Source organism: Roseibium sp., from assembly GCF_965276855.1.
Lineage (GTDB): Bacteria > Pseudomonadota > Alphaproteobacteria > Rhizobiales > Stappiaceae > Roseibium.
This window is the reverse complement of sequence record NZ_OZ255700.1, coordinates 1,825,737-1,939,178: the sequence shown is the minus strand read 5'-3', so window position 1 is coordinate 1,939,178 and position 113,442 is coordinate 1,825,737. Positions and strand designations below refer to the sequence as shown.

At 57.2% G+C, this 113,442-nt stretch carries 103 protein-coding genes and 2 riboswitches (2 of these 105 running past the window's edge); of the genes, 60 read left to right on the top strand and 43 right to left on the bottom strand.

Going from position 1 to position 113,442, the window contains the following annotated elements:
- The 5 genes from ACQY4Z_RS08840 to ACQY4Z_RS08820 form a co-directional block, all read left to right on the top strand.
- Positions 1-517, top strand: partial view of an ABC transporter ATP-binding protein gene (locus tag ACQY4Z_RS08840; RefSeq protein ID WP_428528504.1) — the 3' portion only. Its footprint begins 476 nt before the window's first position; only the last 517 of its 993 coding nucleotides appear in the window; the start codon falls outside the window, past its left edge; it ends in the stop codon at positions 515-517.
- 68 nt (positions 518-585) lie between these two features.
- The gene (locus ACQY4Z_RS08835) at positions 586-1,878 is read left to right on the top strand and encodes an ABC transporter substrate-binding protein (RefSeq protein ID WP_428528502.1); all 1,293 of its coding nucleotides are present in this window, start codon (positions 586-588) and stop codon (positions 1,876-1,878) included.
- A gap of 69 nt (positions 1,879-1,947) precedes the next feature.
- Positions 1,948-2,883 carry an ABC transporter permease gene (locus tag ACQY4Z_RS08830; protein ID WP_428528500.1) on the top strand — a complete coding sequence of 312 codons (936 nt, stop codon included), beginning with the start codon at positions 1,948-1,950 and terminating at the stop codon, positions 2,881-2,883.
- Between the two features lie 3 nt (positions 2,884-2,886).
- Positions 2,887-3,726 carry an ABC transporter permease gene (locus ACQY4Z_RS08825; RefSeq protein WP_428528498.1) on the top strand — a complete coding sequence of 280 codons (840 nt, stop codon included), beginning with the start codon at positions 2,887-2,889 and terminating at the stop codon, positions 3,724-3,726.
- Between the two features lie 13 nt (positions 3,727-3,739).
- Positions 3,740-4,402: an aspartate/glutamate racemase family protein gene (locus ACQY4Z_RS08820; protein WP_428528496.1), complete on the top strand. Its 663-nt coding sequence runs from the start codon at positions 3,740-3,742 to the stop codon at positions 4,400-4,402.
- 92 nt (positions 4,403-4,494) lie between these two features.
- On the opposite strand, the gene ACQY4Z_RS08815 is transcribed toward ACQY4Z_RS08820, so the two are convergent.
- The 16 genes from ACQY4Z_RS08815 to ACQY4Z_RS08740 form a co-directional block, all read right to left on the bottom strand.
- Positions 4,495-4,968 carry a DUF411 domain-containing protein gene (locus tag ACQY4Z_RS08815; protein WP_428528494.1) on the bottom strand — a complete coding sequence of 158 codons (474 nt, stop codon included), beginning with the start codon at positions 4,966-4,968 and terminating at the stop codon, positions 4,495-4,497.
- Positions 4,969-5,045: 77 nt separating this feature from the next.
- A complete protein-coding gene (locus ACQY4Z_RS08810; protein ID WP_428528492.1) occupies positions 5,046-5,804 on the bottom strand; it encodes a hypothetical protein in 759 nt (252 codons plus the stop codon).
- A 56-nt stretch (positions 5,805-5,860) separates the two neighbouring features.
- Positions 5,861-6,742: a copper resistance D family protein gene (locus ACQY4Z_RS08805; RefSeq protein WP_428528490.1), complete on the bottom strand. Its 882-nt coding sequence runs from the start codon at positions 6,740-6,742 to the stop codon at positions 5,861-5,863.
- A gap of 6 nt (positions 6,743-6,748) precedes the next feature.
- Positions 6,749-7,108 carry a copper resistance CopC family protein gene (locus ACQY4Z_RS08800; RefSeq protein ID WP_428528488.1) on the bottom strand — a complete coding sequence of 120 codons (360 nt, stop codon included), beginning with the start codon at positions 7,106-7,108 and terminating at the stop codon, positions 6,749-6,751.
- A 35-nt stretch (positions 7,109-7,143) separates the two neighbouring features.
- Positions 7,144-7,584, bottom strand: coding sequence for a copper-binding protein (locus ACQY4Z_RS08795; RefSeq protein ID WP_428528486.1), 441 nt, complete (start codon positions 7,582-7,584; stop codon positions 7,144-7,146).
- 95 nt (positions 7,585-7,679) lie between these two features.
- Positions 7,680-8,045: a copper-binding protein gene (locus tag ACQY4Z_RS08790; protein WP_428528484.1), complete on the bottom strand. Its 366-nt coding sequence runs from the start codon at positions 8,043-8,045 to the stop codon at positions 7,680-7,682.
- A gap of 38 nt (positions 8,046-8,083) precedes the next feature.
- Complete coding sequence (locus tag ACQY4Z_RS08785; protein WP_428528482.1) at positions 8,084-11,263, bottom strand: efflux RND transporter permease subunit; 3,180 nt, start codon at positions 11,261-11,263, stop codon at positions 8,084-8,086.
- Positions 11,263-13,458: an efflux RND transporter periplasmic adaptor subunit gene (locus tag ACQY4Z_RS08780; protein ID WP_428528480.1), complete on the bottom strand. Its 2,196-nt coding sequence runs from the start codon at positions 13,456-13,458 to the stop codon at positions 11,263-11,265. Before ACQY4Z_RS08780 ends, ACQY4Z_RS08785 begins: the two co-directional genes overlap by 1 nt.
- 83 nt (positions 13,459-13,541) lie before the next feature.
- Entirely contained in the window at positions 13,542-13,904 is a 363-nt protein-coding gene (locus ACQY4Z_RS08775; RefSeq protein ID WP_428528478.1) for a hypothetical protein, read from the bottom strand.
- 406 nt (positions 13,905-14,310) lie between these two features.
- Positions 14,311-16,509, bottom strand: coding sequence for a molybdopterin cofactor-binding domain-containing protein (locus tag ACQY4Z_RS08770; protein WP_428528476.1), 2,199 nt, complete (start codon positions 16,507-16,509; stop codon positions 14,311-14,313).
- Between the two features lie 2 nt (positions 16,510-16,511).
- On the bottom strand, positions 16,512-16,964 hold the full coding sequence (locus ACQY4Z_RS08765; RefSeq protein WP_428528474.1) for a (2Fe-2S)-binding protein: 453 nt from the start codon (positions 16,962-16,964) through the stop codon (positions 16,512-16,514).
- Positions 16,965-16,975: 11 nt separating this feature from the next.
- The gene (locus tag ACQY4Z_RS08760; RefSeq protein ID WP_428528472.1) at positions 16,976-18,592 is read right to left on the bottom strand and encodes an MFS transporter; all 1,617 of its coding nucleotides are present in this window, start codon (positions 18,590-18,592) and stop codon (positions 16,976-16,978) included.
- Between the two features lie 63 nt (positions 18,593-18,655).
- Complete coding sequence (locus tag ACQY4Z_RS08755; protein WP_428528470.1) at positions 18,656-19,522, bottom strand: efflux RND transporter periplasmic adaptor subunit; 867 nt, start codon at positions 19,520-19,522, stop codon at positions 18,656-18,658.
- 27 nt (positions 19,523-19,549) lie between these two features.
- The gene (locus ACQY4Z_RS08750; protein WP_428528468.1) at positions 19,550-21,286 is read right to left on the bottom strand and encodes an amidohydrolase; all 1,737 of its coding nucleotides are present in this window, start codon (positions 21,284-21,286) and stop codon (positions 19,550-19,552) included.
- Between the two features lie 73 nt (positions 21,287-21,359).
- Positions 21,360-22,067, bottom strand: coding sequence for a hydrolase (locus ACQY4Z_RS08745; RefSeq protein ID WP_428528466.1), 708 nt, complete (start codon positions 22,065-22,067; stop codon positions 21,360-21,362).
- Positions 22,068-22,087: 20 nt separating this feature from the next.
- Positions 22,088-22,342: a DUF1427 family protein gene (locus tag ACQY4Z_RS08740; RefSeq protein ID WP_428528464.1), complete on the bottom strand. Its 255-nt coding sequence runs from the start codon at positions 22,340-22,342 to the stop codon at positions 22,088-22,090.
- Between the two features lie 161 nt (positions 22,343-22,503).
- On the opposite strand from ACQY4Z_RS08740, the gene ACQY4Z_RS08735 reads away from it, so the two are divergent.
- Positions 22,504-23,448, top strand: coding sequence for a LysR substrate-binding domain-containing protein (locus ACQY4Z_RS08735; RefSeq protein WP_428528462.1), 945 nt, complete (start codon positions 22,504-22,506; stop codon positions 23,446-23,448).
- A gap of 5 nt (positions 23,449-23,453) precedes the next feature.
- Here ACQY4Z_RS08735 and ACQY4Z_RS08730 read toward each other — a convergent pair whose 3' ends face one another.
- A complete protein-coding gene (locus ACQY4Z_RS08730) occupies positions 23,454-24,059 on the bottom strand; it encodes an alpha/beta hydrolase (protein WP_428528460.1) in 606 nt (201 codons plus the stop codon).
- Between the two features lie 13 nt (positions 24,060-24,072).
- Positions 24,073-25,005 carry a ring-cleaving dioxygenase gene (locus tag ACQY4Z_RS08725; RefSeq protein WP_428528458.1) on the bottom strand — a complete coding sequence of 311 codons (933 nt, stop codon included), beginning with the start codon at positions 25,003-25,005 and terminating at the stop codon, positions 24,073-24,075.
- Positions 25,006-25,117: 112 nt separating this feature from the next.
- On the opposite strand from ACQY4Z_RS08725, the gene ACQY4Z_RS08720 reads away from it, so the two are divergent.
- The gene (locus ACQY4Z_RS08720; protein WP_428528456.1) at positions 25,118-26,032 is read left to right on the top strand and encodes a LysR substrate-binding domain-containing protein; all 915 of its coding nucleotides are present in this window, start codon (positions 25,118-25,120) and stop codon (positions 26,030-26,032) included.
- 47 nt (positions 26,033-26,079) lie between these two features.
- On the opposite strand, the gene ACQY4Z_RS08715 is transcribed toward ACQY4Z_RS08720, so the two are convergent.
- Complete coding sequence (locus ACQY4Z_RS08715; RefSeq protein ID WP_428528454.1) at positions 26,080-27,030, bottom strand: LysR family transcriptional regulator; 951 nt, start codon at positions 27,028-27,030, stop codon at positions 26,080-26,082.
- 97 nt (positions 27,031-27,127) lie between these two features.
- Between ACQY4Z_RS08715 and ACQY4Z_RS08710 the strand changes: the two genes are divergently transcribed.
- The 10 genes from ACQY4Z_RS08710 (at position 27,128) to ACQY4Z_RS08665 (ending at position 35,822) form a co-directional block, all read left to right on the top strand.
- Entirely contained in the window at positions 27,128-28,000 is an 873-nt protein-coding gene (locus ACQY4Z_RS08710; protein ID WP_428528452.1) for a dioxygenase, read from the top strand.
- The gene (locus tag ACQY4Z_RS08705) at positions 27,997-29,058 is read left to right on the top strand and encodes a maleylacetate reductase (protein ID WP_428528450.1); all 1,062 of its coding nucleotides are present in this window, start codon (positions 27,997-27,999) and stop codon (positions 29,056-29,058) included. The genes ACQY4Z_RS08710 and ACQY4Z_RS08705 overlap by 4 nt, the downstream gene beginning before the upstream one ends.
- A 135-nt stretch (positions 29,059-29,193) precedes the next feature.
- The gene (locus tag ACQY4Z_RS08700; protein WP_428528448.1) at positions 29,194-30,087 is read left to right on the top strand and encodes an intradiol ring-cleavage dioxygenase; all 894 of its coding nucleotides are present in this window, start codon (positions 29,194-29,196) and stop codon (positions 30,085-30,087) included.
- On the top strand, positions 30,084-30,917 hold the full coding sequence (locus ACQY4Z_RS08695; RefSeq protein WP_428528446.1) for a 3-keto-5-aminohexanoate cleavage protein: 834 nt from the start codon (positions 30,084-30,086) through the stop codon (positions 30,915-30,917). Before ACQY4Z_RS08700 ends, ACQY4Z_RS08695 begins: the two co-directional genes overlap by 4 nt.
- A 19-nt stretch (positions 30,918-30,936) precedes the next feature.
- On the top strand, positions 30,937-31,596 hold the full coding sequence (locus ACQY4Z_RS08690; RefSeq protein WP_428528444.1) for a malonic semialdehyde reductase: 660 nt from the start codon (positions 30,937-30,939) through the stop codon (positions 31,594-31,596).
- A gap of 12 nt (positions 31,597-31,608) precedes the next feature.
- The gene (locus ACQY4Z_RS08685) at positions 31,609-32,001 is read left to right on the top strand and encodes a YciI family protein (protein WP_428528442.1); all 393 of its coding nucleotides are present in this window, start codon (positions 31,609-31,611) and stop codon (positions 31,999-32,001) included.
- Between the two features lie 26 nt (positions 32,002-32,027).
- Positions 32,028-33,074, top strand: coding sequence for a C4-dicarboxylate TRAP transporter substrate-binding protein (locus ACQY4Z_RS08680; RefSeq protein WP_428528440.1), 1,047 nt, complete (start codon positions 32,028-32,030; stop codon positions 33,072-33,074).
- Between the two features lie 21 nt (positions 33,075-33,095).
- Positions 33,096-35,051, top strand: a complete 1,956-nt coding sequence (locus ACQY4Z_RS08675) for a TRAP transporter large permease subunit (protein ID WP_428528438.1) — start codon at positions 33,096-33,098, stop codon at positions 35,049-35,051.
- Positions 35,052-35,059: 8 nt separating this feature from the next.
- Complete coding sequence (locus tag ACQY4Z_RS08670) at positions 35,060-35,368, top strand: YciI family protein (protein WP_428528436.1); 309 nt, start codon at positions 35,060-35,062, stop codon at positions 35,366-35,368.
- A 19-nt stretch (positions 35,369-35,387) separates the two neighbouring features.
- On the top strand, positions 35,388-35,822 hold the full coding sequence (locus ACQY4Z_RS08665; protein ID WP_428528434.1) for a GFA family protein: 435 nt from the start codon (positions 35,388-35,390) through the stop codon (positions 35,820-35,822).
- 363 nt (positions 35,823-36,185) lie between these two features.
- A riboswitch (cobalamin riboswitch) is annotated at positions 36,186-36,399 on the bottom strand.
- A 92-nt stretch (positions 36,400-36,491) separates the two neighbouring features.
- Here ACQY4Z_RS08665 and ACQY4Z_RS08660 read toward each other — a convergent pair.
- From ACQY4Z_RS08660 to ACQY4Z_RS08635, 6 genes are all read right to left on the bottom strand, one after another.
- Positions 36,492-37,388, bottom strand: coding sequence for a metal ABC transporter solute-binding protein, Zn/Mn family (locus tag ACQY4Z_RS08660; protein ID WP_428528432.1), 897 nt, complete (start codon positions 37,386-37,388; stop codon positions 36,492-36,494).
- Positions 37,385-38,287: a metal ABC transporter permease gene (locus ACQY4Z_RS08655; protein ID WP_428528430.1), complete on the bottom strand. Its 903-nt coding sequence runs from the start codon at positions 38,285-38,287 to the stop codon at positions 37,385-37,387. Before ACQY4Z_RS08655 ends, ACQY4Z_RS08660 begins: the two co-directional genes overlap by 4 nt.
- Positions 38,280-39,038: a metal ABC transporter ATP-binding protein gene (locus ACQY4Z_RS08650; protein WP_428528428.1), complete on the bottom strand. Its 759-nt coding sequence runs from the start codon at positions 39,036-39,038 to the stop codon at positions 38,280-38,282. The genes ACQY4Z_RS08655 and ACQY4Z_RS08650 overlap by 8 nt, the downstream gene beginning before the upstream one ends.
- Positions 39,038-39,175 carry a hypothetical protein gene (locus tag ACQY4Z_RS08645; RefSeq protein ID WP_428528426.1) on the bottom strand — a complete coding sequence of 46 codons (138 nt, stop codon included), beginning with the start codon at positions 39,173-39,175 and terminating at the stop codon, positions 39,038-39,040. The genes ACQY4Z_RS08650 and ACQY4Z_RS08645 overlap by 1 nt, the downstream gene beginning before the upstream one ends.
- A gap of 205 nt (positions 39,176-39,380) precedes the next feature.
- Positions 39,381-39,605: riboswitch (cobalamin riboswitch) on the bottom strand.
- 116 nt (positions 39,606-39,721) lie between these two features.
- Complete coding sequence (locus tag ACQY4Z_RS08640; RefSeq protein ID WP_428528424.1) at positions 39,722-41,191, bottom strand: aldo/keto reductase; 1,470 nt, start codon at positions 41,189-41,191, stop codon at positions 39,722-39,724.
- 11 nt (positions 41,192-41,202) lie between these two features.
- Positions 41,203-41,853, bottom strand: coding sequence for a GntR family transcriptional regulator (locus tag ACQY4Z_RS08635; protein ID WP_428528422.1), 651 nt, complete (start codon positions 41,851-41,853; stop codon positions 41,203-41,205).
- A 112-nt stretch (positions 41,854-41,965) separates the two neighbouring features.
- Here ACQY4Z_RS08635 and ACQY4Z_RS08630 point away from each other — a divergent pair, with 112 nt between their 5' ends.
- Genes ACQY4Z_RS08630 through ACQY4Z_RS08600 form a run of 7 tightly spaced genes read left to right on the top strand, consistent with a single transcriptional unit; the run spans position 41,966 to position 48,083 of the window.
- Entirely contained in the window at positions 41,966-42,376 is a 411-nt protein-coding gene (locus ACQY4Z_RS08630; RefSeq protein ID WP_428528420.1) for a TIGR04076 family protein, read from the top strand.
- The gene (locus tag ACQY4Z_RS08625) at positions 42,373-43,455 is read left to right on the top strand and encodes an aldo/keto reductase (protein ID WP_428528418.1); all 1,083 of its coding nucleotides are present in this window, start codon (positions 42,373-42,375) and stop codon (positions 43,453-43,455) included. Before ACQY4Z_RS08630 ends, ACQY4Z_RS08625 begins: the two co-directional genes overlap by 4 nt.
- On the top strand, positions 43,448-44,221 hold the full coding sequence (locus ACQY4Z_RS08620) for an ABC transporter ATP-binding protein (RefSeq protein ID WP_428528416.1): 774 nt from the start codon (positions 43,448-43,450) through the stop codon (positions 44,219-44,221). The genes ACQY4Z_RS08625 and ACQY4Z_RS08620 overlap by 8 nt, the downstream gene beginning before the upstream one ends.
- Positions 44,214-44,942, top strand: a complete 729-nt coding sequence (locus ACQY4Z_RS08615; protein WP_428528414.1) for an ABC transporter ATP-binding protein — start codon at positions 44,214-44,216, stop codon at positions 44,940-44,942. Before ACQY4Z_RS08620 ends, ACQY4Z_RS08615 begins: the two co-directional genes overlap by 8 nt.
- Positions 44,939-45,853: a branched-chain amino acid ABC transporter permease gene (locus ACQY4Z_RS08610; RefSeq protein ID WP_428528412.1), complete on the top strand. Its 915-nt coding sequence runs from the start codon at positions 44,939-44,941 to the stop codon at positions 45,851-45,853. Before ACQY4Z_RS08615 ends, ACQY4Z_RS08610 begins: the two co-directional genes overlap by 4 nt.
- Complete coding sequence (locus ACQY4Z_RS08605; RefSeq protein ID WP_428528410.1) at positions 45,850-46,830, top strand: branched-chain amino acid ABC transporter permease; 981 nt, start codon at positions 45,850-45,852, stop codon at positions 46,828-46,830. The genes ACQY4Z_RS08610 and ACQY4Z_RS08605 overlap by 4 nt, the downstream gene beginning before the upstream one ends.
- Positions 46,827-48,083 carry an ABC transporter substrate-binding protein gene (locus ACQY4Z_RS08600; RefSeq protein ID WP_428528408.1) on the top strand — a complete coding sequence of 419 codons (1,257 nt, stop codon included), beginning with the start codon at positions 46,827-46,829 and terminating at the stop codon, positions 48,081-48,083. The genes ACQY4Z_RS08605 and ACQY4Z_RS08600 overlap by 4 nt, the downstream gene beginning before the upstream one ends.
- A 69-nt stretch (positions 48,084-48,152) precedes the next feature.
- Here the strand turns inward: ACQY4Z_RS08600 and ACQY4Z_RS08595 are convergent, their stop codons facing one another.
- The 3 genes from ACQY4Z_RS08595 to ACQY4Z_RS08585 form a co-directional block, all read right to left on the bottom strand.
- Positions 48,153-49,526 (bottom strand): aspartate aminotransferase family protein, encoded by a 1,374-nt coding sequence (locus ACQY4Z_RS08595; RefSeq protein ID WP_428528406.1) that lies wholly within the window; start codon positions 49,524-49,526, stop codon positions 48,153-48,155.
- A 24-nt stretch (positions 49,527-49,550) separates the two neighbouring features.
- Positions 49,551-51,032: an NAD-dependent succinate-semialdehyde dehydrogenase gene (locus ACQY4Z_RS08590; RefSeq protein WP_428528404.1), complete on the bottom strand. Its 1,482-nt coding sequence runs from the start codon at positions 51,030-51,032 to the stop codon at positions 49,551-49,553.
- An 84-nt stretch (positions 51,033-51,116) separates the two neighbouring features.
- Entirely contained in the window at positions 51,117-51,629 is a 513-nt protein-coding gene (locus ACQY4Z_RS08585; RefSeq protein ID WP_428528402.1) for an Lrp/AsnC family transcriptional regulator, read from the bottom strand.
- A gap of 63 nt (positions 51,630-51,692) precedes the next feature.
- Between ACQY4Z_RS08585 and ACQY4Z_RS08580 the strand changes: the two genes are divergently transcribed.
- From ACQY4Z_RS08580 to doeB, 5 genes are all read left to right on the top strand, one after another.
- Positions 51,693-53,081: a PLP-dependent aminotransferase family protein gene (locus ACQY4Z_RS08580; protein ID WP_428528400.1), complete on the top strand. Its 1,389-nt coding sequence runs from the start codon at positions 51,693-51,695 to the stop codon at positions 53,079-53,081.
- A 156-nt stretch (positions 53,082-53,237) separates the two neighbouring features.
- Positions 53,238-54,236, top strand: a complete 999-nt coding sequence (gene eutB / locus ACQY4Z_RS08575) for a hydroxyectoine utilization dehydratase EutB (protein WP_428528398.1) — start codon at positions 53,238-53,240, stop codon at positions 54,234-54,236.
- A gap of 3 nt (positions 54,237-54,239) precedes the next feature.
- The gene (locus ACQY4Z_RS08570; protein WP_428528396.1) at positions 54,240-55,232 is read left to right on the top strand and encodes a cyclodeaminase; all 993 of its coding nucleotides are present in this window, start codon (positions 54,240-54,242) and stop codon (positions 55,230-55,232) included.
- 21 nt (positions 55,233-55,253) lie between these two features.
- The gene (doeA, locus tag ACQY4Z_RS08565; protein ID WP_428529490.1) at positions 55,254-56,438 is read left to right on the top strand and encodes an ectoine hydrolase DoeA; all 1,185 of its coding nucleotides are present in this window, start codon (positions 55,254-55,256) and stop codon (positions 56,436-56,438) included.
- A 3-nt stretch (positions 56,439-56,441) separates the two neighbouring features.
- On the top strand, positions 56,442-57,431 hold the full coding sequence (doeB, locus tag ACQY4Z_RS08560; RefSeq protein WP_428528394.1) for a N(2)-acetyl-L-2,4-diaminobutanoate deacetylase DoeB: 990 nt from the start codon (positions 56,442-56,444) through the stop codon (positions 57,429-57,431).
- Between the two features lie 44 nt (positions 57,432-57,475).
- On the opposite strand, the gene mtnA is transcribed toward doeB, so the two are convergent.
- A complete protein-coding gene (mtnA, locus tag ACQY4Z_RS08555) occupies positions 57,476-58,579 on the bottom strand; it encodes an S-methyl-5-thioribose-1-phosphate isomerase (RefSeq protein WP_428528392.1) in 1,104 nt (367 codons plus the stop codon).
- 201 nt (positions 58,580-58,780) lie between these two features.
- On the opposite strand from mtnA, the gene ACQY4Z_RS08550 reads away from it, so the two are divergent.
- From ACQY4Z_RS08550 to ACQY4Z_RS08490, 13 genes are all read left to right on the top strand, one after another.
- Positions 58,781-59,368, top strand: coding sequence for an ANTAR domain-containing response regulator (locus ACQY4Z_RS08550; protein ID WP_428528390.1), 588 nt, complete (start codon positions 58,781-58,783; stop codon positions 59,366-59,368).
- 59 nt (positions 59,369-59,427) lie between these two features.
- Positions 59,428-60,537 carry a CmpA/NrtA family ABC transporter substrate-binding protein gene (locus tag ACQY4Z_RS08545; RefSeq protein ID WP_428528388.1) on the top strand — a complete coding sequence of 370 codons (1,110 nt, stop codon included), beginning with the start codon at positions 59,428-59,430 and terminating at the stop codon, positions 60,535-60,537.
- A 392-nt stretch (positions 60,538-60,929) separates the two neighbouring features.
- Positions 60,930-62,336 carry a CmpA/NrtA family ABC transporter substrate-binding protein gene (locus ACQY4Z_RS08540; protein ID WP_428528386.1) on the top strand — a complete coding sequence of 469 codons (1,407 nt, stop codon included), beginning with the start codon at positions 60,930-60,932 and terminating at the stop codon, positions 62,334-62,336.
- An 83-nt stretch (positions 62,337-62,419) separates the two neighbouring features.
- Positions 62,420-63,502 (top strand): ABC transporter permease, encoded by a 1,083-nt coding sequence (locus tag ACQY4Z_RS08535; RefSeq protein ID WP_306148318.1) that lies wholly within the window; start codon positions 62,420-62,422, stop codon positions 63,500-63,502.
- A gap of 10 nt (positions 63,503-63,512) precedes the next feature.
- Positions 63,513-65,273 (top strand): ABC transporter ATP-binding protein, encoded by a 1,761-nt coding sequence (locus ACQY4Z_RS08530; RefSeq protein ID WP_428528383.1) that lies wholly within the window; start codon positions 63,513-63,515, stop codon positions 65,271-65,273.
- Positions 65,274-65,289: 16 nt separating this feature from the next.
- Positions 65,290-67,743, top strand: coding sequence for a nitrite reductase large subunit NirB (gene nirB / locus ACQY4Z_RS08525; protein WP_428528381.1), 2,454 nt, complete (start codon positions 65,290-65,292; stop codon positions 67,741-67,743).
- The gene (nirD, locus tag ACQY4Z_RS08520; protein WP_209172541.1) at positions 67,740-68,087 is read left to right on the top strand and encodes a nitrite reductase small subunit NirD; all 348 of its coding nucleotides are present in this window, start codon (positions 67,740-67,742) and stop codon (positions 68,085-68,087) included. The genes nirB and nirD overlap by 4 nt, the downstream gene beginning before the upstream one ends.
- A gap of 49 nt (positions 68,088-68,136) precedes the next feature.
- Positions 68,137-70,827 (top strand): molybdopterin-dependent oxidoreductase, encoded by a 2,691-nt coding sequence (locus ACQY4Z_RS08515; protein ID WP_428528379.1) that lies wholly within the window; start codon positions 68,137-68,139, stop codon positions 70,825-70,827.
- Positions 70,802-72,292 (top strand): siroheme synthase CysG, encoded by a 1,491-nt coding sequence (cysG, locus tag ACQY4Z_RS08510; RefSeq protein WP_428528377.1) that lies wholly within the window; start codon positions 70,802-70,804, stop codon positions 72,290-72,292. The genes ACQY4Z_RS08515 and cysG (ACQY4Z_RS08510) overlap by 26 nt, the downstream gene beginning before the upstream one ends.
- Positions 72,293-72,470: 178 nt before the next feature.
- A complete protein-coding gene (locus ACQY4Z_RS08505) occupies positions 72,471-73,820 on the top strand; it encodes an aspartate aminotransferase family protein (protein ID WP_428528375.1) in 1,350 nt (449 codons plus the stop codon).
- Complete coding sequence (locus tag ACQY4Z_RS08500; RefSeq protein WP_428528373.1) at positions 73,817-74,902, top strand: anhydro-N-acetylmuramic acid kinase; 1,086 nt, start codon at positions 73,817-73,819, stop codon at positions 74,900-74,902. Before ACQY4Z_RS08505 ends, ACQY4Z_RS08500 begins: the two co-directional genes overlap by 4 nt.
- 31 nt (positions 74,903-74,933) lie before the next feature.
- Complete coding sequence (locus tag ACQY4Z_RS08495; protein ID WP_428528371.1) at positions 74,934-76,295, top strand: FAD-dependent oxidoreductase; 1,362 nt, start codon at positions 74,934-74,936, stop codon at positions 76,293-76,295.
- Positions 76,296-76,467: 172 nt separating this feature from the next.
- Positions 76,468-77,085 (top strand): GntR family transcriptional regulator, encoded by a 618-nt coding sequence (locus tag ACQY4Z_RS08490; protein WP_428528369.1) that lies wholly within the window; start codon positions 76,468-76,470, stop codon positions 77,083-77,085.
- Between the two features lie 12 nt (positions 77,086-77,097).
- Here ACQY4Z_RS08490 and ACQY4Z_RS08485 read toward each other — a convergent pair whose 3' ends face one another.
- From ACQY4Z_RS08485 to ACQY4Z_RS08475, 3 genes are all read right to left on the bottom strand, one after another.
- Positions 77,098-78,693 (bottom strand): bifunctional aspartate transaminase/aspartate 4-decarboxylase, encoded by a 1,596-nt coding sequence (locus tag ACQY4Z_RS08485; RefSeq protein WP_428528367.1) that lies wholly within the window; start codon positions 78,691-78,693, stop codon positions 77,098-77,100.
- Between the two features lie 19 nt (positions 78,694-78,712).
- Entirely contained in the window at positions 78,713-80,422 is a 1,710-nt protein-coding gene (aspT, locus tag ACQY4Z_RS08480) for an aspartate-alanine antiporter (RefSeq protein ID WP_428528365.1), read from the bottom strand.
- Between the two features lie 105 nt (positions 80,423-80,527).
- Positions 80,528-81,922 (bottom strand): L-serine ammonia-lyase, encoded by a 1,395-nt coding sequence (locus ACQY4Z_RS08475; protein ID WP_428528363.1) that lies wholly within the window; start codon positions 81,920-81,922, stop codon positions 80,528-80,530.
- 236 nt (positions 81,923-82,158) lie between these two features.
- On the opposite strand from ACQY4Z_RS08475, the gene kynU reads away from it, so the two are divergent.
- Positions 82,159-83,379, top strand: coding sequence for a kynureninase (kynU, locus tag ACQY4Z_RS08470; RefSeq protein ID WP_428528361.1), 1,221 nt, complete (start codon positions 82,159-82,161; stop codon positions 83,377-83,379).
- On the opposite strand, the gene ACQY4Z_RS08465 is transcribed toward kynU, so the two are convergent.
- The gene (locus ACQY4Z_RS08465) at positions 83,372-85,465 is read right to left on the bottom strand and encodes a putative bifunctional diguanylate cyclase/phosphodiesterase (RefSeq protein WP_428528359.1); all 2,094 of its coding nucleotides are present in this window, start codon (positions 85,463-85,465) and stop codon (positions 83,372-83,374) included. The genes kynU and ACQY4Z_RS08465 overlap by 8 nt on opposite strands.
- A gap of 725 nt (positions 85,466-86,190) precedes the next feature.
- Here ACQY4Z_RS08465 and ACQY4Z_RS08460 point away from each other — a divergent pair.
- From ACQY4Z_RS08460 to ACQY4Z_RS08440, 5 genes are all read left to right on the top strand, one after another.
- Entirely contained in the window at positions 86,191-86,961 is a 771-nt protein-coding gene (locus ACQY4Z_RS08460; RefSeq protein WP_209179273.1) for an ABC transporter ATP-binding protein, read from the top strand.
- Positions 86,958-87,665 (top strand): ABC transporter ATP-binding protein, encoded by a 708-nt coding sequence (locus tag ACQY4Z_RS08455; protein WP_209172553.1) that lies wholly within the window; start codon positions 86,958-86,960, stop codon positions 87,663-87,665. The genes ACQY4Z_RS08460 and ACQY4Z_RS08455 overlap by 4 nt, the downstream gene beginning before the upstream one ends.
- A 5-nt stretch (positions 87,666-87,670) precedes the next feature.
- On the top strand, positions 87,671-88,543 hold the full coding sequence (locus tag ACQY4Z_RS08450; RefSeq protein ID WP_133948610.1) for a branched-chain amino acid ABC transporter permease: 873 nt from the start codon (positions 87,671-87,673) through the stop codon (positions 88,541-88,543).
- Between the two features lie 14 nt (positions 88,544-88,557).
- Positions 88,558-89,520, top strand: coding sequence for a branched-chain amino acid ABC transporter permease (locus tag ACQY4Z_RS08445; protein ID WP_209172554.1), 963 nt, complete (start codon positions 88,558-88,560; stop codon positions 89,518-89,520).
- A gap of 91 nt (positions 89,521-89,611) precedes the next feature.
- Positions 89,612-90,817, top strand: coding sequence for an ABC transporter substrate-binding protein (locus ACQY4Z_RS08440; protein ID WP_428528355.1), 1,206 nt, complete (start codon positions 89,612-89,614; stop codon positions 90,815-90,817).
- A gap of 70 nt (positions 90,818-90,887) precedes the next feature.
- Here ACQY4Z_RS08440 and ACQY4Z_RS08435 read toward each other — a convergent pair whose 3' ends face one another.
- The gene (locus ACQY4Z_RS08435; RefSeq protein WP_428528353.1) at positions 90,888-91,526 is read right to left on the bottom strand and encodes a non-canonical purine NTP pyrophosphatase; all 639 of its coding nucleotides are present in this window, start codon (positions 91,524-91,526) and stop codon (positions 90,888-90,890) included.
- Positions 91,527-91,702: 176 nt separating this feature from the next.
- On the opposite strand from ACQY4Z_RS08435, the gene ACQY4Z_RS08430 reads away from it, so the two are divergent.
- From ACQY4Z_RS08430 to hemP, 4 genes are all read left to right on the top strand, one after another.
- On the top strand, positions 91,703-92,881 hold the full coding sequence (locus ACQY4Z_RS08430) for an NAD(P)/FAD-dependent oxidoreductase (protein ID WP_428528351.1): 1,179 nt from the start codon (positions 91,703-91,705) through the stop codon (positions 92,879-92,881).
- Positions 92,882-92,978: 97 nt separating this feature from the next.
- The gene (locus ACQY4Z_RS08425; RefSeq protein WP_428528349.1) at positions 92,979-94,016 is read left to right on the top strand and encodes a LacI family DNA-binding transcriptional regulator; all 1,038 of its coding nucleotides are present in this window, start codon (positions 92,979-92,981) and stop codon (positions 94,014-94,016) included.
- Between the two features lie 136 nt (positions 94,017-94,152).
- On the top strand, positions 94,153-94,617 hold the full coding sequence (rirA, locus tag ACQY4Z_RS08420) for an iron-responsive transcriptional regulator RirA (RefSeq protein ID WP_306148331.1): 465 nt from the start codon (positions 94,153-94,155) through the stop codon (positions 94,615-94,617).
- Positions 94,618-94,964: 347 nt separating this feature from the next.
- The gene (gene hemP / locus ACQY4Z_RS08415) at positions 94,965-95,186 is read left to right on the top strand and encodes a hemin uptake protein HemP (protein ID WP_428528346.1); all 222 of its coding nucleotides are present in this window, start codon (positions 94,965-94,967) and stop codon (positions 95,184-95,186) included.
- Between the two features lie 2 nt (positions 95,187-95,188).
- On the opposite strand, the gene ACQY4Z_RS08410 is transcribed toward hemP, so the two are convergent.
- From ACQY4Z_RS08410 to betI, 4 genes are all read right to left on the bottom strand, one after another.
- On the bottom strand, positions 95,189-96,496 hold the full coding sequence (locus tag ACQY4Z_RS08410) for an adenylate/guanylate cyclase domain-containing protein (RefSeq protein WP_428528344.1): 1,308 nt from the start codon (positions 96,494-96,496) through the stop codon (positions 95,189-95,191).
- 151 nt (positions 96,497-96,647) lie between these two features.
- Positions 96,648-98,111 carry a betaine-aldehyde dehydrogenase gene (betB, locus tag ACQY4Z_RS08405; RefSeq protein WP_428528342.1) on the bottom strand — a complete coding sequence of 488 codons (1,464 nt, stop codon included), beginning with the start codon at positions 98,109-98,111 and terminating at the stop codon, positions 96,648-96,650.
- A 52-nt stretch (positions 98,112-98,163) separates the two neighbouring features.
- Positions 98,164-99,822: a choline dehydrogenase gene (gene betA / locus ACQY4Z_RS08400; protein WP_428528340.1), complete on the bottom strand. Its 1,659-nt coding sequence runs from the start codon at positions 99,820-99,822 to the stop codon at positions 98,164-98,166.
- A 19-nt stretch (positions 99,823-99,841) separates the two neighbouring features.
- On the bottom strand, positions 99,842-100,444 hold the full coding sequence (betI, locus tag ACQY4Z_RS08395) for a transcriptional regulator BetI (protein ID WP_428528338.1): 603 nt from the start codon (positions 100,442-100,444) through the stop codon (positions 99,842-99,844).
- A 198-nt stretch (positions 100,445-100,642) separates the two neighbouring features.
- Here betI and ACQY4Z_RS08390 point away from each other — a divergent pair, with 198 nt between their 5' ends.
- The 3 genes from ACQY4Z_RS08390 (at position 100,643) to choV (ending at position 103,546) form a co-directional block, all read left to right on the top strand.
- Positions 100,643-101,587 carry a choline ABC transporter substrate-binding protein gene (locus ACQY4Z_RS08390; RefSeq protein ID WP_428528336.1) on the top strand — a complete coding sequence of 315 codons (945 nt, stop codon included), beginning with the start codon at positions 100,643-100,645 and terminating at the stop codon, positions 101,585-101,587.
- 76 nt (positions 101,588-101,663) lie between these two features.
- Positions 101,664-102,506, top strand: a complete 843-nt coding sequence (gene choW / locus ACQY4Z_RS08385; protein WP_133948595.1) for a choline ABC transporter permease subunit — start codon at positions 101,664-101,666, stop codon at positions 102,504-102,506.
- Positions 102,503-103,546: a choline ABC transporter ATP-binding protein gene (gene choV / locus ACQY4Z_RS08380; protein ID WP_209172564.1), complete on the top strand. Its 1,044-nt coding sequence runs from the start codon at positions 102,503-102,505 to the stop codon at positions 103,544-103,546. Before choW ends, choV begins: the two co-directional genes overlap by 4 nt.
- A 115-nt stretch (positions 103,547-103,661) precedes the next feature.
- On the opposite strand, the gene ACQY4Z_RS08375 is transcribed toward choV, so the two are convergent.
- Positions 103,662-103,874, bottom strand: a complete 213-nt coding sequence (locus tag ACQY4Z_RS08375; RefSeq protein WP_133948591.1) for a cold-shock protein — start codon at positions 103,872-103,874, stop codon at positions 103,662-103,664.
- Positions 103,875-104,292: 418 nt separating this feature from the next.
- Between ACQY4Z_RS08375 and ACQY4Z_RS08370 the strand changes: the two genes are divergently transcribed.
- Positions 104,293-104,649, top strand: coding sequence for a BA14K family protein (locus tag ACQY4Z_RS08370; protein ID WP_428528333.1), 357 nt, complete (start codon positions 104,293-104,295; stop codon positions 104,647-104,649).
- Positions 104,650-104,727: 78 nt separating this feature from the next.
- On the opposite strand, the gene ACQY4Z_RS08365 is transcribed toward ACQY4Z_RS08370, so the two are convergent.
- Together ACQY4Z_RS08365 and ACQY4Z_RS08360 are read right to left on the bottom strand one after the other, a co-directional pair.
- A complete protein-coding gene (locus ACQY4Z_RS08365) occupies positions 104,728-105,186 on the bottom strand; it encodes a YaiI/YqxD family protein (RefSeq protein WP_428528330.1) in 459 nt (152 codons plus the stop codon).
- The gene (locus ACQY4Z_RS08360) at positions 105,183-106,409 is read right to left on the bottom strand and encodes an NAD(P)/FAD-dependent oxidoreductase (RefSeq protein WP_428528328.1); all 1,227 of its coding nucleotides are present in this window, start codon (positions 106,407-106,409) and stop codon (positions 105,183-105,185) included. Before ACQY4Z_RS08360 ends, ACQY4Z_RS08365 begins: the two co-directional genes overlap by 4 nt.
- Before the next feature lie 187 nt (positions 106,410-106,596).
- On the opposite strand from ACQY4Z_RS08360, the gene ACQY4Z_RS08355 reads away from it, so the two are divergent.
- Positions 106,597-107,787, top strand: a complete 1,191-nt coding sequence (locus ACQY4Z_RS08355) for an HD domain-containing phosphohydrolase (RefSeq protein ID WP_428528326.1) — start codon at positions 106,597-106,599, stop codon at positions 107,785-107,787.
- Positions 107,788-107,789: 2 nt separating this feature from the next.
- Here ACQY4Z_RS08355 and ACQY4Z_RS08350 read toward each other — a convergent pair whose 3' ends face one another.
- Complete coding sequence (locus ACQY4Z_RS08350) at positions 107,790-108,578, bottom strand: glycosyltransferase family 2 protein (RefSeq protein WP_428528324.1); 789 nt, start codon at positions 108,576-108,578, stop codon at positions 107,790-107,792.
- A 523-nt stretch (positions 108,579-109,101) separates the two neighbouring features.
- Here ACQY4Z_RS08350 and ACQY4Z_RS08345 point away from each other — a divergent pair.
- The gene (locus tag ACQY4Z_RS08345) at positions 109,102-110,268 is read left to right on the top strand and encodes an acetyl-CoA acetyltransferase (protein WP_428528322.1); all 1,167 of its coding nucleotides are present in this window, start codon (positions 109,102-109,104) and stop codon (positions 110,266-110,268) included.
- 132 nt (positions 110,269-110,400) lie between these two features.
- A complete protein-coding gene (locus tag ACQY4Z_RS08340) occupies positions 110,401-111,855 on the top strand; it encodes a gamma-glutamyltransferase (RefSeq protein WP_428528320.1) in 1,455 nt (484 codons plus the stop codon).
- Positions 111,856-111,915: 60 nt separating this feature from the next.
- Here ACQY4Z_RS08340 and ACQY4Z_RS08335 read toward each other — a convergent pair whose 3' ends face one another.
- Positions 111,916-112,410, bottom strand: a complete 495-nt coding sequence (locus ACQY4Z_RS08335) for an invasion associated locus B family protein (protein ID WP_409689009.1) — start codon at positions 112,408-112,410, stop codon at positions 111,916-111,918.
- A gap of 402 nt (positions 112,411-112,812) precedes the next feature.
- On the opposite strand from ACQY4Z_RS08335, the gene cysG (ACQY4Z_RS08330) reads away from it, so the two are divergent.
- Positions 112,813-113,442, top strand: partial view of a siroheme synthase CysG gene (gene cysG, locus ACQY4Z_RS08330; RefSeq protein ID WP_428528318.1) — the 5' portion only. The gene runs 834 nt beyond the window's last position; the window shows 630 of its 1,464 coding nt (coding positions 1-630); its start codon is at positions 112,813-112,815; its stop codon lies beyond the right edge, outside the window.

Here is a 113,442-nt window from a genome sequence, read left to right as displayed (position 1 = left end):
GCTCGATGAGCCTTTGTCAGCGCTTGATCCGTTTTTGAGGATCAAGATGAGGCTTGAGCTGAAACGGCTGCAGCGAGAGCTCGGAATTTCCTTCATTCATGTCACTCACAGTCAGGATGAGGCGCTTGCGCTTGCCGATGACATTATCGTCATGAACAACGGCAGGATCGAACAGGCAGGCAGTCCACGAGCTGTCTTCAATACGCCGACCACTGAATTTGTCGCCAGGTTTATCGGTGGCCACAACGTGCTTCGGCACCAGAATGCACGCATCGCCTTGAGAGTGGACAGATTACAGGTCCTCAAATCGGCCCCGCAGGAAGCTGATCACCTCACAGCCAGCGTGGTGGATGTCGAGTATCTCGGATCAACCGTCAATCTGGCGCTCGATGCAGGCGGTGCCGGAGATCTCACGGCCGCTCTGAGCGAAGAAACGTTCTTTCAAGACCCTATCGAAATCGGGACAACCGTCTTCCTCAAATGGAAGCCGGAAGATGTTCACCAATTGGCCGCCTGACGGTTGCCGATCACGCCCTTCTTGAAAAGGGCCAACACGACTCCAAGAGGGGTAACAGGAGTAGGACCATGACAGACAGACTGGACAAAAAAGGTATCAGCCGGCGGAGCCTTCTCAAAGGGGGCGCAGCTGCAACAGGCGCGGCGCTTGGCTCTGGAGCGATCACCGGGTTCCCAACCATCTGGGCGCAGAACATTAAGGACGTCACGCTCCGCCAGTTCGGAACCGGCGTTTCCAACCTCAACGAGGTTGCTGCAAAAGTTAAGGAAGACCTCGGTTTTACTTTGGAAATGACGGCGCTGGACAGTGATGCCGTCACCCAGCGCGCAGCCACACAGCCGGACAGCTTCGACATCGCCGACATTGAATACTGGATCTGCAAAAAGGTCTGGCCGACTGGCAACCTCCAGGCGATGGACACGTCAAAAATCAAAAACTACGACAAGATCGTCGGCATTTTCCGAAACGGGAAACTGACGCCGGAAAGCACGATCGCGCAAGGCACAGCGCCGCATACGGTCGGTTTTGTGGAAGGTGTTGACGGCAAAACGTTCGTCGACAACGAAAGCGGCTGGATGACGCTGATCCCGACCATCTACAACGCCGATACCCTGGGCATTCGCCCTGACCTGATCGGCCGGCCGATCTCAAACTGGTCTGAGCTGCTCAATCCGGAATTCAAAGGCAAGGCATCGATCCTCGATATCTCGTCGATCGGCATCATGGACATGGCAATGGTTGTGGAGTCCATGGGGGAATACAAATACCCGGACAAGGGCAACATGACCAAGGAAGAGATCGATCTGACCCTTGGTATCTTCACCGAAGCCAAGAAAAATGGTCAGTTCCGGGCCTTCTGGAAGACATTCGACGAAAGCGTCAACCTTATGGCATCGGGTGAAGTCGTCATCCAGTCCATGTGGTCTCCGGCCATCACCGCTGTTCGCTCACAGGGTATTCCCTGTGTCTATCAGCCGCTTGAAGAAGGCTACCGCAGCTGGGGCGGCGGCATCGGTCTGTCCAAGAGCCTCAGCGGTCTCGAGCTCGATGCAGCCTACGAATACATCAACTGGTATCTCGATGGCTGGGTCGGCGGCTTTCTCATGCGCCAGGGCTATTACTCAGCAGTTCCGGAAACGTCGAAGAACTTCATGTCCGACGACGAGTGGGGCTTCTGGTTTGAAGGTAAGGCTGCCGAAGGCGACATCACAAACCCGTTTGGAACGGTCATGGAAAAGGCCGGAGCAGTTCGCGATGGCGGGTCGTTCTACGACCGCATGGGGGCTGTTGCCTGCTGGAACGCGGTCATGGACGAGAACCAGTACATGGTCCGCAAGTGGAACGAGTTCATCGCGTCCTAAGCCTGTTTCCAAAATCGGTGCCCGGGGTTCCCCGGGCACTTCCTGTGATGTTTAACGGACAAAGGCTCCATGACGGACCAAAGCCATCTATTTCTTCATTCCCGGACAGCGGCAACCGCGGGCAAACAGGCGAGGCCGTCGTTTCAGTGGAGTCGTTTGCCAAACAATCTAACTGGTTGGCTGCTGTCACTGCCGCTCACAGTCATTTTGTTTTTTTTCCTGGTTCTTCCGATTTGCATGATTGTTGTCGTCAGCTTTTGGGGGGCGACCGAGTTTTCGATCTATCCGGCGTTCCAGTTTGACAATTACGAGTTCCTGCTGACATCGCCGGTCACCTATCAAGTGTTCTGGAACACCCTCAAATATGCCTTGATTACCTGGTTTTTCACATTGGTAATCGGCTTCACCGTTGCCTACTTCCTGGCATTCCATGTGCGCTCATTAACTTGGCAGATCGTGCTGTTTCTGCTTTGCACGATCCCGTTTTGGACATCCAACATCATCCGCATGATTTCCTGGATCCCCTTTCTGGGGCGGAACGGGATTGCCAACTCCACCTTGATGTCTGTGGGCGTCATCGATGAGCCATTGGAATGGCTGCTTTTTTCAGATTTCTCGGTGATCCTGGCCTTCGTTCACCTGTACACGTTGTTCATGGTTGTGCCGATCTTCAACACCATGATGCGGATTGACACATCTCTGATCGAAGCGGCGCGGGACGCCGGCGCGTCGGGTTATCAGACCCTTACGAACGTCATTATCCCGCTCACCAAACCCGGAATCATGATCGGGTCCATTTTCGTGATCACGCTTGTGATGGGAGACTTCATCACAGTCCGATTCATGTCCGGCAGCCAGAAGGCAAATGTCGGCCGTCTGATTTCCAATGACATCGCGCTTTTGCAGTATCCGTCAGCCGCTGCAACCGCAGTGATCCTTCTCATCACGGTGCTTTTGGTGATTTCGATCCTGCTGCGCTTTGTCGACATTCGAAAGGAGCTGTGATCCATGGAAAAACGCAGCCGATCCTTTTATGTACTCGCCACGTTCTTTGCGCTGTTCCTGGTGTTTCTTTATGGTCCAACGCTCACCATCGGCATTCTGAGTTTTCAAGGTCCTGGCGGTGGTTTGACCTTTCCGATGCGCGGCGTGTCGATCCATTGGTTCCGCGATCTGTTTGAACAGCAGGCTGTTGGAGACATCTGGGGCAGCTTCTTCCGGTCCATCACGCTTGGGCTGATGGTGATGGTGACGACGGTGATTGTCTCGGTGATGGGTGGATTGGCATTCCGCAAACGCTTTGCTGGCTCAAGCGTTCTCTTTTATCTGATCATCACGTCCCTGGTGATCCCATCCATTCTGATCTCCCTTGGCGTAGGTCTGATTTTCTCCCAAGCCAGGTTGGCTGTGCATTGGTCGACATCCGGATATGGATCTCAACTCACCTGGACCCTGCCGTTCGGGCTGCTCATCATGTTTGCGGTCTTCAACCGCTTCGACAAATCGTATGAGGAAGCTGCGCGGGATCTAGGTGCGTCTGCCTGGCAGACCATCCGCTACGTGGTGTTGCCGATCATCGCCCCGATGCTCATTGGCGTGGCGCTTTTCGGTTTCACCCTGTCCTACGACGAATTTGCCCGCACGCTTCTCACCGCGGGCAGCTACAACACGCTGCCCCTTGAAATCTACGGAATGACGACGAACGTCACGACACCTGTCATCTTCGCGCTGGGAACGCTGACAACACTGTTCTCCTTCGGAATCATCGGGATCTTTTTGACAGTCGTATTGCTGATCAACCGGCGGCGATCCAGGCACGGATCGGATGCCGGTAAAGGCATGGTCTAGTGGCAGTGACCCGATGACACATCACCACATACTCGTCATCAATCCGAACACGACGGTTTCGATGACTGAAAAGATTGCCGTGGCCGCCCGTCAGGCCGCTTCCCCGGCAACCAGAATTACGGCCGTCAACCCTGCGGAAGGTCCAAAGGTCATCCAGGGGCCAGATGATGGCGCCGCCGCACTGCCAGGACTGTTTGATCTCTTTGACCGGACACTGCAGGCCAATTCGAAGATTACCGCCGTTATCATCGCCTGCTTTGACGACACCGGTTTGTTTGAGTTGAAAAAACGATCACCGGTACCGGTGATTGGGATCGGTGAGGCTGCCTATCACCTGGCCTCTATCACCGCGCTGAAATTCTCCGTTGTGACAACTCTTTCCGTTTCTATTCCCGTTCTGGAGGATAACCTCCGCCGCCTCGGACTTGCCAAACGATGTGCGAAAGTCCGGGCTTCCGAGGTGCCTGTTCTGGCACTAGAAGACCCGGCTAGCGATGCCCGTCAACGGATAGAACACGAGATAGAGACCGCACTGGAAGAGGATGATATCGGCGCTATCGCACTGGGGTGCGCCGGAATGGCTGACCTTGCAAAAGATCTGTCGAGGCGCTTCAGAGTTCCGGTCATCGACGGTGTGGCGTCTGCGGTGAAGCTGTCGGAGATCATCGTTCGCTAGGTGTACGGAGCACAAATGAATATCTGAAACAGGCCGTACCGATTTGGTTCGCACAACCGCGCTTCATTATGACGGCTCGACCCTAATCTACCTCACTCAGCGGCAGGATAGGACGAGAAGACCTCAAACGATCCATTCCGCAAAACCAAAAGGACGTCGTAGGCTTCCCGTTCTGTCTCAGGCCCCATTCCCGGTGATCCGTAGGGCATTCCCGGGACGGACAGGCCAACCGCATCCGGCCGGTCCGCTATTAGGCGCCGTACATCGCGGGCTGGTACGTGGCCCTCGACAACATATCCATCGATGAGCGCGGTGTGGCAGCTGGCAAGCTGAGTGGGGATGCCCCGTGTGACCTTTTCCCGTGCAAGTAGGCCCGGTGGAATGTCCTCGGCCGTGATGGAAAACCCTTCTGATCGCATGATATCGATCCAGGCGTTGCAGCAGCCGCAGCCGCGAGACTTGAGAACATGGATTGCGGGGGTGCCGGTCGAGCTTGCAAAGCTTGGTGTGGCAACGCAAAGAGAGAGCACACCTTGCAGCAGAGCTCGTCTGTCGATTTTCATCATTTTTCTCCCTGCCAGTCGATCGTTTGATCTGTCTGATTTTCTTCTAGTCTTGCAAACGCGGGGGGGGGCATTTCCGGTCAAAATGCCAGCCTCCACCACCAAGGCAAATCGATGAAAAAGATGAGCCCCGCAAGAAACACGGCCGCCAAGATTGCGAGGCCGGAAAGGATCGCGATTGTTTCCAGGGCCATCTCAGAAAAATCAGATGTCCGAATGGGTGGTTTTTTTGCGGCGGGCCAGTTCGCCTCGTGAAAATCCCCCTCGGCCCGCGCTGTTGCCGGGCTGTTGGGCCGCATATTTTGAGCACTGGCCGCAGTGTCCTGAAGGGTAACTTCTTCTGAAAGGGGCTGACACTCTGGGGCGGTGCACGAGGATGTATTTGAAGAGGCACCGAATGCCGGCAGTGACTGGGTCCACCTGGACCAGACAAGCAGGGCCAATGCCAGGATGATCAGCAGACCGGTAGCCTCGAAATATAGGGGCGGGCCGTGCGGTCCGCTCAGGGCCTCCGGAAAGAGACCCGGCCCGATCGCAGTCACCAGGGTAAAGATATAGGTGCCCAAAGCGGCCAGTCCGATCCCATACCTGAAAACCTGGGTGCGCCATGCCTTCTCGGGCCAATAGCCCAGGAAAGTCCGGCAAATGATCCAAATCGCAATGGGTGTGAGGACAACGAGTTCTGCCCAATGAAGCAAAGCTGGTCCGAGTGCTTCAACGGCCATTGAGCCCGCAAGGTCGCCCAGGCCGAGCAGGACGGCTCCAAAAAGGATTGCGATTTTCCATCCCCGGTCATTGGCAGTCTCATGCCCTCGAAAGTCTTTAGATATGTGACTCACCGGTTCCGTTTCCATCTCGTCTGCCATAGGCAATATTTCTCAATTCGGCGTGTGGTCTAGTTCGGCGAGGTGATCGTTGTAACGGTCGCTGTCACCAAGAAGATTGAGATCACCAACACTGCCTCCAGGCGGATGGATGTTTTCAAACGAGGCAGGGCCTGCGGATTACCAGCCAGCAGCGCGGGCGTGAGGCGCAACTTGTTCAATGCTGCAAAAGCAATCACCGCGGCGAACAAGGCGAGCTTTAGCAAAAACAACTGGCCATAGGGGGCTGTGAAAGCCTGCGGTGTCGTGACCCCAAACAGCCCCAGCAGTATTCCGCCCGCGATTACGAGCAGCCAGACACTCCACAAAGCCTTCTTGCCAAACTCCTCCGCAATCTCTCCGGTCGTCTCCGAGGCGTTTCTGTTCGTCGAGCGGAGCAATGGCCCAAAGACGCCAAGCCAAAAAGCCAGGCAAATCATGTGAAGAGTGATCAAGGTGCCGAGCAGAAGACGTGGTTCCTCCAGCGTATGTCCACGAAACGCAAAAGACAGGCAAGCAACAAGGGCTCCGCCGAGAGCAATTTGAAGACCGAAGCGGGACTTGAAGATGACGCCCAGGATAAGGATTAAACCAACAAGCCGCACGAGCACGCTGCCGCCGAGGGGACTGTCCGCGACCAGCTCCAGAAGCATGGGATCAAACGCACCGTCAAGCGTGCCGCCCATCAGGAAACTGGCGCGGAGCGGGATCCGCAACAATGTCGCCACCGCGGCAATCAGGGCCATTGCGCCTGCGACGCGTGCAAGGTATGTCCGGTCATCTTCGGTCAAGGACCTCAGCACGACAGATACGAGGACGCTTCCGGCCGCCAGCAGCGTGGCCGCCGATGCCAGGGTCTTGATAGCGATTGAGGTCAGGATCTGGGCGTCTATCGCCGCCAATGCTGCAAGCATGACCCGTCAGTTCCCGACCGAAAACGTGAAGGATCCATCCATTGCATGTCCGTCTTCGGCCAGACCCCGCCAATTTACGGTGTAGGAACCATTGGGGAGCGCGGCTGGAACGGCCTGAAAGGTTTTCGATGGTGCCATGTTGTCTGTGCGGGTGACTGGATAGTCAGTGCCGTCCTTGCCGGTCACCTGAATCAGCGTGATGCGCATCGGCGCATCAAAGGTCATCACGATGGCATCCGGCGACTGCGCGACGGTCGATCCATCAGCGGGGCTTGTCGTTTCCTTGGAGGAGTGCGCAAGGGCCGATGTGGCGACTGCGGTCCCAAAGGTTACTGCCAGCGCCAGACGCTTGAACTTGGTCATCATGTTGTTTCCTCGTCTCATTCATCAATTTTGTGCGGTCAGCAGGGGGATTTGTCGATCCCCAAGGGTCTGTCCCCTTCTGCAATGGACGTTTGTTCAGGGGAGGGAGCAGGTACAATTGCGGCAATTCGGTAACTGCCGGTCTCGCCCATTGTTAGCATAAGGGTAGCCGATGACCCGGACTGGATCCCGGATGCAATCTTCGCGTAGGGCGCGAGCGGCAGATCCATGGTCATGGCCGGCCAACCAATCCGGTCATTGGCTTCATGGCTGATGTTTACGACACCTTCGGACATGGCATTGATCACGCCCTCAAGATGGAGTGCGCCGACAATCTGCGCCCCCGCATTTTGCAGGCTTTCATGGTCCATTTCGTAAGAGGCCTTCTGTGTATCAAACACGGCATTTGCGGGAGTGAGCGTCAACAGCATCAACAGACCAGCAAAAGCTGTCGAGGCGGTGATGGGGAACGATATCATATTGACGAGACTTCTTCTTTTGTGCGGTCATTCTAAGGAGGTGGCGCGCCGCAGCCCGGCGGCACAGTCCGGGCTGCATTGCTTCTGCAAGATGATTAGTTCGGCATGATTGCGCTGATCGCGTAAAGGCCATCATCGCCTTTCACCAGCATCAATGTGACGCTGTCTCCGGCGCTGACATCCCCCATCATTTGAGCACTTTCCAGCAGCGGCAGATCCATGGTCATGGCCGGCCAGCCGATTTCTGGGATCGGATCGTGGCTGACATTTGCCGTGCCGTCGCCAATCGAGTTGACAACCGCCTCTGTGTGGACGGCGCCTTCCATCTGCCCGGCGTTCATGGGCATGTTGGAGTGATCCATACCTGAATGATTTGCGCCATGTTTGGCGTCCGCAAATGCCATCGGGGCGGTGCTGACCGTCAAAAGTCCGGCGAGTGCGAGGGTTTTGATCAGATTCATGGAGTTTCCTTTCTCTGCTTTGAAAAATGATCGAAGAGTTATTCTGCCGGCACGGCTGTGCCGGTTTCCGGTGCGCTTGCCGCCAGCTCACGATTGACGCGGCCGAGTGCAAGACGCTTCCAGATCACGAAGATTGCGGGGATGACGAAGAGCGTCAGGAGCGTGGCGGTGGCCATGCCGCCGACCATCGGGGCTGCGATCCGCTGCATGATTTCCGAACCTGTTCCGTCCCCGTACATGATCGGGATGAGGCCGGCGAAGATCGTTGCCACGGTCATCACCTTCGGCCGGACACGCAAGAGCGCCCCTTCAAAGACGACATCTTCGACATCCTGAACGGTCATGCTACGGACGGCTGATGCTGCTGCTTTCTTGCGCTTGTCCCATGCCAGGTTGAGGTAAAGCAGCATGACGATGGCCGTCTCAACGGCGACACCGGCAAGCGCAATGAACCCGACAATCACCGCGACCGACATGTCGAAGTCGAGGTACCACAAGAACCAGACACCGCCTGCAAGAGCCACGGGTAGGGCCGCGAGAATGATCCCGACCTCGATCACCCGGTTGAACGCCATGAACAGCATCAAGGTGATGATCAAAAGGGTGGCCGGGGCCACCAGCTTGAGACGCTCCTGCATGCGCTGGATGTATTCATACTGGCCGGACCAGGCGATGGAGTAGCCGGCCGGTAGCTGCACGTTGTTGGCCACCACCTGCCGGGCCTCGGCAACATAACCGCCGAGGTCCCGTCCAGCGATGTCGATGAAGACGAAGCCGGTCCTTCGGGCGTTTTCCGAGCGGATCATTCCCGGACCGTCGACGATCTTGATCTCCGCCAGGGCGCCGAGCGGGATATGTGCGCCCGACGGCGTGACCACAGGCAGGTCTCTCAAACGTTCCGGACTGTTGCGCCAGTCCTGGGGGTAGCGCAGGTTGATCGGAAACCGTTCCATCCCTTCCACGGATTCGGACACCTGCATGCCTCCGATCGCGGTCTGCACCACGTCCTGAATGTCGCGCACGCTCATCATGAAGCGCGCAGCGGCATCGCGGTTAACATCAATCTCGATGAACCGGCCCCCTTGCGGGCGTTCAGCATAGGCGGAGGCCGTTCCCTCAATGCCCGCAACAACGGCCTCGATCTCAATACCGATCTCTTCGATGACCTTGAGATCCGTTCCGGTGATCTTGACGCCAACCGGCGTCTTGATGCCGGTGGCCAGCATGTCGATCCGATTCTTGATCGGCTGGATCCAGACGTTAGTGACACCGGGGATCTGAACCGCCTTGTCCAATTCGTTCCGGATGCCGTCCATGGTCATGCCAGGCCGCCACTCGGACTGCGGCTTCAACTGGATGGTCGTCTCGATCATGGTGAGCGGTGCCGGATCGGTCGCCGTTTCCGCACGTCCCAGTTTGCCGTGGACCGTCAGGACCTCCGGAACTGTTGCAATCAAACGATCCGACTGTTGCAGAACCTCCCGAGCCTTGCCGATGGAGACACCCGGATAAAGCGTTGGCATGTAAAGGAAATCTCCCTCGTTCAGCTCGGGCATGAACTCCGTGCCGATCCGCTGCAGCGGCCACCACATGGAGGCGACGAGCGCAGCCGCCAGAAGCGTGGTCGCCCAGGGCCAGGCAACGGCGGCATCCAGAAACGGCCGATAGAGCCAGATCACCAGCCGGTTCAACGGGTTCTTGTTCTCGGGGAGAATACGGCCGCGAACGAAGTAGCCCATCAGAACGGGAACGAGCGTAATCGACAGGATCGCCGCGGCCGCCATGGCGTAGGTTTTTGTAAACGCCAGCGGTTTGAACAGCCGGCCTTCCTGGCTTTCCAGAACGAAAACCGGCAGAAAACTAACCGTGATGATGGCGAGGGAAAAGAAAAGGGCAGGTCCGACTTCCGAAGCGCATTCGCCAACGATCCGCCAGCGGTTTTCATTGGTCAGTTTCTCGTTTTCAAGTCGCCGGTGCATCGCCTCGATCATGACGATGGCCGCATCCACCATCGCCCCGATGGCGATCGCGATGCCACCAAGCGACATGATGTTCGCATTCACACCTTGCAGCTTCATGATGATGAAGGCTGCCGCAATGCCGAGCGGGAGGGAGACAAGAATGACCAGCGACGACCTCAGATGCAGCAAAAAGGCAGCACAGACCAGAACGACGACGATGAACTCTTCCGTCAGTTTTTTCTGCAGATTGTCGATCGCCCGTTCGATCACGCCGGACCGGTCATAGGTGGTCACGATCTCAACGCCCTCCGGCAGACTGCCGCGAAGGTCGTAGATCCGGGCCTCGACCGCCTTGATGGTCGCCAGTGCATTGCCGCCCCAGCGCAGAATGACGACACCGCCGACCGCATCGCCTTCACCGTCCAGTTCGCCGACACCCCGGCGCATTTCCGGACCGAGACGAATTTCGGCAACATCGCCGAGTGTCAGGGCGGCGCCCCGGTCGTTGACCATCAAGGGCGCTTTCGCGAGGTCCTGCAGTTCATCGACATAGCCTGTGGAGCGGACCATGAACTCCGCTTCACCCATTTCGATCACGCTGCCGCCCGTTTCCCGGTTGGCCGCCTGGATCGCGCCGCGGATCTGGGCAAGAGTGATGTCATAGGCCCTGAGCTTGTTCGGATCGACGACGACCTGGTACTGCTTGACCATGCCGCCAATGGTGGCGACCTCCGACACACCGTCGACGGTTTGTAACTCGTATTTCAGGAACCAGTCCTGAAGGGCCCGCAGCTGGGACAGGTCATGAGTACCGGTCCGGTCGATCAGGGCGTACTGGTAAATCCAGCCAACGCCGGTGGCATCGGGGCCGAGCTGCGGGGAGACACCTTCGGGCAGGTTCGCGGTGATCTGGCCAAGATATTCCAGGACCCGGGTTCTGGCCCAGTAAAGGTCCGTGCCGTCCTCGAATACAATATAGACATAGCTGTCACCGAAGAAGGAAAACCCACGCACATCGCTGGCCCCCGGGACCGCAAGCATGGCAGACGCGAGCGGAAAGGTGATCTGATCTTCCACGACTTGCGGAGCCTGTCCCGGATAGGGCGTGCGGACGATCACCTGGACATCTGACAAGTCCGGGATCGCATCAACCGGGGTTTCACGAACGGCCCAGACACCGGCGACCGCCATCATGGCGGCAAGAGCCAGAAGAATGATCCGGTTTGCGAGGGAGGCGCGAATAATGGCGGCAATCATCACATGGCCCCCTCAGAACGCGTTCCGGTCAACGTCATGGAGAAGTCCGGGTTTCGCCGAAGCAACAAGACCACTTCCCGTTTCAATGGGAGTTCGCTTAGCTCAAGCGCCGGATCCAGCGTGAAGTCCATTGTCATGCCCGGCATGCCAATCTCCGTCATCGGACCATGCGTGATGTTCGCTGTCTTGGCGTCCGCGTTGACCGCGTTGATGGTACCGCGCACTTCCATGGGCGGGGAAACCGGGGCCGCTTTTGCAAGAACCATGGTCATGCCGTCCGGACGGTCGAAGGTCAGGGTTGTCTCGGTCCCAAGCGGCAATGTTTCCAGATCAAGCGCCGGATCCATGTCGAAGGCCATGGTCATGCCCGGCATTCCTATTTCCGCAATGGGGCCATGGGTAATGGTGGCCTTTCCCGCGTCCGGATCGATGGCGTCGATCTTGCCGGAAACGACAATCGGGGGGGCGGCGTCGGAGGTCTCCGTTTCCGCCTCATCGTTTGTCCCGGATATCTTCGCACTCCCGGCTTCACGAACAGCGACCACAGAAAACATCCCGCCGTCATCCTTGGAGAGGTCAAATTCGACCGGCACGTCCAGGGGAACCGTCGCGGGATCCAGATCAGCAACCTCGAGATCCATTTTCATCGCAGGCCATCCAAGCTCCGGGATCGGTCCGTGATCGAGGGTCAGTTTGCCGTCCGCCGTTACCGCCAGAACCGTGCCTGTTCCGGTTGCCGCGATCCCGTCGTCACTGCCCAACTGCGTGAGCCCGAGAAGGCCGTCCGCGCCCCGGACCGCCCGGAACGCGACCGTCTGCCCGCCGGTCAACCGATCAAGAGACATGCCGGCTTGAACGGGAAAGGTGGAGGTCATCGCCGGCCAATCGAGGCTTTCCAATGCGTCGTGGCGAATGGTGGCCATGCGGGTCGCACGATTGAGCGCGATCAGCTCACCCGTTCCGCGGGCCGGAGCCTCATCTGTTGGGGCCATGCGCATCAAACCGGCGCTGAGCGCGCTTTCGCTGTCGATCAGGAACTGGGCGGAGGCCACCACTTCCTCTCCGGGCGCCAGCCCCTGAACGATTTCGGTGCGTCCTCCGTCTCCAAAATCGTCGCGCAAGCCCGTCGTGATCAAACGCGGTTTGAAGGTCCCTTCCGCCACCTTTATGATGACGCGTTCCGCAGCCCCGGTCCGGATCACGGCTTCTGTCGGAACGGTTACCGCTGTCCGTGTTTCCTGCGGAATCAGCGTGACATTGCCGAACATATTGGGGCGCAGCTGGCCGTCGGAATTGTCGAACCGAAGGCGAACGGGCAGTGTCCGCGTTTTCGCATCCAGTTCCGGGTAGATGTAGTCGATAGCACCTTCGAAGGTTTGGCCGGGCAGATGCTCGAAGCGGGCAATGGCCCGCATGTCTTTTGAAAGCCGGGCAATGTCACGTTCAAACACATCGACAATCAGCCAAACCTCGGTCAGATCGGTGATCGACATCGCCTGGGTTCCAGGTTGCAGGAACATGCCGTCAGCGGCATTCAGCGCAATCACCACGCCATCGCGTGGCGCAACAACCTGAATACTGCGCGCAACCTCACCGGTTCGTTCGATTTCGGCAATTTGGAGCTCCGAAGCTCCGTGACTGCGCAACTTGTTGCGGGCGGCCTCCAAGGATAGGCCGTTGCCGTTTTCCAAAGATCGAAGGAAGTCAAAACTCGCAACGCCGAACTCCGGAGAGAACAGTTCGAAGAGGATCTCGCCCTTCTTCACCTGGTCGCCGACGGCACGCACATTCAGGGTTTCGATCCAGCCATCAACCCGCGTGTGGACATGGCTGGTGAGGTGTTCGTCATATCCGACAAACCCCACCGTTTCGATTTTCTGCGAGATCTCGCCAACCCGCGCCAGGGCTGTTCGCACACCGATCGCATTGATTTCGGTGGCTGACAGCTGGACTTCGGCGGGGTCGCCGGACGGTTCCTGACCCGCATAAACGGGGATGAGGTCCATGCCCATAGGGGATTTGCCAGGGCCCGGCTGGCGGAAGTTCGGATCCATTGGGGCAACCCAATAGAGGATGTCGTCTTCGCCGGACGCAAGATCGCCGGCGGGATTTAGATAAAGTCGCTCAAGAAACACCCCACCGGCCGTGCCTGCAGCAAGGGCCAGGATGCTGAGCGCGGCATAGCGTCCACGCATGATAACCTCTGAGTTGCCGCCGGCAGGGTGCCGAAGGCCTGATCAACAACAAACGCTTGCGGAATTTCCGCAAGATGTGGTCTTCAGAGGAGGCGTGGAGGCCGTTTTGGTAGAGAGGTGTCTGCAACTCGAAGTGCTTCGGGCGGAGACTGGGCAAAGTCTGTCGATGACATTGCCGTAGTCAGCCCGGCAACGCCGCCGGCAAGCGTATACCCGCCGCACAGTGCTCCGCCGCAGCACCGGTCAATGTCAGAAGGGTCATGCTGGGCATGATCGCTTGCACCAGACATCGCGCCGTGATGCGCCATGGTCTCACAGGGCATGGCAGCGCTCGACACGGTGGTTTCGGACGCTTCTGCGATTTGGTGCTGCATCGGAATGCCGGCCACAACAGCAATCGCCAACGCCAAAAACAGCGTTGCCGCAAGTCTGCTAAGCTGGTGCACTCGTCCGGTCATCTGCCGCGATATAATCGACTACCGGCGAATTGCAAGAGGTCAGAATTCTCAATCTGCTCCATGTCGCGCCGAGCCTTGTGTGCGCGGTAGTTTGCAATCTGTGAGATAAGTTTTTGAAATATATTGGGAATAAATCGGATTGCTTTGCAAGATACTCCATCTTCTGAACAAATCGGCCCTGCTCCAGTATCTGAGGGGCAGGGGGCGTTTCCCCGCCAGTGCGCTTTAGTTTACTGGAAAGTGGTTGGCAGTGACCCATCATCGGCGGGCGGTGTCTCAACGCAAATCCTGGCCTTTGCATGTGGGGCTGTGTCAAACAGAACTTGCCGGAACCGCGCAGTCTTGGATGCTCAGTCCCGGCAATTGATTTCAGTAACACTTAGATCAGCCTGCCTTAAGCGCTGATGGTTTCCAGCACGCGATCCGGCGTGAACGGCATGCGCCGCAAGCGCCGGCCCGTTGCCCGGTGGAAGGCATTGGCGATCGCCGCCGACACCATTGGCGTGCCGACTTCTCCCACGCCGACCGGCGGCGCATCAACCTCGGCCATATAGATCTCGATCGGTGGCACCTGGTAGGCCCGGGCAATCTCGTAATCCCAGTAATTGTTCTGCACGACCTCGCCGTTTTCGATGTCGATTTTTTCGCGCAGCGCCATTGAGATGCCAAAAATGATGCCGCCTTCGATCTGGTTATGCGCGTTGTCCGGAGAAACAATCAGACCCGCGTCGACCGCGGCCCAGAAGTGTTTCACGGCAATATCGCCCGTGGACTGATCCACCTCGATTTCCGCAACGCCTGCCGCCATTGAAGAGCTGTAACCGGCAAAGGACAGGCCGAGGGCCCGGCCATCCTGACTGGACCAGTTCGACATCTCGGCGACCTTCTCCAGAAGATGGCGGCCCCGCGGATTGTCAGCCACAAGATCCATCCGGAAGTCGAGTGGATCGCGGCCCGCTTGCTCTGCGAGTTCATCCATGAAGGCTTCGGCGGCAAAGCTGGTGTAGGCTGCCCCTATCCCCCGGTAAGGGGCAAGACGGGCCTGCCGCGGGGTGATGATGTGATCGGCCCGGAAATCCTTGATCCCGTAGAACTTGCTCTCCGCACCGCGCATGGAGATCACATCATTCGGCTTCACCGCGTCCCAGCGAACCGGATTGAAGAACCCGATAACCGTCGGCGTTGCCACCTTGTGATGCCAGCCATCGAGTTTACCGTCAGCCGTCAGGCCTGCCTCCAGCCTTTGGGCGGCCGCGGGTCGGAACGTGCCGTTTTTCACATCGTCCTCCCGGGTCCAGATGACTTTCACCGGTCGTCCAACCGCCTTTGAGCTGAGCACGGCATCGCGCACATAGTCCTGGGCAAGCGCTGTCCGGCGGCCAAAGCTGCCGCCCATGGTCATCATGTTGAGCCGCACCTTGTCTTGCTCGATGCCCAGGACGTCCATCACCGTCCGGGTTGTCCAGGACTGGGTTTGGGTCCCGGCCCAGACTTCAGCGCCCTGTCCGTCAGGATCGACACTTGCAACGGCCGCCATCGGCTCGATCTGTGCATGATAGGCATAGTCGGAGAGATACAGCTGGTTATAGGTCCGGTTTGCAGCTGCGATGGCCGCTGGCGCATTTCCTTTTTCAGCCCAGACAGCCTGTTCGGCCTCTGGATCTTGAGCAGCTTCGGCGTAGAGCCGGAGGGTGTCTTCGCTGTTGAAGGCACGGGCTGGCGCGTCTTCGCTCCAGGTCACCTCCAGCAGGGACCGTGCGCCAAGGGCGCTCCACAAGCTTTCTGCGACGACCGAAACGCCATCCGGCAGCGCGACGACATCGAGAACTCCCGGAACGGCACGTGCTTCCGTATCGTTGATGGTCAAGGGACGTTCGCCCTCCACCGGGGCCCGCAACACCGTGGCATACGCCATGTCCGGCAGATCCACATCAATGGCAAAGACCGCCTTGCCTGTGGACTTTGCCACCACATCACGGCGCGGCACATCGTGGCCGATGATCCGGAACTCGGATCGCTCCTTCAGCGTGACCGCATCGGCTTCCGGGACAGAGGTGCCGTCTGCACCGCGGGCGACCAGCTCGCCGTAGCCAAGACGGCTGCCATTCGGTGCCACAACGGCGCTCGGCTCGGTCCGCAACTCTGCTTTCGGAACGCCGAGCTCACGCGCGGCGATCTGCAGGAGGACGTCGCGCGCTTGGGCACCCGCGCGGCGCATCGGCTCAAAATAGGCCTGTACACCCGTGCTGCCAGCTGTGTACAGGACGTTGCCAAACAGGGGATTGCCGAACCGGCGGTCATCGGCATTCAGCTGTTCGATAACAACATCATCCCAATTGGCGTCTAGTTCCTCTGCTAGTATTTGCGGCAGGGTCGAATAGCTGCTTTGGCCCATTTCCGTCGACGGAAAAACGATTGAAATCGTGCCATCAGGCCGGATTGTCAGCCAATGATTGACATCCAGGGGCGTTACGGTGGAGGTGGCCGCACGCACCGCGGACACACCGCCCAGGCCGATGGCAAAGGATAAGCCTGCGGCCATTTGCACGAACCCGCGACGTGATATGTTCAGAGCTTCATTCGCATTGGTCATGATCAAGCCTCCTTCGCAGCCCGTTCAACCGCTTTGAAGATGCGGTTGTAGGTTCCACACCGGCACAAGTTCGCGCTCATCGTGTCGACGATTTCTTCGCGGCTGGGCTGCGGGTTTTCCGCAAGGAGGGCAGCCGCGCGCATAATCTGGCCGGATTGACAGTAACCGCATTGCGGAACCTGTTCTTCAATCCAGGCCTTCTGGACGGGATGCGACCCATCTTCAGAGAGACCCTCGATCGTTGTGACCTCAGCCCCTTCAACATCGGCAAGCGACATTTGACAAGAGAACATGGCTTCTCCGTCGACGTGGACAGTACAGGCACCGCACATCGCTGCGCCGCAGCCGTATTTAGTCCCTTTCAGATTTGCCGTATCGCGCAGGATCAGTAGCAGCATTTCTTCAGGCGGATTGGTGTACTCAACGGGACGACCGTTCAGGATAAACTTTGTCATTCCAAAATCTCCTAGACTGGCTGCGGTGTTGCGGCCTGGGGCACGACAAAATGCCGTACCACGGGACCGCTTTCGCGGGTATCGAATGTGCGCACGCTTTGCTGCAGATCGGCATCATGACGCGTTACGCGTGCGTGTTGTTCCAGGTGCTCGGCCCAACTCGGCAGATGGAAGCTTTCGATCCAAATCTCCGGGTCCTCCACGCTCTGGTGTAGATCCCATCGCGTTGCTCCATTGCGCAGGCGTTCTTTCGCAAAGATTTGAAGGGCGGCTGTAAAACCGGCGCGATCCGCCTCGGAGATCCGGTATTCAACCGTGACCATGGCAGGCTGATCCACCGAACTGCCGGGATTCAAGGCTGGAGCCTGCGGCCAGATGTTGGCGGAAGACAGGTCCAGGGATTCGGCCTGTCCGACCTCCACCTTGCGCGTCAGGATCATTCCGGTGATCAACCCTGTCGCCGCGACAAGAAGCGCGACCGGGACCGAAGTCGCAGTCGCAATCTGTCCCCACAGAATGGACCCCAGGGCCATGGACCCGAAGAACCCCATCAGAAAAACGGCGAGACCACGGGCACGGACCCAGTCAGGCAATGCCAATTGGGCAGATACGTTGAACGAGGTGAGCACGGCAATCCAGCTGAGACCACCAAGGAAAGCCGCAGCCATCAGGGCGAAGGATTCTGCCGACAATGCGAGTACCGCAAGGGCAGCCGCTGTACCGAGTGTGCCGAGCTGCACTGTCTGATTGGATGTCAGTTTACCCGTCAGACGCGGCAGCACCAGCGCGCCGGTGACAGCTCCCGCACCGATCAAGGCCATAAGCATTCCGTAGAGCTCTGATCCCGCGTCAGCCACACCCCGAGCGATGAGCGGCAACAGGGACCAATACGCCGATGCGAACACAAAGAAGGCAACCGCGCGGACCAGAGTTGCGAGCATCGGGCCATTGTACCTGACATGACGCAGACCGGTCGCCATCTCGGACAAAATGGAACCGTGATGGGTGCGTTTGGGTAAAGCTTCGGGCCGCCAGAGAACAAGGGCCGCGATGATCACCAGATGTGTGGCCGCATTTAGAGCGAAAGGTGCCGCCAGACCAACTCCAGCAATCAGGAGACCGGCCAGTGCGGGACCAATGGCCCGACTGATGTTGATACCCATGGAGTTAAGTGCGATCGCTGGCTTGAGTGTCTCGCGCGGGATGAGTTGCGGCACGACCGCCTGCCAGGCCGGTGCCATAAAGGCCGCGCCGGTGCCGATCACAAACGTGAACACAATCAACAAAACGGGCGTCATCTGCTCTTGCCACACAAGCAAGGCGAGCACGGAAATTACTCCGAAAAGCCCGAGGTTGATCGTGATCAGCATACGCCGTTTGTCCAGCCGGTCTGCCAAGGCACCTGCCAGCAAAGCAAACAGAAAAAACGGCAGCGTCGTCGCCGCTTGCACAAGTGTGACAACCGCAGGACTGGAATTCAGCGTCGTCATCAACCAGCCTGCTCCGACATCGTGCATCCAGGTGCCGATGTTCGAGATCAAGGTGGCGACCCAGAGCAACGCAAAAGCACGATATCCAAATGGTGACCATGCGGATACGGCCGGTTTGGCATCAGTGAGTGTTGACATGGCAAGCGGCCTGTTCCTGTTAAACGCGTGAGAACTTCGGTTTTCTAGATGCTCGCAATCGGGTCACTGCGTTGCCGATCCGCTTTTGATCACCTCGGACAAAACACGGACCCGCATACCCGGGCGCAGGACCCCCGCACTGTTTTCCAGAGTGGCCCAGACGCGAATTGTCCCAGTATCAGGCTCCACCCAGACGGCTGTTGCGGTGGGAGTAAGCCCGCGGGCTAGAAGTTCCCCATCCGTTGTCATGACTTGCAAACGGACACTTTGAAGAAATTCGTCCGCGGTAGACGCCCCGGTTTCCTTCATTTGGCGCAAGCGGATTTCGTATGGAACTTCGTAGACAATCCGCACCGGGTCCAAATTCACGATTTGAAAGATCGGGGGGTCTCCGGAGCTGAACTCCAACAACGCGCCCACCCGAACTCTTGGATCTTCAACGAAGCCGGCTATTGGCGCTCGGATCACGGTATCGTCGAGCGCCGTCCGAGCAAGTGAAAGCTCCGCGCTTTCGGCGCGTTGAGCCGCCTCGGCCAACACGAGATCCGTCTTCGCTTCCGTAAGTGCAACATCTGATGCAGTTCCGGATGTCGTAAGGCGTTGTATTCTCGCCAACCTACCGTGGGCCTGCTCAGACAGCGCATTCGCCCGCGCAAGCCTGGCTTCTGACACAGCAACCTTCAGCCTCGGCACATCTTGCTGCAGTCGGGCAAGTACCGTTCCTGTATCCACAAAATCCCCTTGCGATACCAGTACTTCGGCAACGATCCCTTCGACGCGGCTGTAGACGTCCGCTTGATGAACAGCCTCGACTTGACCATCGAACTCGAGCGTTTCAGCATCCGCAGACACCATAAAGCCAATGGTGCAGAGCGCTGCCAGTAGCAGAGCGCGACCCTTGCCCTTTCTATGCATCCGAAAAACAGCCATGATTTTTCGCTCTCCCACACCGAAAGCCTATTCCGCAGCGACAAGCGACGACCCGCTTAACCGGCCTTTGGACGCCCCTGGCGCACCGAAGACGGGGACGGGTGACCAGTCGGGCAGTTCGGGAAGCGGCGCCGGAGCGTGTTCTGCAAACGGGCCTTTGGCGTGGACGATCTTCCCGCCCGAGAAGGTCAGATCAGCTTCGATTTCAATGATCTCGTCCTCCGGGATCGCGAAATAGTCACGATCCAGAACAGCAATATCGGCAAACTGACCAGCCTTGATCTGGCCTTTCTTGCCCTGCTCACGGCTGAACCATGCACCGGCCGCAGTCCAGTGCTGAAGCGCATCCTGCCGCGACAAGCGGTTTTGGGCTTGCCAGATAACATCGCCGCCACGGCCCTTTCCGGACACGGCCCAGTGGATCGCGAGCCACGGATTATAAGACGACACCCGCGTTGCGTCCGTGCCGGCAGCAAGCGGCGCACCGGAGGCCATCATCTTCTTGACCGGCATGACATCATTCAGTGCAGTTTCACCATAGCGGTCGCGATAAGCCGTCGCCTGGAACGCGATGCGGTTCTGATAGGAAATCCCGCCACCCAGACGCGCCACCCACTCCATGGTGCTTTCGGAAATGGTCTCACCGTGATCGAAGATCCAGTTGAGCTCCTCAAGACCTTTGTCGCGACCAACCTCTTCCAAAACTGTCAGCAGGCGATGTGCACTCTCTTCGTAAGTGCAGTGGAAGCGGATTGGCCACCCGTTATCCAGAAGGAATTCCAGTACCGGCTGCAGATCCCCCTCCATGCGTTTCGGCAATTCGGGGCGGGGGTAGGAAAAGTCCTCGAAATCGTAGGCCGATGCCACGAGCATTTCGCCCGCACCGACACATTTCAGGTAATCGTCCCCCTGGTCGGGTTTGACGATGTCGTTCCAGCGCTTGAAATCGTCCAGCTCAAACAAAGGCCGCTGCGCAAACAGCTGATATCCAATGCGCACGGTCTGCTCGCCGCGTTTGTTCAGCTCTGAAATAACCCCGTAGTCATCCGGGTAGTTCAAAAAGCCGCCGGCACAGTCGAGTGCCGAGGTCAGGCCAAGCCCGTTCAGGGCCCGGAAATAGTGCTTGGTCGACGTGATCTGCTGTTCAAAATCGAGCTTTGGCGCCATGTCGAGCAGAGCGTAAAGCGGCTGCGCGTTCGGACGCGCCATCGCAAGCCCCGTGGGGTTGCCCTGACCGTCCCGCTCCAAACGGCCGGAGACGAAGGGTTCATAAAAATGCTTGTCGATGCCAAGGGCACGCAGCGCGGCCTTGTTCAGCCAGGCCCGGTCATAAAGATGCAGAACATAGACAGGCACTTCCGGCGCGACCGCATTGATTTCGTCGATGGTCGGAAGGCGCTTTTCAGCGAATTGATCGGCCGACCAACCACCGACCACCCGGATCCATTGGCCCGCAGGTGTACGTTGCGCCTGGGCTTTGAGCATCGCCAGACCATCGGCCAGAGACGGCACGTGGTCCCAGCGCAACTCCATCGCAAAGTTGTTGCCCTGACGGATGATGTGGGTGTGGCTGTCGATCAGGCCGGGGATGACACGCTGGCCATTCAGGTCGATCACCTCGGTTCCGGCGCTCTTCAGCCGCAGGATATCGGCATCGCTGCCAACCTCCAGGATCAATCCATCCTTGAGAGCGATGGCAGTTGCCTCCGGTTGTTCCGTATCCATCGTCGTGATCTTGCCGTTAAAGAGGATCGTATCGGCCATCACCGCACCTTTCGAAAGTCATCATGAGAGGAGACCGTCCCGGCATCCGCCGGGACGGAAAAGACTTGCTGGGTTACTCGGCTGCGATTTGCGTCGCCGCCGGAAAAGGGGATTGCGTCTCGCCGGTATGGGAGGAGCGAGACGGCGCCTTGTGAACCATGGTGTAGGCGTAATCGACGCCCATGCCGTAGGCGCCAGAGTGCTGCTGGACGGTTGCGATGACGGCGTCATAGGTGTCACGACGGGCCCAGTCGCGTTGCCATTCCAGAAGCACTTGCTGCCATGTCACCGGGATAACGCCAGCCTGCACCATGCGGTCCATGGCATATTTGTGGGCATCTTCACTGGTGCCGCCGGACGCGTCAGCAACCATGTAGATTTCGTAGTCCGTGTCAGCCATGCAGCTCAGCGAGAAGGTGAGATTGCAGACCTCGGTCCAAAGACCGGAGACGACGATCTTCTTTCTGCCTTTGGCGGCGTTTTCTGCCAGAGCGTCCCGCACTTTCTGGTCGTCCCAGGAATTCATCGATGTCCGCTCCAGCAGGGGCGCATCTGGAAACACATCGAGCAACTCGGGATACGTGTGACCGGAGAAGGAATCCGTTTCGACGGTGGTGATGATGGTCGGCACATTGAAAATCTTTGCCGACTTTGCGAGAGCGACAGTGTTGTTTTTCAAAACCTGTCGGTCAATCGATTGCACACCAAATGCCATCTGTGGCTGATGGTCGATGAAGATCAACTGGCTGTTTTCCGGGGTTAGAACCTGAAGCTTAGACATGGAAACACTCCGTTAGTTGGTCAGGTTTGGCTTTGGCGTTTGTCGCCGCGGGAGGTGTCGCGATCCGCGACGGAAAAGCTTTTCGTGTGCAGGCACTTGGAAAGCACATCGTTGTGGCCGCGTACCCACTGGACGGCGGCCTCGCCTGCCAGCATGCCCAGAAGGCCAAGCAGGGCGATGATGGGTGGGGCGGGCGAGCGCACGGCAATCAGGCCATAGATCACGCCGATGCCAACACCGGCGGCAAGTGACAGGACATAGGGTTGCCAGGTCATTCGCATTGTTCTCCTGAAGCGGGCAGCTGAAAGCTGGAAACCCTGTTTTTCACGTAATTGTACGTACTCACCTGGGGCATAAGTGGAGCTCTATCTTTTCTGGACAAAGCAGAAGATTTAGGCTTACAGTTTAGTTTTACTAACCCATGAAAGCCGCCACCATGCCGCTGAGCCGTTTGCCTTCCCTGTCCAGTCTGCGCGCCTTTGAGGCTGCGGCCCGCCGGGGATCTTTCAAGGCCGCGGCCGCCGAGCTTCATGTGACGGCCGGAGCAGTTAGTCAGCAAATCAAGGGACTTGAGGCCGATCTTGGTGTGATCCTGTTCACCCGCAAGATCAGGGCGGTTCATCTCACGCCCCACGGTCAAGCGCTGCAACCCGTCTTGAGCGATGCTTTCCTGGCGATACGCCAAGCGGTCGATGCAATCCGTCCCGGCAAGACGCCCCCGCGCCTGCGCATCAATTCCAGCGGGCCGATCATCGGCAAATGGCTGTTGCCCAGACTGCATCGATTCACCGAGCTCAGACCCGACATTTTCGTGAATATCGAGACTGAAGGCGGTATGAACGCGATGACCGAGGACGGGCCGGACATCGTCATCCGCTATGCCCATGCGGCGCCTAGCGATCTTTACAGTATCAAGCTGCACACCGAACTTCTGATCCCGGTTGCCAGCCCGCAACTTCTTGCAGCGCGCGGCATTCGCAACCCGGACGATCTTCACAAAGCGCCCATTTTGCATGTTGCCAATCCGATGCGGATGCGCCAGCGACCGGCCTGGGCACGCTGGTCCGACGTTGCAGGCCTTGCCGACCAATCGACCCGGCAAGACTCGGTGATGTTCGAACCTCTTGCGGCCGACCAGGTGGTCGACGCCGCGGCCTCTGGTGTCGGTATCGCGCTGGCCCAATCCCTGCTTGCCCATGGCGCGCTGTCGGATGGACGGCTGACCTGTCCCTTCGGACCGGTTATCCCCTCGGGACTGTCGTATTATCTGTGCTGCCGGCCTGGCCGGGAAACCGTCCCCGACATCGCCGCCTTTTTCGATTGGGCAATGCACGAAGCCGCCGTTTTGACAACTCTGAACGCCCTGCATTCTGGATCTTGACCGCATCAGTCTGCAAAGCCTCGCACCAGTGCAGCCAATTCGCTGTCACGCAGCTCATGTCCGCCGTCATGAACATCAGTCTCGACATTGGCACCTGCGCGTTGCAGATCTTCGATCAGACGCACGCTTTGTGCCCAAGGCGTGATGGGGTCGTTCCGGCCTGCGGTCAGCACAATCTCGCGCCCAGATAAATCCAGGTCTTGCGGCAAATCCCAAGTGACCAGCGGGTGCAGAAGGCCGACACGGTCAAACAAGTCCGGTTGCTTCAGAAAGACAGCCGCCAGAATGTTGGCACCGTTGGAGTATCCGAACCCATAGGCTGGACTGTCCGGATAAAGGGCGCGGTGAGCCGATACGAAATCCGCCATCTTCGCTGTCGCGCGAGACAGGTCCTCCATGTCGTAAACGCCCTCGGCCGTGCGTTTGAAAAAACGTGCTGCGCCTCGTTCAGAGACGTCACCGCGTGGCGAGACAACGCCGGCTCCCGGGGCCAGCTGGCCAGCAAGCTGAAACAGCTGCCGCTCGTCACCACCTGTGCCGTGGAAGGCAAAAATCAGCGGACAGCCCGGCTCGGGTGCCTTGGTCAAGGTTTCATAGAGATTGGTCGACATTCTTCGTCTCCGGTCACTGATCAAGTGGCGGCAACTGCGCCTCGATCTGCGCACGATGAGGTTCGTATCGTGTGGGCAATTTCAGTGCTTCACCGAGGTGAGCGGTGTCCTCGTCCCGGTCAAAACCAGGTTCATTTGTGGCCACTTCAAACAGGACGCCTCCCGGGGTGCGGAAGTAAATTGCCCAGAAGTAATCGCGATCGATCACCGGTGTGACCTGATAACCGGTGTCCATCAGCGCCTTGCGAACAGCCAGCTGTGCATCTCGGTCTTCCACGGCAAACGCAATGTGATGAACAGAGCCTGCCCCCTGACGGGCTGGGGCGGCTTGTGGGGTTTCCTCCAGATCGATGGTCCGGGCAGCATTGCCGTTCTCGATCCGGTACCGCGTAACAGCGCCTTCGGTTTCATCTTTCTGGTAGCCCATGAAGCTCAGCAGCTCGCCAGTGGCCGCTGCATCACGCAGACGGAACCGCGCGCCGTGAAAGCCAAGAATGCCGACATCCTGTGCAACGCCTTCAGCAGTCCAGGGGACGCGCCCCTCAACCTCCGTTTCAACCAGCGCGAAGCTATCCCCGTCCGGCCCTGAAAACGTCAGCCGGTCTTCATTGAGAAAGCGTTCTTTCCGCAAGTCGGAAACGCCATGAGACGCCAGTCGATCCGCCCAGAACCCAAGTGACCCGCGGGGCACCGCAAATTCTGTCACACCGACTTCGCCATTACCGCGGGTGCCGGTCGGCATCTGGCCAAACGGGAAGTAGGTCATCACAGAGCCCGGCGTGCCGGTCTCATCGCCGTAATACAAATGGTAGACGTCGGGGGCGTCGAAGTTCACGGTCTTCTTGACGCGGCGCAGTCCCAAGGCCTTTGTGAAGAAATCATTGTTCTTCTGGGCGTCCGCAGCCATCGACGTGATGTGGTGGAGCCCCTTGATGAGCTTGTCCATGCCAGTCTCGCATTTCTGTTTTCTATGTCAGGATCAAAAATAGGAGGCGGGCAACTTGATGAGAATGATAATGGATTTGCATTTACTATTGCAGTTATGACAATAAAAACGCATGCAGGATCTCAAACCAATTCGTGTCTTTCTGGAAGTTGCAAGGCTTCAAAGCTTTGCAGCCGCCTCCAAAACACTTGGCATGACGCCCGCCTCGGTCACCCGGGTCATCGCGCGGCTGGAGCAGGATCTGGGTCACCAGCTTTTGGTGCGCACCACGCGCAAGGTGGCGCTGACATCTGTCGGCGCGACCGTTGCCGCCCGCTATCAGCCGGTGGTGGAGTCGTTTGATCGTATTCAGCGTGATCTGGAGCGGGAGATGCAGCCGCATCGGGGCCGTTTGTCGATAAATGCGCCGATGTCTTTCGGATTGCGCCTGCTCCCCGGCCTCTTGGACAGCTTTAAGCTGGCCTATCCGAACATCGATCTCACTGTGATGCTGACAGATACGCTGGTTGATGTTGTTGCCGAGGAGTGCGATCTGGCAATCCGCTTGTCGGAACCGCCCCGGGACAAATCAACCATATGGCGGAAGATATGCGAGGTGCCGAGATGTGCCGTCGCGTCCCCTGATTTCTTGGAACGCGTCGGGAGGCCCGAGGCCCCAGAAGATTTGACACCCGACATGTGCCTATCCTACGGCGCTGGACAGGAGCTGGAGAGCTGGCGATTTCAGAAGGGCGGCCTGAAACGGACAACCCTCACAGGAGCAGGCATGCACTCCAACAACGGAGACTTTCTCTGTGCCATGGCCCGCTCAGGCGCTGGAATAGCGGTTTTGCCGGAGTTTATCGTTGCGGACGGCCTGCCCAGCGGAGAGGTCGAGAGGGTATTGCCAGACTGGTCCTTGCCGTCGCTTTGGCTGTCTCTCTATTACCCGCCCTATGAAGCCTTGCCACCACTGGTCGCAACCTTCACAGACTTCTTCGAAGCCTTCCTGGATGATCGTGACGGGTTTGATTTCAGTAGTGTTTAACCGCTGGCGCAGATGGCTGTGCTCGTGCTTTGGGCCCGAACTAGCAATTACCCACCCCATACAACAGCATCTTCATGTCTCTTGATGAGATGACGAAGGTCTTTAAAACCACCTGCGATATGCTGCGCATACTTGTCGACCGCCGGAAGGTAGGGCGCATCGGCCGGACGCAAGATACCAAGTGCGCGATCGGGATGCGGGATCTTGAAGGGCAGCGCGGTCAAGCTGCGGTCTTTCCTGTACGCAAAGACAACGCTGTGCGGCAGAACGGTCAAGGCGTTTGTGCGTGTCATATAGTTGATCACGCTCGCAAGAGATCCGCCGGAGTACCGGATCTTGATTTCCGTAGCCCCGAGTGACAGCAGTATCGAATGCAAGTCCGCATAAAGCGGGCTGCCTTCCGGTGGAGCCACCCAGGGATACTCGAGCAGCTCGCGAGCGGTCGGTTTGCGCTTGTTCAAAAGCGGATGCAACACACTGCAGGCAACCACATTGCGCCCTGGCAGGATTTCTTCAAAAACCAGACCCGACCCTTCGCCCAGTATGTCGATCGGACAAATGGCAAGATCTATGCGGTCGGCGTGGATCGCTTCCCGCAGGTCTCGCACATACCCGTAGCTTTGGTCGACCCGGATTTCTGGAAAGGAGTTCTGAAACTCGGCGGTCATGCTTGAAATCAGTGCGTCCATGAAAAAGGGCGTCCCGCCCACACGAACGCTGCCGGCCTTGCCCTCGCGAAAAAACTGAACGGTTTCGGAGGCCTTGCGTGAGGCCGCCAGCATTGCATTGCCCTGATCCGCAAGAGCGCGGGCCAAAGGTGTTGGCTGTAGAGGACGCTGGCCTTTGAAGAAGAGCGGTTCGCCAAGGCGTTTTTCCAGCGTTGAAAGGGTTCTGGAAACCGCAGGCTGGGTCATCCCGAGGAGCTCTGCTCCCTCGGTGACGCTGCCGGTTTGAACCACCGCAGCCAACTGAATGAGATGCCGCTCATCTAACTTCATAGCAATTTGTTATAAAGAGGCGCTCACAAATCATCAACCATTCCGGATCGCCCGATAAGCTTCTCTCAAGGTCACCAAACGACCGGTGGGAGGAACCATGGCTGGCATGTCTGACATTGCCTTTTTCCAGGCCGATGCATCGGACCGTCTGTTCGCAGAGCGGATCAGCGGTGCCGCAGATGAGCGGCTCGCAGTTGTGCTGTGCAAGGTCGCCGAACATGTCCATGCCGTAATTCGCGAAACACGCCCATCCTTGAGCGACTGGCGCGCGGCCATAAAGTTCCTGACCGAAGTGGGGCATCTGTGCGATGAGCGCCGTCAGGAATGGGTCCTTGTGTCGGATTTGCTCGGAACGTCCACCCTCGTGGACGCGCTGAACTCGGATCGGCCTGAACAAGCCACGCCAAACACCATGCGTGGGCCGTTCTATCGGTCAGATGTTCCGCTGATGCAGCATGGCGACGACATCAGCTTGGACGGAATTGGCAGTGCCGTTGCCGTAACGATCAGCATTCTAGATCTCGACGGAGCCCCGATCCCGGGCGCGCGCCTGGAAACCTGGCAAGCCAATGCTCAAGGGTTTTATGAAAACCAGCAGCCGGACTTGCAACCTGAACACAATCTGCGCGGTCACTTCCTGTCCGGCGACGATGGCAAGGTATCTTATCTCACGATCCGGCCGTCCGGCTACGATGTGCCAAAGGACGGTCCGCTCGGCGATCTTCTTGAAAGGTTGGGAGCGCCGCTTTGCCGGCCCGCGCACATTTACTTTCAAGTGTCCGCGGATGGCTACGAAACGCTGACCACGCAAATTTTCGACAGGGACGACTCCAATCTCGGTACCGATCCCCTCTTCAGCGTCAAACCTGGCCTGATCGGCTGCTTTCGACCCGATGCCACAGGCAAGGCGGCACTGCGTCTCGATGTTGAATTCCGTCTCAATCCTTTGCCGCAGGAGCTGTGCTCATGACCGGGGCCTTCACCTATCGGGGCAGCGCCGCCCACATCGTCTTTGGCGCAGGAAAACGAGGCGAAACAGGCGCCTGGATCGATCAACTCGGCTGCTCGAACGCTCTGGTTTTGTCGACCCCCAACCAGGAGGCCGATGCCACACGTTTGTCCGAGCAACTCGGAAACTTAAGCGCCGGTGTCTTTGCGAAGGCCACCATGCACACCCCAATCGACGTGACCAATGAAGCTATGGAGGCGGTCAAATCGGTCGGTGCCGACTGCGTGGTGTCGCTTGGCGGCGGATCCACGACCGGCCTTGGCAAGGCGATCGCTTATAGGACTGACCTTCCGCAAGTGGTGATCCCGACAACCTACGCCGGATCGGAGGTTACACCGATCCTGGGGCAGACCGAAGGCGGGCGGAAAACGACCGTCCGGGGGGACAGCATCCTGCCGGAAGTGGTGATCTATGACCCTGAGCTGACGATGGGCCTTCCGCTCGGCATGAGCCTGACAAGCGGCCTGAATGCCATGGCCCACGCGGCTGAAGCTCTTTATGCGCAAGACCGCAATCCGGTCTCCAGCCTGATGGCAGCCGAGGGGCTGGCCGCCTTTAAGCGATCCTTGCCCGCACTCGTTGCAGACAGTTCGGATGCAGAGGCCCGCGCGGATGCGCTTTATGGCGCTTGGTTGTGCGGCACCGTGCTCGGCACTGTCGGCATGGCACTGCACCACAAGATTTGCCACACCCTCGGCGGCAGCTTTGACACGCCGCATGCCGAGACCCATGCGATCATGTTGCCGCACACCGTTGGTTTCAATGCCAGCGCGATGCCTACCGAACTTCAACCGATCGCCGATCTCTTCGGCGCAACACCGGGCGCAGGTCTCTTTGACTTCTCAAAGGAAATCGGAGCCCCACAGGCGCTCAAGGATCTTGGATTAACCGAGGCCGATCTGGACCGCGCATCGGAAATCGCGACAGAGAACCCGTACTGGAACCCGCGCCCCATCGACCGGGTATCCATTCGCCAACTGCTTCAGGACGCCTGGGAGGGATCCCGTCCGGCGCTTTAACCCTGTTGTTCTGGGAGGAGATTTCATGACCGACCGATACGGATCTTTACGGCCTTCCGAAGCTGATCGGAGGATCTTCGTTAGGGCGCATGATCCTGCCGCGCACAAAAGCTGCTTTGAATAAAGGATGACCTTATGGAAGCGCACGAGCTTGGTTATTTCACCGAAGAAAACTCCGCCGAAGTTGTCACCGGCCGGAACAAGAACGCCTCGGATCAACGGCTCAAGGAAATCATGGAAGTCCTGACCCGCAAACTCCATGAAGCGGTCAAGGAAATAGAACCAACCCAGGAAGAGTGGTTCCAGGCGATTCAGTTCCTGACCAAGACGGGCCACAAATGTGACGACTGGCGCCAGGAATTCATCCTGCTGTCCGACGTACTCGGTGTCTCCATGCTGGTCGATGCGGTCAATTCCCGCCGGCCAAGTGGGGCCTCTGAAAACACGGTCCTTGGCCCGTTCCACCTCGGCGACGCGCCTGAATACGAGATGGGCCACAACATCTGCCTCGATGAAAAAGGCGAGGACATGCTCGTCTGGGGCAAGGTCACGGACGTCGAGGGCAATCCGCTTGAAGGCGTCAAGATCGATGTCTGGCAGGCCAACGACGAAGGGTTTTACGACGTACAGCAAAAAGGCATTCAGCCGGACTTCAATCTGCGCGGCGTCTTCCGCACGGGGCCGGACGGAAAATACTGGTTCAAGGCCGTCAAGCCGAAACACTACTCGATCCCTGCGGACGGACCGGTCGGAGATCTCCTGAATCGTCTCGGACGTCACCCGTTCCGGCCGGCGCATCTGCATTACATTGTCTCGAAGGACGGCTACGACGAGCTGACGACGCATATCTTCGATCCGGATGATCCGTACATCGATTCTGACAGCGTGTTCGGCGTCAAGAAAAGCCTCATCGCAGATTTCAAGGAAACTAACGATCCGGACAAGATCGCGGCCGCCGGTTTCGATGGCTCAACTTACTGGGATGTCGAATTCGATTTCGTACTGGCTCCGAAGAAAGCAAAATCATGAGCAAACCCTGCATCATTTGTGTTGCGATAACTGGCTCCCTGCCGCGTAAGGAGCACAATCCGGCGGTTCCTGTGACCGTGTCTGAACAGGTAGAGAGCACCCAGGAAGCTTTTGAGGCCGGCGCCACGATCTGTCACGCTCATGTGCGCAACGACGACCAGACCCCAAGCTCCGATCCTGAGAAGTTTGCGCGCCTTAAGGAAGGACTGGAAAAGCATTGCCCCGGTATGATCATCCAGTTCTCGACCGGCGGACGATCGGGAGCGGGCAAGACGCGTGGCGGCATGCTGCCGCTGAAACCGGATATGGCGTCCTTGTCGGTCGGATCGAATAATTTCCCAACGAGGGTTTATGAGAACCCGCCGGATCTGGTGGACTGGCTCGCCGGCGAGATGCGGACCTATGGTGTCAAACCGGAAATCGAGGCCTTCGATCTCAGCCATATCGTGCAAGCTGCGACCATGAACCGGGACGGCCGCATTCCAGGCAACATCTACATCCAGTTCGTTATGGGCGTAAAAAACGCCATGCCGGCAGACAAGGATGTCTTCGATTTCTACGTCAAGACCGTCGAACGCCTCATGCCGGAAGCAGAGTGGTGTGCTGCTGGTATTGGAGCAAGTCAGCTAACGCTCAACGAGTGGTCGATTGCCGCCGGAGGGCATGCCCGGACAGGTCTTGAGGACAACATCCGGCTCGACAAGGACAACCTTGCCCCATCGAACGCAGCGCTTGTGAAACGCACGGCCGAGATCTGCGCTGCCAATCAGCGGCCCGTGGCAACGCCCGTTCAGGCCCGGGACATTCTCGGCCTTCCGCAACACGCTTGAACCTTTAGACTGGAGACCCTTGATGTCTGATGCAGATCTCGCCGCCGATGCCGCCGCCCGTGAGGCAGCCAAGGCGTTGCAGCTTGAAAATCTCAGAGCCGACGAAACAACATTGCGCTTGCTCTTCACCGAAGCCCGGACCCACTACGGCTGGCAGGACCGGGAGGTTCCGGACGAGGTCCTGAAAGATCTTTATGAGATTGCCAAGATGGGCCCGACATCGATGAACCAGCAGCCCATGCGCGTTGTGTTCATCCGTTCAGACGACGCCAAGGACCGTCTGGAACCGGCCTTGATGGAAGCCAACCGCCCTAAGATGCGATCGGCTCCGGTAACCGCAATCATCGCTTATGACCTCAATTTCTGGGAAGAGCTTCCCAAGGTGTTTCCGCCAAATCCGGCCGCTCAGGACATCTTCAAGAACAATGCCACAGCCGCACAGGTCAATGCCTTCAGAAACGGGACGCTTCAGGGCGCCTATTTCATGTTGGCTGCCCGAGCCGTCGGTCTCGATGTGGGTGCCATGTCCGGCTTCGACAACGCGAAGGTGGATGAAGAGTTCTTCCACGGAACGTCACTCAAGTCGAACTTTCTAGTGAACCTGGGCTACGCCGATACGGATCGTATTTTCAGGCGGTTGCCACGGTTCGACTACACCGACGTCTGCCAGACGCTTTAGGAGGAGGAAGCCATGTCCGGCCCAACAGTCACAAAAGACGACATCCTGAAAGCATCCGCTGGGATGCTTCAAAAACAGCTCTATGTGGTCTTCACCACACCGACCAATGGACTTGGACCGGTTATGGAGAACATTGAAGAGCACCTAAAGTTTCAGGTCGATCTGGAGCAGCGCGGCATCATGCTTGGCGCTGGCCCATTCTGGGCCGATGACGAACACACCTGGAATGGCGAAGGCATGGTGATCATCCGGGCGGACAGCCTGGAGCATGCTCGCCAGATTGCAGAAACGGATCCGATGCATTCCTCAGGCGCCCGCAGTTTCACGGTGCGGCCATGGTTACTGAATGAGGGACGCATCACGGTGGAGGTGAATTTCTCGACCGGACGGCACGCGGTGAGCTGAGAACCGCAATTTTGGGAGGAAGTACCATGAAACGCATGCTTGCAGCGATTGCTGCCGTCGCCTTCAGCGCCGCGGCACAAGCTGAAACCTACAACCTCACCATGGCATCCAGTCACCCGACTGTTCTGCCCTGGGTCGGGCAACTGTCTACACTGGTTGTCGGTGAATCCAACAAACGTCTCGAAGCCATGGGATCCGAGGACCGCATTGAATGGACGGAAGCCTATGGCGGTTCGCTTTATGGCTTCAAGGATACGCTGGAGGCCGTGGGAGATGGTTTGACCGATGCCGGATGGGTTGGCACGCTCTGGGAAGGCTCAAAGATGCCGCTCCAGAACATGACCTATTTCACGCCGTTCGTTTCTGATGATCTCGTTGCAACGCTCAAGATCATGAACGAACTGCACCGCGAAGTTCCGGCGCTGCAGAAAGCCTGGGACGACCAGAACGTGGTCTTCTTGGGTGCAAGCGGCGTGGAGACCTACCACCTCCTGACCAACTTCCCGGTTAATTCGCTCAAAGATCTGGAAGGCCGCAAGATCCTGGCACCTGGACCGTCAGCGAACTGGATCAAGCATCTCGGTGCCGTGCCCGTGAACGGAGCGCTGCCGACTTACTACAACCAGATCCAGACCGGTGTGGCAGACGGAATGGTGGTCATCCTGACCGGCGCGTTCCCGAACAAACACTATGAAGTTGCGCCATATGTCACCCTTGTCGGGATCGGAGCGCAGATGACCGGCGGTCTTGGCATCAACAAGGATGTTTGGGACGGATTATCCGACGACGTCAAAAAAGTCCTGACCGAACTCGGTGAGGAGTACACAGTCGCCCACGCCGAAGAAGTCATGGCACGCTATGACACCTTCCTGAGCAAGCTGCCGGAAGTTGGCGCAACTGTCACCACGCTGCCGGCGGAAGACACTGCAGCATGGGCCGACGGCCTGCCAAACCTCGCCAAGGACTGGTCAGACGCCAATGCAGGCAAAGGCGCTCAGGAAGCACTGGAGGCCTATATGGCGAAAGTGCGCGATGCCGGCCTTGAGCCGCGCATTGACTGGACACAACGGTAAGCGGGGGGCCTCGCCGTGGCGATGACACTCAGACAATTCCGCCACGGCGCAGACCGGACGGTGACCGGGGTTTCCTCGCTCACCGGCGCTGTCAGTGCGGCTGCTTCGGTCTGGATTTTCTGCCTGATGCTCCTGATCTGTTCAGACATCATCGGACGGACTTTCTTCAACTCACCTGTCCAGGGTGTGGCCGAAATTGTAGCCAATTCGATCGTTGCGATCGTTTTTCTTCAAGCAGCACACACCGTTATGAGCGGGCGTATGACCCGCACCGATATCCTGATTGGTGCGATCGAGGAAAACCGGCCCTTTGCAGCCGCAGTCATGCGGGTTTTCTTCCATCTTGCGGGGATCTTCGTCTTTGCGCTGATTGCCTGGGGCACTTGGCCGAAGCTGGTCGATGCCTGGGTCGAGAATGAATTCTTTGGCGCTCAAGGGGTTTTCACCGCTCCCGTTTGGCCAATCAAAGCCTGTCTTTTCGGCGGCTCCGTTCTGACCTGTCTTGCCTTCGCCACCCAGGTTCTAAAAGACATCAAGGAAATTCTGAACTCCACCCGTGTTGAACCGCTGACAATCCGGCACTCGGTCACGGTCGAGCCGCGCGGTATTCCATTCCTGATCGCCTTCGGATTGGTCCTTGTTCTTGGTTACGCTTTGTTTTTTGCAGATCTCGGGCGCATTGAGATTGGCTTTGCAGCCATCGGTTTCATGTTGCTGCTTATCTTTTCGGGCGCCCACATCGCCGTGGTTTTGATCCTGCTCAGTTTCTTGGGAATCTGGCTGATCCGGGACAATCCGAATGTTGCCATGCGCTCGCTGGCGCTCGCTGCTGACGGGGCCATCAATCGCTACTTGTTCGGTGTCGTGCCGCTGTTTGTTCTGATGGGGTTGATTGTCGACACCGCAGACATCGGCCGGGACGCCTACCGCGTGGCCGCATGGATGCTGCAGAAGATCAAGGGTGGGCTTGGTATGGCAACGGTGGCCGCCAATGCGGTCTTTGCCTCCATAACCGGGATTTCGATCGCCTCGGCAGCGGTTTTTTCCCGTGTCGCCGTCCCGCAAATGGTGGCCAACGGCTACAACAACCGCTTCGCCCTTGGGGTCGTCGCCGGGTCTTCGGTTCTCGGCATGCTGATCCCTCCGAGCCTTCTTTTGATCATCTATGGCGTTTTGGCTGAGCAATCCGTCGGTGCCCTCTTCCTGGCGGCCATCGTTCCGGGCGCTTTGCTGGCATTTGTGTTCGGGGTCGGGATTTACCTGATGGCCCGCTTCCGGCCCAAGATGGTCATGCAAAGTGACCGCCCGGCCGTCATCGAGGGGGAGACCTGGGGCACGGCTGTCGTCAAGCTGATCCCGATCACGGCGCTGGTCGTCATCGTGCTTGGGGGGATCTATTCCGGTGTCTTTACACCTACCGAGGCAGGTGCCGCAGGAGCGGCAGCTGCCATTGTCGTGGCCTTGCTGAAGGGCAGCCTGACCTGGGCGCGGTTCTGGCGGGTTCTGGTGGACACAGGATTGGTCTCCGTCTCGATTCTGCTCCTGATTATCGCAGCGTCCATGTATTCCCGGATGCTGACCCTTTCGACGATCCCGCAGGAAATCACCATGATGTTCTCCGACGCCGGACTCGGCCTCATGGGTTTCATGATGATCTATCTGCTGCTCGTGATCGTGATGGGCATGATCCTTGATTCCACCTCGATCATGCTGATCCTTCTGCCGCTGTCGCTGCCGATCGTCACCGGCCTTGGCGGGGATCTGATCTGGTTCGGCATAGTGACGGTCATTGCCGTGGAAATCGGTTTGTTGACGCCGCCCTTCGGGCTCACCGTCTACGTGGTGAAAGCCACAATATCAGACCGGAACACGACCCTTGGCGACATCTTCATCGGCACGTTTCCGTTTGTCGTCATGATGACGTTTGTCACCTTGCTGCTGACCTTCATCCCGGCGCTCAGCTTGGTCTTTGAATAGGATCCACCATGCAGTTCGTGGTCTATGCAATCGACAAACCCGATGCTTTCCGGCTTCGTCTGGAGGTTCTGGAAGCGCATCGGCATTTTCTGGGAACAGAACCGGCCAACTACGGTGTAAAGGTTCTGCTCTCTGGTCCCCTGACCGAGGACGATGGGTCCACCATGCGCGGTTCCTTCTTCCTGCTTGAAGCTGAAAACCGCGAAAAGATCAAAGATATGTTTGCCAATGACCCGCTGCAGGCTGCCGGCGTCTGGGCGGAGCAGCACATCTCCGCCGTTACGGTTCGACAAAACAATATGCCAACAGACCAGTAGAACACACGGGAGAAAAGGAATGCCCGAATTTAAAGGCGGATGCCTTTGTGGCGCGATCCGATACGAAGTGGCGGCCAAACCGGTCAATATGTGGAACTGTCACTGCACCGATTGTCAAAAGTCTTCCGGGGCCAGCTATGCGACAAATGTGTTTGTGAAGGTTGCGGACCTGACAATCACTAAGGGTGAGCCCGCAAGGTTTCAGCATCAGGCGGACAGCGGCAACACCATGACCAAGGAATACTGCTCAAACTGTGGTTCGCAGCTCTTTAACGGCAATTCCGGACGCCCGGCAATCAAGGTGATAAGGGCGGGCACCATCGATGACCCAAGCTTTGTCGTCCCGCGCGCCAATATCTATGCCTCACGAGCCCTCCCCGCCGCGATTGAAGGATCCACGATTCCGGCTTTCGACGAAATGCCTCCCGATCCATCGGTCTTTTTTACTAGATGAGGCCGATTGTCTCGGGAGTATGTGTTCCTTAGCGGACCCGCCGGCTCAAATGCGTTCCTGCAATGCTGTGAGACGCAGTGGTTGCGCCCGTCTCTGTGGGTACAGGTAGTGGGATAACGCTGCGATTTGCCGGCGGATTGTTAGAGACAACCGCACCGTTCGGACGCATGGCTCTTTGGGCGCGTTGACTCAAGCTCTCAGAGTAGTTGTGAAGGTGGTCGAATGGATCGTTCATTTTATTCCGGTTCATTGCGCCCTCCGCGTCTATGCGGGGCATGAACTGGAACAGAGTTGGATGCAGGCATCTGGCCTGTGGTCACGAGTGCCATATCGTCCTTCTCCGCCGGAGCACCCCGCCCGGGTTTGAGTTACAGAACGATGGCAGGTCTCCTGACTTGCGGGTCTTAGCTTCCTTGAGCCTTCCCGGGATCTCCCAGTGGCCAGTTCAAGGCTGCTCTCCGCTCACAGTTGCGGGGGCAGTCACGGATTTGGCTTTGTTGCTTAAAGCCGCACCGTATTCCCTTTTCATCCCAAGGTGAGCGAGTCACCGCCGGGAACCATCATCATCAGTCTCACCTGCCATGTAGAGCGTGTCAACTCGTCCAAACAGGCGGCAGGCGTAAGTATTGAAGGCGACGGGAGATCGTCGCCTTCATCTTTCCATGTCGCTCAGCTTGCGTTCTGTTTGCCGAGTGCCTCGAGCAACGTGCCGAGATTGTGCTGGAACATGGCCTCGTAGCTGGTCGCAGGTCCGCCGCGCTCGGACAGGGCATCGGAGAACAGGCGTCCGCCGATTTCGATGCCGGTTTCATCGGAGATCTGCTGGACAAGTGCCGGGCTGGTGATGTTTTCAACAAAGAGGGCGGCAGCGCCCTGGTCTTTCAGCTGTGCGATCAACACAGCAAGATCCCGCGCGGACGGCTCGGCTTCGGTGTCAATGCCGACCGGTGCCAGGAAGGTCAGGCCATAAGCGTCGGCGAGATAGCCGAACGCGTCATGCGCTGTGACCACCGTGCGGCGATCTTCTGGAAGAGCGGCAAGCTTCTTGCGGGTTTCCTTGTCGAGGGCTTCCAGCCTCGCAATGTAGGCGTCCGCGTTTGCGGTGAAGTCATCGGCATGCTCGGGCAGGGCCTTGCCCATGGCATCGGCGATATTGCGCACGTAGATGGCGCCATTTGTCAGAGAATTCCAGGCGTGCGGATCGGTTTCTCCGTCGACTTTCACCGGAGTGACGCCTTCCGTTGCCACAAAGACGGTTGCCTCCGTGCCGGATTCCTTGATCAAGGTATCGGACCAGGTTTCAAAACCGAGGCCGTTGACGAAGACCACATCGGCCTGCGCAACTGCTTTCGCATCCGCCACCGAAGGCTGATAAACGTGGGCATCGGCATCCGGACCAACAATGGTGGTGACGCTCGCATAGTCGCCCACCACTTGCTCGACCATGTCGCCAAGGATCGAGAAGCTGGCGACGACTTTGACGTCGTCATGCGCGGCAGCCGGCAGGCTCGCAAACGCCAGCGATGTGGCCGCGAAACCTGCGGCCAGGGTTTTCAAAAGGCTCATTGAGTTCCCTCTTCAATGTAGGTTTGTTCGATAGAAGGTATTTTCTTGGGTGACGGTTTGCGCAGGCGGGCGCCGAATCCGAGCGGTCCGAAAAGGGCCGAAATCAGGAAGAAACCGCCGGCGACCAGGACGATGGCAGGCCCCGAGGGAGTCTCGGGAAACAGGTAGGATAGGGTCAGCCCGATCCAACAGCTGGCAAGGGCAAAGACGAAGCCCAGCACAAGCTGGCCGGTGATCGTGCTTGCCCAATAGCGGGCAGCAGTTGCCGGCAAGATCATCAAGCCGACCGCCATCAACGTTCCGAGCGTCTTGAAGGCGGCAAGCAGGTTCAGCACCAGAAGCAGCATGAACCCCTGGTCGACCAGCCAGGGCCGCCGGGTCTGGGCCTCGAAGAAGATCGGATCGCAGGTGCTGACAATGAGGGGCCGGAGCAGGATTGCAAAGGCGATCAGGGTCACGGTCGCAACACCGCCGACGAGCATCATCGAGGCGTCGTCAATTCCGAGGATGGAGCCGAACAGGAAGCTCTTCAGCGGTACGGCGGATCCGGCTGCCGACAGAATGAAGATCCCGGCAGCCAGGGCGATAAGATAAAGGGACGCCAGGCTGGCATCGCTGCGCAGGATTGTTTTGCGCGCAAGAAGAGCAGTCAGGATCGCAACACCCACGCCGGCTACGAGCCCACCGACCAGCAAAGACACCACAGACAAACCGGCGGTGACAAAGCCGATGACGATGCCGGGCGTGATCGCATGCGCCATGGCTTCTCCGGCAAGGGATAGCCGCCGCAGGACCAAAAATGCTCCGATCGGAGCAACAGAGGCCGAAAGGACGGTGGTCGCGACAAAGGCCCGCCGCATGAAGACGAAGTCCCACATCTCCGAAAAAAGTTCAAACATGGGCAGCCTCCCTCCGTTGGGCGTTGCCCCGGAACATCCAAGAGGCCTGGCTTTCGGACATGTACCCCTGGGCAACGAGCCGGTCTGGCGTCAAAACCTCTTCAACCGTCCCCTGAGTTGCCATCCCACCGCCCAGAAGCAGGGCATGGCTGCAGTGATCGAGAACAGAGGACAGGTCATGCACAACAAGCACGACCGCCCGGCCTTCGGCGCGCCAGCGATCGATGATCGAAAGGAGGTGCGCTTCGGTGCTTTGGTCAACCGCAGCAAAAGGTTCATCGAGCAGGATCAAGGGAGCGTCCTGCAGGATCACGCGGGCAAACAAGGCCCGCTGCAGTTGCCCGCCGGACAGCATGTGTAGCGATCGGTCTGCCAGATCCAGAATGCCGGCTTCCTCAAGCGCTGCTGCCACCCGGTTCCGCCCCGTGCGGCCAAGGCCTGACCAAAGGCCAAACCCGCGCCAGGCGCCCATGGCTGCAAGATCCCGGACGCGGATCGGGAATCTACGGTCAAATTCGGTCAATTGTGCCAGATAGCCGACTTCCTGCGGGCGCCCGGCCGGCCAGGTGACACGGCCGGCAAGGGGATCCATCAACCCAAGCAGCATCTTGACGAAGGTGCTCTTGCCCGAGCCGTTGGCGCCGAGTACCGCCAGGGTGGTTCCGGCTTGAATGTCCAACGATAAATGCTTGAACAACGTCAGCTCGGGATATCCCAGAGCAAGATTCCGGATTTCGACAACTGCCGTCATCAAAGCACCGCCAGAATTGCAAGCCAGAGCGCGGCGGACAGACCGGCAGCACCGCCGATGAGGGCCGGCAGGCTCATTTCCGTCAGGCACGGAAACCGGCTCGCCGGAAGCGCCTTTGAAGCAGCGCGCCGGGTCATCGGGACAACTCGCGATGTTTGGAGATGGTGGGGATCAGCTCGGGTGCAATGACCCGGTTATCGCCGTGGGCTGGAAAATTGTTTCGAATCGCAATCGGGCGCATCGCCACCTCCGATGAGACGGGGGCATGGCGAGACCATATTGTCGAACGGCAGTGTCGGCCGCGTGGCACATTGGCTTCTCCCTCCGGGACACCCCGCCCGGGTTGTTGTGGTTGCGATGGCAGGTCTCCTGACTCGCGGGTCGAAGCTTCCCCGTACCTTCCCGGGCCATGCGATCATGGGCCCAGTGGCGTCGTTCGGGGTCGCTCTCCGCTCACAGTTGCGGGGGCAGTCACGGATTAGGCGCCCTTGCGGCTCTTCCTCACCGTGTTCCCTTTTCATCCCGCAGCGATTTCGTTCCGCGGGAACCATCAGCGCTCAGACTATTTGTGCAGACGCGAATGATCAATACGGAATTTATCTTATTCAGCGGGACCTTACAGGTCACTGAATAGGGCGTGCAAAAACCAAGGCAGAACGTGTTAGACATGCGAGTTGGTGCCGTCAGGCATCGCCCTGCAACAAAGCCTCGGCCTCAATTTCCACCTTGTGATCGCCGATCAATCCGGCAACGACCACAAGTGTGTTTGCCGGCTTGATGTCCGAGAAAACGCGGCCATGGGCGCGGGAGATGTCGAACACATCGGCCTCATCCGTGATAAAGATGCGTGTTCGAACAACATCATTTGCAGTCGCGCCAAGCGCTGAAAGCGCGGCGAGGATCTTGTCGAGAATGAAGGTGGTCTGTGCGGCGGCGTCTTCTGGCGCAACGGCCCGGGACGCGCCGGCCACCGCGGTCGTGCCCGAGACAAGAATGCGGTTGCCGATCCGATGGGCCCGGCAATATCCGGCAATCTCCTCCCAGTCGGATCCTGTCAAAACATGAGTTGCATCCGGACGGTGAGGTGCCGGGGCTGCCGCATGAGCACGCGGCATTTCTGACAGGTGATGACTGAGATCACCGGAGGCCGTTAGAAATGGCGGGCGGCGGTATTCATCGCCGCAGTCCCCCGGGACCGGTGTTGTCTGTGAAAAAGCCTTGCCCAACCGCGTGTTGTCTTCTTCATCGAGGGCGAAGGAGAACAGCTTTGCATTGTCTGCCATATGCTCGCTTTCACCTAGCCGGGCACCGACAATCACACCGGCGACTGCCGATTGCTCCAAAACCCAGCGCGTCGCCACGTTGGCGAGTGAGACATCGTGTTTTTGCGCTATGGAATTGGCTGCTTTCAGTATCGCCTGAAATCCGTCCCAGCCACCGGCAGCGTCGATGAAGCGCTTGTACTTCATTTTCGACCAGTCGGTGATGTCTGCAGGTTCAGGTTTGCCGAGCCAGCGATCCGACAGGAAGCCGCCACACAACGTGCCGTAACCAAGCAACCGGACGTCTCTTTCCGCACACAGATCGGACAAGGGGCCAAGCGCCCGCCGGTCGATCATGGAAAACGAAACCTGATTGCTGACAAGCGGAATGCCGTCCGACAGCGCAAGGCGCAGGTGCGCGGCATCGAAATTGGTGACGCCGAGTGCCCTGATCAGGCCCTCGTCCTTCAGTTTTGTCATTTCATGAAGGGCGTCCAGCCAGGCCGGGTGTTCAAAACTCCACCAATGAAACTGTAGGAGATCAACGCAGTCCGTGCCCAGCCGGTCGAGCCGTTCCTGAACGCCTGCGCGCACGACGTCGGCCGTCATCGGGCCCGGTTCCGGACACCATTTGGTGAAGACCTGGGGGCGGTTCTGTCCATCATGGCGCGCGAGCAATCGCCCGGAGATGATCTCAGCGCTGCCATAGTGATCGGCCATGTCGAAGGTGGAAAATCCGGCCTTCAGATAGGCTTCCAGGTGATCCGCACCTTTTTCCGGGTTGAGTTTCGAACCGTTCTTTTCGATATCGGCGACTTGCCAGAGGCCTGTCAAAACACGGCTGATTTCCAGGCCGTCAGCTAGGATCTGGCGCGGCGGATGGAGGGTCATGACTGGATCCTTCAGTTTTCCGGCAGGAGCAGCTTGAAACTGCGTTCAATGTCCAGGGCAAGAGCCTTTTGCGCGGCTGCCCGGTCTTTGGCACGCAATGCTGCGATGATCTCTTCGTGATGGATGTGTTCCGGGATTTCCGAGGCGGCCTTTTCCTGAACGACGAGGTTCAAAAAAGCTCCGTACTGGAGCCACAACGCCTCAACGAGCGGCAGGATGACCCGGGATCGGGACTGGCGGTAAAGGGTAAAGTGAAATTCATAGTTTTGGGTGAGGTCCGGTAACTCGCCTTCGGGCCGCGGCCGGGCAATGATTGTAGCAAGAGCATCGATCGCAGCGTCATCCATGTGGTCGATGGCTTCATCGAGCAGGATTGCCTCAAGTGCCAAACGGGCGGACTTCAGCTCACGCATGCGGTCGGCATCGAATGGCGGCACTTCTAGCGTCCGGCTGGGCGTATCCACCAAAGCCCCTTCAGCCACGAGGCGGCGCACGGCTTCCCGCACCGGCGTCATTGAGGTGCCGAGCTGATCAGCCAGTGTGCGCAGGCTTACACTTTCGCCGGGCGCAAAAGCGCCGCGCGTGAAAGCTTCACGCAGCGCTTCATAGACGCTCTCCCTCAGTTTCGACTGATCGATCCTGGCAATCTTTGGCTCGCTCATCCCTGTGCCTTTGGCCACGTTGGCTTCTTGTCTTGACAATCCGGTTTTGAGACATGGTATAAAATATCACAGATCACAAGCAAGGCGCCAAAACAAAAAAGTGGGGAGCGCGGTGGCGGAAGATATTGACGGGTCGGACCGTGTGGCAGCGGCAGAGGCTGGCGACGGCTTCTGGCTCTATGATTTGAAAGTCGAGACGGTTCTGGACGGTCGAACACCTGTGTGCCGGCATGTCGAAGGCGAGAGTTTCGCGGTCGAGGGGGAGGCGCTGGTCTTCAACGAGGGCCAGCGGGTGTCCATGTACGCGCTCGCTGCCGTGTTGCCGCTCCTTCCTGCAAAACAACGCCCCACAAGTCCAAACGACTGGATGAGCACGGATGCGGAAGTTGCCTGTCCAGATCCGCATTGCGGCGGGCGGTTCCGGATCACACGGACGAAAAAGCGCTGGTTCAGCCATTCCGAGACAACCGGATTACCCGATCAGCGCAGCACACCTTACTGGCAGAAGGATGAGGCGGAATGACAGCTGAAACCGCAGAGCTCCGGCCCGGCTACGCCATCTCCCGTGTTGTCAAAGGTGGATGGCAACTTGCTGGCGATCATGGCCCTGTTGATCCATCTGCCGCTATTGCGGATATGGAAGCCTTTCTTGACGCTGGCATAACGTCCTTCGACTGCGCTGACATCTATACCGGCGTTGAAGAGATGATCGGCAGCTTCATCTCTGATGTTCGCCAGCGGCGTGGGGCGGAGATTGCGGACCGGGTGCAGGTTCACACCAAACTGGTACCGGATCTGGAAAGGCTTGAAGACCTCTCGGCAGACGAGGTGGAAGCCATTGTCGATCGTTCCTTGAAGCGCCTTCAGATCGAGCGCTTGCACCTGGTTCAATTCTACTGGTGGGACACATCGATTGGCGCGCCAGTCAAGGCGATGGAGACGCTCAAGCGCTGTCAGGAAAAAGGCAAAATCGCCCATCTTGGGGTCACCAACTGGGACGTTAAAGAAACCGCGCCTTATCTGGATGCCGGGATCGATCTGGTCTCGACACAGGTGCAGTACTCTGTCCTAGACCGCCGCGCTGCCAAGGTCCTGGCGCCATGGGGAGCGGCTCATGATGTCCAGCTTTTGTGCTACGGTACGCTGGCCGGCGGGTTCTTGACCGAGAACTGGCTTGGAAAACCGGACCCGGGCTTTCAATTCGAAAACCGCTCCCTGATTAAATACCGCCTTATCATTGACGAATTTGGAACCTGGGACAGGTTTCAAACCCTGCTTCTTTTGCTCAATGACATTGGACGGCGGCACAGTGTGTCCTTAAGCTCAGTTGCGACCCGCTGGGTGTTGCAGCAGCCCCAGGTCGCAGCGGCGATTGTCGGTGCCCGCTATGCGCGGCACCTACCGAAAACCCTGGAGGTTTTCCAGTTTGAGCTCGATGCAGAGGATCTCTCGCGCATTGACGCACTGCTTCAAACGGCGCCGGGCCCACAAGGTGACGTGTTTGGGCTGGAACGCGACCGGAACGGACGTCATGGCCGGATCATGAAATACAATCTCAACACCCGTCCGGACGATGCCGTTTTGGGGGCGGTCAATGGGTGAGCCGATCCTTAGACTGGCGGACGTCTCACGCGCCTTCGGCGATTTTCTTGCTGTGGATGGGGTGTCGCTGGATATCCGGAGCGGGTCGATCACTGGTCTCATTGGCCCAAACGGTGCCGGCAAGTCGACACTTTTCAACGTCGTCGCCGGAGATTTGGCGCCAAGTGCCGGCCGGGTGGTGTTTGATGGTCAGGACATTTCGAGCCTTGCACCGGAACGCCGTTTCGCCGCCGGTCTTGGCCGGACCTTTCAGATCCCGCGCCCTTTCAAGCGGATGAGCGTGCTGGAAAATGTCATGCTTGCACCACTTGATCAGAGCGGGGAGGGGCTGCTGACCCCGGTTTTTGGCCGTGGCCGGATCCGCCGGGAGGAAGCTGCCATACGAAAGCGCGCCCTTGAGGTGCTTGACTTCGTAACGCTCCGTCCGCTCGCGGACCAGCCGGCCGGCAAGATATCGGGCGGTCAGATGAAGCTGCTGGAATTGGCCCGTGTCCTGATGGGCGATCCGAAACTGATCCTTTTGGACGAACCGGCTGCAGGTGTGAACCCGGCACTCACGGAAGTTCTGATAGGCAAGATCGAAGAGCTCAACCGGTCTGGAAAAACCTTCCTCATCATTGAACACGATATGGATTTCGTGATGCGCCACTGCGATCCGGTCATCGCCCTTGCCGAGGGACGCGTGGTCTTTGAAGGTTCGGCAGAAGAGGCACAGTCTAATCCTGTGCTACTGGACGCATATCTTGGAGCGCCGGTCGATGCCTGAAGCTGTGCTTTCCGTCGACAATTTGACTGCCGGCTACGTTCCGGATTTGCCGATCTTGCGGGATGTGTCCGTGACTGCCGAACAGGAAAAACTGACGGTCATTATCGGCCCCAACGGGGCAGGAAAGTCGACCTTGATCAAGGCAGTTATCGGCCTTTTACCGGTTTCCAGGGGAAGTATCACAGCCAACGGTCAAGATATCACGGGCCTATCTCCTGATCGCATGACAAGCGCGGGCATTGCCTATGTCCCGCAAACGGACAATGTGTTCAGGACGCTGACGATTCGTCAGAACCTTGATTTGGCTTTGCAAAGACACGCGCACGCTGCGGAAAAACTCTCAGACCTCTACGAGCGGTTCCCGGTTCTCGCAGACAAGCAGCGGGACAAGGCGGGGTCTTTGTCCGGCGGGCAGCGGCAGTTCCTCGCTGTCGCCATGGCATTGGCAGCAGATCCAGTTTTGATCCTGATGGACGAACCATCGGCCGGCCTTTCACCCAAGGCTGCCGAAGAGGTGCTCGATCATGCCAAACAACTCACGAGCTTGGGCGTGACCATTTTGCTGGTTGAGCAGAACGTCAAACAAGCTCTGAAGCGGGCCGATCATTGTTATGTGCTCGCCGAGGGCCGAAACCAGATTGACGGGCCTGCAACGGATCTATTGCAGGATCCGGCACTCGGCCGGATTTATCTCGGCGGGGAAAGGCGGGTGCCGGCATGATCCAGCATCTCGTCGACGGTATCCTGGTCGGATCGTTCCTGTCGCTTGGCGCAATTGGCCTGACGATGGCCATGCACATCCTGCGCTTCGCGAATTTCTCTCACGCCGAGCTTTTGTCGATCGGCGCTTACTGCGCTTTGGTTTTTGACAAGGTGTTCGAGAGCCTCTTGCCGGTTCTTGCGGAAAAAATCGGGCCGCTGTCCATGACAGGCGCGCTTGCCATTTCGATCGTCTTGTCGATGGCGATAACCGGGCTGTCCGCTGTCTTGATCGACCGGTTTATCTTCCAACGGGTGCGGCAAAAGGGTGAAGAGCTGTCCATGGTGTTTGCATCCTTTGGCATGGCGCTCATCATCCGGAACATCATTGGTTTGGTGTTTGGCCTGTCGGCGGAGCTCTATTCCAGGGACATTGCCTTCGCGATGATCCTTTCGCGGGATCCGTTGCTTCTTGTCAAACCGGATCAGGTTTTCGTCCTGATCGCGGCGTTGATCCTGATGTTTGCGCTGCACCTTGTGTTGTCGCGGACAACATTCGGCTTTTCTCTGCGTGCGGTCGCTGAAAACCCGAACCTTGCACAGGTGCACGGGGTCAATCTCAAACGCATGATCGCGGCTGTCTGGATAATAGGCGGCGGGCTAGGTGCGGTTGCCGGGATCTTCTATGGTCTCAGCTACCAGATCACGCCCGTCATGGGCCGGGATCTGGTCTTGCCGATCTTTGCTGCGACCATTGTTGGCGGGATCGGCAGTGTTTATGGAGCGGTGCTCGGCGGGTTCATTGTCGGAATTGCGTCAAACCTCGCGTTGGTGATCCTGCCATCCGGGTACAGCCCGTCGGTGCCATTCCTGATGATCCTGGCTGTCCTTCTTGTGCGTCCCAATGGTTTGTTTGGGGAGGCGCGGGTATGATCGGTGTGATCTCCTATCTGGTGTTCTTTTCAACAGTCGCCGCGATCCTCGCGATTGCCGTTTTAGGATTGAACCTTCAGTGGGGCAACACGGGGCTGTTCAACGGCGGTGTTGTTGCCTCCTTCGGGGCAGGCGCCTACGGAACACTGATCCTCGGTGGCACGCCTCAGAATGGGCATTTGGGTGGTTTCGAGCTCTTTTATCCGCTCGCGCTCCTTGGCGGCATGATCTTCGCCGGTGTGTTGGCCTGGGTGGTCGGCAAACTCACCTTGCGTCTCCGGCATGATTATTTGGCGATTGCAACGTTCGGGGTGGCCGTTGCCTTTGAAAATGTCATGCGCAACGCCACCGCAGTTACAGGTGGTGCTCAAGGCATCAGAGGGTTCGAACGGCCGCTTCAAAGCCTTATTGGGAGTGGCTTCGCCTATAATGTGGTGTTCCTCGTCGCCGTTCTGATTTGCCTTACCCTCGTCTATGTCTTTCTGGAACGCCTTACGGTTTCCCCCTTCGGACGTTTGCTCCGGGCTATCCGGGAGGATGAAACCGCAGCCCGGTCTCTCGGCAAATCACCCGATAAGGTGAGGCTTGCAGCCTTCGTCACCGGATCCGTGATTATCGGGTTGGCGGGTTCGCTTTACGGAACATTCTATGCCTTTGTCAGCCCGCAGGATGTTTTGCCAATCCTGACCTTTCAGATCTGGGCGATGCTGATTGTCGGCGGCGCCGGTAACAACAAAGGTGCAATGGCAGGAGCATTTTTGATTTGGGGTTCCTGGACGTTCTCAGGCTGGGCCCTGTCCCGCTTTGCGCCCGTCGAGGTTCAACTTTACACCGGTTCGATCCAGTTCGTTCTGATCGGCATGGTGATCGTCGGCATGCTGCTTTGGAGACCACAAGGTCTGTTCCCCGAGCGGCTGGTCGTTTCGCAACCCGGAGGAGGAAGCCGGGGAAAGACACAAGCAGAGGGACTAACATGAAAAAAGCACTAGTTTTTGCCGCAGTTGCCGCGGGCATGACGACGCTGAGTACCGGCGTTCAGGCTCAGGACTGCACCACAAAAATCGGCGCCGCATTGCCGACATCCGTCGACTGGGGACGGCCAATTGCCGAAGTGGCGCAATTTGCCGTTGATCAGGTTAATGAAGCAGGCGGCGCTGGTGGCTGTACCATCGAGATGGTCTTGCGGGACACCCAGGTGGATCCAAAAGTTGGCGTCGATGCAGCGAAGGCGCTTGTTGACCTTGAAGGCGTCAAGGTTCTGCTCGGTGCCGTCTCTTCTGGTGTTTCCATGCCGATCCTGACCTCGGTCACTGTACCTGCCGGTGTCATGCAGATGTCCTGCTGTTCTTCTTCCACGGCGTTCACCAAGCTGTCGGAGGAAGGCAAGACCAACGGGCTCTGGTTCCGGACCTTTGCAACCACCGGCGTGCAATCTGCAATGGGCGCGAAGGTGGCTGCAGATAAGGGCTGGAAGTCTGTCGCCATTCTCTATAAGAACGATGACTGGGGCCAGGACATGTCCCGTCTGATCGCAGCAGACTTCGCAGCCGCGGGCGTTGAAGTGACAGCCAACGTTGCGATCAATGATGCCCAACCGTCTTACCGTGCCGAAGTCACCGAAGCTTTGACCAGCCAGCCCGATGCGCTTTACCTCGCCCTGTATCCTACGGAGGGCAAGTCAGCGGTTCGCGAGTGGATTTCGCTTGGTGGAACACAGAACATGATCCTGGCGAACTCTCTGAAATCCGATGAGTTCCGGGACAGCGTCGGCCTGCAATATCTCGGAAACGCGCTCGGCACAGATACGGCTTCACCGCGGGTCGAGAGCGCGGATGCTTTCAAGGCTGCATATGAAGCGAAATTCGGATCACAGCCGAACGGCCCGGGTCTGGCAAACAGCTATGACGCAGCAATGATCGCCTTGCTTGCGATGGAAGCGGCCGGCAAGGATGCTTCCGGTGCCGACATCGCTGCAGCGGTTGTCAAGGTGACGGATCCGAATGGCACGGCGATCACTGCAGATACCGCCGGGTTCAAGGCCGCAAAAACCACGCTCGCGGAGGGCGGCACCGTGATGTACCAGGGCGCGACCGGGAATGTCCGCTTTGATGCCAATGGAGACGTCTCCGCACCGGCCGTTGTCTGGAAGTTCACCGACAGCGGTACGGAAGAGGTTGAATATCTGTCCTTGACCGAAGTCGATGCTTTCATTGCATCCTTGAAGAAATAAGGTTTTCCAAATGTGAAGTTCGAAGCCAGGCTGCCCGGTGCAGCCTGGCTTTTTTTGATGCCGGTCTCGTCAAGTTGCCAATACGGTGTTCACTGCTGCTTTGGTTGCGCTCACGACTGTGTCGACTTCTGCCTGATTTATGCAAAGCGGCGGCGCAAATCCGAGAATGTCGCCTTGCGGCATGGCTCGGGAAATGACGCCATGTTTCAAGAGCTCACCGGCAAGGGTTGGGCCGATCTTTCGCGCCGGGTCAAAGAATGTCCTTGAAGATCTGTCTTCGACAAACTCAATCGCCATAAGAAGGCCTTCGCCGCGAATGTCGCCAACATTTGGGTGATCATCCAGCGCGTCTTGAAGGGCAGCCTTCATGTAAGTGCCCATTGCTGTTGCATTCTTTACGAGGCCAAGGCTGTCGACCAGTTCCAAATTCGCGATACCTGCGGCCGCTCCAATCGGATGCGCGGAATAGGTCCAGCCGTGGCCGATTGGTCCGTTTTCATCCGTACCCTGCTCCAGGATTTTCCAGACCTTGTCGGACACTATGGAACCGGACAACGGCGCGTAAGCAGACGTCAGGCCTTTGGCGATCGTGATGATGTCAGCTTCGATGGTGTAGTGTTCGGAACCAAACATCGATCCAAGTCTGCCGAAGCCGGTGACGACTTCATCGGCAATCAAAAGAATGTCGTGTTTCTTCAAGATCGGCTGGATGGCCTCCCAATAGCCCTGCGGCGGCGGCACAAGTCCGCCTGTTCCGAGCGCGGGTTCGCCGATGAAAGCGGCAATTGTTTCCGGGCCTTCCCGCTCAATCATGGTTTCCAGTTCTGAAGCACAATGGGCCACGAACTCCGCTTCGCTCATGGTTGTGTCGGGGCGGCGGAAATAATAGGGAGCCTCCGTGTGAAGCACTTGCGCCAGTGGCAGATCAAACTTCTTGTGAAAGAGCTCCAGACCGGTCAGCGACCCTGTCATCAGGCCAGAGCCATGATACCCGCGCCATCGCGATATGATCTTCTTCTTTTCTGGTCGGCCGAGGATATTGTTGTAATACCAGACCAGCTTGATGTTGGTCTCGTTGGCATCGGACCCGCCCAGACCGAAATAGACCTTCGACATGTTGTCGGGTGCACGGTCGAGGATCATCTTGGACAACGTGATCGAGGCTTCCGTGCCGTGACCGACATAGGAATGGTAGTAGGCCAGCTTCTTGGCTTGTTCCGCAATTGCATCTGAGATTTCAGATCGGCCATATCCAACGTTTACGCAGTAAAGTCCGGCAAATGCATCAAGCAGTTTGGTGCCGTTACGATCCTCGATATAGACCCCTGAACCGGTTTCGACGACCCGGCTGGGTGCTTCACCGCGCGCGTGTTGGGCGAGGTGCGTTGAGGGGTGAAAGAAGTTTTCACGATCCCATTGATCGAGCGTGTCGTTGCGCAGCATCTTAGTCCTCATTTCTTTGAAGTTTTACGCCCAGTCACGGCAGACGTATTTGATGTCCATGAATTCGGCCATGCCCATGCGCGCCCCTTCGCGGCCAAGGCCGGATTGCTTCATCCCTCCAAAGGGAATAGGAGCGCCGGTCACCTTGGTACGGTTGATTGCAACCATCCCGAATTGGAGTTGCCGGCTCGCCCGGTAGATCCGGCGAGGATCGCTGGTGTGGACATAAGCAATCAGCCCGTAGTCGGTCGCATTCGCGCGGGCGATAACGTCGTCTTCATCGTCAAAGGGGCAGATCGCGGCGACCGGACCGAAGGTTTCTTCCCGCATGATCAACGCGTTGGCTGGAACGTCTTTCAACACGGTTGGTTGGAAAAACAGGTTTCCGGCAGGATGGCGCCCGCCGCCACATAAAACTTCGGCACCGTTATCCAGCACATCGGCAACATGTGCTTCCTGTTTTTGGATGGCACCCAAGTTCATCAAAGGGCCGATATCGGGATCCGTGATGCCAGGTCCGACGGAAAGCTGTCGCGTGCGCTCGGTGAAACCCTGGCAGAATGCGTCGTAGATGGGTCGTTCCACGAAGAACCGGTTGGCGCCGAGACAGTCTTGTCCGGATGTTGCGAATTTCGCTTTGATCGCTTCATCAATTGCCCGGTCCAGGTCGCAGTCGGCGAAGACCAGAAAGGGTGCATGTCCCCCAAGTTCCAGAACGAGTTTTTTGAATGTGGCTGCGCTTTGCCGATAGAGCAGCCGGCCGATTTCCGTTGACCCTGTGAAGGAAACGACCCGAACACGCTTGTCGTCCATCCAGGCGGGGACAATTGTCTCAGGCCGCCCCGTGATCACGTTGAAGACCCCGGCCGGAAAGCCTGCCCGTTCAGCAAGTTCGGCCAAGGCGAGTGCGGAGTAAGGTGTTTCACACGACGGGTGAACGAGGACCGGGCACCCTGCGGCCAAAGCTGCCGCAGCCTTTCGCGTGATCATTGCGTGCGGGAAGTTCCAGGGCGTGATCAGCGCGGCAACACCAGCCGGTTCCATCCAGAGTTCCACTTCTGCATCCGGCAGATGGGACGTTATCCCTTCAATGTTTGGGCGTTTTGCTTCTTCTGCATAAAATTCCACAAACGATGCACCATAGTCGATCTCACCACGTGCTTCCGACAGAGGCTTCCCCTGCTCCAGTGTCATGAGCTGAGCCAGATCTTCCTTGTTCTCGATTATCAGCTCGAACAAGCGGCGTAAAATGCGCGCGCGATCTTGCGGCATGAGCGCAGCCCAGCCCGGAAACGCTCTCGCCGCGGCGTCGACCGCAGCGGCGCTATCTCCAGCGGTCAGCTGGGCAACATCCCCGATAACTGCTCCAGTTGCCGGATCGGATACCTCAAAAGCAACGTTGTCCGCGCCTGCCACCCAGTGCCCATCGACATAGGAAAAGGAGCGTAAGAGGCGCATGTCGGCCAAATTCGCTGAAACTGTTTCGTGCTGCAGAGCTAGGGTCATCGTTCGGGTCTCCGATTGCGTGAGCAAACGTTAGGCGGAGACCGGCAGATGAAAGTTCTGTATTTGGATGGCGCGCAGGACGATTTATCTGTTTGACGCCGAATTGCTTACAGGATCGTCTTGCAAGAGGCTGTGCAAGGGGAGTTGAGACCGGCTTTTCACCGGTTTCGTAACCACATAGGTGTAATAGCGCGCCAGCCCGGTTTTCCCGGCAAGGAGCGTGTCGATGAGCCGCTGGTAGCTGTCGATGTCTCTGGTGACGATGTTGAGGATATAATCCAGGCCGCCGCCGATCGCCCAGCAGGCAACGATCTCATCATGTAGATCAACCATGCGTTCGAACTGTTGAAAGCTCTCTGACCGGTGGTCTTCCAGCTCAACGGTTACAAACACCTCTATATGAGGAGCGACCTGTTTGAGTGAGATCTCGGCGCGGTATCCTGAGATAATCCCGTGCTTTTCAAGGCGCTTCAGTCTCTCCCAAAGCGGGGTGGGCGAAAGATTGACGCGCTTTGCAAGCTCGGCTTTGGAAAGCCGCCCCTCCTTGGACAGGGTGGAGAGGATTTTCAGATCGCGATCGTCAAGTTTTAAGGTCATGATGAGACCATGAGCATGCAGTCAGCGCTTGTCAATTGTCATGAAAAAGATAAGCTTTAAATCATGACAATATGGAATACTCCACCAAAGAAGCTTGATCGTCCGGCCTACCGGTCCCTGGCGGACTGGATCTGTGCGGCAATCAAGCGCGGAGATCTGGCAGACGGCGAAAAACTGCCGCCGCACAGAGATCTTTCCTACAAGCTTGCAATCAGTGTTCAAACCGTGAGCCGGGCTTATGATCTTCTGATCCGTCGCGGGCTTGTCAAAGGAGAGGTTGGCCGGGGGACTTATGTAAACGCGCGGCCGGTGGAAACGTCGCCGCCGTATCTTCCGCATCTCATTGGGGATCAGCTTGTCGATTTCTCAAACTTGAAGCCGGTCACTGGTCAGTTGCACATGGATTGTATGCGCCGGGCTCTGAGTGGCCTTTCGGGCGATATTAGCGAAAGCGCACTGCTCTCTTTCCGGCCAGCAACCACCTTGCGGCCGTATCTGCCGGCAGCCGTCTCCTGGTTGGAGAAATGCGGGCTGACTTGTTCTTCAGATCAGATCATCATGACGAATGGAAGCAGTTCGGCCATGGCGATTGCCCTGATGACGGCTGTCGATGGCAGCGAGGTGATCGCGACCGACGCGGTCTGTCACTACCCGCTTTCTAGACTGTCGCAGTACATGAACTTCAATTTGGCCGGTCTGCCGGTGGACGAAGAGGGAATTCTTCCCGCTGTACTTGATGAGATGTGTCGTCAAAAGCCCGTTAAGGCATTATTCCTATTGCCAAATGGACTGGGGCCGATGGCCTTGACCATGGGCTTGCAGCGGCGTGAGCAGTTGGTCACACTCGCGCGGAAGTATGATTTTTTGATCATTGAAAATGACGCTTGGGGGCCTCTGCAGCCGCGCCGGTTACCGCCGATTGCAGCATTGGCTCCAGAGCGTACTTTTTATTTCACCAGCTTCACGAAGTGCCTTTTGCCTGGCTTGCGGCACGGTTATCTGGTCGCGCCAGAGGCGTTTGCGTCCGCGGCCTCAAATCGTCACCTGGTGATGGACTGGATTGCAACGCCGTTCATGGCTGAATTGGCCGCGCGGTGGATTGAAGATGGAACGGCTGAAGAGTTGCTGTCCTGGCAGAAAACGGCCCTCAAGCGGCGCAACACGTTAGCGCATGAGCTTCTGGAAGGTGTGCCATTTAACAAAAGCCCAAACGGATTGCACATTTGGCTGCCATTGCCGGACGGATGGGGCGAAGACAGCTTCATTGAAGCTGCACGTCAAAAAGGGATTGTAGTTGCTCCGGGTTCTGCTTTCGCCTTGCCGGGGGCAGCCGCGGCCCACGGAGTGCGGATTTGCCTGGGCAATATGGCAGAGGAACAGTTCATTTTCGGAATGCAGCAGCTCGCTGTGCTGTGTCACAGCAAACCGGAAGCGGAGATTTTCGCGCTGTAACGAAGTGAAGTGATCAAGCGAAAAATGTCATGATTTAATGTTTCGATTGACCTGATATTTATTGCGCTTCACTCTCATTCCCTGAGAAACACGGGAGCGGATAGTGAAAAGCAGCTGGCATGCAGATCGTCCTCTCATTTGGATCAGGTGATCAGCGTGAACCATTGTATCGATCAGTTTGATTTTTTGGCGGCCGCAGAGCGGATCAAGCCGCACGTCCGGCGCACGCCCATGGCGCCCTCCGAGAGCCTGTCTGAAAAAGCTGGCGTGCCGGTTTTCTTGAAGCTGGAGCATCTTCAGACGACGGGAAGCTTCAAACTGCGGGGCGCGACCAATGCGGTCTCCAAATTGACCGCAGACCAGCGGCAAAAGGGTGTCGTGTGTGTATCCACCGGAAACCACGGCCGCGGATTGGCTTATGCAGCTAAGAAGGCAGGGATTTCCTGTACGATTTGCATGTCGCGCCTGGTTCCGCAAAACAAGGTCGATGCGATTGCGGAACTTGGAGCCGAGATCCGGATAACCGGCGCGTCCCAGGATGAAGCTCAGCTGGAGGCGAGCCGCCTGGTTCTCGAGGAGGGTCTTGTACTTCTGCCGCCGTTTGATCATCCAGACATTATCAGCGGGCAAGGAACACTCGGACTGGAAATTTTGGAGGAGGTCCCGGAGGTTCAGACTGTTCTTGTCCCCTTGTCGGGCGGCGGTTTGATCGCGGGTGTTGCCTCTGCACTGAAGGCTGCAGGGTCTGCGGTGAAAGTTGTTGGACTGTCCATGGAGCGGGGCGCGGCGATGGCGGCCTCGCTGACAGCAGGCCGCCCGGTTCAGGTCACCGAAGAGCCCAGCCTCGCAGACTCGCTCGGCGGCGGCATCGGTCTCGACAATCAGTTTACATATGAAACCACCCGAGAACTTGTCGACGACATTGTTCTGCTCACCGAGGCCGAAATTGCAGCCGGAATTCGTCATGCTTATTGGCAAGAACGTCAAGTCGTTGAGGGCAGTGGCGCGGTTGGGATTGCTGGTCTGTTAGCTGGAAAAGTAAATTCAATAGGGCCCGTCGCTGTCCTGCTGACCGGCTGTAACATCGATATGAACCTGCATCACCGCGTTATCTCCGGAGAGGACGTTGATCTCGCGAACAGCGAGGAAGTTTGACCCATGCCGCAAATCACTATTCTGACCGAAACAGAGCTGCGCAAGGCGGTTCCGCTTAACATCGACGCCGTTGAGCAGATCGAGCGAGCTTTCGCGGCCCTGGCAAGTGGAAAGGTCGTGATGCCGCCGATCCTCTCCATGGAGATTCCAGACTTCAACGGCGAAGTTGACGCGAAAACTGCCTACGTTCCGGGCCTCGATAGCTTTGCGCTGAAAGTATCTCCCGGCTTTTTCGACAATCCAAAGATCGGTCTGCCGAGCAATTCCGGTTTGATGATCTTGTTTTCGGCACGGACCGGGTTCGTCGAAGCCGTGATGCTTGACAATGGATATCTGACAGAAGTTCGAACAGCCGCAGCCGGTGCCGTTGCAGCGAAACACTTGGCGCCTGATCAGGCAACAAGCGCTTGTATTGTTGGGGCTGGACTGCAGGCGAAACTGCAGCTGCAGGCACTGTGCCTTGTGCGCCCGATCAAACACGCAGCGATTTGGGCGCGGGACATATCCAAGGCGCAAGTGGCCGCAGACGAGTTGACGTCCCATCTGGGAATCGAGGTGTCGCCGGTTTCGGACCTTGCAGGCGCTGTCGAAGCTGCCGATGTGGTCGTCACCACGACCCCGAGCACCGAACCGCTTATTAAGGCCGAATGGTTGCGTGCCGGACATCACATCACAGCCATGGGATCCGACCAGCACACTAAGAATGAATTGGAGCCGGCCTGCCTGGCGCGGGCCGATCTTTATGTGCCGGACCGGCAATCTCAGACCGAGTTGATGGGAGAGCTGCGATCAGCTTTGGCTGCAGGCTCTGTCAGTACCGGGGCTAGCTTCAGTGAACTCGGAGACATCGTCTCGGGGAATGCGAGAGGGCGTGCGTCTGATGCTGAAATCACGATCTGCGACCTCACCGGAACGGGGGTGCAGGACACGGCAATTGCAACATTCGCCCGCGCGCAGGCTCTGTCGCTGCAAGCGGGAACGACAATCGACACATGATGAGCCGGGGATCGTTTGATGATTGAACTCACGCTTCGTTTTTCGAGAGACGAGTACCAGCGGCGTGTCGACAAGACCCGCAAGGCAATGGAAACGGCAGGGCTGGAGCTGCTAATCGTTTCTGACCCGTCCAATATGAACTGGCTGACCGGATACGACGGCTGGTCCTTTTATGTTCATCAGGCGGTGTTGTTGTCCTTGGATGGCGAGCCGGTCTGGTTCGGCCGGGGGCAAGACGCCAATGGAGCGCTGCGCACCTGTTTCATGGATCCTTCCAACATCATCGGGTATCCGGATCACTATGTGCAGTCCACGGAGCGGCATCCGATGGACGACTTGTCTGCCAAGATCGAGGAGCGCGGCTGGGCGAACCTGAGTATCGGCGTGGAGATGGACAATTACTATTTCTCCGCAGCCGCGTTTGCCTCGCTGCAAAAGCACCTGCCGAACGCCCGCTTTCAAGATGCCAATGCGCTGGTCAATTGGCAGCGGGCGGTCAAATCTGCACCGGAACTCGACTACATGCGTATGGCCGGGAAAAAGGTAGAGAAAATCCACGCCCGCATTCTGGAGAAGGCGGAGCCGGGTCTTCGCAAATGCGATCTTGTGGCCGACATCTATGATGCGGGCTTGCGCTATGATGCACTCCTGGATGCTGGCGGGGATTATCCGGCCATCGTGCCGCTAGTGCCCTCGGGCAGTGACGCAGCGGCCCCGCATCTGACATGGGATGACCAGCCGATGAAGGCCGGTGAGGGAACCTTCTTTGAGGTCGCGGGCGTTCACAACCGGTACCATTGTCCGCTTTCGCGCACGCTTTACCTCGGAAAGCCGCCGCAAAAGTTTCTTGATGCGGAAAAGGCCGTGTTGGAGGGACTGGAAGCAGGGCTTGAAGTCGCAAAGGCTGGAAACCGGTGTGAAGACATCGCCCATGCGTTTTTCCGGGTCTTGAAAAAACACGGCATCACCAAGGACAATCGCACCGGGTATCCGATCGGGTTGTCCTATCCCCCGGATTGGGGCGAACGGACCATGTCACTGCGCAGCGGGGATACATCCATTCTGGAAGAAAACATGACCTTCCATTTCATGACCGGCCTCTGGATGGAAGACTGGGGATTTGAGATCACGGAAAGCATCGTCATAGGCACAAACGAACCGGAGTGCCTCGCCAATGTGCCCCGGCGCTTGTTTGTGAAGGACTGATCGATGACCGGAAATCCGATCAGCCCGACTATTCCGTTTGATCAAGATGGCATTCATCACGGCTTCTTGCGTCTTCCCTACAGCCGGGACGACTCGGCCTGGGGATCTGTGATGATCCCGATCACCGTTGTGCGGAATGGTGATGGTCCAACCGCTCTTTTAACCGGTGGCAATCATGGCGATGAGTACGAGGGACCGATTGCGCTCCAGGATTTGGCCGCAACCCTAAAACCGGAGAACATTCATGGCCAGGTCATAATAGTTCCTGCGCTCAATCATCCGGCCTTCCTTGCTGGATCGCGCACATCGCCAATCGACAAGGGCAATCTCAACCGCTCCTTCCCAGGAAGGCCGGACGGAACCGTCACCCAGAAGATTGCTCATTTCGTAGATACGGTCTTGATCCCGATGGCGGATATCGTGCTGGATTTTCATTCCGGCGGCAAGACGCTGGATTTTGTGCCCTTTGCAGCGGCTCACGTTCTAGACAACAAAGACCAGCAGGCCGCGTGTGTCGCCGCTATGCAATCGTTCAACGCGCCGTACTCCGCGACCATGTTGGAAATCGACAGTGTCGGTATGCTCGACACGGCAGTCGAGCAAAAAGGCAAGGTGTTTGTCACGACCGAGCTTGGCGGAGGCGGCACAGCGACGGCGCGATCGATCGGCATCGCCAAGAAGGGCGCGCGCAATCTTCTAAAACATGCCGGTATCCTCTCAGGTGAGCTAGAGTTGAACCCGAGTGTCACGCTCGACATGCCGGATGGTGATTGTTTCGTGTTCTGCGAGCACAGCGGCATGATCGAGCCGGTCGTTGATCTGGGAGACGAGATCGCGGAAGGTGAGGTCATTGCACGGGTCTGGCAGACGGAGCGCCCTGGTGTCGCTCCGATCGAATACCGGGCCAAACGATCTGGCATCCTGATGGCCCGTCATTTTCCAGGGTTGGTCAAGATGGGAGACTGCCTGGCGGTCGTTGCAAAGGTGGTCTAGGGCCGATCGTGGGGACGCACTTCCATTGAACAGCCCCACGCTCTCTATTCCGCCGCTTGCGCCATCTCTGGAAACAAGCCGGCCAAACCCTCTGGAGATGCTTCGCAAATCCCGCGCTCGGTAATCAGTCCGGTTACAAGCCGGTTGGGCGTCACATCAAATGCCGGGTTTCCGCCGGACGTGCCATCCGGTGTGACTTGCACAACGCCAATCGCGCCTTCGTCCGATTTTCCCTGGATATGGGTTGTCTCGCGCTCAGAACGTTCTTCAATCGGAATTTCGGACACGCCGTCGCTCACGCTCCAGTCGATCGTTGGAGAGGGGAGGGCCACATAGAACGGCACATTGTTGTCGCGAGCAGCCAGTGCCTTTAGATAAGTCCCGATTTTGTTGCACACATCCCCGCGCCGGGTTGTCCGATCTGTGCCAACGATGACCATGTCGACGAGCCCATGTTGCATCAAATGACCACCGGCATTGTCGGTGATATAGGTATGCGGAACGCCGTGGCTCCCGAGCTCCCACGATGTGAGGGCCCCCTGGTTCCGCGGTCGTGTCTCGTCGACCCAGACATGCAGCGGAATACCGGCGTCATGGGCCTGATACATGGGGCTTGTCGCATTTCCCCAGTCGACGGTAGCAATCCAACCGGCGTTGCAGTGTGTGAGCAGGCGGACGGGCTCGCCATCCGGTTTTTTGGCGGCAATGTCGCGGATCAGCTTCAACCCGTTTTCACCGATACGGCGATTGATCTCTACATCTTCGTCGGAGATGTCATGGGCAAGCTGGAGAGCGGCTGCCGCACGCGCTTCTACTGGAAGCGGTTTGAGCGCGGTTCGGCATCTGTTTAGCGCCCAACGCAGATTGATGGCAGTCGGTCGTGTCTTTTCCAGGAATGTCCAAGCGGCGTCCAGATTGGCGTCAGAGGGGTCATTGGCCATGGCCAATGCGACGCCGTAAGAAGCGGTTGCGCCGATGAGTGGCGCGCCCCGAACGCGCATTTCAACAATCGCGTCCGCAAACTCTTGCATGGTGCGCACGGGTTGCGTTTTGAACTCATGCGGCAACCAGCGCTGGTCGATGATCTGAAGGCAGTTCAACTCCGCATCCCACCACAACGAGCGGTACTGTGTTCCATTGACCTTCATCCGAGTTCCCTCTTATCCGGTTTTGGCCCCTGTGTGTCCTTTAAAGACAGTATGGGCTCGCCGCTGCGAGATCCGCAAATTGCTATTGCCACCGCCTTTAGCCCGGCAGCGATCACGCCGCAAGAAGGTGCGATTGTGTTTTGATGCCGCGCTGCAGCATTTCTGCATTGCATAAAAAATGACCTTGCGCATAATGCGGGCATGAGGGTCGGGCTATCCATACTTGTCATCGATGACAACAAGATCCGCGCATCCATCATTGAAGAGGGATTGCGCGATGCAGGGCATGAGAAAGTCATTCTCGTGCACCAGATGGAGGGGCTTGTCCGGCAGATCGCGGACATCAACCCGGACGTCATCGTTATTGACCTGGAAAATCCCAACCGCGACCGGCTGGAGCACATGTTTCAGGTGTCGCGGGCGGTGCAGCGTCCGATTGCAATGTTTGTCGACAAGGCCGACAGCCAATCGATCGAAGCAGCCGTTGATGCCGGTGTTTCCGCCTACATTGTTGATGGATTGAAGCGGGAACGCGTCAAGCCGATCCTGGATATGGCCATCAGCCGTTTCCGCGCGTTTTCAAAACTCACAAAGGATCTGGAAGACGCCCGCAACGAATTGGCGGACCGGAAGACCATCGACCGCGCCAAGGGCATTCTCATGAAGTCGAAAAATCTCACGGAACAGGAGGCCTATGACCTCCTGCGCAAAACGGCGATGAACCAAAGCCGAAAGATTATTGAAGTCGCGCAAAGTCTGGTCATTGCCAGCGGGCTGTTGGGAGACTGACGGATGCAGAAAAAAACGAAACGCCAGGGAGGGGCGGTTATCGGGGAGAGCAGGAGACTATGGGCACCAAACTGACACCGGTGATTGCTGGGTTCATACCGCTGCTCGACAGCGCAGTGTTGGTGGCGGCAAAGGAAAAGGGCTTTGCTGAACGAGAAGGCATTGCGCTCCAGCTGATCCGTGAAACGTCCTGGGCGAACATTCGTGACCGCCTGGCGGTCGGCCATTTTGACGTTGCCCACATGCTGGCACCGATGCCAATCGCGGCAAGCCTTAACCTGACCAGTCTGGCGGTCCCGATGCTGGCCCCCATGGTGTTGGGGCTTGGCGGCAACGCCATAACGGTTGCTATTCCCATCTGGCGGCAAATGGTCGATTTTGGCGCAGACATGGATGGCGACCCCGCTTCCACAGGTGCAGCCTTTGCAAAGGTTCTCTCTGCCCGCAAAGAGAGAGGCGAGAGCCGGCTGAGGTTCGGCGTTGTCCATCCTTTTTCGGGTCACGCCTACGAACTTCGGTATTGGCTCGCAGCAGCCGGACTTGATCCGGATCTAGATGTCGAGATCTCCGTTGTGCCACCGCAGTTGATGGCCGACGCCCTCGCTGCAGGTCAATTGGACGGTTATTGCGTAGGTGAACCTTGGAACACCGCGGCGGTTCAAGCTGGCACTGGCAGGATTGCGACTTACAAACAGGCGATTTGGCCTGACAGCCCGGAAAAAGTCCTCGGTGTCACTCGGAAATGGGCAAACGCCCAGCCGGACACCTTGTCTGCGTTGATGCGCGCAATCTCTGCCGCGGCCGACTGGTGCGCACAGTCTGATCATCTGACTGAACTCGCGCAGCTTCTCGCAGGCCCGACGTATATCGATTGTTCTCCTGACCTCTGCGTGCCAGCCCTTGGCGGAGATATGAAGCTGGGTCAAAATACTCACAAGAGCATACCGGACTTTCTAACGTTTTCTGGCGGACTGCGCGCTGCGCCGTCCCCCGCACAAGGCGTCTGGTTCTTTAGCCAGATGGTACGCTGGGGGCAGGCGGTGGCCGATCTTGAAGCGGAAAGACAGGCCGCGGAAATCTTTTCGCCTGACCTTTATGAGGATGCGCTCGGGATTGGGCCAATTGGGAAGCCGCAAACCATCCGCTTGTTCGATATGTCCGAAGTGTGAAACTCCGAATTGGTCATCGGCAATTCGGTATGATCAAGAGCGGTTCTGCCATTCATTTCACCCTGTTGCGCTGCACAAAAAAACATCATCTGCCTTCATTTTCAGCCAAAACATGTTGCGCTGCCAAAAGATCATCTCTGTTCCTTAGGCCCATGGGCCTTTGATAAATATGAGAAAAATTCGAAATGTCGTAGTTGGCACGCTTCCTGCTAACCAATAACACGAGGCCGACGATGGCCTAACGATATTGCGCCCATTGGTGGGCGTTCAGGCAAAGCCGCCGATTTGACTTGCAGGTTCCTCCTCCCAAGGCCCGCAGGATCAGTCGGCGGCTTTTTGTTTGACCTTCCAATGCTGCATTGCAGCGCAAAAAGAACTGCGAGGGACATAACGTGACACTCAGAGATACACTCAAATTCACCCGGCGGGCCGCGCTCGGCACTTTGTTGGCTGCAACTGCATTGGTTCCGGCGACCGGCGCCATGGCTGAAATGCTCGATGTCGAAAAAGACGAGTTGACCTTCGGCTTCATCAAACTGACCGATATGGCACCGCTCGCTGTGGCTTACGAGCTTGGCTACTTTGAAGACGAAGGGCTCTTCGTCACGCTTGAGCCGCAAGCAAACTGGAAAGTACTGCTCGACCGCGTCATCACCGGCGAACTGGACGGGGCGCACATGCTGGCCGGACAGCCGTTGGCCGCCACAATCGGTTTCGGCACCAAGGCGCACATCGTCACGCCGTTCTCCATGGATCTCAACGGCAACGGCATCACCGTCTCCAACGAAATCTGGGAAATGATGAAGCCGAACATCCCCACAATGGATGATGGGCGTCCACAACACCCGATCAGCGCATCTGCTCTGAAACCGGTCGTTGACAAGTTCATCGACGAAGGCAAGCCATTCAACATGGGCATGGTCTTCCCGGTTTCCACGCACAATTACGAGCTGCGCTATTGGTTGGCAGCAGGCGATATCCACCCGGGCTTCTATTCTGAAAGCGATATCTCCGGTCAGATCATGGGCGAAGCATTGCTTTCCGTGACACCGCCGCCGCAGATGCCGGCAACTCTGGAAGCTGGAACCATCTATGGTTATTGCGTGGGTGAGCCTTGGAACCAGCAGGCTGTGTTTAAGGGCATTGGTGTACCGGTCATCACCGATTACCAGATCTGGAAGAACAATCCGGAAAAGGTCTTCGGCCTGACCAAGGAGTTCACGGAAGAAAACCCAAACACCACGCTCGCCGTCACGAAGGCACTCATTCGTGCAGCCAAATGGCTCGACGAGAATGACAACGCCAACCGTATGGAAGCCGTCGAGATCCTTGCCCGCTCCGAATATGTTGGCGCGGATGCTGAGGTCATCGCCAACTCCATGACAGGCACCTTTGAATTCGAAAAAGGTGACAAGCGGGAGATTCCGGACTTCAACGTCTTCTACCGCTACTACGCCACGTATCCGTACTACTCCGATGCCGTCTGGTACCTGACCCAGATGCGCCGGTGGGGCCAGATCACAGAGCACAAGCCGGACAGCTGGTATGACGAAGTCGCCAAGTCCGTCTACCTGCCGGACACCTATCTGAAAGCAGCCCGCATGCTGGTCGAGGAAGGTCATGTGGCCGAGGAAGACTTCCCGTGGGACAGCGACGGTTACCGTGCTCCGACCCCGGCAGCCGACATCATTGACGGCATTGCCTACGACGGAAAACAGCCGAACGCCTACATCGACAGTCTGCCGATCGGTCTGAAAGGCAAGCAGGTTGTCGACGGGAACGAAGTGGTCGGCGGTTAATCCCCGACTGTGGGAGCGGCGGTTAGCAGCCCCGCCGCTCCACCTCCCCAACACCAGAATTCAGACGTTAAGGGACGCCACCGATGGCCAATGCCGATACAGCTAGCTCCCCGGACCTTGCCCGGGCCGCCCGCAAGGAAAAACTTTTTACTTCGATCAATAAGGCCGGTGGCTGGCTGGATGCGCTGGGCTTTTCCTGGCTGGTCCCGCTCCTGAAAATCGCCGCTGGTGACAGCCCGAAAGAACAGATGGGCGAGCTGAAGCGAGTGCTCGTGATCCCGCTGATCGGTATCCTGGCGTTTCTTGCCATGTGGGCAGCGCTCGCACCGCAAGTCCAGACATCCCTTGGCGCTGTGCCAGGGCCAGCGCAAGTTTGGACCCAAACGGTCAACCTTTGGGAAGACCATGTGCGGGAACGCGAAAAGGCGGACGCCTTTTATGAACGGCAGGACGCCCGCAACGCTAAGTTTGCCGCAGAAGGCAAAACCGATCGCATCAAGCACCGGACCTATACAGGCAAACCGACCTACATAGACCAGATCGGCACATCCCTGAAAACCGTCGGTCTCGGGTTTCTGATCGCGACCATCATCGCCGTGCCCCTCGGCATTGCCTCGGGCCTGTCGCGCACATTCAACGGCGCAATCAATCCCCTTATTCAGATATTCAAACCGGTCTCACCGCTCGCCTGGTTGCCGATCGTCACAATGATTGTCTCTGCGACTTACGCGAACCCATATGACTGGTTGTCGAAATCCCTTCTGATTTCGGCAGTGACAGTCACGCTGTGCTCCATGTGGCCGACGCTGATCAACACTGCGCTCGGCGTTGCCTCTGTCGACAAGGACCTGATGAACGTCGGCCGCGTACTGCAACTCCCGACCTGGAAGACCATCACCAAGCTGGTTCTGCCGTCCTCTCTACCGTTGATCTTCACCGGTCTACGTTTGTCGCTGGGTGTGGGCTGGATGGTTCTGATCGCAGCTGAAATGCTTGCCCAGAATCCGGGTCTTGGCAAATTCGTCTGGGACGAGTTCCAGAACGGGTCCTCCCAGTCGCTTGCGAAAATTATGGTTGCTGTTCTGACCATTGGTCTCATCGGGTTCATGCTCGACCGGCTGATGTTCGCCCTGCAGCGCGCCTTCACATTCTCGGCCAACCGGTAAGGAGACCCTGATGTCCTTTTTGGAAATCTCCGGCGTCTCGAAGTCTTACGGTGAAGGCGCCAGCCGCACCGATGTTCTGGACGACATCAATCTCAAGGTCGACGATGGTGAGTTCATTGCCATCGTCGGGTTCTCGGGAACCGGCAAGACGACCCTTATCTCTTTGCTTGCAGGCCTGATCGAACCGGATACCGGCGGGATCATCTTCAAGGGGAAGGAGGTTGACGGACCGAGCTCGGACCGGGGTGTCGTCTTTCAGTCCTACTCCCTGATGCCGTGGCTGTCGGTCACGGGAAACGTCGCGCTTGCTGTCGACAGTGTCTTCAAGAAGAAGAGCACCAGGGAGCGTAAGGAAATCTGCGACAAATACATCGAGATGGTCGGTCTGGCCCACGCCAAGGACCGAAAGCCGGCGGAACTTTCCGGCGGCATGCGGCAGCGCGTGGCGGTCGCCCGGGCTCTTGCCATGCAGCCCGAACTCCTACTGCTCGATGAACCGCTGTCCGCGCTCGACGCTTTGACCCGCGCCAAGCTGCAAGATGAATTTGCAGCGATCTGCGAGCAAGAAAAGAAGACCATCGTTCTCATCACCAATGACGTGGATGAAGCGATCCTGCTGGCAGACCGGATTGTTCCATTGAAACCCGGAACGTCCGCCACGCTTGGGCCGGAATTCAAGGTTCCGTTCAAACGTCCGCGTGACCGGGGCGAGCTCAACCATAACGACGACTTCATCAAGCTTCGGGCAGACATTACCGAATATCTGATGGCGGTTGGGGCCGAACGCGGTGCGGATCTGGAACGCGACATTGTCCTGCCAAACATCGTTCCGATCACCCAGCGGCTTAAGGCGGATGACAATCTGCCGGTCGTTTATGAAAAAGCCGCCGAGACACTGAAAGACGAGCGCTTCCTGGAGTTCTCCCAACTCAAGAAGGTCTATCCGACACCAAAGGGTCCGTTGACTGTTGTAGATGGGTTCGATCTGAAGATGAACAAGGGCGAGTTCATCACGCTGATCGGCCACTCCGGCTGCGGCAAGTCGACGGTTCTGTCCATGGTCGCAGGTCTCAATCCGATCACCGAGGGCGCCATCATACTTGACGGCACGCATGTCACACAGGCGGGCCCCGACCGGGCAGTCGTGTTCCAGGCGCCCAGCCTGATGCCCTGGCTGACGGCTTATGAGAATGTCGCCCTTGGCGTCGACAAGGTCTATCCGGATGCATCGAAGCAGGAAAAGCGCGACGTCATCGAATACTACCTGTCCAAGGTCGGTCTCGCCGATGCCATGCAAAAACCGGCAGTTGATCTGTCCAATGGCATGAAGCAGCGCGTCGGGATTGCCCGCGCCTTTGCACTGTCGCCAAAACTGCTCCTTCTCGATGAACCATTCGGCATGCTCGACAGCCTGACACGCTGGGAACTGCAGGATGTCCTGATGGATGTCTGGAAGCGCACCCAGGTGACGGCGATCTGCGTCACCCATGATGTTGATGAAGCGATCCTGCTCGCCGACCGGGTGGTCATGATGTCGAACGGCCCGAACGCGCGGATCGGCAACATCATGGAGGTGGATCTGCCACGCCCACGGTCGCGCAAGGAACTGTTGGCTCACCCGGATTACTACGCCTACCGCGAAGAGCTTCTCGACTTCCTCGAAGCTTATGAGGGCGGCGCGGACCCGAGTGAAGACCAACTCAAATCCATCCAGGAAAAGCGTGCTGCGCGCATGGCCCGTCAAAAGGCCGCGATCGAAGCAGCGGAATGAAAGGGGGATGGCAACCATGACGAAACAAAAGCTTGTCATCATCGGCAACGGCATGGCGCCGGGCCGGATGCTGGAGCACCTGTTTGATCAGGGCAAGGACGCCTACGACGTCACGATCTTCAATGCCGAACCACGGGTGAACTACAATCGGCTGATGTTGTCCCCGGTCCTCTCCGGTGAGAAGTCCTATGAAGATATCATCACCCATGGCGACGACTGGTACACTGAGCATGGCGTGACACTGCACAAGTCGGCCCGCGTTTCAGAGATCGACCGTTCTGCCAAAACCGTCACATCGGAAAACGGCATCACAGTCGACTACGACAAGCTGGTCATCGCGACCGGGTCCAATCCCTTCATCATCCCGCTGCCGGGCAAGGACCTCAATGGCGTCCTCACCTATCGCGACCTTGATGATGTCGACCAAATGCTGGAAGCAGCAAAGGGCGGTGGCCGCGCTGTTGTGATCGGTGGCGGGCTACTCGGCCTTGAAGCCGCAGCCGGTCTGAAGATGCAGGGCATGGAGGTCACGGTCCTTCACCTGATGCCGACGCTGATGGAACGCCAGCTCGATCCGGCTGCCGGGTTTCTTCTGGAGGAAGAATTCAAGCGCCGTGGCATTGATGTGCGCACCAAAGCCAACAGCCACGAGATCGTCGATGACGGTGCCGGGAACGTCAAAGGTATCCGGCTGGATGACGGAACTGAGATCGAAGCCAGCATCGTTGTGATGGCGGTTGGTATTCGCCCGTCCGCCGATCTTGCAAAGACTGCCGGACTGGATGTGAACCGCGGCATTCTCGTTGACGACACCATGCGCACAGCCGACCCGGATATCTATGCCCTCGGCGAATGCGTGGAGCACAATGGCCAGTGTTACGGCCTGGTAGCTCCGCTCTACGAGATGGCCGAGGTCATCGCGGACAATCTTCTTGGTGGCGCCTCCGAGTACTCTGGCTCGGTGACGGCAACAAAACTGAAAGTCACCGGCGTCGATCTTTATTCGGCTGGCGATTTTGCCGAAGGCGAAGACCGTGAGGAAATCGTCCTGCGCGATGCGTGCGCCGGGATCTACAAACGCCTCGTTTTGAAGGACAACAAGATAATTGGCGCGGTGCTTTACGGCGAGACAGCCGATGGCCCGTGGTTCTTCGATCTTTTGAAAAAACAATCAGATGTCTCGGAAATGCGGGAGACCTTGATCTTTGGCCAGGCGTATCAGGGGGGCGCCCCCCTGGACCCTACGGCGGCCGTTGCAGCCTTGCCGGATGATGCGGAAATCTGCGGCTGCAACGGCGTATGTAAATCAAAAATCGTAGGCGCGATCACTGACAAGGGCCTGACATCCCTTGATGACGTGCGTGCCCACACCAAGGCTTCGGCATCCTGTGGGACTTGTACAGGATTGGTCGAACAATTGATGCAGGTGACACTTGGCGATGCCTACAATCCGTCCGCTGTCACGCCGATGTGCGGCTGCACGCATCTCGGGCACTCGGACGTCCGCCGGTTGATCAAGTCCAAGGGACTGAAGACCATCCCTGCCGTGATGCAGGAACTGGAATGGAACTCTTCCGGCGGCTGCGCCAAATGCCGCCCAGCGCTGAACTACTACCTCGTCAGCGACTGGCCGGATGAATATGCGGACGACTATCAGTCCCGTTTCATCAATGAGCGCGTCCACGCGAACATCCAGAAGGACGGGACCTATTCCGTCGTGCCGCGCATGTGGGGCGGGATGACCTCCTCTAAAGAGCTGCGCGCGATTGCCGATGTCGTCGACAAGTTCAACATCCCTGCGGTGAAGTGCACCGGCGGCCAGCGCATCGACATGCTGGGCATCAGGAAAGAAGACCTGCCCGCCGTCTGGGCCGATCTCGGCAAGGCCGGGTTCGTGTCCGGGCAGGCCTATGCCAAGGGCCTTCGGACCGTGAAGACATGTGTGGGCACGGACTGGTGCCGCTTCGGAACCCAGGACTCCACGGGGCTCGGCATCCGGGTCGAGAAGTTCATGTGGGGCTCCTGGACACCAGCCAAACTGAAGCTGGCTGTCTCGGGGTGCCCGCGCAATTGCGCCGAAGCAACCTGCAAGGACATCGGTGTAGTCTGTGTCGATAGCGGCTTCGAGATCCATTTTGCGGGCGCGGCTGGGCTCGACATCAAGGGAACCGAGGTCCTCGGTCTCGTCAAAACCGAAGACGAGGCCCTCGAACATATCGTCGCACTCACGCAAATGTACCGCGAGCAGGGTCACTACCTAGAGCGGATCTACAAATGGGCCAAACGCATCGGCTATGACGAGATCCGCCGTCAGATCATGGACGACACGGACAAGCGCAAAGCTTACTACGACCGTTTTGTCTTCTCCCAGAAATTCGCCCAGGTCGATCCGTGGTCGGAGCGTGTCTCCGGCAAGGACAAGCACGAGTTCAAGCCGATGGCAGTACTCACGCGGGAGGCGGCCGAATGAATGCGGAACTGAAGAATTGGGTCGCGATCGGCGATCTGACCGACATCCCGCGCGAAGGCGCCCGGGTGGTGAAAACCGATGCCGGCTGCATTGCTGTGTTCCGCACTGTTGACGATGAAGTCTTCGCGCTGGACGACCGCTGCCCCCACAAGGGCGGGCCGCTCAGCCAGGGCATTGTCCATGGCACGTCGGTCACCTGTCCCTTGCACAACTGGGTGTTTGATCTGGCAACGGGTCTTGCAACCGGTGCCGATGAAGGCGCAGTCCCGGTGACGGCCGCCAAAGTCGAGGGCGGCAAGGTGCTCCTTGCCGCCGACGATCTGGCACGCCGGTCGGCAAGCTGACCGCGTCCATCCAATCAAAATTCGAGGAAAGCCCAAGGAGCCGCGCCCGATGACCGGCACATCAAAAGAAAAAACGGTCAAGACCACCTGCCCATATTGCGGGGTCGGGTGCGGGGTGCTGGCAACACTCAAGGAAGACGGATCGGTGGGCATTGCCGGCGATCCGGATCATCCCGCTAATTTTGGCCGCTTGTGCTCAAAGGGGTCGGCGCTGGGGGAAACCCTGTCGCTGGAAGACCGGCTGCTGTATCCGGAAATCGGCGGCAAACGGTCCGATTGGGACAGCACGCTCACCCTTGTTGCCCGTAAATTCTCTGAAGCCATCAGAGATCACGGGCCGGACAGCGTTGCGTTTTATGTCTCCGGCCAGATCCTGACCGAGGACTATTACGTTGCCAACAAGCTGATGAAAGGCTTCATCGGCTCGGCCAACATCGACACCAACTCCAGGCTCTGCATGGCCTCGTCCGTTGCCGGCCACCGGCGCGCGTTTGGCAGCGACACCGTTCCGGGAACCTATGAGGATCTTGAAACCTGCGATCTTCTCGTGCTGGTCGGGTCAAACCTTGCCTGGTGTCACCCGGTGCTGTTTCAGCGGGTCGAAGCGGCAAAGGCAAACAATCCGAACATGCGGGTCGTCGTGGTCGATCCGCGTGAAACGGCAACCTGCGCCATCGCCGATCTGCACCTTGGCTTGAAGCCCGACACGGATGTCGCGCTGTTCAATGGCCTGCTGTCCTTCCTTGCGGAAACAGAAACCCTGGATCGCAGCTATATCGCGGCCCATACGAACGGCTTTGAAGAGACACTCGCGGCGGCTGGTCCTTGTGAAATCAACCGGATTTCAGATGAAACCGGCCTGACGCCCCATGACATCGCGACCTTCTACACACTGGTGGCGCGAACCGAAAAGACAGTTACGCTTTACAGCCAGGGGGTCAACCAATCGGTTGTCGGCACGGACAAGGTCAATGCGATCATCAACACGCACTTGGCAACCGGCCGGATCGGCAAACCGGGGATGGGGCCGTTCTCGGCAACAGGCCAGCCAAATGCCATGGGCGGAAGGGAGGTCGGCGGCCTTGCCAACATGCTTGCCGCTCACATGGCGATCGAAAACCCGGACCACCGTGCGCTCGTGCAAGACTTCTGGCAGAGCCCGGTCATTGCATCAAAACAGGGGTTGAAAGCGGTTGACCTTTTCCAGGCGGCAAGGGACGGCAAGATCAAGGCGCTCTGGATCATGGCCACCAATCCGGTCGACAGCCTGCCGGACGCCGATGGGGTCGCCGAAGCGCTCAAGACCTGCCCGTTTGTGGTCGTCTCCGATGTGACCCGGGCAGCCGATACCGTCGCCTATGCGGATGTTCGTCTGCCTGCCGCGGCCTGGGGCGAGAAGGACGGCACTGTCACCAATTCCGAGCGGCGGATTTCACGGCAAAAGAAGTTCCTGGATTTACCAGGCGATACAAAACCCGATTGGTGGCAACTGGCGGAAGTTGCGCGCCGTATGGGGTTTGAGGATGCGTTTTCCTACGACGGCCCGGACGCTGTTTTCCGCGAACACGCAGCACTGTCCAATGCGGGAAACAACGGCTCACGGGATTTCGATATCAGTGCCCTGAAAGACATCCCGGCAGCCGCGTTCGACGATCTGGAGCCCGTCCAGTGGCCGCAGGCCGGGGCAACCGTTTGCAACACCGAAACGCGGTTCTTTGCCAAGGGCGGTTTTTTCACACCTGATCGCAAGGCGAATTTCATTGCAGTCTCTCACAAGGAACCGCGCAAGCGCGAACGGCGGTTCCCGCTGGTTCTGAACACCGGCCGGATCCGCGATCACTGGCACACCATGACGAGGACAGGCAAAACGCCACGCTTGTCTTCGCATATTGCCGAGCCTTTCGCCGAACTCCACCCGCAAGATGCACGCGATGCCGGGATTGCTGCAGCCGATCTGATTGAAGTCAAAAGCCCACACGGGTCTGCCGTTGTCCGGGCGCAGATCACCGACCGGGCGCCGAAAGGATCTGTGTTCGTGCCGATGCACTGGACCGATCAGGTGAGCTCCAGAGGCCGGATCGATGCCGTGGTGGCGCCGGAGACCGATCCGGTGTCCGGTCAGCCCGGTTCCAAGTTCACACCTGTTGCCATTCGCAAACTGGAATTTGCCTGGCATGGCTTCGCCGTCTTGCGAGAAAAGCCGAACCAGCTCGATACCGGATATTGGGCGATTGCACCGACGGAAGGCGGCTGGCGCATCGAACTGGCGGGCGACAGGTCCACCAATCCCGAAGATCTTGTGGGCCGGCTCCTTCCTGAAGACACAGAATTCCTTCGGTTCGAAGACGGCACAACGGGCGCGCTCAGGATTGCCGGCTGGACCGGCGCAGACCTTGCCGGAGCGTTTTTCTTCGCGCCTGATCCCGTCGCTGTTTCCCGTCCTTGGGCCTGTGGGATGTTGACCGCTGAAACGTCCACCAAAGATCAAAGATTCCGGGTTCTTGCGGGCCGCCCGCCAGCGGATCTTCCGGACAAGGGCGCAATCGTCTGCTCTTGTTTTCAAGTCGGCAGCTCGGAAATTGCCGCAGAAGCAGCCAAAGGCGCGACCACTGTTAAGGCGATCGGCGCTTGCCTGAAAGCCGGGACCAATTGCGGATCCTGCCGCTCCGAAATCCAGACCCTGCTCGACGCTGTTGCCAAGGAGACACGTGAAGATGCCGACATCGCGCAAGCCAGCTGAAGTGCGCCCCAAACGGCGTGCGGCAAGGGTCGAGCCTTTGGCGAGCCTGCCGTTGTTCTTTCCGCTTGAAGGCCGCAAGGTGGTTCTCGCCGGAGGAACGGATGCTGCCGCCTGGAAGGCGGAACTTCTGGCCGCCAGCGGGGCAGAAGTGCACGTCTTTGCCGAAGAGCTTAGCGAGGTGTTTGAAACGCTTTTGGAGCGCGGCAGCGTGAAGGGGCGCTTTGTTCATCATGCCCGTCCGTGGAGCACGGACGTGATTTCAGGGGCCGCCCTTGCCATCGCCGATGCCCCCTCGGACGGCGCGGCACAGGCCTTTTATTGCGCCGCCAAGTCCGTAGGCGTTCCGGTCAACGTCATCGACAATCCTCCGTTTTGCGAGTTCCAGTTCGGCTCCATCGTCAACCGCTCACCGGTCGTCATCGGCATCTCGACCAATGGGGTTGCCCCGATCCTCGGTCAGGCGATCCGGCGGCGGATTGAAACGCTGTTGCCAACCTCGCTTCAGGACTGGGCAGCGCTTGCGGGCCGGATCCGGGCCCGCGTTCTGGAAAACCTCGCACCGGGAGCAGAGCGCCGCCGGTTTTGGGAACGGTTCACCGACATGGCCTTTTCCGGAAAGGCTGCCGAAGAAGAGGCAACAAGCCGTGATCTGGAAGACGTTTTCGGCGAGGCAGCTCACGTTGGGCAGGGCCGGGTGACCTTGGTCGGTGCCGGGCCGGGCGATGCGGAAAACCTGACCCTGAAGGCCATGCGGGCGCTTCAATCCGCCGATGTCATCCTGTTTGACGATCTGGTCGACGACAGTGTTCTGGAACTCGCGCGCCGTGAAGCCAAACGCATGCTGGTCGGCAAGCGCGGCGGACGGGAAAGCTGCCGTCAGGAAGACATCAACGACATGATGGTGTCGCTCGCCAGACAGGGCAAACACGTCGTCCGGCTGAAATCCGGCGATCCGATGATCTTCGGACGGGCGGGTGAGGAACTGAAGAGACTGGCTGAGGAAGGCATTCCGGCCAGCGTTGTTCCCGGCATTACCGCAGCCTCTGCGATGGCCGCCGAACTCGGCGTCTCGCTGACTCACCGCGATCACGCTCAGGCTGTGCGTTTTGTGACGGCGCATTCGCGCAAGGGAGCACTTCCTGACACGGTCGATTGGAACGGGCTTGCAGATCCCGCAACAACAACCGTTTTCTATATGGGACGTCGTATGGCGGGCCAGATCAGCGAACGTTTGATTGCCGAAGGCCGCAAGCCAAACACTCCCGTACGGGTGATGGCCAATGTGTCCCGGCAGAATTCTGTCAGCTGGTCGGGTGCATTGTCAGAGCTCGCTTACGGAGTGGATAGCCTGGCGACAGACGGCCCGGTGTTGATTGCGATCGGTGAAGCCTTTGCTAACTTTGGACGAGCAGCTGAAGCAGTGCCGTATCATGAGACAGAACTCCGGGCTGCTGCTGCCAACTGAGCGGTCCCGAAATCAACTTCACATGTTTTGTTCCTGAAGTTTGCTGACACGCAGTCGATGACTCAGCCCTTCCTGTTTGAACGGAAAGGTTTTAGCTTGGGCATCAGCCGGAGCAGCGAAACAGCGTTGCTCTTGGTTTCCAAGTCATTATCGATCCAGAAGATCTCAGAGGCGGTTCATGACGCAGCTCCCCAATTCCCTTGAAGCCCGTGATGTTGCGGTCCAGCTTCATTCTTATGCAGATGCCCGCAAGCAAGAAGAGACCGGGTCTCTTGTGATCGATAAGGGCGAGGGGATTTACGTCACCGATATCAACGGCAAGCGCTACATTGAAGGCATGGCCGGCCTTTGGAGTGTTGCCGTCGGTTTCGGCGAAAAGCGCTTGGTCGATGCTGCCGCCCGCCAGATGGAAAAGCTGCCGTACTACCATACGTTTACTTATAAGACGCACGGACCGTCGATCGAGCTTGCCGAAAAGCTGATCGAAATGGCGCCGGTGCCGATGTCCAAAGTCTATTTCACCAACTCCGGGTCCGAGGCCAATGACACGGCGCTGAAACTGATCTGGTACCGGTCAAATGCGCTGGGCCAGCCGGAGCGCAAAAAGGTGATTTCGCGCGTTCGGGGGTATCATGGCGTGACGATCGCCTCGGCAAGCCTGACCGGCCTTCCGAACAATCACCGCTCCTTCGATTTGCCCCTGCCGCAAGTCCTGCACACAACGAGCCCGCATTACCGCAGCCAGAAGAAAGACGGCGAAAGCGAAGCGGACTTTGCCAAGCGCTGTGCCCAGGATCTGGAAGATCTGATCCTCGCCGAAGGCCCGGAGACGATTGCGGCCTTCTTTGCAGAGCCCGTCATGGGGGCGGGCGGTGTGATCGTTCCGCCGGACGGGTACTGGGAGGCGGTTCAGCCTGTGCTCAAAAAATACGGTATTCTCTTCGTGGCCGACGAGGTCATCTGCGGGTTTGGCCGGACCGGAAACATGTTCGGGACCGAGACCTACAATCTGCAGCCTGACATCATGACCCTGTCGAAGGCATTGTCATCCTCCTATCAGCCGATCTCGGCGCTCTTAATCAATGACAACGTTTATCAGCCGATTGCGGACGAATCCCACAAGATTGGCGTCCTTGGTCACGGTTATACCGGTAGCGGTCATCCTGTTGCGGCAGCGGTTGCCCTGGAAAACCTGAAGATCATTGAAGAGCGCGATCTCGTTGGAAACGTGCGCGCGATGGCGCCACTTTTTCAGAAGCGGCTCGCCGGTCTGGCGCAAAGCCCGTTGGTGGTTGAAACCCGGGGGATCGGGCTCATCGGTGCGGCAGAGCTTCACCACGAAGCGTTGGCCGATACACCGGGTGCACTTGGCGCGCGAACAAACGCGGTATTCCTTGAAAAGGGCCTGATCTCGCGTAACATGCTGGACGCCATGGCTTTCTGCCCGCCGTTGATTATCACCGAAAATCAGATCAAGGAGATGTTCGACATTGCGGAGGACAGCCTCCAGGCGGCAGCGCTTCTATGACCGATTGGTCGATTGTCGGCACGATCAGCGGCACATCCGCCGACGGAATTGATCTGGCAGAGATTAGGATCGACGGACGTGAAGTGAGTGCGTTTGGCCCAGCTGAGACCATCAGCTACCGGCCGGAAACGCGAACGCGTGTTCTGGAGGCTGCGGCGAAGAAAGGAACGGGCCGGGAGACTTGGCCGGATCTGGCTCGTGCCGTGACCGAAGACCATGTCGAGGCTATTGGGGCGTTTCTAGGGAAACACGGGTTGGTGCCGGATGCTGTCGTCTTTCATGGTCAGACCGTGTGGCACGATCCGGACGCAGGCGAGACGATCCAGCTCGGTGACTCGCAACTGTTGGCGGACATCTTGAAGCTTCCGGTGATCGGTGACGTTCGCTTGGCAGATATGGCGGCCGGAGGGCAGGGCGCGCCGCTCGTACCGGTTTACCATCAGGCGCTCGCGCGATCTCTGGTCGGCGGTGAAAAGGAACCGATCTGCTTTTTGAATATCGGTGGCGTGTCCAATCTCACCTTTATTGACGGTGCTACCCTGCTTGCATTCGACATAGGGCCGGGGAATGCGCTGCTGGATGATTGGATCCGGCGGCATGGGGCTGGTGACTATGATGCTGGTGGTGAGATTTCGGCAAAAGGCAAAGTTTCGCAAGACCGTCTTGCGGATGCTCTATCCCATCCGTTTTTGTCGGAGGCTGGACCAAAGTCATTGGACCGGTACAGCTTTTCCGGAGATTTCGTTGAAGGATTGAGCCTTGAAGACGGCGCGGCAACACTTTTGGCGTTCACGATCGGCACCATCTCAGTGGCAGAAACACTTTTGCCAAAACGTGTGAAATCGTGGCTGGTCTGTGGTGGCGGGCGCCATAATCCCGTGTTACTCCGCCGGTTACAGGAAGAGCTGTCCGGTGACGTCGTTTCGGCGGATGTTTACAACATCGATGGCGATGCGCTTGAAGCACAGGCGATGGCGTTTTTAGGCGCGCGGCTGCTGGCCGGATTGCCGACAACCTTCCCAGAAACGACCGGAGCCAGCGGCCCGGTGATTGGCGGACGGCTCTACCAGCCCGGAGAGTAAGTGCCGCTTCTCAAGAGGTTTTGGAGGCATCGTGAAGACAATCACGGAACCCGCGCGCGAAATTGACATCATTCACGAAACGGATGTTCTGGTGGTCGGCTCTGGCCCGGGCGGACTGTCTGCTGCACTTGGCGCCGCGCGCGCCGGCGTTGATGTGACGCTTGTGGAGCGGTTCGGCTGTTTGGGTGGTAACATCACGGCTGTAGGCGTCGAAGGCTTTGCCTGGTACCGGCACGAAAGGACCGTCGATACGGAAGGTGTCGGCCGGGAATTTGAAAGCCGCGCACGCGAGGCTGGCGCTACGACCCCGGAACCGCAATCGGACAGCGATGCGATCGATGCGGAAGGCTTCAAGCTGGTCGCCGACAATCTGGTTGAAGAAGCCGGTATCCGGCCGATGATGCATCGTGCCTTTGCGGCTCCAATCATGGACGGCAACGAGATCAAGGGCATCATTACTGAAAGCAAGGCGGGCCGTGAAGCGATCCTCGCAAAGCGCGTGATTGATGCAACGGGCGATGCCGACATTGCCTACCGCGCCGGCGCTGAGACGCAAAAAACGCCAGTTGAGGAAATGCAGGCGGCCTCCGTCATGTTTTCTATGAACGGTGTCGACAAGCGGAAATTCATGGAGGCCGTTAAGGCCGACCCGCATACCTACAAGGACTGGGAAAGCGGCGAATGGACGGTGGAGACCACCGGCAAGGAGGACAAGATGTTCTCGCCATTCCTGAAGAAGCCGTTCAAGCAGGCTCTGGAAGCGGGCATTATTCCTGCTCATCTGCAGACCATTTCCGGGACCTGGGGCGCTGTTTATGACAGCGGGGATCTGACCTATCTCAATCTGGTGCACTTGCCGGAGTGCGACGGGACCGATCCGGACTCCATGACAATGAACGAGATCGAGGGCCGCCGTCAGGCCATGCTTGCGGTTCAAGCCTTGAAGCGCTATCAGCCGGGCTGTGAAGACGCCAAGCTCCGGAATTTCGGTATGACCATCGGCATCCGGGACACCCGCAAGATCGGGGCTGTCTATGACATGACCGGCCACGATGTTCGTGAGCAGGGCCGGTTTGACGACAGTGTCGGCATTTTTCCGGAATTCATTGACGGGTATGGCATCCTGATCCTGCCGACAACTGGCCGTTATTTCCAGTTGCCGTACCGCACGATGGTGCCGAAGGGTGTCAAAAACCTGCTCGTTGCCGGACGGGCTACCGGAGGCGACAAGGTCAGCCATGCGGCCACACGGAACATGATGTGCTGCACGGTCACCGGTCAAGGCGCTGGCGTTGCAGCCGCGATCTCCGTGAAACACGGCATCGACCTGGATGCGATGGATGTTTCCTTGCTGCAAACCGAATTGAAGCGTCAGGGCGTCCGGCTGCACTGAGGACGGTCGTTCATAGTCAAATTTGAAGTGCTGTCTCGGCCTCGCGCCGGGACCAAAAAGCCATCGCCCCGGTTACAGACCGGGGCAGCGCGTGTCATTGACGCGGTGCGTCTTCGTGTCCTACCGACTATCGTGCTTGGCATAAGGGCTTCCACAGGCTATCAGATTTGCCATGAACGGATCTGAAATCTATCACCGGCTGATCGGCCTTATCGAAGAACGCACCCTCAAGCCGGGCGACCGGCTGCGCGAAGCCGATCTGGCCGAGAGTTTCGGTGTGTCCCGCACGCCGATCCGTGAGGGGTTGAAACGGCTAGAGGCGCAAGGCCTTGCCGTGCATGAACCCAACCGGGGGATGGTGATCCCGACGCTCGATCACAACCAGATCAACGAAGTGTATTTCATGCGGGAGGTTCTTGAGGGAACAGCTGCGGGCCTTGCCGCAAAGCACGCCTCGAAACCGGAAATCGAAATCCTTCAGGATTTGGTGGATGCGGACCGCAAACGGGTCACCGATACGGACAGCCTCGTCCGCTCAAACCGGGAGTTTCACCGGCGCCTGTGCCTTGCTTCGCACAACCGCTATCTGGTCGATCAGATCGAGCATTTGCGTCTGTCCCTGATCCTGATGGCGGGAACAACTTTGGACACGCCGGAGCGCCGGGAAACGGCCGTGGAAGAGCATGCGGCCATTGTGACCGCGATTGCCAACGGCAACTCCGATGCTGCTGAAGCCGCCGCCCGGCTCCACATCGCCCACGCCCACAAAACCCGTCTGCAGCAGATTTGAACCACTTGATGCTTAGGATCGCCCCTGTTCATATTCGGCGTGATATTCGGTAATCACTTGCCGGGCAAAAGCGCCGATCTTGGCGTATTCGGCTTCGGTCAGATTGGCGAGGGACACGCGGGCAGAGGCATCGACCACCTCAAACCCTTTTCCAGGCAACAGCACGACGCTGGTCTCTTCCGCAAGCCGGAAGAGGAAATCATACCCCTTCTTCTGGTCAACAAACCAGTTGGCGAACTCTTCCCCGTATAACCGGCCGCTCAAGTGCTGGAGGTTGATGAGGGTGTAATAGTTGACGTCGTTGACCTCATGTTTGGGTTTCACCCCCATATTCAGTTCCAGGGTGTCAAAGCGTTTCCGAATGAGGCTCTTGGCTGAGTTCTTGTATTTATTGTCCCGGTCGAGCAGCCCTGCCAGAGCAAACAGCGTCAATTGGACCTGTTGCGGTGTGGACGCTCCGGCTGTGTGATTGAGGGCAACAGCGCGGCTGTCGGCCACAAGACGGTCGATGAACTTGATGGACCGCGGCTCAGTCGTCAAAGACGAATAACGCTTGTCGAGTTCGGCCTTCGTTGTTTCCGGCAATTGCGCGAGAGCTTTTTCGAAAACATTGTCATCGTGAAGCGCTATGACACCGAGGCGCCAGCCGGTGGCACCGAAATACTTGGAGAAAGAATAAACGCACAAGGTGTTGCGCGGGCATTTGGCGAAGAGCGACACGAAGTCGTCGGCAAAGGTCCCGTACACATCATCCGTTACGACAAAAAGGTCCGGCCGCTTTTCATTGATGACTGCAGCAACGCGCGCGAGGCACTCGTCTGACAGTTTCACTGAAGGCGGGTTGCTCGGATTGACGATGCAAAACACCTTGATGGATGGATCTTCGAGTTTTGACAGTTCCTCGTCGCTGAACTGCCAGTCCGTATCTTCATTCATCCGGATGTCGACGATCGGCATGCAGTAGTCCGGCAACGGCGGGATTTCCAGATAAGGTGAAAAGATCGGCGTGCCGAGGGCCACCTTGTCGCCGGGTTTGACCAACCCATTGGCCTTCAGCGTCTGGAAAATGTAGGTCATTGCGGCAGTCCCGCCTTCGGTCGCGAACATCGAATAGGGACCCTTGCGCGGCTCTGCGCCAAACATTTCCTTACTGAGATAATCTCCAACAATCCGTTCGGCACAGGTGAGCATGCGCGGTGGGACCGGGTAATTGCACCCAAGGAAGCCTTGTACCAGCTCAAAGATTAGATCGTGCCGGTGGATCCCCAATTGATCCTTTGCGTAAGAAAAAGCGGCCTTCAGAAAGCTGATACCCTCCCGCTTGTCTTGCCGGAGCAGGTAATTCTCAAATCTCAAAAGCTGCCCGTCATGTTCCGGCAGACCTCCGAAACCGCTGTCGAGATAGGAGTAAGACCGTTCAGCCTCTTCCAAGGCGAAATCGCCAAGCCGTAAAAAGGCGTGCCTTGGTTCCGTTGCGAGAAAATTCGGATTGCCGCGTCCGGCATTCAACATCATGCGCTGTGCGCTAGATGTCGCGATTTCGATGAGCTTGTCCTTAAGCTCAAACGGACTGAGCTCTTCAAAACCGGAGTAATCGAGTTTTGCCATGTTTGAACTCCAAGGAAACTTATGGGGTTGGGTTGGTTGAGACCAGGCCGATGATCAGCGGACCCCAGAGGGTCAGGAGTACGTTTGCAACGGCATAAGTGACAGTGAAGCTGACGACTGGGGTTGCGTTCCCTGCTTTGCCGAGAAGCGCAGCAAAGCCGGGATTTGCACTGCGTCCACCGACGAGGCAGGCCAATGCCTCGATTGGGTTTTGAATGCGCAGCACGTAGTAGGAAAAGAAAAAACCGATCACTTGAGGAATCAGTGTTACACCGATCCCGAAGAGGAACAGGTTTAGACCCTGTTCCTGCAAAGTTGTGAGAACTTGAGGTCCTGCGCTGATCCCGACAACCGCGACAAAGACGGCCAGCCCAAAGTCGCGAAGAAAATTGACGGCACCGGTCGGCAGGGCCGCATAGCGCGGATGTGTGCTGCGCAGCCATCCAAACAACAAGCCGGACAACAAACAACCGCCGCCGCTGCCGATCGAAACCGGAATGCCTGCAATCCGGAACTCGATCAGGCCCAAAAGCAGACCCAGCGTCATCCCGAGGCCGAAAAATACAAAATCGGTGATCGCGGCCGCACTGATAGGATAGCCAATCGACTTTTGGACGGCGTCGAGATCCCGCCCGCTTCCAGTCAGTTGCAACTCGTCGCCTTTATGGATTTCCAGGTTTGGTAGGAGTGGCAAATCGCGGCCAGCGCGCTTTACCCCGGTGATGAAAACATCCCGGAGGGCTGCTGACTTTGTATGATCATGAATGCCTTGCAGCTTGCTACCAGTATAGTCTGGATTGGTGAGGACCAAATGGCGGTTTTCAAGAACCAGAGAATATCCGCTTGGCGGTTCGATTTCGGGACCCCAGTCTCTTGGTGGTGTATCAAGAACCGAGACAAGCCCGGTTATGGCAACGATATCGCCTCCTTCCAGCGCCGGGTCTTGGTCGATGTCCAGCTCCTGGCCGCTGCGCAATACGGCTTCAACGGCAACCTCGTCATCGGCGGCATCGAAAGCGGACGTCGATTGGCCAAGATGCGGGCCTCCTGCTGCCAACTGGTAAAACCGAGTATCGATCCGGTCTGCGGCATTGAACTCACCTGGTTCCAGCGTCTTGGTGCCTCCTGACATTTGTTCGGCGAGTCTGATGGCTTCCTTGCGGATGTCCCACCGCATGATGGTTGGAAAAAACCATGTGACCATGATGATGGGGCCAATTGACCCGAAGATGTAGCAGACCGCATAACCAACGGCGATGTTGGTTTCCATCAACGCCTTCAGGTCTGCCGATACGTTTAGTTTTTGAACTGTCTCGCCTGCGGTTCCAATAATGGCCGATTGAGTGAGCCCGCCGGCAGCCAATCCCGCCGCTGTACCGCGATCAAGGCCAAATCCATATGCAAAGGCCAGCACAGTCAGAAGGCCCAAAATGCACATGGTGGCCGCGGACAAAAGCTGGTTGAGAGATTTGAGGGACAAGGCCCGGAAAAACTGTGGGCCGCCTTGATAACCGACGGCGTAAATGAAGAGTGCGAAGAAAATGCTCTTGATGCTGCTGTCGATTTGAACGCCACTTTGGCCTAGTACGACGCCAACGATCAGGGTCCCGGCAATGCCGCCAAGCACAAAGTTGCCGACCTTGAGTTTGCCTACGAGATACCCGAGCGCAACGGCAACAAAAAGATAAATCAGCGGGGACTGCCCCGCCAACCATTGAAACAATTCCATGGCCGCTCCCAATGCACCGGCGGGCTCAGAACTGAACTGCACGGTGATTTGAGAATGGGACGATTACAACCTAATGGGCAAGTTAAATCACTGTCACCGCAAGGATCAGCATTCTACGATGTTGACCGCCAGACCGCCTTTGGATGTTTCCTTGTATTGCTCCATCATGTCCATGCCGGTTTGGCGCATGGTCTCGATACAGCCATCAAGGGGAACAAAGTGCGAGCCGTCGCCGCGCAAAGCCAATGAGGCCGCCGTTACGGCTTTTACAGCGCCGAGTGCGTTGCGTTCGATGCAGGGGACCTGGACAAGGCCGGCAATCGGGTCGCAGGTCATGCCCAGATGGTGTTCCAGGGCAATTTCAGCAGCATTTTCGATTTGCTCATTGGTGCCACCTAGTGCCGCGCAGAGCCCCGCTGCAGCCATGGCGGATGCTGAGCCGACTTCGCCCTGGCACCCAACTTCGGCACCAGAGATCGAGGCATTCGACTTGATGATGCCGCCAATCGCAGCAGCTGTAAGCAAAAACGTGCGAATGCCATTCGCGTCCGCGTCAGGGCAATGGTCAAGATAGTAGCGGGTGACCGCCGGAATGACGCCAGCAGCGCCATTGGTCGGGGCCGTGACAACCCGCCCTCCAGCGGCGTTTTCTTCGTTGACTGCCATGGCATAGACACCCAGCCAGTCGACGACATTGTGTTCAAACGGAGGGTTTGAGCGGCCTTCCTTGATTAGCTTTTCATAGATGTCAGCAGCCCGTCGCTTCACCTTCAAACCGCCTGGAAGGATGCCGGACTGAGTGATGCCGCGATTGATACAAGCGTCCATTGCAGACCAGAGTTTGTCGATGCCCGCCTCGACCTCTTCCTTTGTTTTGTCTGCGCATTCATTCTGCAGTTTCATGTCCGCAATGCTCAGGCCATGGTCCTGGCCCATCTCCAGCATTTGTTTGGCGGAAGCGAACGGGAAGGGAACTTCCTGCCGGGCGAGCTCATTGACCGGTTCGTTGGTTGTCTTGCGCAGTTCTGCTTCGCTGGCGACGAAGCCACCACCGATAGAATAAAAGACAAAACTGTCGAGTACCGAGCCGTCGCTGCCAAGAAGATGAAAGGTCATGCCATTCGCATGAAGTGGCAATGAGGGGCCGTAGTCAAAGATCACGTCCTTTTCCGGATGGAACGGAAGGTCAAAGAGACCGTCGATCCGCAAGCGCTTATCTGAAGCTAGTTTCTCCAGCATCGGTTCGACTTGATCCGGGTCCAGCGTGTCCGGAGTTGCGCCCAACAATCCAAGGCACACCGCCTTGTCGGTGGCGTGTCCCTTTCCGGTAAACGCCAAAGACCCATGAAGCGTCACTGTGATGCGTGACGCCGACCGGCATACGGCCGGGTTGGCCCTCAGACGATCAACGTAGCGGTGAACTGCTACCATCGGTCCCACAGTGTGTGAACTGGAGGGGCCGATACCGATCTTGAAAATATCAAAAACGCTGATGAACATCGTTGAAGAGTGCTCTTACCTTTGCCGGGAACCGGTTGTGTGACAGATGAGCCGCAAACTATCAGGTCTCACCACCCAAAATGGCAGTATAACGAGCAATTCTGTGTTGATTGCGACATTTTCGAAACGACTGATTTTCCTGTGAACATCGGCTTGGGGAAACAGTTGTTCCGTTGGTTGCCCTTTGATAGCGTGCGGCTCCCAATAAATCACACTAACTGGTATAAGAGATCCATATGCAATCCCAGCACCCTTCTGACAAAAATGACGTCCTTCGCACGAAGAAGGATGCATTCAAGATACCGGAAGGCGTGATCTACCTGGATGGGAATTCGCTTGGTGTCCTGCCGAAAAATGTCCCGGCCCGGCTTGCCGAAGTTGTCGAGCAGGAATGGGGAACAAGCCTCATCAAGTCCTGGAACGAACACAGCTGGTTCGACCTGCCACTGCGGGTCGGAAATCGAATTGGCCGTCTAATCGGAGCGCCTGAAGGCTCTGTTGTGGCGTGCGACAGCACTTCTGTAAATGTGTTCAAGGTGCTCGCAGCGGCTCTCTCCCTCCGGCCGGACCGGAAGGTGATCCTGTCCGACAACGGGAACTTTCCAACAGATCTCTATGTGGCGTCAGGATTGGCCGAGTTACTCGACAAGGGGCACGAGTTGAAGGTTGTCGCGCCCGAAGAGGTGGAAGCGGCTATAACCGAAGACGTTGCGGTTGTTATGCTGACACAGGTCGATTACCGCACGGGCCGTTTGCATGATATGGCGGCTTTAACTGAAAAGGCCCACCAAGCGGGTGCGCTCGCGATCTGGGACCTGGCACATTCAGCAGGTGCGATCCCGGTCGATCTGCAAGGGGCAAAAGCCGACTTCGCCATTGGGTGCGGGTACAAATACTTGAATGGAGGACCTGGAGCGCCAGCATTTCTTTATGTGGCTGAAATTCACCAGGATAAAGTGACATCTCCGGTCACGGGTTGGATGGGGCACGAGGCGCCGTTTGCTTTCGATCTCGATTATCGCGCTGTTCATGGTGTGAACCGTATGACGGTTGGAACACCGGCGATCCTGTCGCTGTCCAGCCTTTATGCCGCTTTGGACGTCTTTGAAGATGTCGACATGGCTGACATCCGGAAGAAGTCCATCTCCTTGAGCGAGTTGTTTATCAAGGAGGTAGAGGAGAAATGTCCGCAGCTGACAATGGCGAGCCCGCGCGACCCGGAAACCCGCGGCAGTCAGGTCTCGTTCCGGTTTGAAGAAGGGTATGCTGCCATGCAGGCGTTGATTGCGCGTGGCGTGATTGGCGATTTCCGGGCACCGGATGTGATGCGTTTCGGTTTCACTCCGCTTTACCTGTCTCATCAGGACGTGGTCGACGCCGTTGTGATCCTTGCGGACATCCTTGAGACGAGAAGCTGGGACCGCCCGGAATACAAAAGCCGGGCAAAAGTCACTTAGTCGGTATGTGTGCCTGACTTTCCAGGAAGCCCAAGAACCGGTCCTCCGGGACCGGTTTTGAATAGAGATAACCCTGGAACCGGTCGCAGCCGTTCTCAGTCAGCCACTCCCTTTGCTCGACGGTTTCGACCCCTTCAGCAACGACAGTGGCGCCGAGCGCGTCTGCAAGCGAGAGGATCAGTTTCACGATCGCCCCGCCGTTGGAGATGTCATTAATGAACATCCGGTCGATTTTGATACCGTCGATCGGATAGTTATAGAGATAGGCGAGGTTTGAATAGCCGGTGCCGAAATCGTCAATGACGATGCTGTAACCGATGATCTTGAGTTCATTCAAGGCGGTCAGGGCATCCGGAATTTCGCCGAGGACAACATTTTCTGTGATTTCCAGAACGATCTTCGTTGGATCGCACCCATAAATGTCGGGCAAATCCATCATGAGTGCGGTGAACTCCGGGTCGGAAAGTTGCCACGGGGAGACATTCATCGAGATCGAAATGTCAAAGCCACGTTGCTGAAACCGAACTTGCGCCTGCGCAACGCTCCGACAGACCCACGCCCCGATCCGATTGATCAAACCGGTGTCTTCGGCAAGCGGAATAAACTGGTCGGGCGGAATCAGGCCTTTTTCCGGATGCAGCCAGCGGATTAACGCCTCGGCGGAGACGGTCTCGCTGGATGATGTCAATGCAATGGGTTGGAAATAAAGAGCGAATTCGTCCTCCTCGATCGCTCTTTCCATGTCTTTTTTCAATGCGAGATTTTCATCCCGCCTGAGACGCATAGTGTCGTGGAAGCGGACGCACTTTTCCTTTGAATCCTGTTTGGCTTGATAAAGGGCCAAATCGGCATTCCGGATGAGATTGTCGATAGAACGGCCATCCTCCGGGTAGTGGGAATACCCGATGCTAAGGCTTACAGTGCGCGGATGGCCGTCGATCATCTGCTGGTAGCTGAAACTGCCGAGCAGGGATTTGCCGAACCAGCCCGGGCCTTCAGCCTCTGGATCTTCAAGGTGACAAATGAGGAACTCGTCGCCGCCCAAGCGCGCAACAATGTCCTGTGGGCCTGCGATTTCTTTCAGCCGGTTGCCGACAAGCTGAAGCAAGGCGTCACCGGCAGCATGACCCATCGTATCGTTGATGGCTTTAAAATCATCCAGATCGACCAAATACAAGGTCGCGGTCAAGCCCTTTGTCGCAGCATCGGCAAGGACCTTGGATAACCGGTCTGTCAGAAAGGTGCGGTTTGATAGTCCGGTCAAGGCATCGTGACTCGCCAGATACTGGGCCCGCTCCTTTGTTTCATGAAGTTCGGTAACGTCGATCTCGCTGACCAGGTAAGCTGGCTGGCTGGTAACCGCGTCGCTGCAAGGACGTACGGTCAGTTCATGCCATCGGTCGCCCTGGCTGGTGCGCACAAGCGCGACGAGGCGTGCATTTCGTTCTTTATCCAACCGCTCTTTAAGGTGCAGGATGTCTGCCGGATTTTGAAATTGCTGATAGAAGTTCGTCTCAAGATCCACGCAAGCAGCCCGCGCCGCCGTGTTCCGGTAAAGTGGAGAGCCGTCTTTCGTGAAGAGGGAGATCATCACGGTGGTGTGCATCAGTGCTTCGGCACTTCGAAGTGTTTCTGGCTGCTGTTCGTGATGGTCGCGAGCTTCGCACAGCATCGCAATACGCCCGTCGTTCAGAACTATCCCGCTTAACGTGACCTGAAGAACCCGGGCCTTGCCTTTGGGATAGAGTGTCCAGATCTCGGAAACACTTACATCTTTCTGGGTGAAATCCTGACGGTATTGTTTCAGGCGTTGATCCACGGAATGAGACATGTCTGACGCCATGTCTCTGGCCCGCAGCTCTTCGAGGCGTGACGCGCCCGTGATTTCGAGGGCTTTTTTGTTCGCCCAAATAATTCTCTTTTCGTCGAAATCAAAAATCCAAACACCCGTTTCCAGCTGGTCGTAGATGCTGTTAATCAGACGGGTATCGAATCTGGAATCGGTGATTGTTGCGCCAGGAAAGTCAGCGTCATCTGTGGAGTGCCGCACAATCTCTCGGAGTTTAAGTTGATCGGACAGGGTCATTCTCCACGCCATGCATACGCATTGCAAACTTCGTCCAATTCGACAGTCCAGTCAGTCGCAATCTAAAGTTTAGAATGCGATATAAGTAAGTTTTACTATCTTTGCTGCGAGGCATACGAAAGCTTCATGCTAAGCGGCTGTTCTTAATGGACGTATTTTAGATTAGGTAAGAGTGGTGAAAATTCTCCTAACTGCATGATGTTAAATCGATAAAAACACTGTACATGATTGGTGTTGTGTCTGCACTAGTTGAATTGGACACAATCCGGCGTGTTTGCCTTCATTTTTTCGAGCACTAAGCGAAACAATGTTTTTTCATTTAGCAGTTAATGGTTCTCGCAAAACGCGTATTTTAAAAGGGAGACGTAAGGCGAAATCGCCATCCCGATGGACCAGAGGTTTTTTTCATCTTGGAACTCGGCAGATGAATTGTTGTCCATCCTTGTTTTTGGAAGACGCCTGTTGGTTTTGTTCCCGCTAACAGGTCTTTCAGGTGGGTTTTGAATTCGGATCATGTGTACCAAAACGCCTCGATAATCGGAAAAACTTGCCTTTTCTGGTGCATGGGGCGGTTTTTATGAGTTGATTGATCTGTCAATGAAGCTAGAAGGATTGGGGCCGCGCCAAGGAAATATGGCGGGGGATCCTTTCGTGGATCTTGCGCGACAATCGAAGCGGCCAAAGGAAAATAAGAAAGACCGCTTGGGGGGCGGCGAGGAGCTTTGATGCTGGAGCTAGATCAGCTCGTAATGGATTTTAGTGGGTTTCGGGCGGTGAACGGCTGCTCGTTTCGGGTGGAAGAAGGCAGTATCACCGGTCTAATTGGCCCAAACGGTGCAGGCAAGACCACCCTGTTCAATCTCATCGCAGGTGCGCTGCAGCCTACAAGCGGCACGATCCGTTTCCTGGGCGAAGATGTGACGCCACTGGCCAGCCATGAACTGTTTCACAAGGGGCTGGTCCGCACGTTCCAGATACCGCACGAGTTTCACAAACTTACAGCGCTTGAAAACCTGATGATGGTCCCGCCGTCGCAGCCGGGAGAAAGCTTGTTTTCGAACTGGTTGTCCTGGGGCAAGGTGAAGTCGACAGAGGCTCTCGTTGAGAAACGTGCCTACGAAACACTCGAGTTCCTCGAGCTTTCTCATATCGCGCACGAGCGGGCAGGAAACCTGTCGGGTGGCCAGAAGAAGCTTCTTGAGCTTGGTCGGACAATGATGACCGACGCAAAGCTGGTTTTGCTGGATGAGCCTGCAGCTGGTGTGAACCGGACCTTGCTGCGCAAACTGGAAAGCAAGATCGAGCTTTTGAACAAGGAGCGCGGTTACACGTTCATCCTGATCGAACATGATATGGAAATGATTGAAAAGCTTTGCGATCCCGTGGTCTGCATGGCAGAGGGCAAAGTGCTGATCGAAGGTGACTTCCAGACAGTGCGGTCTAACCCGCAGGTTCTGGAAGCCTATCTTGGTGAGACGACAGGAGACGCCGCATGACAGCTCTCCTCTCAATGGAAGCCATCACTGGCGGTTACGGTGATGCCAACATCCTTGAAGACGTCTCGATGCATGTGATGGCGGATGAAATCGTCGTCATTGTTGGCCCGAATGGCGCCGGCAAATCGACGGCGATGAAATCGGTGTTCGGCCTGCTCAACATCCGCGGCGGTAAAATGATGTTCGATGGTGATGACATCACCGGATGGGCGCCTAACCGCATTGTTCAGCGCGGGATCTGCTATGTGCCTCAGGTGGACAATATCTTCCGTGAGATGTCGATCCATGAAAACCTGGAAATGGGCGGGTTCTTGAAAAAAGGCGATCTGTCGGCTGCCTACGATCGAGTTTACGCGTTGTTTCCTGATCTGAAGGAACGCCGCAAGACGATGGCAGGCAGCTTGTCCGGCGGGCAGCGTCAAATGGTTGCGATGGGCCGGGCATTGATGCTGGATCCGAAGCTCCTGCTGTTGGATGAGCCGACCGCAGGTCTCTCTCCGAAATACATGGAGCAGATCTTTCAGATCTGTCGCGACGTCCGGGACACGGGTGTTGCCATTCTGCTCGTGGAGCAGCATGCAAAACAAGCGCTGGCGTTTGCCGATCGCGGCTATGTGCTGGCAGCTGGCAAAAACCGTCATGAAGGCTCAGGGGCCGACTTGCTGGCTGACCGAGAGGTCGCCGAGATGTTCCTGGGGGGCTGAGCGGTATGGATTTGTTTGAACTTCTAAACTTTTACGTCATTCCAGGCATCGTGCTCGGATCGATCTATGCGCTTGGCGCGGTCGGCATCACGTTGATCTTCGCGATCCTGCGCTATGCGCACCTGGCGCACGGCGATTTGGCAACACTTGGTGCTTTCATAGCTTTGGCAGTGGTCACCACGCTTGGCGTGTCGCCGCTCGCAGCATTGCCTGTCGCGATCATCGCAACTGCCGCCGTGGCCGTTGGCATCGACAAGGTGTTTTACGACCATCTGAGAGAGCGCCCAAAGATCGTCACGGTGATGGCATCGCTCGGCATTGCGCTGATGATCCGGGCGGTTGTCCAGGTCGTCTGGGGTGTTGATACGGAAACCTATTCGCGCGGCATTGTCCGGCCGGAAAACTACTTTGGTCTGCGGATCCGGGATCGGGAGATCTACACGGTGATCGCAATGCTGGCGTTGGTTGGCGTCCTCCATGTGTTCCTGACCCAATCCAAATGGGGCAAGGCCATGCGGGCCATGTCTGACAACCCGAACCTTGCGCTGCTGTCAGGGATCGACAACCGCAAGGTCATTATCCTGACATGGGTGATTGCTGGCGGTTTGTGCGCGGCCTCTGGCTTCTTCCTCGGACTGAACACTGAGCTGAAGTCCATGATGGGTTGGCACATGCTTCTGCCGATGTTCGCAGCGGCCATTCTTGGCGGTGTCGGACGGGTTGAAGGGGCTGTTCTTGGTGGCCTGATCGTCGGCATTGCCGAAGAGCTGTCCGTACTTGTCATCCCGAGTGAGTATAAGGCTGCGATGGCCTTTGCGATCTTGTTGTTCATGCTGCTTGTGCGCCCGACCGGGTTGCTCAAGGGCAAGGTTCTTTAAGGGGAGGGCACAAGATGGAATTTCTGGGTCTTGTAAATTACGCTCTCTTCATGGCGATTTTCATTGCCATCTATGCGCTTTTGGCACTCGGCTTGAACATCCAGTGGGGCTTTGCCGGTCTGTTCAATGCCGGTATTGCGGGCTTCTTTGCCGTTGGGGCCTACACCTCGGCGATCCTGACTACTGAAGCCGTAGACGGCCGGATCGGCGGGTTCGATCTTCACTTTGTCATCGGTTGGATCGGAGCCATGATCGCCGCCGCTCTTGTGGCTTGGCCGATTGGCAAAATCTGTCTGCGCTTCCGTTCTGATTATCTCGCGATTGCCTCAATCGGGATTGCTGAAATCATCCGTCTGGTAATCAAGTCGGAACCGGCGCTGACCAACGGCGCGCGCGGCATTCCAGGGATCCCGCGGCCGATGAGTGACATTGGTTACATGGAATCTCAGGTCGCTTATCTCATCATCGTTCTGGCAGTCTTGATTGCCGCGTATGTGCTGGTCGAGCGTCAGTTCAACGCGCCATGGGGCCGGATGATGCGCGCGATCCGGGACAATGAAGATGCCGCTAAAGCAATGGGCAAGGATGTGGAATTCCGCCGTCTGGAAGCCTTCATCTTCGGCGCCGCTCTTATGGGGTTGGGTGGAGCTCTTTTTGCGCACTTCAACCGCTCTATCACACCTGAGGCCATTGATCCGATGGTCGCAACCTTCCTGGTTTGGATCATGTTGATCCTGGGCGGGTCCGGCAACAACCGCGGCGCCATCCTGGGCGCAGCGGTGGTCTGGATCATCTGGTCGGTGTCCGAGATCGCAACAGATCGCCTGCCGCATGAATATGCGATCCAGGCAAAATATATCCGCTTGTTCCTCATTGGTTTGATGCTGCAGCTGGTACTGCGGTTCCGGCCGGAGGGGCTGCTTCCAGAGCCGCTCAGGGGCGACCAGCGGAGTGCAAAAGGCGGTGCGGACCACTAGGCCCGCGCCAGGGTGGCGCAACCCTAACGAGTTGTGCTACCCAAGACTTTCAAAAGACCCGGCAAAGACCGGATAATGAGGAGGTACTTTCATGAAAATCAAGCTTCTGACGCTTGCTGCTGGCCTGATGACGGCAACAGCACTGGCCACCGTTCCGGCGAAAGCTGATGTGAAGATCGGCCTGATCGGCGGTGTCTCCGGCCCGATCGCAGCGATGGCTCCGGCCATGATCGACGCAGCGCAACTGGCTGTTCAGCAGGTCAACGAGCAAGGCGGTATCGGCGATGGCGAAAAGCTCGTCGGTGTTGTCGGTGATAGCGCGTGTAACCCGCAAGGCGGCACGGACGCTGCGACCAAAGCTGTCAACATTGAAGGCGTTGCCGGTATCGTTGGTCCGCATTGCTCCGGCGCCGTTCTGGCAGCAGCCGGTTCTGTCACCATTCCGGCTGGCGTAACCTTGGTCACACCGTCCGGTACGTCCCCGGAAATCACAAACCTGGAAGACAACGACTCGGTTTTCCGGACCGTTCCGTCTGATGACTATCAGGGCCGTGCACTGGCACGCACTCTGAAAGACATGGGCTATGGCAAGGTTGCGGTTGCTTACCTCAACAACGACTACGGCACTGGTCTCGCAAACGCATTCAAGACCGAGTATGTGGATGCGCTCGGCGGTGAGATCACACAGTTCGCAGCGCACGAAGAAGGCAAAGCGTCTTACCGCTCAAACCTGGCTGAGCTTGCCAAAGGCGGCGCCGACACACTGGTCATCTTTGACTACGGTGACGGCACTGGCCTCACCATCCTGCGTCAGGCTCTGGAAAATGGTTTCTTTGAAAAGTTCGTTGGCGGCGACGGCATGAAGTCCGACGCAGTCATCAATGAGCTGGGTGCAGAGAACCTCGCAAACTTTGTCTCTTCTTCTCCGGTTGGTGAAAAGTCTGACTCTCTGGACATCTTCAACGAAGCCTTCAAAGGCGTTGGTGGTGATCCGGACGCGATCTTTGCAAACACTTCCTATGATGCAGCTTTCTTGCTGGCACTGGCATTGGAAAAAACCGGTGGCAAAAAAGAAGGCGTTGGTGCTGCTCTGAGAGAAGTCTCCAACGGTGAAGGCGAAGCGATCCGTCCAGGTGAGTGGCAGAAAGCAAAAGAGCTGATCGCTGCTGGTACCGCGATCGACTACAAAGGCGCTGCTGGCGACCATAACTTCGACGCAAAAGGCGACGTTCCGGGCACCTTTGCTCTCTTTGAAGTTGGCGCTGACGGTTTCGAAGTTGTGTCCGAAATGAACTAAGCTTCTTCTTTTGAGAAGTGAGTTTTGTAAGCCGGCGGTCCGAAAGGGCCGCCGGTTTTGTTTGTGCGAGTTAGCTGAAATGCAACCGGCGCACCAAGCGATCAATTGTCGGACGCCGGTGGGCGTAGGCGGGTAGGTCATGCGTTGCGCCAGTATCCTGTCCCGCCCTCAACTCTGCGATCGTTTTTGCGCCTGGAGTAAGTGCGAAAACAGAAAGGTAGCCGTCTGTTTTGCCGCGGGGAGGCCAAACCAAATGACCTTCTGTCGCTCCCTCCTCGGCAATCGCCGTTCCGTTTGGCAAAGCAGCTGCAATGACGGTTACATACCGAGCAGCGCTGGTTGTTAGGCCTCGTTCTGACAACATATCCCCGATGCGCTTCAGCGCCGGGGTGTGATCGCCATCCGGTCCGGCCCAGTCCACTGCCGCTGCTCCGGGGAGATCGTCCAGCGCGGAGATGAAAAAGCCGCTGTCATCACTGATTGCTGTATGTCCGCTTTGCCGAGCCACCGAACGAGCTTTGATCAAGGCGTTTTCTAGAACCGTGTCACCGGTTTCATCGGGACTTTGCAGGTTGAGTTGTCTCGCCGACAGAAGTTCAACCGGGCAGCCTGCCAAGGCCTCATTCATTGCTGCGATTTTATTGAGGTTGTGAGAGGCGAGCACCAGCGGACCAGAAACATCGAGAGACTTTGGAAAACCATAATGCATGAGAGGAACGGCCTTAAAGGACTATGGAGGCTGCGCGAAAATGATCCCTGCATTTGAACCTTACATGCCAGAACAACACAAATGACATGTGACGCGTTGAGGCGAAGCAACCGAAGCGCAATCATTCATACTCAAAGTCTCTGTTCGCGCCGGTAATTCCCTGTATAACCGCTGCTATGCGTGATCTGGATGTTCTTGTGCTCGGTGGCGGTGCCGCCGGATTGATGTGTGCGATTGAAGCGGCCAAGCGGGGCCGTCAGGTTCTGGTCTTGGACCATGCCAAGCGGCCAGCAGATAAAATCCGGATTTCCGGGGGCGGCCGCTGTAACTTCACCAACCTGCATTGCTCACCGGCCAATTTCCTTTCCCAAAATCCGAGGTTCTGCGTCTCGGCCCTGAAACGCTACACCCAGCAGGATTTTGTGGGTCTTGTCGAAAGACATCGGATATCCTGGCACGAAAAAACGCTTGGCCAGCTCTTTTGCGACAACTCCGCCAAAGACATCATCCAGATGCTTTTGTCCGAGTTGGAGGCAGCTGGCGGTGTTTTGCAGCTGGAAACCTCGATCTCGGCCGTGAGCAAACCGGATGACCGCTTTTCCGTTGCAACGTCGAAAGGGCCGATGCGGACCAAGTCTCTTGTTGTTGCAACAGGAGGGCCGTCGATCCCGAAGATGGGCGCGACCGGATTTGGATATGATCTCGCCCGGCAATTCAGTCATGATGTCATTGCGCCGCGCGCAGCGCTGGTGCCGCTGACATTTTCTGACGCAAACAAGGATTTGTGCGCTCGTCTGTCAGGCGTCTCAGTTGATGCGGAAGTCAGTTTCAAAAAGACCACGTTCCGCGAAGGGCTGCTGTTTACCCATCGTGGTTTGTCCGGTCCGTCCATCTTGCAGATTTCATCCTACTGGGAAGAAGGCAGACCGATCTCTCTGAACCTTCTCCCCGGGACGGATGTGTTTGACATACTGCGATCAGCACGATCAGCGACACCGAAACAGGATCTCAAAACCGGGTTGACCCAGTTGTTGCCATCCCGTCTGGTCGACGAACTGTCGCAGGCGTTTCAGCTGAAGGGCCGTTTGGCGGATTTGTCGGACAAGGTTTTGCGCCGCTGTTCAGAGCAGCTCAACCGCTGGCAGCTGACACCTGTCGGCACGGAAGGCTACCGCACAGCCGAGGTGACGCTGGGCGGTGTGAACACAAAAGAACTCTCTTCCAAAACCATGGAAAGCGCGAAGGTTCCCGGGCTTTATTTCATTGGCGAAGTGGTTGATGTGACCGGGCATCTCGGTGGCTTTAACTTTCAGTGGGCCTGGTCGTCCGGGCACGCGGCCGGTCAATTCGTCTAGATCTCAAAGTACTTGACCGGCGCAATATTTCGCATTGCACCATTTTTTGATGACCGTGCCTCATTTCTTGCTATAGTCGCCTGAAAGGGAGGGGCTTTTGAAGCGTGTGACGATCCATGATGTGGCTGAAGCAGCAGGCGTCAGCCTGGCGACGGTCGATCGGGTTTTGAACACGCGGCCCGGTGTGCGCAAGGCGACAATTGAAAAGGTTCGCCAGGCTGTTGAGAGGCTGAACTATCAGCCGGATGTCTTTGCAGCGGGCCTCGCCAAGAAAAGCGCCTACCGGCTGCATTTTCTGATCCCGAACGGACCGAATGCCTTCATGGAAGACCTGACCCGGGAAGCCAGGGCGCATGCACAGTCCATGAGTGGCGCGCGCATGCAGGTGCATGTTGAGCCGATTGATGCCTTCGATGGTCACAGGGTGACCGGAACACTCGCCGTTCTCGACAAATCCGTTTGTGATGGTGTCGCCGTGGTCGCGCCCGCGTTTCCGGAGGTGCGCGCGGCTATTGATCGTTTGCAGGACCGCGGCGTCCCTGTCGTGACACTGGTGTCCGATCATCCGGCCTCCGCCCGGCAGCACTTCGTCGGCATCAACAATGTTGCTGCTGGCCGGACGGCTGGCCGGTTGATGGGGCGGTTTTTGCCGAAGGAGCCTGGAAAGATCGCGTTGATTGCCGGCTCTCTTGGACTGAGGGACCACGCTGACCGATACACAGGCTGTCGCGAAGTGATTGACACTGAGTATCCGCATCTGGAGCTCTTGAAGGTGCGCGAAGGCCGGGACGACAATCGGAGAAACGAAGATGTGGTGGGCAAGCTGCTCTCCGAACATCCGGACCTTTCTGCGGTCTACAACATCGGCGCAGGCAACAGGGGCGTGATTGCAGCAATCCGGGACAACGGCCGTGCGGACGATATTGTCTTTGTCGGCCATGAACTCACGCCTTACACCCGCCAGGCGCTCCGGGATGGAATAATGGATGCTGTCATTGCTCAGGATCCCGGTCACGAAATCAGAAGTGCGATCCGGGTGCTCAAGGCACTTTGCGATGGGGTGCCGATCATCGAAGATCAGGAGCGCATTGGTATTGATGTTTTTCTCAAGGAAAATCTGCCGGAAGACGTTTAACTGGCTGCACGACTAAGAGGTCGAGTACTTGAGATGTCCGTGATTGCGGGAAATTTGCCATAGAAACCGCAAAACTTGGCCATTACACTCCAAATTTAGGATTGACCTTTTCAGTCCGCAGCCGCATATCTAATCCATGCGTTTGACACAACAGACAAACTATGCCGTCCGCGCACTTATGTATTGCGCGGTAAATCCGGACAAGCCGAGCCGGGTTGCAGATATTGCAGCCAGCTTTGAAATGTCCGAGACACACCTGTTCAAGATCATGAAGGTGCTGGTCGATGCCAATTTGATCCGGACCATTCGTGGCCGGAATGGCGGCGTTATGCTGGCCCGCCCTGCGGAAGATATCTCCGTTGGCGAGGTTGTTCGGGCGGCAGAAGAGAGTTTTCTCCTTGCCGAATGCTTCGATTCGGGCCGAAAAGACTGTCCTTTGATTATGTCTTGCGGCTTCAATGGACTGCTGCATGAGGCGCTCGAGGCCTTTATGGAAGTGCTCGATGCAAAGTCCATTGCGGATCTCTCTGAAGACCGGTTTGGCATGCGGACGCTTCTGAACATCGAAGCTACTGAACGTCCGGTCGCAGCGAACGCCTGATCGTTTTCGACCTGCTTCAAACAAATAAAGCCGCCCAAAGGGCGGCTTTATTTGTCTGTTCTGTCGGTTTCCCTTTTGAACAAAGCCTAGCTGGCTGACCGCTGAGGGAGAGGAGAGGGCGGTTGGCTTGCCGGCATTTGGCACCCTGTCGAGACAGGGGACCTGTCTTCGAAGAACCAGAGGACGCGATTTCCAGTTCCTTTCCGATCAGGCATTGCCTTCATAGGAAAACTTGAGTATGAGTGTCAAGTATAAAGTGGAGTTAAAAACTCAGCTTATAAGAATCATTTCAAGACAGCGCTGATTTTGGCGAAAAACAGCGCAACTGATCACTCACCAAGAGATGGATGATAGCCATGACGCCTTCGACAAACAGCCGCAAACAACGTTTGTCCCTTTCCATGCCAGGCGCCCGGCCGGCATATACGAAGGTTCCGGTATCGAAGGGAAAACCTCAGCTCAAATCCGATGACCTGTTTAGTGGCACCCGGGAGATAAACATTCTCCACAATGACGACACCTATCGGTTGACCATTACGAAACAGGGCAAACTGATACTGACGAAATGATCTTAGTTCACCGCCATATCGTGTGTCGGGGCTGAGTAGATCGCGACGGGGCTGCCGACGCCGCGTAACTCATGATCTCCCATTGGATCAAGGGCAGATTGTAACCCGGTCGGCAAGGCCGACCGGACTGGGTCGGTCAGGAGAAGCGTTTTTCCAAGCGGTTTGCAAAGTGATTCTACACGGCTTGTTTCATTTACGGCGCGGCCAATAACGGTAAAGTCGAGCCGCTCCTCGCCGCCAACATTTCCGAAAAACACCTCACCCATGTGAAGGCCAATCCCGATCTTGAGCGGATGCCATACGGCTGGATCGGGGAGGCCTTCCGGAGGCGTTTCGTTGAAATCATCAATTGCTGACAGGACTGCCCGGGCCGCCTTGACCGCAGCGTCTGCCGCCGCTTCCCGGCCCAGGGCCTTTTGATCGAAAACCGCGAGAACGCCGTCTCCCATGAACTTTAGAATTTCTCCCCCGTGCGCCAGTACGGAGGTTGATACCCGGTCAAAATAGGCATTGAGAATGGCGGTCACTTCAGGTCCGCTCATCCTATCGGCGAGTTGGGTGAAACCGCGCATGTCGCTCATGAAGACAACAGCATCAATGGCCTCGCCATCACCGCGTTTGATCTCTCCGTCCAGGACTCTTTGACCGGCAATCGGCCCAAGATAGGTATCGGCGACGTTCCGGGCGATGCGCTGAACAATATGCCGTTCAACATGCAGCGCGAACAGTTCGATGACGGACCGGATCCGCTCTTTATCGCCATCTTGAAAACCGCCCTTGCGCGTGGTCGCGAGGGTCATGGCGTTGTTCATGGCCCCGGCAGCGCTGAGGGGTATGGCGACGTAATTCGTGTAGCCCTGTTCAGCCAATTCCGTCATGATTGGAAAAGCGTTGAGACCCTCATCGGTCTCAAGATCCACTTTTACGAATTCCCCCTCGGCCATTACCTTGTACAGCGGATTGCGCGTAAAGGCCTCATGCTGGATGGCATTGGCATCTGCAGCGATTTCATCGCAAAACCCATCAAGGGCACTCCAGAACCAGGAAAATCCGATCACACGCGGGTGCAGGGTGCCAACGTGGAGAGTGGCCCGGTCAATGCCGAGATTGGCTGCATGGCAACGCCACATGAACTCCTCGTACATCAACATCACGTCTTTGATGCTGGTCGCGTCATTCAAAAGCCAGCTTTTGACATCTTCGAGCGTTTGGTCAGACGGTGCGCAGGTTGCCCCCCGGCTGGAGCGGGCCAAAAGCTGTACACTCGCAGCATACGTTCTAGGAGAGGGATCGAGGGCGTGACGGGTCATGAATATCCGGTTGGTTCAAAGGCGGTGTCTATTATCTGGACGGTTTTGCTGGAAATTCAATTGGCAACAGATGCGCCTGCTGGCGGTTGAAACAAAAACTCCCCGTTCATTGAGAACGGGGAGCACACTTATTGGACAGGGGGAGGACTGATTAGAAAGCGGCCTCAACACCGCCCATTTCAACATAAACGCTTTTGATCTGGCTGTAATACTCGATCGCTGCATGCCCGTTTTCACGGCCCATACCGGATTTCTTGTAGCCGCCAAACGGCATTTCGATCGGTGTCAGATTGTAGGTATTGATCCAGCATGTGCCCGCCTGCAGTTGATCAATTACCCGATGCGCGCGTTGGATGTCTTTTGTGAAAACCGCTGCGGCCAGACCGAATTCGGTATCGTTGGCGCGGGCAATGACATCGTCTTCATCGTCAAAATCAAGAACGCTGAGCACCGGTCCGAAGATTTCTTCCTGTGCGATCCGCATGTTGTCTTTGACGTCGGCAAAGACGGTCGGCTGGACGAAATAGCCGTCCGGGAAACTTTCGATGTCGGCTGCGCCGCCGCCGCAGACAAGACGGGCCCCTTCATCCTGACCGATCTGCATGTAGGACAGCACTTTGTCCAGCTGTACCTTTGAGACGAGCGGGCCAATGCTGGTCGCTTCATCCAGCGGATCACCGAGGACTGCATCGCCGGTTCGCTCGGCAAGACGTTTCAGGAATTGTTCCTTGATGGCGGTATGCACAAAAACGCGCGTACCGTTGGAGCAGATCTGGCCGGTTGAATAGAAATTCGCGTTGATCGCAGCTGAAATCGCGTTTTCGATATCCGCGTCATCAAAGATGATCAGCGGTGACTTGCCACCGAGCTCGAGCGTTGTCTTTTTCAGGTGCTCACCGGCGAGAGCTGCCACCTTTGCACCTGTCGGAACGGAGCCGGTCAGCGAGACCTTTGCAATGTCCGGATGGGCCACCATCTTGGCACCAACATCGCCAAAACCCTGAATGACGTTGAAAACGCCGGCCGGAAGACCGGCTTCCGTCAACGCTTCCGCGAGCTTAAGAGCGCTGAGCGGTGTGACTTCGGATGGTTTGAAGATCATCGCGTTGCCGCAGACGAGTGCGGGGGCAGCTTTCCAGCACGCGATCTGGATCGGGTAGTTCCACGCGCCGATCCCGAAGCAAATGCCAAGCGATTCGCGCTTCGTGTAAGCAAAGGAACCGCCGAGGTCGATATGTTCACCGGTCAGTGTTGCAGCTAGCCCGCCATAGTACTCAAGACAGTCCGCACCTGAGGCCGCGTCCGCGATCAGAGTTTCCTGAAGCGGTTTGCCGGTGTCCAGCGTCTCCAGAACCGAAAGCTCATGGTTTTTTTCCCGAAGGATCTCGGCGGCCTTGCGCAGCACGCGGCCACGTTCAGCTGGAGGCGTTGCGGCCCAGACCTTCTGGCCTTCCTTGGCGGAGGAAATGGCTGCTGCGATGATGGCATCGTCTGCAGGATGGATCTTTGCGATGACCTCGCCTGTTGCCGGGTACAGGGAATCAAACGGCGTTCCGCTCTGGCTTTCCGTGTAGGCTCCGCCGATGTAGTGGGACGCTTTCGGTTGGGCGCGCATGAAGTGGCTCCTGCTTGTCGTGTCTTGGGTCCGGTTTGTACCGGAGAATGTGTTAGCGCTGGCTGGTTTCCCAAGCCGGGTTGATCCAAGGTTCCTGATTGGACGCAGGAAGCGGCGTCTTGCCAAGGATATGGTCAGATGCTTTCTCGCCGACCATCAGGGATGGCCCGTTCAGATTTCCATTGGTGATCTGTGGGAAGATGGAGCTGTCCGCAACCCTTAAACCATCCACGCCGATCACCCGGCATTCCGGATCAACCACGGCCATCGGATCGTCTTTGGCTCCCATCTTACAGGTGCAGCTCGGATGGTAGGCGCTTTCGACGTGTTCCTTAATGAAGGCGTTCAGGTCTTCGTCGGTCTGAACATGATCGCCAGGCTGGATTTCCTTGCCGCGGTAAGGCGCAAAGGCCTCCTGGCCGAAGATTTCGCGGGTCAGGCGGATGCAAGTGCGGAAGTCCTCCCAGTCCTCTTCATGAGACATGTAGTTGAAGAGAATTGACGGTTTCGAGCGCGGATCATTCGAGGTCAGACGGATCCGGCCACGTGACTTGGATCGCATTGGCCCGACATGTGCCTGGAAACCGTGCCCTTCGGCTGCAGCTTTACCGTCATACCGGACGGCAAACGGCAGGAAATGGTACTGGATGTCCGGGTACTTTACACCCGCTTTGGACCGGATGAAGGCACAGCTTTCGAACTGGTTGGACGCGCCAAGGCCATTCTTGAAGAACAGCCACTGGGCGCCGATTACGGCTTTGGAAACCAGGTTCCAATGTTTGTAGAGCGTGATTGGTTGGGTGCAGGCCTGTTGGAGGTAAAGCTCTAAATGATCCTGCAGATTAGCACCGACGCCTGGACGGTCTGCAACCACATCGATCCCAAGTTCAGAAAGGTGATCCGCAGGGCCAATGCCGGATTGCATGAGGATCTTTGGAGAGTTAATCGCCGAGGCCGACAGCACAACTTCGCGAGCCGCATGGGCGATTTGGATTTCGCCTCCGGTTTCGAACTCCACGCCGGTTGCCCGGCCGTTTTCAATGATGACCTTCCGGACCAAAGCGCCTTTGATCAGATCAAGATTGCCGCGGTTCAGAGCAGGCTTTAGGTAGGCATTAGCGGCAGACCAACGCCGGCCTTTGTGGACCGTCATTTCCATATCGGCGAAACCTTCTTGGCGTTCGCCATTGTAGTCTTCGGTAACGCCATAGCCGGCCTGTTCGCCGGCATCTTTGAATGCGCGGAAAAGCGGGTTCCATTTGCTGCCACGCTGGATGTGCATCGGGCCATCGGTGCCGCGCCAGCCGTCTTGGCCGCCGTGGCTGGTTTCCATCCGCTTGTAGTAGGGAAGGACATGACGATAGCCCCAACCTGCGGCACCCATTTCCTCCCATGTATCAAAGTCGCAGGCATGGCCACGCACGTAGACCATTCCATTGATCGAGGAGGAACCGCCGATCACTTTGCCGCGCGGTGTTGCGAGGCGCCTGCCATCCAGATGCGGCTCCGGCTCGCTCTCAAAACCCCAATCATAAAGGGACATGTTCATCGGATAGGAGAGGGCTGCGGGCATCTGAATGAAGGGGCCCGCGTCGGTTCCACCAAATTCCAGAACGAGAACACGGTTCTGCGGATCTTCGGACAGGCGGCTGGCGAGGGCGCACCCGGCCGATCCGGCACCAACGATGATGAAGTCGAACTGGTTCGTCATGACAAGTCTCCGGGCCGCGTCACTGAAACGGGCGCTGTGCGGTCGCGGCCGCAATCTGTGTTTCGACGTAGTCTTCAACCAGGGCGATGGCCGCCTGGCGGTCGGTTTTGCTGTCACTGAGCGCCTGGCGGATCCAGACGCCGTCGATCATGGAGGCGGTTCCTTCCGCGAGGCGAAGAGCATCTTCGCGCGGAACGAACGCCTTGAAGTTGTGCGTCAGGTTGGATGCAAGCCGTGCCGCGTAGATTTTTAACAGGCGCCGGTTGCTCGTTGTGGTGCGGGATTGAACATAAAAAGCCAGCCATGCAGCAATGACCGCAGGTTGAAACTGGTCCACGGCAAAGTTGCCCGCGATGATCGCCGATATGCGTTCCCTTGGCGTTGACGCCTTGCTCAAGCCTTCCTGAATTTCACGACCCAACTCGGTAAGCAGGTGCCGCATTGTGGCCGCAAGTAATTGATCTTTCGAGCCAAAATAATGATGGACAAGACCGCCCGAAACGCCGGCGCGCTTGGCGATTTGCGCCATCGTGACGTCGCTGTAACCGCGCTCATGAATAGCATCAACGGTTGCATTTATAAGGCTCCGGCGCCGCTCTTCTTCCATCCCGACTTTGGGCATTGTGCTCTCCAGATTTTCCTAATTCCTATTTTTAATTGATCAATCAATCAATGAAAACTTGCAAAATTCTCTCTAGAGTGTTTCCATTTCGGACATACCGGCTGCTAAGAGAGAGATGGCTCGGCAGAAATGCGGAGCCGTGAAGAAAAATTCAAGCGGCTGAGACCAGAGACTGAACTAAAAAGGGGAACTTCAAATATGAAACTCACAACCAAACTTGTAAGCGGTCTGGCTCTCGGATTGATGATGACCGGAACTTCCCTGGCCGCCGAGCCGGAGAGCTGCAAGACCGTTCGCTTCTCCGATGTTGGTTGGACCGATATCACCGCAACCACTGCGGCCACGACCGTTGTTCTCGATGCGTTGGGTTATGACACTGAGGTCAAGATCCTGTCGGTTCCGGTGACCTACGCGTCTCTGAAGAACAAGGACATCGACATTTTCCTCGGCAACTGGATGCCGACCATGGAAGGTGACATCAAGGCATACCGCGAAGACGGCTCTGTTGAGACCGTCCGTGCCAACCTTGAAGGCGCCAAGTACACGCTCGCCGTTCCGCAATACACCTACGACAAGGGCCTGAAGAGTTTCCAGGATATTGCGAAGTTCAAGGACGATCTGGATGGCAAGATCTACGGCATCGAGCCGGGCAATGATGGCAACCGTCTGATCATTGGCATGATCGACGAGAACCTGTTTGGCCTGGAAGGTTTTGAAGTCGTCGAGTCTTCTGAACAAGGCATGCTGGCGCAGGTGTCCCGCGCTGAAAAGCGTGACAAGGACATCGTCTTCCTAGGCTGGGAACCGCATCCTATGAATGCCAACTTTGGCATGGCTTACCTCGAAGGCGGCGATGAAATCTTTGGTCCGAACTACGGTGGTGCAACGGTCTATACCAACGTGCGGGCCGGCTACACAAGCGAGTGCGCCAATGTCGGCAAGCTGCTCAACAATCTCGAGTTCTCTCTTGCGATGGAGAACGAGATCATGGGCGCAATCCTGAACGATGGTGAAGATCCGCAAAAAGCAGCCAAGGCATGGCTGAAAGCGCACCCTGCAACGTTCGAAGCGTGGCTCGACGGTGTCACCACATTCGACGGCGGAGAATCCATCGCTGCTGTCAAAGGCGACCTTGGTCTTTAACACCTGACAAACAGGCGCCGTGTCTCTCAGACCCGGCGCCTTTTCTTTGTCTGACACTTGAAAGTGGAGCGTCAGGTTGAACTGGCTGACAGATTACAAATTGCCGATTGGGCCATGGGCGCGGACCATGGTCGATTGGCTCACCGACAACGCCTATTGGGTGTTCGACGGCATCTCTGTGTTTTTGGAGACGCTGATCGACGGCATCTTGTGGCTGTTGCAAACCCCGCACCCGCTGGTCATCGTGGCACTTGCTGCAGGTGCGGGATATGCGGTTCACCGGAAGATCTCATTGGCGGCGTTCATTGCGGTTTCCCTGATGTTGATCATCAATCAGGGCTATTGGGAGGAAACCACAGAAACACTCGCCTTGGTGATTGCGGCCTCCGTGGTCTGTATGGCTGTCGGCATTCCCATTGGTGTGTATGGTGCGCATAATCCGCGGTTTTTTGCAGCCCTGCGGCCGGTCCTCGACCTCATGCAGACAATCCCGACATTCGTGTATTTGATCCCGGCCCTGATCCTGTTTGGGCTTGGCATGGTGCCTGGTTTGATCGCAACCGTGATTTTCGCCATTCCAGCCCCGATCCGGCTGACGCAGCTGGGTGTTTCTTCGACACCGACTGCCCTTCTTGAAGCAGGGGAAGCGTTTGGGGCAACCAAATCGCAGCTGCTCTGGAAAATCGAGCTGCCATATGCCCTGCCGCAGATCATGGCCGGCTTGACGCAGACCATTATGTTGTCCCTGTCGATGGTCGTGATTGCTGCACTTGTGGGCGCTGACGGTCTAGGCGTACCGACACTTCGCGCACTCAATACGGTGAACATCGCGCAAGGCTTTGAAGTCGGGGTTTGTATCGTCCTGATCGCGATTGTTCTGGACCGGTTTTTCCGTAAGGAAGAAGGAGGCAAATCATGAGTGCGTCTGAGAACACACCGGTTGTTTCCTTCAAGGATGTCGACATCGTTTTTGGCGACAACCCGAAATCTGCGTTGCCGTTGATCGATGCTGGTAAGACACGGCAGGAGATCCAGAAGGAAACGGGTCAGATCCTGGGTGTTGCCGGAGCAACCTTCGACATTTTCGAGGGCGAAGTCATCGTTCTGATGGGTTTGTCCGGGTCTGGGAAGTCGACTCTCCTGCGCGGCGTGAATGGATTGAACCCCGTCATCCGCGGGGAAGTGCAGGTCCATGACGGTGAGCGTTACATCAACCCTGAGACATGTTCGGAAGCTGAATTGCGTCAGCTGCGCCGCAGCCGGATCGGCATGGTCTTTCAGCAGTTCGGTTTGCTGCCTTGGCGTACCGTCTCTGAGAACGTCGGATTTGGTTTGGAGCTTGCCGGTGTTGCGCAAAAAGACCGCGACGCGAAGGTAAAAGAGCAGCTCAAACTCGTTGGTCTTGCAGGGTGGGGTGAAAAATACGTCCATGAACTGTCAGGCGGCATGCAGCAGCGCGTCGGCTTGGCCCGGGCGTTTGCAACCGATGCCCCCCTTCTTCTGATGGATGAACCGTTCTCGGCTCTTGACCCGCTCATCCGCGACAAGTTGCAGGACGAACTTCTGGATCTTCAGAAGGAACTTAACCGGACCATCATATTCGTTAGCCACGATCTGGACGAGGCGGCGAAGATCGGATCTCGTATCGCAATCATGGAGGGGGGACGGGTCATCCAGCTCGGCACGTCGCAAGAGATCGTGAAGAAGCCGGCAACGCCCTATGTGGCCGATTTCGTAAGCCACATGAACCCGCTCAATGTACTCCGGGCGCGCGATATTATGGTGCCGCCGGGAAGCATTCCCGGATCTATGGCCAATGCACCGACCTGCAAGGCCGACACGACCATCCGCGAGGTAGCTCGTCTGAAGAAAGACAGCACGGAGCCGGTCGTCGTCCAGCGTGACGGTGCCGTAGTCGGTGTGATCGGTGAAAACGAGCTGCTGGAGTGTATGCTCTAGATTACTCTACGTTCGGGCGAACGTCCGTTGATCTGGAACTAAAAACGAGGCCGCCTGGCCCCGTTTTCATGTTTGAATTTCGGCGCGGTATCGCGGCCTCAAAACTCAAAAAGCTTCAGAGGAGCTCGAGTTGAGCTGCCTGTTTGCCGCGGCCACGACGGTCGTCTTCGGCAACGAAAGAAATCTTTGCGCCTTCAACAGGTGTCCCAAGGCCTGCCTGTTCAAAAGCCGTCACGTGGACAAAAACGTCCTTGCCGCCGCTTTCCGGGGTGATGAAGCCGAAGCCACGGTCGTGATTGAAGAATTTAATGGTGCCGTTCTCGCGCATGGAGAAGCCTTTCCGTAGTTTGTGCAGGCAGCCGTTCCTGGGGAACCGAGCCGATAAACGAGAAGTCAAAAAAGAAACGGAAAGCTTGGCAGTTCAGAGCAGCACCCAAAAGGATGCTGCCGAAGGCAGTCTCACCGGGTCTAGTATCATGTCCCGTACAACGCAACTTGCGCTGATATTTCAAATGTAAGGGCGTCGGTAGCCGCCGACAAGGGAAAGAAGCCAGTTATTCTCAAACGAACTTTTGGGTGCCGCACCATGCTCGGACTGTGAGCGAGTTTGGAGCCGGATTGGATCAGCAAAACGAAAACCGCAGGGCTGTGATTGTGGTCACATCGCCAGAAATCGGCCCGGTCTAAGGTAACTTCATCAACTGAGGTGGAAGCGTAAGGCCTCAGGAGCTTGAAGGAGCAAGACCATGTTCAAGACTATTGTTACGACTTCCGCCGCAGTGACGATCGCCGCTGGTGCTATGATCTTCGCTGGTTCAAACACCGCTCAGGCCGGTAACGGCTGGGGCGTCGCCGCCGGGGTTGCCGGTGGTTTCGCAGCTGGCGCCCTTGTCGGGTCCGCGCTCTCGCAGCCTCGGTATGCTGGCCCTCCAACCTATTATTATGCACCGCGCCGCGTGTATCGCCCGGCTCCCGTCGTGACCTACCGTCCGGCCCCGTGGAGCAACGCCTGGTACAATTACTGCAGCAGTAAATACCGGTCCTTCAATCCGCGTACCGGTTACTACCTCGCATATTCCGGCAACTACCGGTTCTGCCGTTAACAGTAATAAGCTGGGCGCAATCACCAGCAGCCCCGTAGACTGGTTCGCCGATCTTCGGGGCTTATAACATGCGCCGGCTCAAGTGCCCGATTGCCGCTTCGCAGCCCGCATGACGGTTTCAAGCTGATTGAGAAACCGGGACCGGTCTTGTTTGGTGAAGCTGGGGCCGCCCTCGCGGATCTCGCCGATTTCCCTGAGGTGCGTGTTGAGGTCCCGCATGGCGAGGCGCATGCCAATTGCGTCTTCGCGAAATGGTTTGCCGTTCGGTGATAAGACCTGCGCCCCGGTCTTCACGCAGCGAGCTGCCAGCGGGACATCTGCGGTGATGACGACGTCTCCGGGACCGGAGTGGTACGCGATCCAGTTGTCGGCTTCGTCTGGTCCTTCTGGAACCACGACCCTTTCAATCAGATCTCCATCAGGCAGCCTCATCCAGCTGTTCGACACGAACACGATCCTGACGTTGTGGCGCTCTCCGACCCGGATTGTCTCATCCTTGACCGGGCAAGCGTCAGCGTCGACATAAAGAACGGTCATGAGGCAGGGTCCTTCTGTGACGGACGGTCAAGGAAGGCGCTGATACCCTCCGCCGCCGCTAAGCCGGTTGCGAAACAGGCCTGTAGAAGATAGCCGCCAGTGGGGGCTTCCCAATCAAGCATTTCACCGGAGACAAACACCCCCGGCATTTTGCGCAGCATGAGATGCGGATCGATCTCTGTGAGCGCGATTCCGCCTGCAGAGGAAATGGCGCGGTCGATATTGTACGTTGCCGTACAGGTGACCGGAACGTTTTTGATCAGCGCTGCGAGTTCCCCGGAGGTTTCCGGGAGGGGGCCACACTCCCGTAGGAGCGCCTGTTCGGCTGGCTGCAGCCCGGCGGTTTTTCTAAGAAATGTCGACATGGATTGCTTGCCCCGTGAACGATCGAGCTTTTCTCTCAAGGCCTCATGAGTAAGCTGTGGGCGCAAATCGATCGAAATGGGCGCGGCGCCAGTATCGTTGCGCAGCGTTCTGATCTCAGCGGACAAGGCATAAATCGCTCCACCTTCTAGGCCCTTTGCCGAGAGGATGGCTTCGCCCAAAACCGAGTGGGATCCGCAGGTGATCTTGATCCTTTTTAAGGGATGTCCGGCAAACCGCTGTGTGATGAACGCGCTCCAGGTAACATCAAAGCCGCAATTGGCCGGTTGAAAATCGACCACCTCAACCCCGGCGTCGCGCAAGACGGGAACCCAGGCAGCATCAGACCCAAGTTTCGGCCAGCTCGCCCCACCAAGGGCCAGCAAGACTGCGCGGGCAGGCATTGGTGATGGTGCCTCGTTGTCTCTTGAAATCAACGCATTGCCATCTTGGGAGAACCCGCGAAACGCAGAGCGGGTGAGGAGGCGGACACCGCTGTCGTCCAAACGCCGAAGCCACGCACGCAGAAGCGGGGACGCTTTCATGGACTTAGGAAAGACACGGCCACTCGTCCCAACAAAGGTCTCTTGACCGAGCCCTTCGCACCAATCGATCAGGGCTTTGGGCGGAAAATCGGAGATGAGAGGTTTGATAAAGTTTTCGGCCTCGCGATACCGGCTGACAAACGTTTCCAACGCTTCGCTGTGGGTCAAATTCAGTCCGCCGCGTCCAGCCATGAGAAATTTCCGGGCCGGCGATGGCATTCGGTCCACCACAACGACGTCATACCCCTTGGCAGACAGGTGTTCGGCTGCAAACAGTCCAGCTGGACCAGCTCCGATGATCAATGCATCTATCATGCGGGCCTTATAATCCGAATGTATTTCCAAAAACCATAACCGATTGATAAAGGCTCAAGTTGTAAAAGTTGAATTCGGTGTTCAATCTCAAGAATTTATTATTTGTCTTGTGAAATGCTTTCGGGATTGAACAGGTTCTTTTGTGGGTCGAGGTATTTGTTTAGGCACTAGGAGAGCGCACTTGGTGATGAAACGAGAAGAGATAATTGTCGTCGTGGATCCCGATGTCTCCGTGCAATCGGCCATGACAAAACTATTCTCAGAGCATCACGCGCTTTCTTGTTTTTCAGACGCCGAAGCTGCGATTGAGTTTCTTAAAAAGCATCCTGCAACAGCGGTTGTCTTTTCTTGTTACAATTTCCCTGAATACGATGGCGTTGCGTTCTTAAGTGAATGTGCAGTGGTTGCGCCTCAAGCTGCCCGGATCATGCTCACACGTGAGGGATCGAAGGACGTTATCAAGAAGGCGCTCAATGAGGGCCATGCCTTCATGTATCTTGAGAAGCCCTGCCAAAGAGCGGAAATCATATCCGCTCTTGAGGCCGGCCTCTCTCATCATCGGCAATTGGCAAAAGAGCGGGCTCTGCTCGAGCGGACCTTATCGGGGTCAGTCAAGATGCTGATCGAAATGCTGTCCGTGTTCCACCCGGAAGCGTTTCGACGGACCCCGATCATTCGCCAGCAGGCGGTCCGGCTTGCCAAGGAGATCGGGCTTAAAAAGACATGGGAATTGGAAATGGCCGTGATGCTGTCGCCACTTGGCGAAGCCATGTTGCCCAAGGAGATCCTGTCCCGGTACCGGGCAGCCCGTAACCTCAGCGACGAGGAGCGGTCCATTTTGGCGAAGGCCCCGGAACAAACGCGCGATCTGCTTCAAAACATCCCGCAGCTCGAGCGTGTGGCCGATTACCTATATCTATCAGCTTGTGGCTACGATGGCTCCGGGTTCCCGGAAAACGGCCCGGAGGGCGACAAGATCCCGCTGGTGTCCAGGATCCTGAAGCTGCTCACCGACCTGTGGTACGCATCCCCAGAAGGGGGACCGGATGCAGCAGCTTTTGACGCGTTGATGATCAACTGGCGGCAATATGATCCGCGGCTACTGGAATTGGCCAAAGAGATCCTTTTGAAAGAAAAGCCTGCGGAACAGCAAACTCTCTTTCAGCATTGCTACATCCGTTCACTCCGGCCCGGGGATATCCTTGTCGATGATGTGCGGACTGAAACATCTTTTGAGTTGGTTCTGGCCCGCGGGCATCTGCTCACACCGACGATGATCCGGCGGTTGGAACACTTTAACAAAACCTCCGGTGTGCGGCAGCCGATCCGTGTGAGGCGATCCAAAGCCGCCGAACCGGTCCTCAACGAAACCGCTTGAAGCTATTTTCGGTCGCTCTTTTTCAACAGCTCGGCTTCATAGGCCTTGGCGACACGCAGAAAACGTCCGTGCGCATAGTTCATTGCCAGAATGAAGCCCCACCAGCCGTAATTGCGGTACTTCCGGACAAAATAACCTTTAAAGAAGCTGACCGGAAATTCGGTCAAGAGCCGGTATCTCGGTATTTTCCGGCCTCGGTCCAGCATGTCCTGAACCTGCATATCTGAATAGCGGTTGTATTTGCCGACGCTGAATTCCAGGGACCTGTCGGACCGGTGGGCCATGATACCTTTGAGGTCACCTAAGGTCGCACCTTCCTGCGGTCGGACAGTGTCGTGAACGGTAGAGTCCGAGAAGCGACCCTTGCGGCGGTCATACAGCCGGATTTGGTTGTAGCCGTAGGCCCAAGGCGCCGGTTCCGTTTCATGGGGAAACGTATCCCGGATCATGATCCGCCATGCATCTGCATCCAGGTAACTCTGATCATCGAATTTTGCTCGGATCTCGGCTGCAAGCGCTGGCGTGATTTCCTCATCCGCGTCCAGGTTAAGCAGCCAATCGTTCCGGCACTGGTCTTCGCCGAAGCGTTTTTGCAGGCCATAGCCCGGCCACTCATTAAACACGACCCTTGCACCAAGGGCTTCGGCAACCGGTACCGTCTCATCTTCCGAGCCGCTGTCAATAACGATGACTTCATCGACCCAGTCGACAACGCTTTTGATTGCAGCCGGGATCCGGTCCGCCTCATTTTTCGCGATGATGAATGCGGACAATGGAAGGCGTTGGGTCATTGGATATCCGGGGTCGTTGCGCCTGCTATCCGGAACACATCCGGCGCGCTGTTTTAGCTGTGCAAGTATGGATTTTGAAGAGGTAACAAGGCCTGTTCTTTCAAAACGCTGCATTTGAAAACTGGAGGTGTAAGGGCAACACATTCGTGGCTGCAAAAAAATAGCCCCGCAATGCGGGGCCAAAAATCAGATCAAAAAAGAACCAAAACAGTCATTTGCTCTAAACGAGCCCTTAGGTACTCAACTTCTGTGACAAACAAATGACCCGGCAGATACGGCTTTGGCATCCTACCGGCAAAGTAAATTCAAAAGTTCTGTATCGGGATTTTATATTAAAGTAAACATCTGAAATAAAACATAAAAAGCATTTTGAATGACGTTTAGGTCAATTACTTCTTGCAAAGCAACATCGAAGCTGGGAGTGTAAGGTCAAATTGAAAGGCTCTGTGACCTTGTTAGCGCAGTTCGGAACACGAATTGCGCAGCATGACCGCGCAGAGCTTTCAGGTTTGGAGGAAACGTTATGACTGCTGCAATGGTTGGATGGGCACATCTGCCTTTCGGGAAACACTCTGACGAAACAGTTGAAAGCATGATCGTGAAAGCGGCGACAGACGCCATTCACGATGCAGGCATTTCTCCTGAGGATGTCGACGAGATTGTTCTTGGCCACTTCAATGCCGGGTTTTCGGCGCAGGACTTTACGGCCGCGCTTGTCTTGCAGGCCAATCCCGCGCTCCGGTTCACCCCGGCAACACGGGTCGAGAACGCCTGTGCGACCGGTTCTGCCGCTGTCCATCAGGGCGTCCGCGCGGTGTCGTCCGGTGCCGCGCGATTTGTGCTCATTGTCGGTGTGGAGCAAATGACGACTACGCCGGGGCCGGAAATCGGCAAAAACCTTCTGAAGGCGTCATACTTGAAAGAGGATGGCGACACACCGGCAGGATTTGCGGGAGTTTTTGGCAAGATCGCGGATTCCTACTTTCAGAAATACGGCGATCAGTCCGATGCTTTGGCAAAGATTGCTTCCAAGAACCACAAGAACGGTGTGGGTAATCCTTATGCGCAGATGCGCAAGGATTTGGGCTATGAGTTCTGCCGGGATGAGAGCGAGAAAAACCCGTTTGTGGCAGGCCCGCTAAAGCGGACCGATTGTTCGCTCGTCTCAGATGGCGCTGCAGCCATGGTCCTGACAGATCCGGCAACAGCGCTCGGCATGAAAAAGGCCGTTGCCTTCCGCGGTCTCGCCCATGTGCAGGACTTCCTGCCGATGTCGAAGCGCGACATCCTGAAATTCGAAGGTTGTTCAAAGGCCTGGGGGCAAGCACTCGGAGACGCAAACCTTGCGATTGACGATCTTTCATTTGTCGAGACCCACGACTGCTTCACCATTGCCGAGTTGATCGAATACGAGGCGATGGGCCTGACCAAAGAGGGCGAAGGCTCACGCGCTGTTCTTGAGGGCTGGACCGAAATGGACGGCAAATTGCCGGTCAACCCGTCCGGCGGTCTGAAGGCCAAAGGCCACCCGATTGGCGCTACGGGCGTTTCCATGCATGTTCTGACGGCCATGCAGCTGACCGGGACGGCTGGCGATATCCAAGTGAAAAACGCGGAACTCGGCGGTATCTTCAACATGGGCGGCGCAGCTGTCGCCAACTATGTCTCGATCCTTCAGTCTATGAAATAAGCCAGACATTTTTGTTGGACCGAACAAGCCGGCCAAGCGCCGGCTTGTTTTGTTTCTACTAGGTGCATACCCCGCCATGCTTTAGCCGAAGGCCCCCTTGCGTCGCCCTCGAACGCATGATTTGACCAACACATGAGAAAACCACTAAAAGGCGCGGTTGCCGCGGGTCATACCCTCACAGCGGAAGCTGGCGCAGAGATGCTGCGCGAAGGCGGAAGTGCCGTTGATGCCGCCATAGCCGCTTTGGCCATGGCCTGTGTTTGCGAACCGGTTCTTGCGTCTCCTGGTGGCGGCGGTTTTGCCATGATCCGGGACGGGAACACGGGAAAAACACAGCTCCTCGATTTCTTCACGCAAACGCCGCTTGAAAAGCGCGGTAACGCTGAGGATGGATTTCAGACGATCGAGGCTGATTTCGGACCGACCAAACAGATCTTCCATATTGGTCCGGCCTCCGTGGCCACGCCCGGATTTTTGGATGGGCTGGATGCTCTTTCAAAACGAGGCGCGCGCCTCACGCATAAAGAGCATTTTGCACCGGCTATTGAGGCGGCCTCTTCCGGCTTCAAACTCACCGGATATCAATCGTATCTGTTCACCGTTGTTGCGCCTATCCTTATGGCAACAGAAGCCTCCCGCGCCTTGTTCGCGCCGGTAGGTCAGCTTCAAAGTGTAGGCGAAACCTTCGTCAATCCCGGGCTTGCAGAGACGTTCCGTGTTCTAGGCCGAGCCAGCTGGCGCGACAGCAAAATAGCTGAAGCGCTGCTGGAAGAGCAGGCGGCCAACGGACATCTTTCCGAGGCAGATCTATCGGCTTACAAGGTTGAAGAGCGGGAACCGCTCGCTTTGGACGTGGGCGAAGCACGCGTGTTTTTAAACCCGCTTCCAGCTGCCAGCGGCACTTTGATCCAATATGCATTTCAACATCTTGAAGACTGTACGCCGGTGTCCCTGGCAACTGCGTTGAACGCTGCAGATGAAGCGCGCGTCTCAGCGCGGGGTGATCTCAGCGCACTCTTGAAGCACCCTTTGCGTCAGAACGGAACCACACATATTTCGGCTGTCGATGCAGACGGCAATGCGTGTTCAGTCACGGTTTCCAACGGGACCGGATGTGGCGAGGTCGTCAACGGGTTCGGCTTCATGCTGAACAACATCCTGGGCGAGGAGGATGTGAACCCTGGAGGGGCTGTTGGGTGGCCGGTGAATACCCGCCCGGCCTCCATGATGTGCCCGACTGTTCTGGAGACGCCAGATGGGCGATTGATTGCGCTCGGCTCGGGCGGTTCCAGCCGCATCAGGTCGGCTGTTTTCCAAGCCGTAGCGCGGCTGAGTTTTGGTGGCGCGACGCTGCTGCAAGCTGTTCAAATGCCACGTCTTCATATCGAGAACGGTCACCTGGATGTCGAAGCTGGATTGGAACAGCGTCAACTGGAAGACCTGATAGACGCGTTTTCAGATCACCGCATTTGGGCGGAGCCAAACATGTTCTTCGGCGGCGTGCATGCGGTTCAAAAAACTGGAAACGGAGAGTTTGAAGGCATTGGTGATCGCCGCCGGGAAGGCTCTGTAGTCATAGTGGACTGAGTGGCTGTCCAACCGCCCAAGAGCCGGAAAATTCCGGCGCTCGAGCGCAATCCGTCGCCATTACTGAATGGCCGCCATGGCGCGGCTGAAGCCGGTCAGCGGAACGTCGATCTTCTGGCGCTGGTTGGCTGAAGCGGCAAAGTCGATTTGCAGCTGCGCTCCGGCCTTCATCGCTTCAATCATGGCATCGGTTGCCGGTGCGCTGATATAGCAGCCGCGTTGATCGCATGTGCTGATGGTCATGTCGCCGATTTGTGTGCCATCAACGGTCAGTTTGACCTTCCCAGGAAGATAAAACCCGAGTGGAGCCTGCATCTGGAAGACTGGCGCGGCATTGTTCCCCGGATAGATGATATCCACCTTGAAGAGCAACTGACCGCTTTCCTTCACGCGAAGGCTTTGGCTGGCCTCGCACGTCAACGCTTCTGCGGACCGGGAGGCACCGGCACATCTTGTTTGCCAGAGTTCGCCCTGCTCAGCCTGCTGGGCATTGACTGGGGTTCCCTGAAGAAACATGACGGTGAGGGCCGCGGTAAGCGTAAGCGAAAAGCGCATGATGTGACTCACAGATTGGCGATTGGTTGGTCTTGGGAGAAGAAAACCGGCAAGTGCGGCGGGCTGAAACTGGCAGCCTCACTTGACCCTATAACTCGTTTTTTCGACTCATTTGTTAGCCTGAAACGGGACTCAATTCCTAGCCCCCAGACCGGAAATTCCGACTGTCACAATCGATCGGCATCCATAGAATTAGGAAGGTGGCCGAGCTTTCTGCAGTAACGCCATGCCCGAAGCCCGATCGGCGTATTTGGACAGTCCAATGAATGCGCGCATCGCCGAAGTGGCAAATCAGGAAAATCTTTTCCGCTATCCCCTTCGGCTTTGAAATCCCGTACCCGGCGCTTCTCTTCGCCACCCCTTACATTCAGGTTATCAAATTGGGATTGGAGACCCTTGCTGATGGCAAGCCGCAGATCACAGACAGAAAAAGCATGCAAGAAGCCGGAAGACCGGCTGGATGTCTTCCCGGCTTTCATGAAGGTCGCGGGCAGGCGTGTTGTCGTTGTCGGACATGGCGGCGAAGCTGCGGCCAAGGTGCGCCTTCTGGGCGAAACCAATGCGGAAATCGTCGTTGTCGGTCAAGACATCGATCACGAACTGCAGTCCGCCGTCGATCTGTTCTCCGCGATCCATATCGCCGAAGACTTCAAGCCAAGACATCTGACCAATGCGGCCATGGTCTTCTCCGCAAGGGAAGACTGGGATCTGGACAAGGCGGTCATTGATGCGGCCCGGATCATGGGTGTCCCGGCCAACGCGGTCGACAAGCCCGAGATCTGCGATTTCTACACCGGCGCACTCGTCAACCGCGCACCCATTGCCGTTGCGATCACGTCAACCGGCGTCGGGCCGGTTCTGGCACGACACATCCGCGCGCGGATCGAGGGCATGTTGCCCCGCTCGACCGGCGCGCTTGCAAGGCTTGCCGAGAGTTTCCGTGATGCGGCGTCAAAAGTCATCTCCGACGGCAACCTGCGACGGAATTTTTGGGCCCGGTTTTTCTCCGGCTCAGTCGCAACCAATCTTTAT

What these genes read in the sequence shown, in the direction of transcription:
- ACQY4Z_RS08835 (WP_428528502.1), top strand. Translation starts at nt 586, where the DNA reads ATGACAGACAGACTGGACAAAAAAGGTATCAGCCGGCGGAGCCTTCTC.
- ACQY4Z_RS08830 (WP_428528500.1), top strand. Translation starts at nt 1,948, where the DNA reads ATGACGGACCAAAGCCATCTATTTCTTCATTCCCGGACAGCGGCAACC.
- ACQY4Z_RS08825 (WP_428528498.1), top strand. Translation starts at nt 2,887, where the DNA reads ATGGAAAAACGCAGCCGATCCTTTTATGTACTCGCCACGTTCTTTGCG.
- ACQY4Z_RS08820 (WP_428528496.1), top strand. Translation starts at nt 3,740, where the DNA reads ATGACACATCACCACATACTCGTCATCAATCCGAACACGACGGTTTCG.
- ACQY4Z_RS08815 (WP_428528494.1), bottom strand. Translation starts at nt 4,968, where the DNA reads ATGATGAAAATCGACAGACGAGCTCTGCTGCAAGGTGTGCTCTCTCTT.
- ACQY4Z_RS08805 (WP_428528490.1), bottom strand. Translation starts at nt 6,742, where the DNA reads ATGCTTGCAGCATTGGCGGCGATAGACGCCCAGATCCTGACCTCAATC.
- ACQY4Z_RS08800 (WP_428528488.1), bottom strand. Translation starts at nt 7,108, where the DNA reads ATGATGACCAAGTTCAAGCGTCTGGCGCTGGCAGTAACCTTTGGGACC.
- ACQY4Z_RS08795 (WP_428528486.1), bottom strand. Translation starts at nt 7,584, where the DNA reads ATGATATCGTTCCCCATCACCGCCTCGACAGCTTTTGCTGGTCTGTTG.
- ACQY4Z_RS08790 (WP_428528484.1), bottom strand. Translation starts at nt 8,045, where the DNA reads ATGAATCTGATCAAAACCCTCGCACTCGCCGGACTTTTGACGGTCAGC.
- ACQY4Z_RS08785 (WP_428528482.1), bottom strand. Translation starts at nt 11,263, where the DNA reads ATGATTGCCGCCATTATTCGCGCCTCCCTCGCAAACCGGATCATTCTT.
- ACQY4Z_RS08780 (WP_428528480.1), bottom strand. Translation starts at nt 13,458, where the DNA reads ATGCGTGGACGCTATGCCGCGCTCAGCATCCTGGCCCTTGCTGCAGGC.
- ACQY4Z_RS08770 (WP_428528476.1), bottom strand. Translation starts at nt 16,509, where the DNA reads ATGACCAATGCGAATGAAGCTCTGAACATATCACGTCGCGGGTTCGTG.
- ACQY4Z_RS08765 (WP_428528474.1), bottom strand. Translation starts at nt 16,964, where the DNA reads ATGACAAAGTTTATCCTGAACGGTCGTCCCGTTGAGTACACCAATCCG.
- ACQY4Z_RS08760 (WP_428528472.1), bottom strand. Translation starts at nt 18,592, where the DNA reads ATGTCAACACTCACTGATGCCAAACCGGCCGTATCCGCATGGTCACCA.
- ACQY4Z_RS08755 (WP_428528470.1), bottom strand. Translation starts at nt 19,522, where the DNA reads ATGGCTGTTTTTCGGATGCATAGAAAGGGCAAGGGTCGCGCTCTGCTA.
- ACQY4Z_RS08750 (WP_428528468.1), bottom strand. Translation starts at nt 21,286, where the DNA reads ATGGCCGATACGATCCTCTTTAACGGCAAGATCACGACGATGGATACG.
- ACQY4Z_RS08745 (WP_428528466.1), bottom strand. Translation starts at nt 22,067, where the DNA reads ATGTCTAAGCTTCAGGTTCTAACCCCGGAAAACAGCCAGTTGATCTTC.
- ACQY4Z_RS08740 (WP_428528464.1), bottom strand. Translation starts at nt 22,342, where the DNA reads ATGACCTGGCAACCCTATGTCCTGTCACTTGCCGCCGGTGTTGGCATC.
- ACQY4Z_RS08735 (WP_428528462.1), top strand. Translation starts at nt 22,504, where the DNA reads ATGCCGCTGAGCCGTTTGCCTTCCCTGTCCAGTCTGCGCGCCTTTGAG.
- ACQY4Z_RS08730 (WP_428528460.1), bottom strand. Translation starts at nt 24,059, where the DNA reads ATGTCGACCAATCTCTATGAAACCTTGACCAAGGCACCCGAGCCGGGC.
- ACQY4Z_RS08725 (WP_428528458.1), bottom strand. Translation starts at nt 25,005, where the DNA reads ATGGACAAGCTCATCAAGGGGCTCCACCACATCACGTCGATGGCTGCG.
- ACQY4Z_RS08720 (WP_428528456.1), top strand. Translation starts at nt 25,118, where the DNA reads ATGCAGGATCTCAAACCAATTCGTGTCTTTCTGGAAGTTGCAAGGCTT.
- ACQY4Z_RS08715 (WP_428528454.1), bottom strand. Translation starts at nt 27,030, where the DNA reads ATGAAGTTAGATGAGCGGCATCTCATTCAGTTGGCTGCGGTGGTTCAA.
- ACQY4Z_RS08710 (WP_428528452.1), top strand. Translation starts at nt 27,128, where the DNA reads ATGGCTGGCATGTCTGACATTGCCTTTTTCCAGGCCGATGCATCGGAC.
- ACQY4Z_RS08705 (WP_428528450.1), top strand. Translation starts at nt 27,997, where the DNA reads ATGACCGGGGCCTTCACCTATCGGGGCAGCGCCGCCCACATCGTCTTT.
- ACQY4Z_RS08700 (WP_428528448.1), top strand. Translation starts at nt 29,194, where the DNA reads ATGGAAGCGCACGAGCTTGGTTATTTCACCGAAGAAAACTCCGCCGAA.
- ACQY4Z_RS08695 (WP_428528446.1), top strand. Translation starts at nt 30,084, where the DNA reads ATGAGCAAACCCTGCATCATTTGTGTTGCGATAACTGGCTCCCTGCCG.
- ACQY4Z_RS08685 (WP_428528442.1), top strand. Translation starts at nt 31,609, where the DNA reads ATGTCCGGCCCAACAGTCACAAAAGACGACATCCTGAAAGCATCCGCT.
- ACQY4Z_RS08680 (WP_428528440.1), top strand. Translation starts at nt 32,028, where the DNA reads ATGAAACGCATGCTTGCAGCGATTGCTGCCGTCGCCTTCAGCGCCGCG.
- ACQY4Z_RS08675 (WP_428528438.1), top strand. Translation starts at nt 33,096, where the DNA reads ATGACACTCAGACAATTCCGCCACGGCGCAGACCGGACGGTGACCGGG.
- ACQY4Z_RS08670 (WP_428528436.1), top strand. Translation starts at nt 35,060, where the DNA reads ATGCAGTTCGTGGTCTATGCAATCGACAAACCCGATGCTTTCCGGCTT.
- ACQY4Z_RS08665 (WP_428528434.1), top strand. Translation starts at nt 35,388, where the DNA reads ATGCCCGAATTTAAAGGCGGATGCCTTTGTGGCGCGATCCGATACGAA.
- ACQY4Z_RS08660 (WP_428528432.1), bottom strand. Translation starts at nt 37,388, where the DNA reads ATGAGCCTTTTGAAAACCCTGGCCGCAGGTTTCGCGGCCACATCGCTG.
- ACQY4Z_RS08655 (WP_428528430.1), bottom strand. Translation starts at nt 38,287, where the DNA reads ATGTTTGAACTTTTTTCGGAGATGTGGGACTTCGTCTTCATGCGGCGG.
- ACQY4Z_RS08650 (WP_428528428.1), bottom strand. Translation starts at nt 39,038, where the DNA reads ATGACGGCAGTTGTCGAAATCCGGAATCTTGCTCTGGGATATCCCGAG.
- ACQY4Z_RS08645 (WP_428528426.1), bottom strand. Translation starts at nt 39,175, where the DNA reads ATGACCCGGCGCGCTGCTTCAAAGGCGCTTCCGGCGAGCCGGTTTCCG.
- ACQY4Z_RS08640 (WP_428528424.1), bottom strand. Translation starts at nt 41,191, where the DNA reads ATGACCCTCCATCCGCCGCGCCAGATCCTAGCTGACGGCCTGGAAATC.
- ACQY4Z_RS08635 (WP_428528422.1), bottom strand. Translation starts at nt 41,853, where the DNA reads ATGAGCGAGCCAAAGATTGCCAGGATCGATCAGTCGAAACTGAGGGAG.
- ACQY4Z_RS08625 (WP_428528418.1), top strand. Translation starts at nt 42,373, where the DNA reads ATGACAGCTGAAACCGCAGAGCTCCGGCCCGGCTACGCCATCTCCCGT.
- ACQY4Z_RS08620 (WP_428528416.1), top strand. Translation starts at nt 43,448, where the DNA reads ATGGGTGAGCCGATCCTTAGACTGGCGGACGTCTCACGCGCCTTCGGC.
- ACQY4Z_RS08615 (WP_428528414.1), top strand. Translation starts at nt 44,214, where the DNA reads ATGCCTGAAGCTGTGCTTTCCGTCGACAATTTGACTGCCGGCTACGTT.
- ACQY4Z_RS08610 (WP_428528412.1), top strand. Translation starts at nt 44,939, where the DNA reads ATGATCCAGCATCTCGTCGACGGTATCCTGGTCGGATCGTTCCTGTCG.
- ACQY4Z_RS08605 (WP_428528410.1), top strand. Translation starts at nt 45,850, where the DNA reads ATGATCGGTGTGATCTCCTATCTGGTGTTCTTTTCAACAGTCGCCGCG.
- ACQY4Z_RS08600 (WP_428528408.1), top strand. Translation starts at nt 46,827, where the DNA reads ATGAAAAAAGCACTAGTTTTTGCCGCAGTTGCCGCGGGCATGACGACG.
- ACQY4Z_RS08595 (WP_428528406.1), bottom strand. Translation starts at nt 49,526, where the DNA reads ATGCTGCGCAACGACACGCTCGATCAATGGGATCGTGAAAACTTCTTT.
- ACQY4Z_RS08590 (WP_428528404.1), bottom strand. Translation starts at nt 51,032, where the DNA reads ATGACCCTAGCTCTGCAGCACGAAACAGTTTCAGCGAATTTGGCCGAC.
- ACQY4Z_RS08585 (WP_428528402.1), bottom strand. Translation starts at nt 51,629, where the DNA reads ATGACCTTAAAACTTGACGATCGCGATCTGAAAATCCTCTCCACCCTG.
- ACQY4Z_RS08580 (WP_428528400.1), top strand. Translation starts at nt 51,693, where the DNA reads ATGACAATATGGAATACTCCACCAAAGAAGCTTGATCGTCCGGCCTAC.
- ACQY4Z_RS08570 (WP_428528396.1), top strand. Translation starts at nt 54,240, where the DNA reads ATGCCGCAAATCACTATTCTGACCGAAACAGAGCTGCGCAAGGCGGTT.
- doeB (WP_428528394.1), top strand. Translation starts at nt 56,442, where the DNA reads ATGACCGGAAATCCGATCAGCCCGACTATTCCGTTTGATCAAGATGGC.
- mtnA (WP_428528392.1), bottom strand. Translation starts at nt 58,579, where the DNA reads ATGAAGGTCAATGGAACACAGTACCGCTCGTTGTGGTGGGATGCGGAG.
- ACQY4Z_RS08550 (WP_428528390.1), top strand. Translation starts at nt 58,781, where the DNA reads ATGAGGGTCGGGCTATCCATACTTGTCATCGATGACAACAAGATCCGC.
- ACQY4Z_RS08545 (WP_428528388.1), top strand. Translation starts at nt 59,428, where the DNA reads ATGGGCACCAAACTGACACCGGTGATTGCTGGGTTCATACCGCTGCTC.
- ACQY4Z_RS08535 (WP_306148318.1), top strand. Translation starts at nt 62,420, where the DNA reads ATGGCCAATGCCGATACAGCTAGCTCCCCGGACCTTGCCCGGGCCGCC.
- ACQY4Z_RS08530 (WP_428528383.1), top strand. Translation starts at nt 63,513, where the DNA reads ATGTCCTTTTTGGAAATCTCCGGCGTCTCGAAGTCTTACGGTGAAGGC.
- nirB (WP_428528381.1), top strand. Translation starts at nt 65,290, where the DNA reads ATGACGAAACAAAAGCTTGTCATCATCGGCAACGGCATGGCGCCGGGC.
- nirD (WP_209172541.1), top strand. Translation starts at nt 67,740, where the DNA reads ATGAATGCGGAACTGAAGAATTGGGTCGCGATCGGCGATCTGACCGAC.
- ACQY4Z_RS08515 (WP_428528379.1), top strand. Translation starts at nt 68,137, where the DNA reads ATGACCGGCACATCAAAAGAAAAAACGGTCAAGACCACCTGCCCATAT.
- cysG (WP_428528377.1), top strand. Translation starts at nt 70,802, where the DNA reads ATGCCGACATCGCGCAAGCCAGCTGAAGTGCGCCCCAAACGGCGTGCG.
- ACQY4Z_RS08505 (WP_428528375.1), top strand. Translation starts at nt 72,471, where the DNA reads ATGACGCAGCTCCCCAATTCCCTTGAAGCCCGTGATGTTGCGGTCCAG.
- ACQY4Z_RS08500 (WP_428528373.1), top strand. Translation starts at nt 73,817, where the DNA reads ATGACCGATTGGTCGATTGTCGGCACGATCAGCGGCACATCCGCCGAC.
- ACQY4Z_RS08490 (WP_428528369.1), top strand. Translation starts at nt 76,468, where the DNA reads ATGAACGGATCTGAAATCTATCACCGGCTGATCGGCCTTATCGAAGAA.
- ACQY4Z_RS08485 (WP_428528367.1), bottom strand. Translation starts at nt 78,693, where the DNA reads ATGGCAAAACTCGATTACTCCGGTTTTGAAGAGCTCAGTCCGTTTGAG.
- aspT (WP_428528365.1), bottom strand. Translation starts at nt 80,422, where the DNA reads ATGGAATTGTTTCAATGGTTGGCGGGGCAGTCCCCGCTGATTTATCTT.
- ACQY4Z_RS08475 (WP_428528363.1), bottom strand. Translation starts at nt 81,922, where the DNA reads ATGTTCATCAGCGTTTTTGATATTTTCAAGATCGGTATCGGCCCCTCC.
- kynU (WP_428528361.1), top strand. Translation starts at nt 82,159, where the DNA reads ATGCAATCCCAGCACCCTTCTGACAAAAATGACGTCCTTCGCACGAAG.
- ACQY4Z_RS08465 (WP_428528359.1), bottom strand. Translation starts at nt 85,465, where the DNA reads ATGACCCTGTCCGATCAACTTAAACTCCGAGAGATTGTGCGGCACTCC.
- ACQY4Z_RS08460 (WP_209179273.1), top strand. Translation starts at nt 86,191, where the DNA reads ATGCTGGAGCTAGATCAGCTCGTAATGGATTTTAGTGGGTTTCGGGCG.
- ACQY4Z_RS08455 (WP_209172553.1), top strand. Translation starts at nt 86,958, where the DNA reads ATGACAGCTCTCCTCTCAATGGAAGCCATCACTGGCGGTTACGGTGAT.
- ACQY4Z_RS08450 (WP_133948610.1), top strand. Translation starts at nt 87,671, where the DNA reads ATGGATTTGTTTGAACTTCTAAACTTTTACGTCATTCCAGGCATCGTG.
- ACQY4Z_RS08445 (WP_209172554.1), top strand. Translation starts at nt 88,558, where the DNA reads ATGGAATTTCTGGGTCTTGTAAATTACGCTCTCTTCATGGCGATTTTC.
- ACQY4Z_RS08440 (WP_428528355.1), top strand. Translation starts at nt 89,612, where the DNA reads ATGAAAATCAAGCTTCTGACGCTTGCTGCTGGCCTGATGACGGCAACA.
- ACQY4Z_RS08435 (WP_428528353.1), bottom strand. Translation starts at nt 91,526, where the DNA reads ATGCATTATGGTTTTCCAAAGTCTCTCGATGTTTCTGGTCCGCTGGTG.
- ACQY4Z_RS08430 (WP_428528351.1), top strand. Translation starts at nt 91,703, where the DNA reads ATGCGTGATCTGGATGTTCTTGTGCTCGGTGGCGGTGCCGCCGGATTG.
- rirA (WP_306148331.1), top strand. Translation starts at nt 94,153, where the DNA reads ATGCGTTTGACACAACAGACAAACTATGCCGTCCGCGCACTTATGTAT.
- hemP (WP_428528346.1), top strand. Translation starts at nt 94,965, where the DNA reads ATGATAGCCATGACGCCTTCGACAAACAGCCGCAAACAACGTTTGTCC.
- ACQY4Z_RS08410 (WP_428528344.1), bottom strand. Translation starts at nt 96,496, where the DNA reads ATGACCCGTCACGCCCTCGATCCCTCTCCTAGAACGTATGCTGCGAGT.
- betB (WP_428528342.1), bottom strand. Translation starts at nt 98,111, where the DNA reads ATGCGCGCCCAACCGAAAGCGTCCCACTACATCGGCGGAGCCTACACG.
- betA (WP_428528340.1), bottom strand. Translation starts at nt 99,822, where the DNA reads ATGACGAACCAGTTCGACTTCATCATCGTTGGTGCCGGATCGGCCGGG.
- betI (WP_428528338.1), bottom strand. Translation starts at nt 100,444, where the DNA reads ATGCCCAAAGTCGGGATGGAAGAAGAGCGGCGCCGGAGCCTTATAAAT.
- ACQY4Z_RS08390 (WP_428528336.1), top strand. Translation starts at nt 100,643, where the DNA reads ATGAAACTCACAACCAAACTTGTAAGCGGTCTGGCTCTCGGATTGATG.
- choV (WP_209172564.1), top strand. Translation starts at nt 102,503, where the DNA reads ATGAGTGCGTCTGAGAACACACCGGTTGTTTCCTTCAAGGATGTCGAC.
- ACQY4Z_RS08375 (WP_133948591.1), bottom strand. Translation starts at nt 103,874, where the DNA reads ATGCGCGAGAACGGCACCATTAAATTCTTCAATCACGACCGTGGCTTC.
- ACQY4Z_RS08370 (WP_428528333.1), top strand. Translation starts at nt 104,293, where the DNA reads ATGTTCAAGACTATTGTTACGACTTCCGCCGCAGTGACGATCGCCGCT.
- ACQY4Z_RS08365 (WP_428528330.1), bottom strand. Translation starts at nt 105,186, where the DNA reads ATGACCGTTCTTTATGTCGACGCTGACGCTTGCCCGGTCAAGGATGAG.
- ACQY4Z_RS08360 (WP_428528328.1), bottom strand. Translation starts at nt 106,409, where the DNA reads ATGATAGATGCATTGATCATCGGAGCTGGTCCAGCTGGACTGTTTGCA.
- ACQY4Z_RS08355 (WP_428528326.1), top strand. Translation starts at nt 106,597, where the DNA reads ATGAAACGAGAAGAGATAATTGTCGTCGTGGATCCCGATGTCTCCGTG.
- ACQY4Z_RS08350 (WP_428528324.1), bottom strand. Translation starts at nt 108,578, where the DNA reads ATGACCCAACGCCTTCCATTGTCCGCATTCATCATCGCGAAAAATGAG.
- ACQY4Z_RS08345 (WP_428528322.1), top strand. Translation starts at nt 109,102, where the DNA reads ATGACTGCTGCAATGGTTGGATGGGCACATCTGCCTTTCGGGAAACAC.
- ACQY4Z_RS08340 (WP_428528320.1), top strand. Translation starts at nt 110,401, where the DNA reads ATGAGAAAACCACTAAAAGGCGCGGTTGCCGCGGGTCATACCCTCACA.
- ACQY4Z_RS08335 (WP_409689009.1), bottom strand. Translation starts at nt 112,410, where the DNA reads ATGCGCTTTTCGCTTACGCTTACCGCGGCCCTCACCGTCATGTTTCTT.